Source organism: Microbacterium sp. LMI13-1-1.1 (assembly GCF_040815625.1).
Classification (GTDB): Bacteria; Actinomycetota; Actinomycetes; order Actinomycetales; family Microbacteriaceae; genus Microbacterium; species Microbacterium forte.
This window is the reverse complement of sequence record NZ_JBFPNL010000006.1, coordinates 111,653-223,174: the sequence shown is the minus strand read 5'-3', so window position 1 is coordinate 223,174 and position 111,522 is coordinate 111,653. Positions and strand designations below refer to the sequence as shown.

Here is a 111,522-nt window from a genome sequence, read left to right as displayed (position 1 = left end):
GCCGAACGGTCGACGACGCGTGTCGCGACCGACGAATCCGCGATCACGAGGGTCTCGCGATCGGCGGTGAGCCGCGCGGTCGTCTGCCGCGTGATGCCGCGCCCGTGCCAGAGCGTCGGAACCCGACCGGCGAACTCAGAGCTCACGCTGATGCTCCTGCACCTGCGCGACGCCGGCGCGCACAGCCGAATCGATCTCGAGAAGTTCAGTCGTGCTGAACCCGTATGCCGGCATCAGTTCGATGGCGCTGGGGCCGGGCTGCACGAGCACACCGTGCTCCGCGATGGCGGCCACGACACGGAGAACCTCGGCGCCGGTGAGCTGACTCGCATCCTGGTTGCGAAGGGTCAGCCCCACGAAGCAACCGCGTCCTGTCACCTCAGCGACGACCCCGTCGGACTTCAGCCGAGCCGCCAGGTGCCACAGGTCTGCCGCCAGCGCTCGCGTGGTCGACTCCACGTCGATACGGCGCAGCTCTTCGATCACCGCGACGATGGCAGCCGCACACGCCGGCGTCCCCGCCTGCGTCTCGCCATGGACGAAGGTCCAGCCGCCGCGCACGAACTCGGACGCCACGCGAGCGCCCACCAGCAGCGCAGCGGCGCCCGTTGCGCCGTTCGTCAGCGCTTTCGACAGAACGAGCACGTCTGGCGGGGCAGCCCACTCATCTGTGGCGAACATCGTGCCGGTGCGTCCGAAGCCCGTCGCGACCTCGTCCGCGACGATCAGGAACCCGTACTCCTCTCGCAGGTCGAGGATCCGGGATATGAAAGCGTCGGACAACGGGTGCGCGCCGCTGCCCAGGACGGGCTCCACGACCACTGACGCGACCCTGGAGCCTTCCCGCTTCAGCAGCGCCTCCAACTCCTCTCCGTCATCGCTGTGAGACACATGCCGCACCGACCTCCGGTCGAGGGAGTAGACGGCTTGCAGGAGGTCGTCTCCGCTCAGTGCGTGGCTGCCGTACATCGTGCCGTGATAGCTGCCTTTCAGACCCACGACCAGCGACCGCGACGCGGCTCCTTGCTGCGCCCAGTACTGCCGTGCGAGTTTCATCGCGGAGTCGTTCGCTGCCCCGCCCGACGTGCAGAAGATGACACGGCTGTACCGGCTGGGGTCGGCGAGTTCGATCAGCGCTTCGGCCGCGACCTCGGCGTATCGATGCGGTGCGCGGAACAGGGTCAGGTACGAGGCGTCGTGCGTCGCTCTGCTGACGGCGTCAGCGACCGCACGATTTCCGAAACCGAGAGGAACGTTCCACAGTCCGCTCGTCGCGCTGAGGCGTGTGGATCCGTCCGCGAACTCGATGCGATTTCCGGCGGCCCTGACGGCGACCCGTTCTTGCATGAAGGTGGCGTCTGCGGGGAGCATCGACGTCCACAACGCGTGCGGAGCACTCATCGCCCGCTGCCCGAAGCCGTGTGGCGTGACGCGTGGGCCCGTGTGCCGAAATGGATGTTGAGTGCGGTGGCAGCGTCGCGGCACAGGGCGTTCGCGTCAGACTCGGACAAGCCGCACTCCCGCGCCAATCGATCGACCGCGATCTCAGGTGCGCTCGAGGTCTGAGTGGCATCGACGACCTTGGCTGTCATCGGCGACAGCAGCTGCCGACGCATCGTCGTCACGTCGGCGAGCACGAAACCGTCTGAGGTCTCGAGCAGGAACGGATCCGAGGCCGACGGTTCGGCGTCTGCGCGGGCATCATCGACGAACGACCAGCCGAATCCCGAGATCTTCTCGACGCCGTTCGCCAAGCGGAGCATCTTGATGAGGTCCGTCGCGTGCAGATAGCGACCGATCCAGCCGCGGCCGGTCAGGCCCTCGATGAGTGCCTGGCTGGGCACCATGCCTCCTAGCGCCACAGCCCGAGGGAAGCGGGACTCGATCACGGTCGCCAGCTCGTCGACCTCGCCGATGACCTCGCCCTGCAGACCGACGCTGATCCGACCGTCCGAGCCCGCCCTGATCGCGCTCGGAGTCGCGAGTTCGCCCGGTGCCGCAAGTGCGCGGCGGTTCGCGAGCAGCACCCGCGGGTCGATCAATGACGACGGGAAGACTCCCGTGCGACGAGCGAGATCGGCGTCGTCGAGAAACGACTGCCAACCGGTCTCATCGAAGAAGCCCACCGTTGTGGGTCCGATGATCTGCACGAACGCCGCAGCGACGTAGTCCTGGAGCTCGACGCCGCGTTCGCCGAAGAACAGCTCGTCACCGACCTCACTCAACGCACCCGTGAAGCGAAAGGCATGGGCCGGTCCGTCATAGGGGCCGCTCTGCGCGTGCAGCAGAACCGCGTCGTCTTCGCGGGCCACCGCGGCGACTGTCTCCGCTGAGGCGCCGCTCTCGACGAGGAACACCCGCGAGTACTGCTCCTGCTCACCGGTGATCCATTCACGGAGCGCCCGTGCCCCGACGAGCTCCGGTTCGTGGCTCTTCCGCGATGCCTCACTCGTGCTGATGTGCATTTCTCCCCAGAAATGTCGGGATGCCTTTCCGGCATCAGTGCGTCCTCATATGAGGCTATATATCCATCAAATGTGCTGCAATATTTTCCATTCAGGACGAGGAATTGCGAGGTCAGAGCTCGGTTTCCGCCCGCGGAGGCGATTCAGGTGGCGCTCGACGACGACCGTCGCCCCGGGGGGACCCTGGTGCCGAGAAGGCGCCCCACATGGCGGTGAAGCGCGGGGACGAGATGCTCGTGCTCCCCTGCGTCGGCACGGGTCAGCAGTTTCGTCATCACGTACAGCTGCGACACGATGCCGCCTTCCGACTCCAGGTCGCGCCGGAAGCGTCGGGCGATCTGATCGGCGACGTGCGGCACTGCCAGCGAATGACCGAGCAGAAACGCGGCGTCGTAACCGCGCGGCGCGAGGCCCCACGCCTCCCAGTCGGCGATCGCGAACGGATCGCGGTGGATGTTGTTCCAGTGCAGGTCGCCGTGGCTCGGCACCCAATCGTCCGAGTCGATGTGCATCTCGATGCCGAAGAAGACGCTGATCCGCCGGCGCATGATCTCAGGGTCGAGCACCATCCGATCCGTCCTCGCATCCGACAGGGCTTCGAGGTTGCGCTCCAGCTCTCCCCACCACGACTCGTCGAGCGCAGGCGCTCCTGCGAGCACGGCGTCCGTCGCGCACATTCGCCCGGGCAGCAGGGTCATGAGTTCGGCGCGATACACGAGTGGCCCTTCCTCCCACGCCCGCACCTCGAGCAGGCGCGGCTTCGCAACCCCGTCGATCTGCGAGGCGTCCCGATTGCCGGTCCACCAGGAACCACGCGCCCGATCTCTGGCAGACCAGACGACGCGCAGCCAATACCGCCCACCCGCGCGTTCGACCACCGAGCCGATCGACCGATCGCGCCACCCGAAGCGGGCGCGACCGATCGCATTGAGTCCGAGGTCTGCGAGCGACCGGGAGTGAGCAGTGCGCAGTGCCACGCGCAGAGCCGAGCCGGGCGCGGCCGTGGTTTCAACAGTCGTCATCTAGATCCTTCTGGGACAGTAGCGTCCGATCGACGCAGGAGTGATTTCATATGACGACATTGCGTCCACTCCCGAGGCTAAGAAGGGCGTCGGTGCGAGCGCAAGACGAAGACACATCGCATATCGGTTCAACGGAATCCCGCGCGATGGCGGCAGCATCGGCATCCGAGACGCCTGGTCGGGGCCGTCCGCGCGATCGGATAGACTGTTCAGGTTGTTCCCTGGTGACGTGTCCGAGCGGCCGAAGGAGCACGCTTGGAAAGCGTGTGTTGTGCAAGCAACCGCGGGTTCGAATCCCGCCGTCACCGCCGAAAAGCACGAAGGGTCCCCGCGCCAGCGGGGGCCCTTCGTGCTTTTCATCGAGCGCCGGGGACTCGGGGAGGAGCGAGCGCAGCGAGCACCGGAGTCCCGCCGTCACCGGCATCCACCCCGAGATCCACACCCCCGTCAGGCGGAGTTCCTCCCCTCGGGCGGAAGCGCGCACAGCATGCGTCCGCCCATCTGCAGATCAGACGAAGCGCACTCCGAAGCTCTGTCCGCCCGGCTCTGCGGGCAGGGGCTTCATGCCGAGGCGCTCGTAGAAGGCGGCGGCACCGGTGTTGTTCGGGTCCATACCCAGGTGCAGCCCGCGCACTCCGCGGCGGGTCAACTCGGCGAACAGCGTCTCGATGAGCTGTCGTCCCAGTCCCTGCCCCTGCGTCTCGGGCAGCAGGTCGATGTGCAGGTGGGCGGGGTACTCCGCGGCATTGCCGTTGCGTCCGGGCGCTTGCGCGTAGCCGTGCTCGATCATCCGCTCTTCGCGGGTCGTCGGCTCGACGGGCTGCGGATACCGGTCCTGCCGCGTCGGCCACCACTCGTCGCGGAACCAGGTCGCGAAGGCGTCCGTGTCGTCGGTCGCCACGATGTAGCCGATCACCCGCTCGTCGTCGGTCTCGACGACCCAGGCGAGGTCGGGGTGCCTCTCTGCATAGGGCACCGCGAACAGGTCGCCCCAGAGCGAGTCATCGGAGAACAGGCCGGTCGCGTCCGCCCCGGCATCCGCTGTCCTCACGCACACCTCGTAGAGGGCATCGCGGTCGGACGGTCGATACGGACGGATGCGGGACACTGCTGCTCCTCGATGAGTGGGGTGGGCTGTCAGCCTACCGAGGTGACCGCCGGATCGTCTCGGCGCGACCCCGTCACCCACGGCAGCAGCCACGCCCCGAGCACCAGCACGACGCCGGCCCCGACCAGTGCGCCGCCGAGCGTGTCGGTGGCCCAGTGCACCGAGAGCAGGGTGCGCGAGACCGCCATCGCGACGACCCACGCTATGCCGAGAATCGCGGTCCACACCCGCGGGAACACGAGCCACAGCACCATCGCGATCGTCGCTGCGTTCGCCGCATGCCCCGAAGGGAATGAACCGAAGTCGCTCGCTACGATCATGTCCTCCGGACGCGCCCGGCCGAACAGGTGCTTGAGCAGCTGCACCGCACCGGCGCTCACGAGGAACGCCACGGCGGCGAACACGGCCGCCTGCCATCGGCGCGCGATCAGGAGCGCGATGATCACCAGCATCGGCACGAGGAGGATCGCGACCCAGCCGCCGCCGATGTGATCGAGCAGCAATGCGAACGACAGCATCCAGTCGGAGCGCGACGCGCTGATCGTGTCATTCCACCAGGTGTCGAACCCTGGCGGCTCGGTGTACCCGAACACGATCGCCGCTCCGAGGAGCGTCGCCGCGACGAGCATCCCTGTTCCCCACCACAGCAGCGTTCGTGATCTCATCGGACCATTCTGCCGGTCGGAAGCTGAAAATCAGGGAGCCAGCATGCCGACAGTCCGCGGTCGCACGATCAGCCACAGCGAGAGGATGCCGATCGCGGCGCATCCGACCATGACCGATGCCATGCTCGTGGCGGTGATTCCGGTGCCGTGCGAGATCCATCCGACGACCGGCGAGACGAGTCCCGCGACGCCGAAGTTCGTGGCGCCGATGACCGACGCCGCAGTGCCTGCCGCCTTGCCGTGGCGGTCGAGCGCGAGCACCTGCACGTTCGGGAAGGTGAAGCCGCAGGCCGTCATGAAGACGAACAGTGGGATGACCGTGCCCCAGAGGCCGAGCCCGAGCCGGTCGGTCACGATGATCGCGATACCGGCGAGCAGCAGCACCGCTGTGGAGTACGCCATCACCCATTGCGGGCCGAATCGTGCGGCGAGTCGCGAGGCGGTCTGGACGCCGGCGACGACGCCGAGCGAATTGACCGCGAACAGCAGGCCGTACTGCTGCGCATCCAGCCCGTGGGTCTGCTGGAACAGGAACGGCGATGCCGACAGATACGAGAACAGGCCGGAGAAGGTCATGCCGCCGATGATCAGCACGCCGATGAAGACACGGTCGGAGAACACCGAGCGGTAGCGCTGCAGGACGGTCGCGCCGCCCTTCTCCTGGCGACGCGCGATCGGCAGCGTCTCGGGCACGAACACCACGGTCGACACCAGCATCACCACGCCGTAGAGGGCGAGCACGACGAAGATGCCCCGCCACGGCATGAACGTGAGCAGCCATGACCCGATCAGCGGGGCGATCACGGGCGCGACGCCCGAGACCAGAGCGAGGCGCGACAGCATCACGACCAGACGACGACCGCCGAACAGATCGCGCACGATCGCCATCGCGACGACGCCACCTGCGGCGGCTCCCACTCCCATGAGCACGCGGGCGCCGCTGAGCAGGGGAAGGGTCGGGGCGTAGGCGGCGGCGACGCTGGCCAGCACATGGAGCGCGGTCACGATGATCAGCGGAATGCGCCGACCCACCTTGTCGCTGAGCGGGCCCACCACGAGCTGGCCCAGTGCGAACCCGATCATCGTGCCGGTCAGGGTCAACTGGATGGCGGCGGCCGTGGTCTCGAAGTCCTGCTCGAGCACCGGGAAGGCAGGCAGGTACAGGTCGATCGTGAAGGGTCCGAGCGCGGTGAGAGCACCGAGCAGCACGATGTACAGTGCGCGGCGGCCGTTCGAGATCGAGTCGCCGGGGTGCAGCATGATCGGGGCCGTGGCGGGGTTCGACCCGAGGGTGCGGATCGCCCCCGTCGCCGACGGGATGCGGATGCTGCCCGTCGCCGTCCGCTCGGGCGCGGGGGTCGTCGAGATGGAATCAGTGCGTGGAGCGTCGGGCACGACGGTCCTTCCGGAGTTCTAGGGGCGTGTTCGAGGAGGGTGCGCTCGAGGGATGTGTTCGCGTCGCAAGGGCCACCGAATCGGCGAACGCTGTCGAATCGATTCGAATCGGGCGAAGAGTCCATGTTACAGCCCGCCGGCGCACACCCGCATGCCGCGAGGACGGATGGATGCCGAAACGCGCGGTCTCCGCATGCATCCGTCTTCTGAGCAAGCGCCCGCATGGTGATCCGCACCCCGAGACCGCCGACCTCGGCGGACGGCGGACCCGGTGGACAGACCTCCGACCTCCGACCGACGACCTGCGATCAGCGGAGGCGCGCGAGTCCCTGCTCGAGATCGGCGATGAGGTCGTCGACGCCCTCGATGCCCACCGACAGGCGCACCACGTTCTCGGGCACGGCGAGCGCGGTTCCTCTCACCGAGGCGTGGGTCATGTCCGGCGGGTAGCCGATCAGCGACTCGACGCCGCCGAGGGACTCGGCGAGCTGGAAGAGCTCGGTCGACTCGGCGAACGCCTTGGCGGCATCCGCACCCGCCGACAGTCCGAGCGACAGCATCCCGCCGAAGCCGCTCATCTGCCCTGCGGCGATGTCGTGCCCAGGGTGCGAGGCGAGCCCCGGGTAGTACACGGTCGCGAACTCGGGGCGCGCCGTGGCCCACTCGGCGATGGCCTGTGCATTCTCGGAGTGCTGGCGCACCCGCACCGCGAGCGTCTTGATGCCGCGGGTCGTGAGCCAGGCGTCGAGCGGGGCAGAGACCGCGCCCACGGCGAACTGCTGGAACTTGACCTGCTCGAAGAAGCGGTCGTCTCCGAACACCACCGCGCCGCCGAGGACGTCGGAGTGTCCGCCGAGGTACTTCGTGGTGGAGTGCACGACGAGGTCGGCGCCGAGCGAGAGCGGCTGCTGCAGTGCCGGAGAGGCGAAGGTGTTGTCGACGACCGCGATGGCACCGGCGGCGTGCGCGATCTCGGCGACCAGCGCGATGTCGACGATCTTCAGCAGCGGGTTGCTGGGTGTCTCGACCCAGACGATCTTCGTCTCGGGGCGGATCGCCGCGCGCACCGCGTCGACGTCGGACAGTTCGACCGTCGAGAACTCGATCCCCCACGGTGCGAGTACGCGGGCGAACAGGCGGTAGGTGCCGCCGTAGACGTCGTTGCCGAGCACGACATGGTCGCCGGGCTTCAGAATGCCGCGCAGCAGCGCGTCCTCCGCTGCGAGCCCCGAGGCGAACGACAGGGCGTTCGCGCCGCCCTCGAGCGCCGCGAGCTGCGTCTCGAGCGAGGAGCGCGTCGGGTTGCCTGCGCGGTTGTACTCGTAGCCGTCGCGGAACCCGCCGATGCCGTCCTGCACATGGGTGGACGCCTGATAGATCGGCGGGATGATCGACCCCGTGGTCGGGTCGGGTGCCTGACCGGCGTGGATGGCTCGGGTGGCGAAGGCATGCTCTGACATGCTCCTCAGCCTACGTCCGCCCCGGGGAGGGCGGCTGGCCCTGTTACGCCGGGCGTCAGCGCGAGAGGTACGACAGCAGATCCTGCCGGGTGAGGACGGTGTGCGGCTTGCCGTCGAGCGTGACGAGCAGCGCGTCGGCGTCGGCCAGAGCGGCCCTCGCCTGCGCGAGGGGGGCATGGATGCCGAGAAGCGGCAGCCGCTCACCCACGTGCGCTCCCACGGCATCCGCCGGCTTGGCGTCGCCGCGGAACAGCAGGTCGAGCAGACCCTTCTCGTCGACCGTGCCGATGACCTCGCCCATCATCACGGGCGGCTCCGCGCTCAGCACCACCAGCTGCGAGACGTCGTACTCGGTCATCATGCCGATGGCCTCGAGCACGGTGTCGGTCGGGTGCGCGTGCACCAGATCGGGGATCCCCTCCCCCAGCCGGGCGGTGCGGGCGGCCAGCACGTCGGCCACCGTCTCGCCCTCCTCGACCTCGCTGAAGCCGTAGGAGCGCATCCAGCCGTCGTTGAAGATCTTGCTGAGGTAGCCGCGTCCGCCGTCCGGCAGCAGCACCACCATCACGGCATCCGCCGGCAGGTCGCGAGCGACCCGCAGCGCGCCGACCACGGCCATGCCGCTGGAGCCGCCGACGAGGATTCCCTCTTCACGCGCGAGTCGCCGGGTCATCGCGAACGACTCCGCATCGTCGACCGCGACGATCTCATGCGGAACCCTCGGATCGTAGGCGCCGGGCCAGATGTCCTCGCCGACCCCCTCGACCAGATACGGGCGTCCCGTGCCACCGCTGTAGACGCTGCCCACCGGGTCGACTCCCACGATGCGCACGCGATCTTCCGACACCTCACGCAGATAGCGACCGGTGCCCGTGATCGTGCCCCCGGTGCCGACGCCGGCGACGAAGTGCGTGATCAGTCCGTCGGTGTCGCGCCAGATCTCGGGACCGGTGGTCTCGTAGTGGCTGCGGGGTCCGTTCGGATTCTCGTACTGGTTCGGCTTGAACGCCCCGGGGATCTCGCGGGCGAGCCGATCGCTGACGCTGTAGTACGACTCCGGGCTTTCTGCCGCGACCGAGGTCGGCGTCACGACCACCTCGGCACCGTATGCCCGCAGCACGTCGATCTTGTCCTCCCCGACCTTGTCGGGCAGCACGAAGACGCACTTGTATCCGCGCTGCTGGGCGACCAGTGCGAGGCCGACGCCGGTGTTCCCGCTCGTGGGCTCCACGATGGTGCCGCCCGGCTTCAGGTCGCCAGAGGCCTCGGCGGCATCGATGATCCGCGAGGCGATGCGATCCTTCGCGGAGCCGCCGGGGTTGAGGTACTCCAGCTTCACCAACACGGTGCACGCGACGCCCTCGGTGACGTGCTGGAGCTTCACGAGGGGCGTGTCGCCGACGAGATCGACGATGGAGTCTGCGTACTTCATGTTCACAGCGTACGTGCGACGATGCCGCGACCGGGGCTGTGTTGCGCCCGATCGCGGCATCGTGTGCTCGACCTGTCGTACTGAGCCGATCAGCCCTTCGTGGAACCCGCCAGGAGTCCTCGCACGAAGTACCGCTGGAGCGAGAAGAACACGATCAGCGGAACGATGATCGACACGAACGCGCCTGCAGTCAGGAGGTACCAGCCCTCACCGCGGCCGGTGATCTCGGCGAGCACCTTGGTGATCGGCGAGGCGGCACCGTCGGCGAACACCAGGGCGACGAGCAGATCGTTCCAGACCCACAGGAACTGGAAGATCGCCACCGAGGCGATCGCCGGCATCGTGAGCGGCAGCACGATCCGGAAGAAGATCTGGCCACGGGATGCACCGTCGACGCGCGCGGCCTCGATGATCTCGCCCGGGATCTCCGACATGAAGTTGTGCAGCAGGTAGATCGCCAGCGGCAGCGCGAACATGGTGTGGGCGATCCACACCTGCGCATAGCCGCCGGAGGCGTCGAGTCCCTGTGTCACCTGCACACCGAACAGGTTGATTCCCCGCGAGAACGATGACAGCAGCGGAACCAGCGCCATCTGGATCGGCACGATCTGCAGTGCGAACACGAAGATGAACAGCGCGTTGCGTCCCTTGAAGTCGATCCACGAGAACGCGTACGCCGCCATCGCCGCGATCATCAACGGGATGAGCGTGGCAGGGATCGTGATCACGATCGAGTTGAAGAACGACTCCAGGATCGTCAGCTGCGTGGTGCCCGACTGCAGCACCGCCACGTAGTTGTCGATGGTGAACTGCGGGTTGGTGAAGAACGTCCACCACCCGGTGGTCTCGATCGCATCCCTCTCACGGAACGACGAGATGAACAGTCCGAGCGTCGGGATGGTCCACACCACGGCGATGACGATCGATGCGACCGTCGCCCACGGGCGGCTGAGCCGCTTGCGTGCACGGCCTGCCGATGCCTCGAAGCGTCCGGCGGTCGTGATCGCCCTGGTGCTCTGGCCGGTGTCTGAGTTCACGGTGTCGGTCATCGGATCTCCCGCTGCTTCTTGATCTGGCGCGCGTTGTAGATGACGATCGGGAGCACCAGGATGAACAGGATGACGGAGAGCGCAGCACTGCGACCCGCCTCGAACTTGGAGAACTGCGTGTACATCTCGTTCGCCAGCACCGATGTGCCGTAGTTGCCACCGGTCATGGTGCGCACGATGTCGAACACCTTCAGCGAGGCGATCGAGATCGTGGTCAGCACGACGATCAGCGCGGGTCGGATCGACGGGATCGTCACCGAGCGGAAACGCTCCCAGGCGTTCGCGCCGTCGAGCTCGGCCGCTTCGAGGAGCTCGGTGGGCACGCCCTTGATCGAGGCCGAGAGCACGACCATCGCGAAACCGGTCTGCACCCAGATGAGCACGACGATGAGCGCCAGGTTGTTCCACGGGCCGTTGAGCAGGAACTGCTGCGGCTCTCCCCCGAACCAGACGATGATCTGGTTGAGCAGACCGATCTGCTCGAACTCGGGGCCGCGGTAGGCGTACACGAAGCGCCAGATGATGCTCGCGCCGACGAACGAGATCGCCATCGGCATGAAGACCAGCAGCTTGTAGATCTTCTCGCCGCGGGTCTTGTCGATGAAGACCGCGTAGGCCAGACCGACGATGGTCGAGAGCGTCGGAACCAGCAGCACCCAGACGATCGTGTTCACGACCGAGGTCACGCCGTCGGACTGGGTGAAGATCCAGAGGTAGTTCGAGAAGCCGACGAAGTCGCTGCCGGTCGAGTTCCAGAACGATGCGTACACGGTCTGGATCGACGGCAGGATCAGGCCTGCGAGCAGCAGCAGCATGGCCGGAGCCATGAACGCGACGAGCTGGATCAGGTACCCGGCTCCGTCGCGCGACCGATAGTCGAGGAAGAAGAACAGTGCGCCGACGGCGACCGCGACTCCCATCGCCCAGTAATAGGAGTTGAAGAACCACATCACCGCGAACGGGATGAGAAGGCACATCGCGAGGCGGATGCCGGTGTAGAGCGCGCCTTTTCGCGGCGCGATGTCGACGAGAAGCAGGATGACGACGACGACCACCGCGAAGGCGAGGACGACGGCGAGAGCTTGGACGATCGGGGGCAGAGACCCGATCCATTGGAAGAACACAGTCGCGTTCATGGATTCCCCTTCATGAGACGGAGCTGATCAGCAGCCGGCGCGGCGATGCGCGGACTGGGAATGAGAAGGTGGGCCGCCCACGGGGCGGCCCACCTCATCCGATCAGCTGGAGGGCCAGCCGGTCTCGATCTGCGTCAGCACCTCATCGGTCGAGGTCCCGTTGATCCAGGCGACCATGCCCTTCCAGAAGGTTCCGGAGCCGACGGCTCCGGGCATCTGGTCGGAGCCGTCGAAGCGGAAGGTGACCGAGTCGTCCTGGAGGAGCTTGATCGACTCCTGCAGGATGGGGTTCTCGACGGCCTCGATGTCGACGCCCTTGTTGGCCGAGGTCACGCCGCCGAGTGCCAGACGGCTGTCAGCCCACTCGGGGCTCGACAGGTACTCCAGCACCTTCTGCGTCGCCTCGTCGTCGCTGAACGCTCCGACGATCTCGCCACCGCCGGTGATGAACGTCTCGTCCTCGCTCTGGCTCGGAAGCAGGAAGGCCCAGACGTCGCCTTCCTCGGAGATGTCCGTGCCCTCGGGGAAGAAGCCCGAGAGGAAGGATGCCTGGTGGGTCAGCGCGCACTCGCCGCTCGCGACCTGCGGCGCGACGTCACCGAACGCGGTCGAGTTGATCGAGCGCACGTCGCCGAAGCCGGCGTTGACGTAGGCCGGGTTGAGCAGGAGCTCACCCGTGGCGTCGAACGCCTCCTTGATCTGCGGATCGGTGAACGGGATCTCGTTCTTGACCCACTGATCGTAGACATCGGCGCCGGAGTTGCGGAGCACGAGGTCCTCGATCCAGTCGGTTCCGGGCCAGCCGGTCGCGACGCCGGACTCGAAGCCGGCGCACCACGGCGCCTTGCCGCTCTTCTCCTGAATGGTCTGGGTGAGCGTGAGCAGCTCGTCCCAGCTCGTCGGCTCCTCGACGCCCCACTCTGCGAACTTCTTGGGCGAGTACCAGACCCAGCCCTTGACGCTCGCCATGAGCGGAGCGCCGTAGAACTCGTCCTCGTAGGTGCCGAAGTCGACCCACCCCTGCGTCCAGTACTCCTTCGCGTTCTTCTCGACCGCGTCGGGTGCCGGCTTCAGGAAGTCGCGGGCCGCGTAGTCCGCGAACAGACCCGGCTGCGGGAAGATCGCGATGTCGGGCGGGTTGCCGCCCTGTGCGCGCGTGCCGAGCTGCGTCTCGAAGTCCTGGCTGCCCTCGTACTTGATGGTGATGTCGTTCTCTTTTTCGAAGTCCGCCCAGGACTCGGCGAGGAGCTCTGCCTCGCCCTCGACGATCGTGCCGTAGATCGTGACGGTGTTGTCGCCGCCACCACCGCCTTCTCCTCCGCCGTCCGTGCCGCCGGGAGCACCACAGCCGGCGAGCGCGATGCCCGCGACTCCCAGCAGTGCGATTGGCGCGTAACGCCGGGAACGCTGTGACAGACCCATGTGAATTCTCCTCTTCGAGTTTCACGGTTCCCACGTCATTCTGCGCCGCCCCTCGGCGCAGAATCGGGAACCGATTCCAGGACAACCTACCGGGGTCTCACGCCGCGACACAATAAGCCAGGATCACAAGCTCGCAACCTTTCGTGATGTCCGATGCTCGGACGTGGGAGCGCTCCCGAGCGATTCGTATGGAACCGGTTCCTTTCCCGCCGCTGAACGGTTACGCTGTCATCGGCGTGGAGGCGGGGACTCGCGTCGAAAGGCATGGTCGAGGAGGACCGATGAGCACGATCGCGGACGTCGCGGCGCGCGCAGGCGTGTCGAAGGCGACGGCGAGCCGAGCGCTCAGCGGACGCGGATACGTCTCCGACGGCACCCGTCAGAGGGTCGCCGATGCCGCCGATGAACTCGCCTACGTCGCCCACTCCTCCGCGACGAGCCTCGCCACGGGGCGGACGCAGACCGTCGGCGTCATCATGCCGCCTGTCGACCGCTGGTACTTCTCCGAGCTGCTGGCCGGGATCCAGGAGTCGCTGTTCGCTCTCGACTACGAGCTCGCCCTCTACGGCATCCGCGAAGGCAGCGAGACCCGCGAGCGACTCTTCGACACGGTGCTGCCCGGCCGGCGGTTCGACGGGATCATCGCCGTCGGCATCCAACCCAGCGCGCAGGAGCTCGAGCGGCTGCATCGCTCAGAGCGGCCGCTCGTCAGTGTCGGCCCCTACAGCGAAGGGTCGAGCGCGGTGTCCATCGATGACGTCGCCGCCGCTCGCATCGCCACCGAGCACCTCATCGAACTCGGCCACACCGACATCGCATTCGTCGGCGGTTCCACGGATCCGGACGACCTCAGCTTCGGCGACGCCCAGCGTGTCGAAGGATACCTCGAGGCACTCGCTGCAGCGGGCCTCGAAGCGATCGCCAGGATCGCGGATGCGCGGCCGACGATGCCCGGCGGCTACGCCGCCGCCGTCGAGCTGCTCGGTGATCGTCGAGGGCGACCCACCGCGATCGTCGGCGTGTGCGATGAGGCGGCGATCGGAGCGATGATCGCGGCCCGGCGGCTGGGGATCGCCGTCCCCACGGAACTCAGCATCGTCGGGGTCGACGACCACGAGCACGCCGAGATGTTCGCGCTCACCACCATCAAGCAGTCGCCACGGGAGCAGGGGCACGAGGCGGTGCGGCTGCTGCAGCAGCAGATAGACCAGCCGGACTCGCCACGAGAGCGCACTGTGACGGCATCCGCCCTGGTCGTTCGCAGTTCCACCGCGGGTCGACGCTGACCCGCGACCTCGCTCGCGAGGCCTCTCACCGGCCCCGGACGCACGAAAGCCCCGGGCGGACCCGGGGCTTTCGTGAAGCGTTCAGACGCATCCAGGGCGAGGCGCACGCGCCGCGACCTGGAACGGATTACTTGAGGGTAACCGTGGCGCCTGCCTCTTCGAGAGCAGCCTTTGCCTTCTCGGCGGCTTCCTTGTTCGCGCCCTCGAGCACGGCCTTGGGAGCACCGTCGACGACAGCCTTGGCCTCGCCGAGGCCGAGCGAGGTGAGCTCGCGGACGGTCTTGATGACCTGGATCTTCTTGTCGCCGGCAGCCTCGAGGATGACGTCGAAGGAGTCCTTCTCCTCGACCTCTTCAGCAGCGCCGCCGCCTGCGCCTGCAACGGCGACGGGGGCAGCAGCGGTGACCTCGAACTTCTCCTCGAACGCCTTGACGAAGTCGTTGAGCTCGACGAGGGTCAGGCCTGCGAACTGCTCGAGCAGCTCCTCAGTGGTGAGCTTAGCCATGATGTATCTCCTAGATAGATGGGTTTGTTGAACGAGATCGCAGGTCGCTCACGCGGCCTCAGCGGTCTCCAGCTTTTCGCGAAGAGCATCGATGGTGGCGGCAGCCTTGCCCATCGTGGCCTTCATCATGCCCGCAGCCTTCGCCAGCAGAACCTCACGGCTCTCGAGCGCGGCGTACTTGTTGACCTCGTCGGCGGTGAGGGCGTTGCCCTCGAAGATGCCCGACTTGATCACGAGAAGCGGGTTGGCCTTGGCGAAGTCACGAAGAGCCTTGGCAGTGGCGACGAAGTCACCGTGCACGAACGCGACGGCCGACGGACCCTTGAGGTCGTCGTCCAGCGCGGTGATGCCAGCCTTGTTGGCGGCGATCTTGGTCAGCGTGTTCTTCACCACGGCGTACTCAGCGTCCTGACGGATGCTGTTGCGCAGCTCCTTGAGCTGGGCAACCGTCAGACCGCGGTACTCGGTCAGCAGAACGGCAGTCGAGTTCTCGAATGACTTCGTGAGCTCGGCAACCGATGCGTCCTTCTGCGCCATGGTCACTCCTTGGTGTGTACGAGGCGCCCCACGGAGGTGAGGCGCCGGTTCCGACCGCTGGCAACAGAAAAGCTCCGGCGCAAGCGCACGGAGCTTTGGGAAGTTCGTGTCCTGCGCGGGCCCCTGCTGAGCAGAGCTTCGATCCTCATGCGCTTGCGCACACGACGATGACCAGCGGTCTTCGGTTACGACAACTGTACCCCACGGCATCCCCGGCCCCAAATCGGTCGGGATCACCGACGGTGCGCGGCGCGACCTCCGTGGCCCGCGAGCGCGTCGGCGGCGCGGATGAGACTCAGGTGCGAGAGCGCCTGCGGGGTGTTGCCCGCCTGCCGCGCGTTCGCGACGTCGTACTCCTCCGACAGCAGTCCGAGGTCGTTCGTCATCCCCATCAACCGCTCCATCAGATCGCGCGCCTCGTCGACACGCCCACTCGTCGCATACTGCTCGACCAGCCAGAAGCTGCACGCGATGAAGGGATGCTCTCCTCCGTCGAGCCCGTCCACACCCGACTCCGTGCGGTAGCGACGGAGGAATCCATCGGTGAGCAGGGTGCGCTCGATCTGCTCCACCGTGCGGAGCATCCGCGGATCGTCAGGGTCGCAGTACCCCACCTGAGGCAGCACGAGCAGCGACGCATCCACCTCGATCGAGCCGTAGTGCTGAACGAAGTACCCGTGGTCCGCGTCGACTCCGTGCTCGTCGATCTCGCGCCGCAGTCCGTCACGGACGCCCGCCCATCGATCGGCGTCGCCCGGGAGGCCATGCTCCTGCACGGCCCGGACGCCGCGGTCGAGCGCAGCCCACATCATGACCCTCGAATGCGTGAACCACTGCGGCTCGCCCCGGATCTCCCAGATGCCGTTGTCGGGACGCTGGATCGAGGCGATCGCCTGCTCGATGAGCGCCCGCTGGAGGGGCCACGAGAAGTCCCCCTCCTCGAGGCCGGCGATCCGGGCCGCCTCCAGAGCGACGAGCACCTCGCCGATCACGTCGCCCTGGTACTGGTCGACCGCGCCGTTGCCGATCCGCACCGGGGCCGCGCCTCCGTAGCCGGGCAGACTCGTGAGCTCTCGCTCGATGAGGTCGCGCTCTCCCGCGATCCCGTACATGATCTGCACCTCGTTCGGCTCGCCGGCCACGGCTCGGAGCAGCCACCGCCGCCAATGGTGCGCCTCGGTGAGGAACCCGTGAGCGATGAGGGCTTCGAGCGTCAGGGCGGCGTCCCGCAACCAGACGAAGCGGTAGTCCCAGTTGCGCGAGCCGCCGAAGTCTTCGGGAAGCGATGTCGTGGCCGCAGCCACGATGCCACCGGTGTCCTTGTTCGTGAGTGCCCTCAGCACCAGCAGAGACCGCACGACCTCGCCGCGGTACGCGCCGTCGTGCTGGATCCCGCTCGCCCACCCCTGCCACCAGGATCGCGTGGCGGCGATCGCGTCGTCGACGTCGAGTGCCGCCGGCGCGTGCTCGTGCGAGGGGAACCAGCTGAGCGTCAGGTCACGGACCTCCTCCGCGGCGACCGTGAACGTCGCACGGTGCCGGTGATCCTCCGCGACGAGCCGCACGCCGCGCACGGTCACGGCTTCGGGTCCGGCCGTCGCGCGTAGCGCCGGCTCCTCACTCGTGCCCACCTGCCGCACCCACGGGAGCCTCCGGGAGTAGTCGAAGTGCAGGCGCAGCTCGGTGACGAATTCGACGTGGCCCGCGATCCCGACGATCCTGCGAACGACATCGCTGCGCGAGGAGTGCAGCGGCATGAACTCCTGCACCTCTGCGATGCCGCCGGCCGTCTCCCATCGGGTGACCAGGATGAACGTGTCCGACACGTAGTGGCGCTGCGAGGTCGCGGCGGCGTCGAGCGGTCGCAGGCTCCAGCATCCGTTGCTCGCCTCTCCGAGCAGGGCTCCGAACAACGACGGCGCATCGAAGCGAGGAAGGCAGAGCCAGTCGATGCTGCCCTCCTTCGAGACGAGCGCGCCGGTGCGGCAGTCGCTGAGCAGGGCGTAGTCCTCGATGGGAGCGGGCATCGACCGATTCTGGCACGACCGTCCGTCGAGTGGACGGGATACGGTGAGACCATGACCGATGCGACGACGCTGGTGATCCTCGGGGCCGGTGGCGACCTCACCGCCCGGCTCCTCCTCCCCGCGCTGGGACAGCTGCTGACACGGGAGCCCTCCCGCGCGGTGCGCATCGTCGGCGCCGACCGCGAGGAGTGGACCGACGCGGATCTCGAGTCCGTCGTCCGCGCGTCGTTCGCGTCGATGGATGCCGAGGACGCCGCGTCCCGCGTGGACGTGACGTACACGCGGACCGACATCACACATCCGGACGACCTCCGCGCACTGTTGAAGGACTGCACCGGGCAGGTCGCGCTCTACTTCGCCGTGCCGCCCGCCGTGGCCGCGGCATCTGTCGCGACTCTCACCCCCGACATGCTGCCGGCGGGCGCGATGCTCGTCATGGAGAAGCCCTTCGGCACGGACGAGGCGAGTGCCGAAGAGCTGAACCGGACGTTGACCGATCTCGTGCCCGAGAGCCAGGTGTTTCGGGTCGACCACTTCCTCGGCCGCTCGACCACGCTCAACCTCCTCGGGGCGCGGTTCGCGAACCGCATCCTCGAGCCGCTCTGGTCTGCCGAGAGCATCGAGTCGGTCGACATCGTCTACGACGAGTCGCTGGCGCTGGAGGGACGCGCGGGCTACTACGACAAAGCGGGCGCACTGGTCGACATGATCCAGAGCCACCTGCTGCAGGTGCTCGCCGTGCTCGCGATGGAGGAGCCGGCGACTCTCGATGAGATCGACTTCCGGGCCGCGACCTCTGCGGTGCTGCGTGCGACCGCGGTGTGGGGCGACGACCCCGCGGGGTCGTCGCGCCGAGCCCGATACACCGCAGGAGAGATCGACGGCGCGGCGAAGCCGTCGTACGTCGACGAGCCGGGGGTCGACCCCGACCGGCAGACCGAGACGCTCGCCGAGGCGACGTTCGAGGTGCGGAACGCCCGATGGGCGGGGATTCCGTTCCGGCTCCGCTCCGGCAAAGCCCTCGGCACGCCTGCAAGGGAGATCGTCGTGCGCTTCCGTCCGGTCCGCCACCTGCCACGGGGACTCACCGGCACGTCGGACGGCGCGGTGCTGCGGTTCTCGCTGGGACCGGACCGGATGTCCCTCGAGCTGAACCTCAATGCGTCCGAGGACCCGTTCGAGCTGGAGCGGGCCACGTTGTCGGCCGAGCTCGGAGAGGGTGCACTCAAGGCGTATGCCGAGGTCCTGTCCGGCGTCTTGGACGGCGACCCGATGCTGGCAGTGCGCGGCGACGCCGCCGAACAGTCGTGGCGCATCGTGGCTCCGATCCTCGAGGCGTGGCGGCAGGGCGATGTGCCGCTCGACGACTACGTCGCCGGATCCTCCGGCCCCGAGGGGTGGCCTGAGCTCGGCTGACCCCTTTCCGACGCGGAGAGCGCCCGGGGGATGCCACGGAGCGGCGTGTGCGGGAGGGAGAGTCGGCGACGGGGGTTACCCTCGATAGGTGACCCCCGAACTCCAAGCTCGCATCGTCGCGGACTCCCGCGACCGCGTGGCCTGGATGAGGGCACGCTCGCGCGGGATCACCGCAACGGACGTCGCCGGACTCACGAGCGAGAGGTCGATCGCGCGCGCGGCCGACTCGAAGCTCGGCGGTGGCCCCCGCTTCGGAGGCAACGCCTATACCGATCACGGGAGACGCCGCGAGCCCGAGATCGCCGCCTGGGTGGCGGCGACCCACGGCATCCTGCCTTCGTCCGCCCTGTTCCGCGCCGAGGTCGAGCACCGGCACCTGGCGACCCCCGACGGCATCGCCGTCGACGCAGACGGCCGCGTCAAGCTCGCCGAGATCAAGACCACGAACAAGGCGTTCCGCGGCATCCCCCGCACCTATCTTCGCCAGATCTGGTGGCAGCAGCACGTGCTCGGCGCCGAACGCACTCTGTTCGTCTGGGAGGAGCACGTCGACTTCGCTCCGATCCACGATGAGCCCCGCTGCGTCTGGATCGATCGCGACGACCGCGAGATCGCGAAGCTCGTCGGCCTCGCCACCGACCTCATCGACGAGCTGTACCGACGAACCACCGGCATGCAGGTGCCCACCCGGATAGCGGATGCTGCGGCAGCGGCCGCCGCCAGTCGCCGCGAGCACCTTCGCGAGCGCGACGCCTTCCGCGCGCTCGCTCTCGCCGACTGAACCCGCTCTCCCTTCCGCACTCACGTGCAGGACGCGTTCAATCCGAGCAACGCGATCGAGAGCTGGCGGGACGATCCCGCCGACACCCACGTGGTGCCCACCAGAAGGTTCGTCGCCGTCATCGTCGTCGTGCTGCCGAGCAGGTTCGAGATGAGGCTGCTGAGCAGGCCCTGCGTGAGGATCGCCGTGTGCGTGTAGAGGCCGGCCGCCGGTCCGGTCGTCGAGATGTTCGCCGCCGGGACCACCGCCGTCGTCGCCCCCTGTGTGAGCGTGAGTCTGACTCCGGTTGCCGGGTATGGCGAGGTCCAGTCGAGCCTGACGCTCTGGAAGACACCCAGACCGTTGTTGGTGATCGCGCAGGCGATGATCGTGGGCGCGGGAACCTGGAACGCCGTGATCGTGGTCCTCGCATATTCCGGATCTGTGAACGCGGCATCGGTGGTCTGAGCAGTCGGGGCCACCCCGACTCCGACCAGCATCGTCACGCCGACGAGGCCGGCGAGGATTCGACGCTGACGACGCTCGTTCATGGCCCGCTCTCCGTCGAATGAGTCGCGCCGCGACGCCGCACCGCGCTCAGCGCAGCGCCTCCGGCGACCAGTGCGGTTGCCCCGCCGATCGCCCAGGGTGCGAGGGGCGCAGGTCCCGTCGTCGCAAGCCCTCCGTCGGGTCCGATCGTCGCTGACTCGCCGGCACCGCGCGCATGCACGCGCACCTGCGTGCTGCCGCCATCGTCGCCGTTGAGAGCGATGACGAGCCTGAGGTGCGCGACCTGTGTATCCGCCATCTCGATGAGCGGGACTTCGACTCCGTCTCGCGGTATCGACCATCCGGTCTCGAGCTCGACGGGGCCCCCGGAGCATCCGCTCTCGTCCCACTCCTGCGCGCAGCGGAGCACGTCGATCACGAGCGCCGCACCTCCGCTCGCGCTGATTCCCACCGCCACGGTCCCAGGGTCCGGTGCCTCCGCACTCACCGTCACGTCCCACTGCACCGGCTTCCCTGGCACGAGGCTCGACGCTGCGTCCCAGTCGGCGACCGAGACCACGCGTAGGACCTCACCCTGCACGACCTGCGTCGAGGTGGCCGCCCACGCAGGGCCTGCCGCCATCAGGAGCCCGGCGACGATCGCCGAGACGCCCGTCGCACCTGCCGCCCGCCGGTTCATCGATCGGCCTCCGTCGATTCGTCCGCCTCGCCGTGCTTCTTCGGCAATCGCGGCCAGAAGGCCCAGATGACCAGAGCCGTCGCGCCGATCGTGAGCCCGCCGAGCACATACGGGTTTCCCATGGCCACGACCACGGTGGCGATTCCCGGGATCGAGAAGAGCACGACTCGAACGGTCTGCACGGAGTACGGGTAGGGATCGTCGGCCGCGTTCGCGTCCCCTCTCATCGTGATCACCCTCTCGTCCTTGCTCGCGCCGGGAGCGATCGAGGTGATCCGGTGAGTGACAGGGAGGTCGCCCTCCCGATCGACGGTGACCACGTCACCGACCTGCACCTGTGAGGCCGCGACGCTCTGCACGACCGCCACGGAGCCCGCCGGAATCGTCGGCGACATGGATCCGGTGCGGAACATGATGAGGGTGATGTTCGCCGTGAGGGCCACGACGACCAGCACCATGCAGGCGGCGCCGGCGATGGCCGCGAGCCAGAGAAGGGCGTCGGCGAGCACGCGCCCGGGACCTCGCCGGGCCGAACGCGGCGGGACGGATGCCGACGCTGCGGGTGCGGAGGGCGACGCGTCGACGGTCGCCGTCTGCTCACGCAGGCTCCTCCTCGTGGGTGCGCTCATCGTTCCTCCTCAGACCCGATCCGCAGCTCTGCCCGCGTATCAGCTCGAGACTCCGGCGACCTGCCATGTCTGGATTGCCGTCAGCCCCTGGGCTCCGTTGTCGGTCGCAGCAGGCAACGTCACCGCGAAGCAGTAGTTCACGGTCGTCCCGCTGTTCGCCGCGACCGCCTGGGTTCCGGTGCCCCCGACCGACATCAGCGAGTTGTCGGGAACGACCGCGGTGCCTGCCGCATACGTCGTGCCGTTGCAGGCGGTGCCGGCGATCGCCCGCACTCCGTAACGCAGATACGAGCCGAGCCCGGTTCCCGCCGTCGAGGTCACGCTCAGCTGCAGCGTGCCCGCGACGGATGGGTTGGCGGTGCGTACGCTGAACAGCGCATAGCTCGTGTTGCCGGGGGCCATGGCCGAGAACGGTGCGCTGAATGACAGGGCCGCCGGGGTGCCGACCGGGTGACTCGAGAAGGTCGCCCCGTCGGTCGCACCCACGATGTCGAACCTCCCCGCGGTGAATGTCGCGGTGCCGTATTCGGAATCGTTCCAGGCGGCGAGAGTGATCGTCGCGCCGACACCGAACACCAGGCCGCCCGCGAGCACGGCGCGTATCCGGCGGGAGAGCAGTCGCTTCCCCTCCCGCATGCCCCTGCGGGTGACAGCCATGATCAGTTCGCGGTCGAGGTGGCCGTGAACTTCCACGTCGCGGTCGCCGCAGCGCCCTGGGTCAGTCCGGCGCCTGCGGTCACGGCGAAGCAGAGTTGCACAGGCGTGCCCGCCGTCCCGGCAGTCGCACCCTTCGTCAGCGGCACGGAGGCCGGGCCGGTCTGTGCGCCGAGTGTCGCTCCGGTGGCGACGACCGTGCCCGTGGCTCCCGCCCCGCAGGTCGCAGCGGGGCCGATCGCCGTCACGGTGTACGACAGGTTCGCGGTGTTGCCTCCGGCGCCCGCTGTGACGCCTGCGGGCAGCAACGTGGCGCTGTTCGTCGTCGTGCTGTCGAGACGCACCCAGAACGGCGCGTAGACGACGTCTCCGGGCGACATGGACGAAGCCACGGCGGGCAGCTGGAAGACCAGCGTGGCAGCAGTGTCTCCGTTGTCGACGTTGTGGTTGGCATATCCGGTCGTGGCGCTCGTCGTCGATCCCTCCAGGTTGAACGAGCCTGCGGTGAACGTGCCGGCCGCGAACTCCGAATCGTTCCAGGCTGCGAGCGTCACCCCGATCCCGACGCCGAGCACCAGCCCACCGGCCAGAACTGCCAGAACCTTGCGTTGTGTGTCTCTTTCAGCCATGACATTCCCCCTCCGGAATTCATGAACCGCAGATGCCTGGGGATGGTCGCCCTTCTGCGGCCTGCATCCGAGTGTTCATGTCATTGCCGACAGCTTTGTCCAAGAACTCGACGAATACAAGGGCATCTGCCTTACGAATTCCTCCGACCGGGTCAGTTCAGCGACATAATGTCTGGACGAATTCGTCACCGATCGGCTGGATGGCCGTCAGCGCGACAGCACCCGCCGCGCCTCGTCCGCGACCTCGGCGGCGATGGTGTCGAGCAGCCGAGACCGCAGATTCCACTGCTGCCAGTAGAGGCTGACGCGCAGCGGTGGTCCCCCGAGCCGCACCAGCTCGTGATCGCCCTGCAGCAGCGGCACCATTCCCCAGCCGAGCCCCAGCCGGACGGCGAGCGCGTAATCATGCGACGCCGGCACGTAGTGCCTGGGGACCCCGTGCTGCGCGACGCCCATGGCGCTCAGCCACTCATGCTGGAGCGTGTCGCGTCGATCGAAGTCGACGAAGGGCGTGGCGGCGAGAGCCTCGGCCGTGACGCCGTCGCCGAACCAGCGCCGGGCGAACGCGGGCGCGGCCATCGCGTGGTACTCCAGCACGCCGAGCGGCGAGACGGAGCATCCGGCCACGGGTTCCGCCTCGCTGGTGACCGCCCCCATGACGGTGCCCGACTCGAGCAGACGGGCCGTGAAGTTCTGGTCGTCGCGATGCAGGTCGAAATCGAGCTCGTGCGTCGCAGAGAGTCTCGCCAGCGGGCTGAGGAACCACGTCGCCATCGAGTCCGCATTGACGGCGAGAGGGACGCGGGTGCGCGGCGCGTTCACATCGTCGAGGCCGAGCGCCGTGAGGGCGTCGTGTTCGAGCAGGGCGATCTGCCGCGCCAGTCGAACGACCGACTCACCAGCCTCTGTGAGGCGCGCCGGCTTGGCGCGCACCACGAGCACGCGTCCGAGCTGCTCTTCGAGGCTCTTCAGCCGCTGGCTCACCGCAGAGGGGGTCACCCCCAGCGCGCGGGATGCCGCGTCGAAGGTTCCTTCGTCAGCGACCGCGGCAAGGGTGACGGCGAGTTCGGGGTCGATCTTCACATTAGCGATGCTAATGGTTGACAAGGAATACGAACTGGTGTTGATGTCGACTCGGACCTAGCGTGGGATCATGCTCCCCGTGTTCTCCGGCCTCGGCCTCGGCCTGTCCCTGATCGTCGCCATCGGCGCTCAGAACGTCTTCGTCCTTCGTCAGGGCATTCGCCGTGAGCACGTGCTGCCCGTCGTCATCATCTGCGCCGTCTCGGACGCCCTGCTGATCGCCGCGGGCGTCGCCGGACTCGGATTCGTCATCTCAGCGGCTCCCTGGCTCATCGTCGTCGCTCGCTGGGCGGGTGCCCTGTTCCTGCTGGTCTACGGAATCCTCGCGGCTCGTCGAGCGTGGCGGGGCGGCGAGCAGCTGCGGGTCGACCCGGCAGACGGTGAAAGAGCGAGTGGCCGATCGAGCGGCCCTGCCACGGCGACCGCGACTCGCACTGCGCTCGCTCCGGTGGTCGCGACGGCGCTGGCGCTGACCTGGCTGAATCCCCATGTCTATCTCGACACCGTGCTGATGCTCGGATCGATCGCGGCCACCCACGGCGAGGATCGCTGGCTGTTCGCGGCCGGAGCGATCATGTCCAGCATCCTGTGGTTCACCGCGCTGGGCTTCGGCGCCCGCTACCTCGGTCGCTGGCTGCGCACTGAACGCTCATGGCGCATCCTCGATGCCCTCATCGCGATCGTCATGATCACGCTGGCTGTGAGCCTGGTGCTGCCGGTGCTCGGCGCCTGAGACGCCTCGAGGCCATCCACCCCCGCGTCTCGGCGCGGTCTGCGGTCACTCGCCGTCGAGGGGCCTCATGATGCGGGTGAGGAATCTCTTCGTGCGCTCGTGCTGCGGGGCGCCGAAGATGTCGGCCGGGGCGCCCTCTTCCACGACGACGCCCGCATCCATGAACAGGACATGGTCAGCCGCCTCGCGCGCGAAGCTCAGCTCGTGCGTGACGACCACCATGCTCCAACCCTCATCGGCGAGCTCTTTGATCACCAGCAGCACCTCCCCCACGAGTTCGGGATCGAGCGCGCTGGTCGGCTCGTCGAAGAGCAGGAGGTCGGGGCGCAGCGCGAGAGCGCGAACGATGCCGACACGCTGCTGCTGCCCACCGGAGAGCTCGTGCGGGCGGGCGTCCGCCTTATCGGCGAGCCCGACCCTGGCGAGGAGCACCTGTGCTTCTGCGACGACCTCGGCCTTGGGGCGTCCCTGCACGCGCCACGGCCCCTCGATCACGTTCTCGAGCACCGAGAGGTGCGGGAAGAGGTTGTGGTGCTGGAAGACCATCGCCGAACGATCACGCAGCGCGAGTCGCTTCTGTGCCCGCGTGCGCTTCGACACCGGCGCCTCAGGGGCGAAGTCGATGTCTGGCCCGCCCGCGACGACGATCGTGCCGGAGTCCGGTGTCTCGAGGCCGTTGAGCGATCGGAGCACAGTGGTCTTGCCGGAGCCGCTCGGGCCGATCAGCACGACGACCTCGCCGCGGTGCAGTGTGAGATCGATGCCGCGAAGCACCTCGTTATCGCCGAAGCGCTTGTGCAGGCCGCGCGCGGTCAGCAGCGCGTCCGTGGTGGTCTCACCGAAGCCGGTGGGGTCAATGCGCGACATCGCGGTCGAGCCTCCTCTCGAGAGCGCTCTGCGCGAACGACAGAATCAAGCAGATCACCCAGTACACCAACGCTGCCGCCAGATAGACCACCATGAACTCGAGGGTGGCCGATGCGATCTGCTGCGCCACCTTGAACAGGTCCGTCACGAGGATCAGCGACGCCAGCGAGGTGTCCTTGACGAGGGAGATGAACGTGTTCGACAGCGGCGGCACCGAGACCCGCGCGGCCTGCGGGAAGATGACGCGGGTGAGCGTGCGGGTGCGGTTCATGCCGACCGTGTACGCCGCTTCCCACTGCCCCTTGGGGACCGACTGGATCGCCGCGCGGACGACCTCTGCTCCGTAGCCGCCGACGTTGAGCGACAGCGCGATGATCGCGCTCGGCCACGGGTCGAGCTTGATCCCGATCGATCCGAGGCCGTAGAAGATCACGAACAGCTGCACGATCATCGGCGTGCCGCGGATCACCGAGATGTAGAACCGCGCGATGCCTGACACGATCGGGATGATCGAGATCCGCATCAGGGCGACACCGATCGCGATGACGAGCCCCAGCGCGAACGACACGAGCGCGAGCGGCACCGTCACCGTCACCCCCGCCAGGGCTATCGGCCCGAGCGACGAGAAGAACAGCTGCCAGGGATTCTCCATCGGCTACTGCGTCACGTCTTCGCCGAAGTACTTGTCGCTGATCTCGGCCAGGGTGCCGTCTGCCCGCAGCTCTTCGAGCGCACCGTCGACGGCCTCGACGAGGTCGGTCTTGTCCTTGGTGAACACGAACGCCTGCTCGCCCGCCTCCTCGGTCTCGGCGGCGATCTTCAGACCGGACGGGCTGTTGGTGGTCTCGTAGTCGAGGAAGGTCAGCTTGTCGTTGATGGTGGCGTCGACACGGCCCTGGCGGAGCAGCTCGACGGCCTGCGCCCAGCCCTCGACGCCCTCGACCGTGGCACCGGACTCGGTGGCCAGCTCATACCAGTTGCTGGTGAGGGACTGCGCGGTGGTCTTGCCTTCGAGGTCGTCGAACGAGGAGATCGAGTCATCGTCCTCGGCGACCACGATGACGCCGGGCGAGACGGTGTACGGAGTGCTGAACAGGTACTTCTCCTGCCGCTCCTCGTTGATGCTGACCTGGTTCGCGATGAGGTCGAAGCGCCCCGCGTCGAGGCCCGCGAAGATCGCGTCCCACTGGGTCTCCTGGAACTCGATCTCGAGGTCGAGCTTGTCGGCGACAGCCTGGATGATCTCGACGTCGAAGCCGGTGAGGTCACCCGTGCCGCCGTCGCCGTGGAAGCTGAACGGACGGTAGGTCCCTTCGGTGGCGACCGTGAGCACACCGTCGTTGACGAGACCGAAGTCCGAGCCGGCCTCGCTCGAGCTGCTCTCAGCGGGGGTCGTGCTTCCGCTGCAGGCGGTGAGTGCTGCTGCGGTGACGACCAGTGCGGTGACGGCGATGAGGCGACGGGACATGTGACCCTCCTGGGGTGCGATGAGGCGCGATTGCTGTGGCGCGGAACTCATTCACAGTACGCGGCATCCGACCCGCATCCCAACATCCGATGACGCTCGATGTCGTTCTGGATGCAGAAAGGCCCCCGCAGAATGCGGGGGCCTTTCCGGAATCACACTCAGATGGCGTTGACGTCCAGCGGGATGCCGGGGCCGAACGTGGTCGACACCGCACCCTTCTGGATGTAACGGCCCTTCGAGCTCGACGGCTTGAGGCGGACGATCTCCTCGAGCGCTGCGCCGATGTTCTCGTCGAGCTGCTCAGCCGAGAACGACGACTTGCCCACGACGAAGTGCACGTTGGCGTGCTTGTCGACGCGGAACTCGATCTTTCCGCCCTTGATCTCCTCGACGGCCTTGGCCGTGTTGGGGGTCACCGTGCCGGTCTTCGGGTTCGGCATGAGTCCACGCGGACCCAGGACCTTTCCGAGACGACCGACCTGGCCCATGAGCTCCGGGGTCGAGACGGCCGCGTCGAACGCGGTCCAGCCTGCGGCGACCTTCTCGATGAGCTCGGCGCCGCCGACCTCATCTGCACCTGCGGCGATCGCTGCCTCGGCCGCGGGGCCGGTGGCGAAGACGATGACGCGGGCGGTCTTACCGGTGCCGTGGGGCAGGATGACGGTGCCGCGCACCATCTGGTCTGCCTTGCGGGGGTCGACTGCGAGCTTGAGCGCGACCTCGACGGTCGAGTCGAACTTCGACGAGCCGGTCTCCTTCGCGAGGGCGACTGCCTCGCTGGGAGTGTAGAAACGGTCTGCCTCGATCTTCTCGGCGGCAGCCTTGTAAGCCTTGGACTTCGTAGCCATGATTATTCTCCTCAGCCCTCGACCGTGATGCCCATGGAACGGGCGGTGCCGGCGATGATCTTCGAGGCAGCCTCGATGTCGTTAGCGTTCAGGTCGGCCTGCTTGGTCTCGGCGATCTGACGAACCTGGTCCTTGGTGATCTTCGCGACCTTGACCGTGTGAGGCGTCGAAGAGCCCTTGGCCACACCGGCGGCCTTCTTGATGAGCTCCGCGGCCGGCGGGGTCTTCAGGATGAACGTGAAGCTGCGGTCCTCGTAGACGGTGATCTCGACGGGGATGACGTTGCCGCGCTGCGACTCGGTCGCGGCGTTGTACGCCTTGCAGAACTCCATGATGTTGACGCCATGCTGACCGAGCGCGGGGCCGATCGGCGGCGCCGGGTTGGCTGCACCGGCGTTGATCTGAAGCTTGATCAGGCCGGTCACCTTCTTCTTCGGTGCCATATCCTCTTCCTTTCATCGAACGGATGCGGGTGCATCCGCTCTCCCGCGAACCCGGCATCTCCGGGCTGCGGTCGTCCGCGCGCACGCCGAAGCGGCACGCAAACCACACAAGTCTACCTGATCCGGAGGCATGCCTCCTACGCAGGAACGGCCGCCCCGGAATGGGACGGCCGTTCTCTGAGGCGTATGTCAGATCATCTTCGTGACCTGGTCGAACGACAGCTCGACCGGGGTCTCGCGCTCGAAGAGCGACACGAGCACGGTGAGCTTGCCGCTCTCGGGCTTGATCTCGCTGATCGAACCGGGAAGACCCGCGAACGAGCCCTCCTTGATCGTGATGGTCTCGCCGACCTCGAAGTCGACCTCGGCGGGGAGCGGACGAGCGACCGCGAGGCCGCCCTTCGACGCGATGTTCTTGGCCGTCGGGACGTCCTTGACCTCGACGAGCGACTTCAGCATGTTGAAGGCCTCTTCGAAGCGCAGCGGGGTCGGGTTGTGGGCGTTGCCCACGAAGCCGGTGACGCCGGGAGTGTGGCGCACGACCGACCAGGTGTCTTCCGTGAGCTCCATGCGCACGAGCACGTAGCCCGGGATGCGCACGCGGGTGACCATCTTGCGCTGGCCGTTCTTGATCTCGACCACGTCTTCCATCGGGACCTCGATCTGGTAGATCTCGTCCTCGACCTCGAGCGTCGACTTGCGCTGCTCGATGTTGGCCTTGACCTTGCGCTCGAATCCGGCGTACGAGTGGATGACGTACCACTTGCCCGGAAGCATCCGGAGGTCCATGCGGAAGGCCTCGTACGGGTCTTCCTCGGCGTCGTCCTCGTCGGACTCGGCGTCGTCGGCCCCGGCCACGATGTCATCGTCGCCGTTGACGTCGGGTCCGTCGTACGGGGTGACCTCGTCGGCCTCAGCAGCCTCGAGCTCGGCGGTCTCTTCCGCCACAGAGTCGTTGAGGACCTCGGCGGCAGCCTCAGACTCAGCCGCTTCATCCAGGTTGAGAGCGTCGTTCACGATAGCGTCCGCCTCCGGGTCGTTGATGTCGATGTCGGTGTCGTCGTCCTGCGCGTCGACGTCGTCGTCTCCGTCGACGTCCTCGATGTGGAGGGCGACATGTTCGGCCGAGGTGACCGACTGCTCCTCCGCAGCGAGCACGTTGCCCTCCTGGGCCTCGTCCTCTTCGCTGGACTGCTCGGCAGCCGTCGCCCAGTCGGCGTCGTCGGAATATCGTTCAGACACGTTGTTTCTTTCCAATCACTGCGGCCAGGGCCGCGAGGGCGTCAGGCGCCCGGGACCCCGAAGACGATGTGCGTCACCCAGGCGAACAGGGTGTCCAGTCCGTAGACGATGCCCATGACGATGAGAACGAAGACGAGCACCACTGCGGTGAACTTGACCAGCTCTTTGCGGGTCGGCGTGACGACCTTGCGCAGCTCTGCGATGACCTGACGGAAGAACAGGGCGATCCCTGCGAAGAAGCCCGCGATGCCACGCTTCTTCTCGCGGGTGGCGCCGGCCGCGACGACCTCGCCGCGCGGTTCGTCCTGATCCATCCTGAATGTACCTTTCATGTGTCAGCGTGTGCTGACGCGCAGGGCGGACAGGAATCGAACCTGCAACCTGCGGTTTTGGAGACCGCTGCTCTGCCAATTGAGCTACCGCCCTAGAGACCGGGAGGTCTCGGGGTGTCGTCTCCATCCTGCCACCGCTGTCGGACCGGAAGGACCGGGCACGGCGAAAGAATGCAGACAACAACTGCTGGTCAAGCATACGGCATCCGCCGGTCGGTGCCGAACCGGGCCCGCTCTCGTCGTTGTTGTTAGGCTCGGCGAGCCGACGAAACGGGAGGGGGCGCAGTGAGCGCTGACGTGCAGCAGTTCCAGGTGGACCTGCGCGGTGTCGTCGACCTCCTGAGCCGCCACATCTACTCGAGCCCGCGCGTGTATCTGCGCGAGCTGCTGCAGAACGCCCGCGACGCCATCACGGCACGACGCGAGGTCGACGGCGGGGGCGGGAGCATCCGCATCACCGCGCTGACGGACGACTCCGGCGAGTTCGTGCTGCGAGACGACGGAGTGGGCCTGAACGCCGCCGAGGTGGGCGATCTGCTCGCCACGGTCGGACGCAGCTCGAAGCGCGACATCTTCGATCTCCCTCGCAGCGACTACCTGGGTCAGTTCGGCATCGGCCTGCTCAGCTGCTTCATGGTCGCCGATTCGATCGTGATCCGCTCGCGCAGCGCACGGGGCGGTTCGGCCGTCGAGTGGACGGGCAGCGCCGACGGCACCTTCCGCGTCGTGGAGATCGACGACGAGCTGCCCGTCGGCACGAGCGTGCACCTGAAGCCCCGATTCGACGCCGACGAGCTGCTGCGCCCCGCAGCCGTGCGCGAACTGGCCACCGCCTTCGCCGAGTTCCTGCCCGTGCGGGTGACGCTCGAGTCCTCGAACGGCGACATCGACATCACGAGACTCGCGCCCTTCCTCGACGCCGTCGACGACATCGACGGCGCGGTGCAGTACGGACGCGACCTGCTGGGTGCCACTCCGCTCGACGCGATCGAGCTCAGCGAACCCGCCACGGGCACTCGAGGGCTCGCCTTCGTGCTCCCCTACGCTCCCCCACCGGGTGCCCGCCAGGCGACTCGCATGTACCTCGGCAGGATGCTGCTCGGCGAGCGGGTCGACGACGTGCTGCCCGAATGGGCCTTCTTCGTGCGGGCGGTCGTCGATTCGACCGGCCTCGCCCCGACGGCGAGCCGCGAGTCGCTCGTCGACGACGCGGCGCTCGAGCGCGTCCGCGAGCAGCTGGGCGCCGGCATCCGCCGCTGGGTGCTCGAGCTGGGGCTGCGCGAGCCGCACAGACTGGCCCAGTTCGTGGCGATCCACGAGGTCGGTCTGAAGTCTCTCGTGCGCCACGACGACGAGCTGGCGACGTTCATCACCCGGTGGCTCACCCTCGAGACGACGCACGGCACGATGCGCATCGGCGATCTCGTCGAGCGGTACCCGCACGTGCGCTACGCGCAGACGGTCGACGAGTTCCGCCAGGTCGCCGGCATCTCGCCCGGCTCCGAGGTCCTGGTCAACGGCGGCTACCTGTACGACGCAGACCTCGTGCGCATGCTGCCGGACCTCTACCCCCATGTCACGATCGAGCTCGTCGACGTCGCGGGTGAGCTCGACCGCCTCGATCCGCCGCCCCTCGACGACCGCGATGCCGCGATGGCGCTGGAGGAACGAGCGGGCCGCGTGCTGACGGCATCCGGATGCTCCGTCACGGTGCGCTCGATCGACCAGCCGGAGCTCGCAGCGCTCTACGTCGCCGATCCGGAGGTGCTGCGCCGGATCGACCGCGGTCGCACGAAGGGCATCACCGGATCGCTGTGGGGCGGCGTGCTCGACCGCATCGACTCGACCGTCTCGGCCTCCCGCGACGACGATCTGAGCGCGCGCCTCTGCCTGAACTGGTCGAACCGCGTCGTGCGGGCGCTCGTGCGCGTGCAGGACGACGCGGTGTTCGCCCGCACCGTGCAGCTGCTCTACATCCAGGCTCTGCTGGCCGGTCACCATCCGCTCTCCGACGCCGATCGTGCACTCATGACGACGGCGCTCTCCGACCTCGTGTCGCTGTCGGCCGGCATCGAAGAGGACTCGATCCCCTTCGGTGACGCCGTCTGACCACAGCTCTGCCATCCGCTCCGTCCGAAGGATCCCCATGACACGTCCGAAGAAGCGCTTCACGCAGCTCATCGAGGAGATCGACCGCACTCCGTGGGGCCCGGCGGAGCAGGCGCTGGTGGCGGATGCCGTCGCACTCGCCGTCGAGCTCGGCGACGAGCGGCTCGAGTACGAGGCACGGATGCGGCAGACCGCGTCGGCGAACATGAACGGCGCGACCGACGTGATGCTGAACTCCTTCGCGTGGTGCCTCGCCAGGCACGACGCCGACCCGCAGCGGTTCCCCGCCGATCTCGAGTACGGCGGGGCCGATCTGATGTGGCAGTTCAAGTGGATGGCCTCGTCCCTGCGTTCGTCTCCCGCCTTCTCCGTCGAGCAGATCGCGGCGGTGCTCGACGACATGGAGACGCACTACCGCACAGCCGGGCTCGGCATGAGCGGGGTGCTCACGGCCCGATTCGAGGACGCCTGGGACGCCGGGCGCATCGACGACGCCGAAGCGCTGCGCGTGCAGCTGGAAGCCACGCCCCGCGACGACCACAGCCACTGCGACGCGTGCGGGCGCAGCCAGTTCGCCGGGTTCTTCGCAGAGACCGATCGAGACGCCGAGGCCATCCGGCTCGTCGAGGAGATGCTCGAGGGCGGATTCTCATGCGGCGAAGAGCCGGAGCATGCGCTGTCGCGCGTGCTCGTGCCCTACCTGCGCGCTGGGCGCCTCGACGAGGCGAAGAGCGCGCATCTGCGCAGCTACCGTCTGGCGAAGGACAACCCCGACAACCTGCGCATCGTCGCGAACAACATCGTGTTCTCCGCCCTCACCGGCAACGAGGCCAGGGCGCTCGCCCAGGTCGAGCGCCATATCGCGTGGCTCGCGCACGACGGCCTCAACGTCGACGCGCACTTCGCGGCGCTGGCCGCATTCGCCTTCGCCCTCGACCGCGTCACCGCAGCAGGCCACGGCGACGCCCCGGTGCGCGGTGCCGACTCCCCCTCGCTCATCGCGTTCTTCGGCGAGCACGATGGGGCGTGGGGCGCAGCCGAACTCGCCGCCGCCGCATGGGGCGCTGCCGAGCGCATCGGCTCCCAGTTCGATCGCCGCGACGGCACCGAGGGCCACGCACGCAGCCTCGCCCGCATGCGCGCTCTCGCAGACGAGCACTACGACGTGCCGATCAGGTCGGACGCCTTCGCCACCACGCCGGACTCGGCCACGCCCGGCGATCCGGACGCCTGGTTCGACCGGGTCATGGATCTCGCCCAGTTCGGGGCGGAGCACGAGACGCTGCAGGCTCTGCCGCATGCCCTGGCGGTCGAGGACCCCTCGAAGGTCGCTCAGCTCATGTCGATGCGCCTCGGCATCCTCATCGCGCTCGATCGCGCCGACGAGGCCGCCGACCTGTTGCCGGCACGGATCGATGCCCTGCGCGCCGCCGGCCTCGATGCACAGGCCGATCTCGAGCAGCGCGTGGGTCTGGCGACCTTCGGGCTGAACACCGCCGATGCCGCAGCGGCGCTCGAGGACGAGCTCGCGAACGCCGAGTCCCTCCCGGCCTGGTCGCGGGGAGATGTCGCGATCAGCCGCGCCTCGCTGCACATGCCGGCCGACGAACCGGATGCGGCGCTCGACATGGCGGAGATCGCCGCCCGGGCGTTCGCCGACGCAGACGATGTGCGCCTCTCGAACACGACGACTCTCGTGGCCATCGCGGCGGTGCTGCAGAAGGGTGACATCGAGGCGGCATCCGCTCTGCTCGATCGATTCCTGGCCCAGGACGATCTCAGCGTCGGTCACCGCGCCCAGGCCCTGCAGACGCGTGCCAGGGTGCGCGGAGGCAGCGAAGACTACGCGCGAGGCGCGGCGGATGCCGATGAGGCGTCCCGGCTGCTCGCCGGGCTCGGCGCGACCACGGCGCTGGCAACGGCGCACCTGCTCGCCGGGGCGCTCTGGGAGGACGCCGGCGACCCCGAGAAGGCGGTCGCCCGCTACCGCGTCACCTCGCGTCTCGTCGCCCAGGAGGGCGGCGACCAGGCGGGGGCGGACTTCCGCCTCGCGCGGGCGATGCTCGCCGCGGGTGACGCCGAGGTGGCCGCCGAGCTGTTCGGTCAGGTGCTCGAGCGTGAGGAGCAGGCCGAGGTGCCTGCCGCTTCTCGGGCGATGACCGCATCGCTCCTCGCCCGCTCCCTGGGTTCGGCCGGCGAATTCGGTCAGGCGGTCGGCGCTTTCGGGTATGCGGCCGATCTCTTCGGTGAGGCGGAGGAACACGCCGATCAGGCCATGGCGTTGACCGAACGTGCGAAGATCCTCGCCCGATTCGACGAGCACGACGACGCGATCGAGTCGCTCGAAACGGCATCCGAGATCGTGCGCAAGGCCCCTGAGGCGGTCGGCGCCCTCGCCGACGTGCTGCACAACCTCGGGCAGGCCTACGGCGCGAAGCAGGACGACCGCGCCTTCGCCCTGTTCGACGAGGTCGCAGCGCTGGCTCAGGAGCACGAGGCGGGGTGGCTGCTCGCCGACGTGACCGATTCGCGAGGTCGGGTGCTCGCTCAGTTCGGACGGATCGACGAGGCTGTTGCCGCTGCTCTGACGGCAGCCGACGGATTCGCGGCGATCGGGGATGCGGGTTCGGCGGGCGGCTCCGAGCTGTTCGCCGCCCGCCTGCTCGCCGGCGACGACCGAGCGGCTGACGCCGTGCCGGTCTACCGCAGCGCGCTCGAGCACGCGGTGGAGCATGCGCCGCTGCGTCAGGTGTCGGCGCTCGAGCTCGGCAACGTGCTCGAGTCGCTCGGTCGCCAGGTCGAGGCAGCCGAGGTGCGCGCGCTCATCGAGAGCTAGGCGCGGGTTCGGAGCCTTCGCTTCGCCGCGGTTTCGACACCGTGGCAGCACCTCACCGCGAGCTGCCCGCTCGTCGGGAGGAGATCTTCCCCTCGGGAGGAGGAATCGGGCCGATTCCTCCTCCCCAAGAGGCGTTGTCCTCCCGAGCGCCCGAGGCTCAGAGGAACTGACGCCAGTTCGCGCGCGCGAGGTCGAGCAGTTCGTCTCCCTTGCCCGACATGACCGTGCGGATCGCGTACAGCGCGAAGCCCTTGACCTGCGCGGCCTCGATCGCCGGCGGCATCGACAGCTCCTGCCGCTCGGTGACGACATCGAGCAGCGCGGGGCCGTCGTGTGCGAGCACCTCGCGGACGGCATCCGGCAGATCCTCGCTGTTCTCGACGCGGCGGGCGAAGATTCCCATGGCCGCGGCGATCGCCGCGAAGCTCGGGTTGTCGAGCGCAGTGCCGTAGTTCACGAAACCGGCGGCCTTCATCTCGAGCTCGACGAAGTTCAACGACGAGTTGTTCACCACGATCGTCTTCACGGGCAGCTTGTTCTGCGTGAGGGTGAGCAGCTCGCCCAGCATCATCGCGAGCCCGCCGTCGCCGGCGAGTGCGATGACCTGTCGATCGGGATGCGAGACCTGCGCGCCGATGCCGTGCAGCAGGGCGTTGGCCATCGATCCGTGCGTGAACGAGCCGATCAGCCGTCGATCCTCGGTCATCGACAGGTAGCGGGCGGCCCAGACGGTCGGCGAGCCCACATCTGCAGTGAACACCGCGTCATCTGCCGCCTGCTCATCGAGCAATCGCGCGAGGTACTGTGGGTGGATCGGCCGACCGGCCTTCGTGGGTGTCGCGAGGTCGTCGAGCTTCGCCCTGGTCTTGCGATAGTGCGCGGTCGAGTCGTCGAGGTGATCGCGGTCGCTCTTCTCCGCCAGCCTCGGCAGCAGTGCCTCGGCGGTGGCGCGGACATCACCGACCAGACCGAGATCGAGCGGATGCCGCTTGCCGAGCTGTGAGCCGCGGATGTCGACCTGGATGGTCGTCGCGTGCTCGGGATAGAACTGCTCGTACGGGAAGTCGCTGCCCAGCACGAGCAGCGTGTCAGCCGCCTCCATCGCCCGATAGCCGGAGGCGAAGCCGAGAAGGCCCGTCATTCCGACGTCGAACGGGTTGTCGTACTCGATGAACTCCTTGCCTCGGAGCGCATGCACGATCGGCGCGCCGAGCCGATCGGCGAGTGCGATGACCTCGTCGTGGGCGCCCTCGACACCGGCTCCGGCGAGGATCGTGGTCTTCTTCGAGGCATTGAGCAGTGTCGCCGCCCTGGCGAGTTCGTCGCCGCTCGGCACGATCACGGGGTGGGACCGCTCGATGACCACGGCTCGGTCGTCGGCGATCTCGGCCAGAGCGACATCGCCGGGGATCACGAGCACCGCGACTCCGCGCTGTTCGATCGCCGCGCGCATCGCGATCTCGAGCAGGCGCGGCATCTGCTTGGGGTCTGCGACGTACTCGACGTAGACGCTGCACTCGCGGAAGAGCTCCTGCGGGTGGGTCTCCTGGAAGTACCCCGTGCCGATCTCGGTCGTGGGGATGTGCGCCGCGATCGCGAGCACGGGGACTCGTGAGCGGTTGGCGTCGTAGAGGCCGTTGATCAGGTGCAGGTTGCCCGGTCCGCACGAGCCGGCGACGACGGCGAGGTCGCCCGTGAGCGCCGCATCCGCCGCCGCCGCGAAGGCCGCCGACTCCTCGTGCCGCACGTGCACCCAGCGGATGCCGCCGTCCTTTCGGAGGGCGTCGGTGAAGCCGTTGAGGGAATCACCCGGAAGGCCGTAGACACGGTCGATCCCGTTGGCGCGGAGGGTCTTGACGATGTTCGCTGCGACGGTTGCCATGCTTCCAACCTACGCCCGGGTGCGCATGCGGGCTCCGGCATCCGTCGAACCCCGGACGCGTCAGGAACCGGGCACCGTGCGCACGGAGGGGCGGATGCCGCAGCATCCGCCCCTCCGTGCGCTGAGCGTCGCTCAGCCGATGCGGATGAGCTTCTTGTTGACGAACTCGTCGGCCGCGAGGTGGCCGAGCTCGCGCGAGGTGCCGCTGCGCTTGATGCCGCCGAACGGCAGCTCCGGGCTGTCGGCCAGCACGAGGTTGACGTAGACCATGCCCGCCTCGATGTTGTCGGCGACGCGCTCGGCCTGCTCGGCGTCGGTGGTGAAGACGTACGAGCCGAGACCGAAGGTCGTGTCGTTCGCGAGAGCGACGGCGGCGTCCTCGTCGGCGACCCGGTAGACGACCGCGGCGGGGCCGAAGAGCTCCTCACGGTAGACGTTCATCTCGGGCGTCACATCGGCCAGCACGGTCGGCGCGAAGAACGCTCCGTCGCGGGTTCCGCCGGTCAGCAGCGTCGCGCCCTGCTCGACGGCCTGGTCGATCTGCTTCTGCAGGTTCTCGGCCGCCGTCTCAGATGAGACGGGCCCGAGCACGGTGTCGTCGAGTGTCGGGTCCGAGGGCTGCACGGCCGCCATCGCAGCGGTGAACTTCTCGACGAACTCGTCGTACAGACCGTCGACGATGATGAAGCGCTTGGCGCCGTTGCACGCCTGTCCGTTGTTGTCGAGACGCGCGTCGACGCCGGCCTGCACCGTGGCGTCGAGGTCGTCGGTCGACAGCACGATGAAGGGGTCTGAGCCGCCCAGTTCGAGCGCGACCTTCTTGAGGTTGCGCCCGGCGATCTCGGCGACCGCGGCGCCTGCGCGCTCCGAGCCCGTGAGCGAGACGCCGGCCACGCGCGGGTCGGCGATCATGTCGGCGATCTGCTCGTTCGTCGCGAGCACGTTCTGGTAGGCGCCCTTCGGGAATCCGGCGTCGTGGTAGATCGCCTCGATCGCGGTCGACGACTCGGGGCACTGCGGCGCGGGCTTCAGAAGGATCGTGTTGCCGACGATCAGGTTCGGCGCCGCGAAGCGGACGATCTGGTACGCCGGGAAGTTCCACGGCATGATCCCGACGAGCGGTCCGAGCGACGACTTGCGGACGATCGCCGAGCCCTCTCCGAGGATGGCGATCGGCTGGTCGGCCATGATCGCCTCGGCCTGGTCTGCGTAGTACTCGGCGATGTCGGCGGCGAAGTCGACCTCTCCGAGTGCCGCCTCGCGCGGCTTGCCCATCTCGCGCACGAACACGTCGGCGAGCTGCTCGCGACGCTCGCGGTGCAGCTCGGCTGCCCGACGGAGCAGCGCTGCGCGCTCAGCCACGGTCGAGGAACGCGACCAGTCGCGGTGCGCGGCGTCGGCGGCCGCGAGTGCCTCCTCGATCTGCGCATCCGTGAACGTGTCGAAGGACGCCAGCGTCTCTCCGGTGGCGGGGTTGATGACGGCGTAATCGGTCATGTTCTTCTTCCTCTCGTTCGGTTCCCGGTCGTCGAGCGCGGAGCGGAGCTCCGCCCGCCCGACGACCGGAAGGATCAGGAGATCGGGATCAGGGTGTACTTGGTCGACAGGTACTCGTGGATGCCCTCGAGACCGCCCTCGCGGCCGACGCCCGACTGCTTGACGCCGCCGAAGGGGGCAGCTGCATTCGACACGACGCCGACGTTCAGACCCATCATGCCGGTCTCGAGCTTGTCGATCATCCGCTGCCCGCGCTGCAGGTTCTCGGTGAACACGTACGAGACGAGCCCGTACTCGGTGTCGTTCGCGAGGCGCACGGCGTCGTCCTCCGTCTCGAAGGTCGCGATCGCGAGCACCGGGCCGAAGATCTCCTCCCGAAGGATCGCGGAACCTGCGACCACGTCGGTGAGCACGGTCGGCTCGTAGAAGGTGCCGGTGCCCTCGAGCGCCTTGCCTCCGGCGAGCAGCGTTGCTCCGCGCTCGACGGCGTCATCGACGAGCTCGCCGGCCTTCGCGACGGCGTCCTCGTCGATGAGCGGTCCGATGGCCACGCCCTCTTCGGTGCCGCGGCCGATCTTCATCGCCTTCACGCGCTCGGTGACCTTGCGGGCGAACTCGTCGGCGACGTCCTGGTGCACGATGAAGCGGTTGGCGGCGGTGCAGGCCTGGCCGATGTTGCGGAACTTCGCGGCAAGCGCGCCGTCGACCGCCTTGTCGAGGTCGGCATCGTCGAAGACGACGAACGGGGCGTTGCCGCCGAGCTCCATCGACACGCGCAGCACGCCCTCGGCGGCCTGGGCGATGAGCTTGCGGCCCACCTCGGTCGAACCCGTGAACGACAGCTTGCGCAGACGCGGGTCGGCGATGATCGGGGCCGACAGCGCCGACGACTTCGACGTCTGCACCACGTTGACGACACCGGCGGGGAGGCCCGCCTTCTCGAGCAGCGAGGTGAAGAACATCGTCGTCAGCGGCGTGAGTGCCGGTGGCTTGATGACCACGGTGCAGCCGGCGGCGAGGGCAGGGGCGATCTTGCGCGTCGCCATCGCGAAGGGGAAGTTCCACGGCGTCACGAAGAACGAGGGGCCCACAGGACGCTGCGAGACGACCATGTGGCCGGTGCCCTCGGGATTGATGCCGTAGCGGCCGCTGATGCGCACCGCCTCCTCGCTGAACCACCGAAGGAACTCGCCGCCGTAGCCGACCTCTCCTCGTGCCTCGGCGAGCGGCTTGCCCATCTCGAGCGTCATCAGCAGCGCGAGGTCCTCCTTGTGCTCCTGCACGAGGTCGAACGCACGGCGCAGGATCTCGCTGCGGGTGCGCGGTGCCGTCGCCGCCCACGAATCCTGCGCGGCGACGGCCGCATCCAGCGCACGGATGCCGTCGCCGGGGGTCGCATCCGCGATCGTCCGGATCACCGCTCCGGTCGCCGGGTCGATCACGTCGAACGTGCCGCCGGTCTCGCCGTCGATCCACTCTCCCCCGATGAAGAGGCCGGTGGGGATGCTGTCGAGCAGCGCCTGCTCAGTCTGAGTGCTCATGGAATCTCTTTCTGTGGGAAGGAAGGAAGGCGGATGCCGCGGATGCGGTCAGCGTCTGCGGATGCTCGCGGGAGCATCCATGCTGAGCGTCTCGCCGCGGAAGAACGCCGGGCGCTTGATCGACTGCCAGATCATGATGACGATGCCGATCGCGATGATGCCGACGCCGAGGACGAACACGAGCCCGACCCCGCCGATGCTCGAACCGCTGCCGTACGCGGGGTCCATCGAGTCGATGAGCGTCGTCACGAACAGCACGGCGAGGATCGCGCCGCCGACGAGCGGGAACAGGAACGTGAAGAAGAAGCTCCTGGCCGAGTCGAACCACTGCTTGCGGAAGTACCAGACGCACGCGAACGCGGTGAGGCCGTAGTAGAAGCAGATCATCATGCCGAGCGACAGGATGGTGTCGGTGAGCACGTTCTCGCTCACCAGTCGCATCACGGCGTAGAAGACCGAAGCGACGACGGCCGAGACGATCGTCGAATAGCCGGGCGTGAAGAAGCGCGGGCTGACCCGTGCGAATTTCTTCGGCAGGGCGCCGTAGTGCCCCATCGCCAGCAGCGTGCGGGCGGGGCCGACGGCGGTCGACTGCAGCGACGCCGCCGAGCTCGACAGCACCGCGAGCGAGACGAGGAACGCGAGCGGGCCCAGGATCGGGTCGGACAGCGCAAAGAACACGTTCGCCGAGATGTCCTCGTTCGCGAGCCCGTAGTCGCCCGTGCCGACACCGGCGAACATGATGAGACCGATCGCGAGCAGCAGGTAGAGGCTGACCACGACGACGACGGTGACCATCGCCGCACGACCGGGAGTCTTCTCGGGGTCCTTCGTCTCCTCGTTCATGGTGAGGACGACGTCCCAGCCCCAGAAGATGAAGATCGACAGGGAGAGCCCGGCGGCGAAGGCGCTGAATGACGGCACCTCGAACGGGTTGAACCACGACCACGAGAACGCCGTGGGCTCGGGGGCATCGCCGGAGACGGCCTTGACGATCGCGACGGTGGCGAAGATCACGAGCACCAGCACCTGGAAGCCGACGAGGATGTACTGGAACTTCTGCGTCGTCTGCATGTCGCGGTACGACACGAGCGTCGCGCCGAGCATGAAGAGCAGGCACACGACGACGTTGATGATCGGGTTGAAGGCCAGGTCGGCGATCTCGGGGTTGCCGCTGAGCTGTGCGATCAGCAGGAAGAGGAACTCGACGGCGATGCCGGCGAGGTTCGACAGCACGATCACGGTGGCGGCGATCAGGCCCCACCCCGTCATCCAGCCGATCCACGGGCCGAAGGCTCGCACTCCCCACGTGAACGAGGTGCCCGAGTCCGGCATCATGCGGTTGAGCTCGCGATAGCCGAACGCGGTCAGGAGCATCGGGATGAAGCCGACGAGGATGATCGCCGGAACCTGGGTGCCGACGACAGCGACGGTCGGGCCGAGCGATGCGGTGAGGGTATATGCCGGGGCGATCGTGGAGACGCCGATCACGACGGCTCCGAGGACTCCGACGGCCCCCGCGCGCAGGCCCTTCTGCGAGATGCCGGTCGTCACACCGGATGCGGGCTCCGTCGCCCGGTTCGAGCTGCTCATCAGCGGACTCCTGCTTCGGCGCGCGTGCGCGGGACGACGATCATGGGCACGGGCAGTTCGTGCAGCATCTTCGCTGCGGTCGAGCCCAGGAACAGGCGGCGCGGCTGCGCCAGGCGGCTGGAACCGACGAGGACGACCTCGCCGGGCAGCCACGACAGATGAGCGACGGCGTCCTCGACCGTGTCGCCGGGGGCTTCTTCGACCTCGGCCTTGAGCTCTTCGGGCAGCAGACCCTTGGCGATCTCGAGAACTTCGTTCGCGTGCTCGTCGCCGACCACGCGGATCGCCCCGGTGTCGAGACCGGGGGGCACGTCGAACGGCACGAGGGAGACCAGACGCAGACCGACGCGCGACTCGGTCGCGATCGCAGCGGCCTCGTCGAGGAGATTGTCTGCGCCGGCGCGGTTGCCGACCGCCGCCGTCACCCGCGGGAGCACGTGGTCGTCCTGCTCCGCCGTGCCGGCCGGGGCGAGCGCGACGGGGATGGTCGACGAGTGCAGCAGCTCAGAGGCGACGCTGCCGAGACGGTGGCGTCCGAAGATGCTGCCGCCGGCGGTGCCGATGACGATCAGCCGCGCATCGAACTCCTCGCCGGCGGCGATGAGCCCTTCCGCGAACGACTCGGCGAAGCGCACATGACCCGTGCGGGTGAGCTCCTGCGGCAGCCGGACGACGGCATCCTCGAGCCACTCCTTCGCCTGCCGGCGGATGTGCTCTTCGTACGCCCGCTCGGGCGGAACCGCCGCGTTGCGGGTGCCCTCAGAGGGAAGCACGATCACCAGGTGCAGCACCGCTCCGAGGCTGCGCGCGAGCCGTGCGCCGAGCGCTGCGGCATCGGCTCCCGCATCCGTCGCCGTGTAGCCGACGACGATCGCGCCGGTCATCCGTCGACCTCGGCGGCGTCGCCCGCGGCACGCGTGGCTTCGACGATGGTCGATGCGACGAGGTGCCCCATGCGGATCGCGCCGTCGACGTGCTGGTATCCGGCGCCCGCCATGTCACTGCAGGCGAAGTGGATGGGTCCGACGGCCGAACGCAGGTCGGCGCCGTAGCGGTGCAGTCCGCCCATGTCGAAGCTCGCCGCGTACGCGCCGCGGGTCCACTCCTCCGTGCCCCAGTCGCTCTCGTAGTACACGACCGGGTTCTTCGCCTCGTCGCCGTAGTAGTGCGAGAGGGACTCGAGGATCCGCTCTCTGCGCTCCTCTGCCGACAGCGTGAACAGGTCGTCGGCGTTCTGGTCGCTCACGAAGCCGACCAGGGTGCCCCGCTCGTCGCCGTGGTTGGTGTTGTCGTACGCCTCGTGCGCGAGCTCGTAGGGGCTGAACGCGGTGCCGCTGAGGCCCTGTTCGCGCCAGAACGGGCGGTCGTAGACGGCGTGCACCTTGATCACGAAGCCCATCGAGATGTGCTGGTGCATCTGGTGCTGGCGACGCGGCAGCGGCGGCACGAAGGCGATGCGGCTGTAGAGGATCGGGGCGTGCGCGAGGATCGCGAAGCGCGCGCGCACCGTGGTGTCATCGGTCGTCGCGGTCACGCCGTCGGCACTCCATTCGAGCGACCGCACCGGCTGGTTCAGCAGCACGTCGTCCCCGAGGCGCTCGGCGAGCAGCAGCGGCACCTTCTGCAGGCCGCCGACGACGCGCTTGTCGAGGATGAAGTCGGCGTCGACGAGGTTCGAGTACGAACCGGCGGATGCCGCCATCAGCAGCGACTGCAGCAGCGAGAACGAGTGCGTGGGCTTCGTGAGCATCGCGGATCCGGTGGCGAATGCCAGGTTGCGCACCGCCTCGTCGTCGTCGGTCTGCGCGCGCAGCCAGGCATCCCACGTGACCGAGTCCCACTCTTTCGCCTTCGCGTGCTCCCAGGGGCGGTCGGGGTCGATCTCGGCCACCATGGCGTCGAGACGCTCGGTGATCTCGGCGATGACGGCCTCGGTCTCGGCGGACACCGGGAACATCTCGCCCGTGAAGCGGTGCGTCTGTCCGTCGGGGCCGACGTACACGCTGTCGCCCTCGCGATAGCGGCTGTAGGTCTCGAGCCCCAGCTCCTCGATCGTGTCCTTCAGGGCATCCTGATCGGGCGAGACCCACTGGCCGCCGATCTCGAGCATGGCGCCGTCGATGACGTCGGTCCACAGACGGCCGCCGACGCGGTCACGCGCCTCGAGGACGGCGACCGACAGGCCTGCCTTGCGCAGGTCGTTCGCGGCCGTGAGCCCTGCGGCTCCGGCTCCGACGATCAGCACGTCACGAGTGATCTCAGCCATCTGCTTCTCCTTCATTGGAAATGTGTGTGCCGGCCGCGACTCGAAATCCCCCGATCCTCGTCGCGGCCGGACGTGTGGTGGCGGTCACGACTGAGCGCGACCGCTGGTCTGTCAGGCCGCGTTCGCGGCGAGTGCGGCCGCGACGACGTCGAGGCCCTCGTTGAGCAGGTCGTCGCCGATCGACAGCGGCGGCAGGAAGCGGATGACGTTGCCGTACGTGCCGCAGGTGAGGACGATGACCCCCTGGGCGACGCACGCCTTCGCGACAGCAGCGGTCAGGGCGGCGTCAGGCGCCTTGGTCTCGGGGTCGACGAACTCGGCCGCGATCATCGCGCCATGACCGCGGATGTCACCGATGCGGGCATCCTTCTCCTGCATGGAGCCGAGACGCTGCACCAGGATCTCGCCGATCTCACGGGCGCGCTCGATCACGCCGTCGTTCTCGAAGACGTCGATCGCGGCGAGCGCTGCGGCGCAGGCGATCGGGTTGCCGCCGTAGGTGCCGCCGAGGCCGCCCGCGTGCGAGGCGTCCATGATCTCGGAGCGCCCGGTGACGGCGGCGAGCGGCAGACCGCCGGCGATGCCCTTCGCGGTCGTGATGAGGTCGGGCTCGATGCCGAAGATCTCGCTCGCGAACATGTGGCCGGTGCGGGCGAAGCCGGTCTGCACCTCGTCGGCGATGAAGACGACGCCGTTGGCGCGGCACCAGTCGGCGATCGCGGGCAGGAATCCGTCGGCCGGCACGATGAAGCCGCCCTCGCCCTGGATGGGCTCGATGATCACGGCGGCGAGGTTGTCTGCGCCGATCTGCTTCTCGATCTGCAGGATGACGCGGGCCGCAGCCTCGCCGCCCTCGAGCCCGTCGCGGAACGGGTACGACATCGGTGCGCGGTAGACCTCGGGGGCGAACGGGCCGAAGCCGCTCTTGTAGGGCATCGACTTGGCGGTCAGCGCCATCGTCAGGTTGGTGCGGCCGTGGTAGCCGTGGTCGAAGGCGACGACCGCCTGGCGACCGGTGTGCTTGCGGGCGATCTTGATCGCGTTCTCGACAGCCTCGGCGCCCGAGTTGAACAGGGCGGTCTTCTTGGCGAAATCACCGGGGGTGAGACGGTTCAGCGCCTCGGCCACCTCGATGTACGACTCGTACGGCGAGATCATGAAGCAGGTGTGCGTGAACTGCGCGGCCTGGGCGGCCACCGCTGCGGCGATCTTGGGGTGCGCGTTGCCGACCGTCGTCACGGCGATGCCCGAGCCGAGGTCGATCAGCGAGTTGCCGTCGGCGTCGACGACCACTCCCCCGCCGGCCGCGACGGCGGCGACGGGAACGGTGTGCCCGACGCCTGCGGCGACGGCATCCGCCTTGCGGGCGAGGATCTCGGCCGATCGGGGGCCGGGGAGTTCGGTCACGAGGCGACGCTCCTGGGGGAGGTCGGGTCCGCCGAGGGGGACTGCAACAGCTGCGGTGTCGAGGAGAGCCATGTTCGTGAGCGTACGACCGGATCCGCCGTGGGCGCATTCGCCCGGCTGTACAATCTCGAAGAGATCATCGCCCGACCGTATAACGCGCTGACCGCGGAGACGAGAGAGGAGCGTCGCATGGATGACACCGAGCAGCCCACCCTGCGCGCCCTTTTCCGACGTCGTGACCTCGGACTCGGCCTGATCTCGGCCGAAGAAGACCTTCCGGCCGGCGCCCTCGATCGTCCACTGCGCTGGGTGCACAGCTCCGACCTCGCCGACCCGACGCCGTTCCTCGCCGAGGATCTTGCTCTGCTGACCACAGGCACCCAGTTCGACGCCGGCACCGACGTCGATGTCTACGTGGGGCGGCTCGCGGATCGCGGGGTGCTCGGCCTCGGATTCGGCACGGACGTGCACCGCGCAGGGATCCCGGAGGAGCTGATCCTCGAGTGCGCACGCCGCGGGATCCCTCTCTTCGAGGTGCCCTACCGCACACCGTTCATCGCGGTCGCCCGCGCACACTCCGAGGCCATCGCCGCTCAGGCATATGCCCGCAGATCATGGGCGCTCGACACCCAGCGCGCGCTCGCACTGGCGGCTCTCCGCCCGCGGGGACTCGACGCGACCGTCGCCGAACTCGGCCGTCGCCTCGGCGTCTGGGTCGGCATGTACGACGCGGCCGGTGCTCTGCAGCTGTCGCACCCCCGGTCAGCCGTGTCTGCGGGCCGCCTGACCGAGCTCGGCGAACGCGCCACCGAGATCCTCACCCGCGGACTCGAAGCAGGGCAGTCGCTGACGATCGACGATGAGACGTTCACGCTCTTCACGGTCGGCCGCGGCGGACACCTGCGGGGAGTGATCGCGCTGGCCGTCGATGCGCTCGACGCCGAGGCGCGCACGGTCGTGACCTCGGTGATCGCGATGGCCGGGCTCGCCCTCGAGCAGAGCGACCAGCTCGCCCGCAGCAAGCGTCGGCTGAACTCGCAGCTGCTGAGCTCTCTGCTCGATGACGACCCGTCCCTTGCACGGAAGGTGCTCGGCGGCATGCCGTCGGCGCCCGTCGTGGTGGCGATCGCCGCGGACGCACCGACCGGACCGTTCGCCGACTGGTGGGACCGCCGCCGCGCCGAGCACGGCACCGCCAGTTTCCTCGCCGAGTCGCCGGAGGGCGTCGTGCTCTGCGTGTCGATGGCCGACGACGCACTGCTCGACGAGGTCGCCGCACGTTTCGGCATCCGCGTCGGCGCATCGGGCTCGGAGTCGTACGACGCGTTCTCGCGTGCCCACGCTCAGGCGCTCGCGGCCCTGCGCCAGCAGTCCGGCACAGGGGTCTTCCACTTCGCCGATGCGGCAGGATCCAGCATCCTCAGCGCGCTCGCGACCGACGAGGCTCGCCTGGTCGCCGAGTCGCGCCTCGCTCCCCTGCGCGACCACGATGCGCGATCCGGCGGCGACCTGGAACGCTCTCTGCGAACCTGGCTCGAGCACGATGCGAAGGCCGATCCGGCGGCCGCTGCTCTCGGGGTGCACCGTCACACGCTGCGGTCGCGGATCACGCAGGCCGGCGCCCTGCTCGGCAGCGATCTGTCGTCGTTCCCCGCCCGCGCAGAGCTGTGGGCGCTGCTGCAGACGGCTCGGGACTGACGCCTTCGGCGTCGCTACTCCCCCGCACCCTCGCCGAGGTTGTCGGAGACGACCTCGAGCGCATGAGCCCGCGCCTGCACGGCATCCGCGCCCCGCTCCGCCGTGACGGCGGCGGCGAACACCTCGGCGAACACCAGATATGCGACGCGCGAGGTGTGCTCGAGCTCGTCGCGGAAGCTCACCCCGGTCGGGGCGATCACGAGCGACAGCGTCGCGGCCTCGGTCAGCGCCGATGAGGCGAAGGAGGTGAGGGCGATCACCGTCGCACCGCCCCGGGCTGCCGCGGTCGCGACGCGCAGGCTCGCCTCGTTCGCGCCCGATCCGCTGACGATGAGGCAGACGTCGTCGGGTGTGAGATGACGTGCGGCGATCTGCTGCGCGATGGCATCCGCGATGAACTCCGCCGCACGACCCGACGCGGTCAGCCGCATGGCGAGGTCGTTCGCGATGGGCGAGGACAGACCGTTCGCGAGCACGAGCAGCCGGCGAGCGGACGCTGCGAGCCGCACGGCCTCGCTCACGGCATCCGCGTCGAGCAGGCTCGCGAGGGCCGGAAGGGATGCCGCGACGCGATCGATCTCGCCCCGCATCCGCCCGAGCGCGCCCGGCCCGTGGTCGATGCCCGCCTCCCCCGGCCCGCTGCCGAGTTCGGAGGCGAGCGCGACGCGCAGCTGCGGGTATCCGCGGTAGCCGAAGCTCTGGCACGCACGCACGACCGTGGCGCGGCCGACACCCGCTCGGTCGGCGAGCTCCTGGGCGGTCCATTCGACCACCGCCTCCGCCGACTCGACGATCAGCTCGGCGACGCGGCGTTCGGCGGGCTGCAGGGTGTTGAGCACCGCGGCGATTCGAGCGGTGGGTGGGGCGCTAGGAGAGAACACGGGCGCGGGCTCCCTCCATGATCCGGCGGCGGATCGCGCCGGACACGGCATCGATCAGCATCGTGACAGCGACGACCACGATGAGCAGGACGCCCACCGTCGACCACTCACGGTACTGGGTATAGGAGGTGAGCATGTCACCGATTCCGCCGACGCCGATCAGACCGAGCACCGCCGACGAGCGCACGTTGATCTCGAAGCGATACAGCCAGAACGACCAGAACGCGGGCTCGACCTGCGGCCAGACACCCCAACGCAGCACCTGCAGGGTACCGCCACCGGCCGCGCGTGCGGCCTCGATCGGCCCGGACGGCACGGCCTCGACCGCTTCGTATCCCCACTTGCCGAGTGTGCCGATGCCGTTGATCGCCAGCGCGAGCGCACCCGTGAACGGCGTGAGCCCGGTGACCGACAGGATCACGATCGCGATGATGATCTCGGGAACGGCCCGGATGAGCGAGAACAGGCCGCGCAGCAGCGCGCGCAGCCAGGCGGGGCCGAATCCGCGCGCGGCGAGCAGGCTGATGGGGGTCGCGAGCAGGATGCCGAGGATCATACCGACCCACGCCATCTCGATGCTGCGCCAGGTCTGCCAGAGCGCCTCGGGCAGCTTCTCCCAGTTCGGGCTGCCGAACATCAGGAACGTGTAGCGGACGATCTCCGCAGGCAGGTCGGCGAGACGTGCCCAGTTGATGTCGATCGACCAGAAAGCCAGCACGACGATGGCGGTGACGATGATCCACGAGGCAACGAGCCACGGGCGTCGCGGCCTGTCGGGGATGACGGTGATGGCAGGAGGCGGAGTGAGCACGGTGGTCATACGAGCCTCCGTCGGATGGCGTCGGAGACGAGGTCGATCACGATGACGACGATGAGGATCTCCAGGATGATGAGCGAGAGCTGGTCGTAGCGGTAGAACGTGCGGACGGCGTCGATGAGCAGGCCCATGCCGCCGGCGCCGACCAGACCGAGCACCGTCGAGGCGCGGACGTTGAGCTCGAAGACGTAGAGGGTCTGGTTCGCGAACGCCGGCCAGGCGTCCGGGAGCGCGAGCGTGCGGTTGATCTTCGTCTGAGTGGCTCCGACCGCGCGGCCCGCCTCGAGCGGACCCCGATCGTTGGTGTCGATCGCCTCCGAGACGAGCTTGACGATGATTCCGACATTGAACAGCAGCAGCGCGAGGATGCCGGGGAGCGCGCCGACACCCACCATTGCGACGAGGATCGCCGCGTAGAGCAGGTCGGGGACGCTGCGGATGACGTTCAGGATGCCGCGCACGATGATGCGCGCCGGAGCGTTCGGGTTGGTGGCGCGAGCCGCCCAGAAGCTCAGCGGCAGCGAGATCACCGCGCCGATCGCCGTCGCGATGACGGCCATCTGCAGCGTCTCGATGAGCGGCGGGAGCGTGCGCGGGAAGAAGCTCCAGTCGGGCATCAGCAGCTTGATGATCTTGTCGGCGCCGTTCTGCCAGTTGCGCGCGATGGCCGAGAGGTCGACCCCGATGCCGATGCCGGGCAGGCACATGACCACGGTGATGGCGACGATGGCCAGCAGGATCACGGGCCCACGCCACGCGCCGGACGGCCGCCGAGGTATCTCGAGCGGTGCCGGTGTCGCCTCGGTCACGTGTCGAGCCGATCGTCGGCGGTGAGGGATCGGCCGTAGATGCTCTCGAAGTCGGCATCCGTCGCGCTCGCTGCCGGACCGTCGTAGACGATCCTCCCCGCGCGCATGCCGATCATCCGCGCTCCGTATTCGCGGGCGAGGTCGAGCAGGTGCAGGTTGACCAGTACGGTGATGCCGAGGTCCCGATTGATGCGGCGAAGGTCGTTCATGACACCGTGCGCGGTCGGCGGGTCGAGGCTCGCGACCGGCTCGTCGGCCAGGACGATGCGCGGCTCCTGCGCCAGTGCGCGTGCGATGGCGACGCGCTGCTGTTGCCCACCCGAGAGGTCGGATGCGCGCGAGTGGATCTTCGGCAGGATGCCGACACGGTCGAGCGCCTGATAGGCCAGTTGCCGGTCGGCGTCGGGGTAGGCGCCGAGCAGGGTGCGCCACAGGGGCGTGTGGGCGAGACGCCCGACGAGCACGTTCTGCAGCACGCTCGCCCGGCCTGCGAGGTTGAACCCCTGGAACACCATGCCGATGTCGCCGCGCAGGCGTCGCAGAGTGCGGGGCGAGGCTCCGCTGACGCGGTGCTCGCCGACGTCCAGCGTTCCGCTCGTCACCGGCACGAGGCCGTTGATCGTGCGGATGAGAGTGGACTTGCCCGACCCCGAGAGGCCCACGACCGCGACCATCTCTCCGGCGTCGATGTCCAGCGAGACACGGTCGAGACCGACCGTCCCGTTCGGGTATCGCACCGTGACGCCATCGAGACGGATGGACCACGGCGTGGACGCCGCAGCCTGGGCTGCGGCGTCCACGTGCTGGATCTGATCGGACAATTTACTGGAGCCCCAGTGCCTGGGCTGCGCGGGCGACGACGTCGAGCGACTCGGGATCGGCGGGCGCGAGCTTCGTGATCGAGTAGATGCTCGTGAGGATCTCGGAGCCCTCCTCTGTGTTCGAGAAGTCTTCGAGAGCCGTGGAGATGCGGTCCTGCAGCTCGGGCGACAGGTCGGACGACAGCGCGACGCCGTCATTCGGGATCTCCTCCGTCAGGGCGAAGACGACGACCTTCTGACCCACATCGGGGGTGTCCTTCTGCACGATCGTGCGGGCATCCCAGAAGCTGAAGCCGACCTCGGCGTCGCCGTTGTAGACCGCTAGCACGGACGCGTCGTTCGCTGTCACGGGGATCTGCTGGATGTCGGTGTCGGTGTCGAGTCCCGCCTCCTGCAGCGCGAGGACCGGGTAGATGTAGCCGGCCGGCGAGCCGGGTCCGAGCAACGCGACCTTCGCGCCCTCGACCTTGTCGATGCTGTCGAGACCGGCAGGACCCGACATGGCGTCGGCGCCGTTGCAGAACAGCATCCCGTCGCGCTCGACCGGCTCGTCGTCGCAGTACTTGTCCGGGTTGTTCGTCATGAACTGCGCGGGGTAGGTGATGTTGCCGTTGCGCTCGGTCTGCAGCACGACCGATGCGTCGTACATGTCGTTGGCCTGCCACAGCTGCAGCGACGGGAGGAACCCGATCTGCGCCTGACCTGCTCCCATCGCCTCGACCGCGGCCTGGTAGTCCTTGGAGACCACACCCGTGACCTCGATGCCGAGCTCCTCGGTGAGGTAGTCGGTGAGCGGAGCTGCGGTGTCGACGAGGCCGTCCTGGTCCTGCGAGGGGACGAGCGCGAGCACGAGCGATTCCGGGTCGGCAGCGGGGGCGGCGGACTCGTCGGGCGCGGCGGTGTCGGTCGAGCAGCCGGTGAGCACGACGGCGAGCAGGGCGCCCGCGGCGACGAGCCCCGCGGCGGTCCGGCGGAAGGGGGAGGTACGCATTGTCATCCTTCGATGGGGTGGTGGGTGTGAGGGAGGGTGGAGTGGTGCGGGTTCAGGAACGCAACCATGCGGTGAGCTGAGGGATCAGCGTCGCGAAATCGGCAGCGCGATAGGTGGGGGTCGCGTGGGGGTCGGCGAATCCGCCGATCAGCGCGGTCTCGTGGCCACGGGCGTGGGCGGGGGCGAGGTCGTTGTGCCAGATGTCTCCGATGCTCAGCACCCGCGCATCAGCGGGCAGGTCAGCCAGGAACACATCGAGACCGGCCGGCTTGCCCGCACTCGTGACGATGCGGTCGAAGAGCCCGGCGAGGCCGAGCGCGTCCAGCGCCTGGTCGATGCGGATCGCCGGTGCGTTGGTGACGAGAACGAGCTCCGCGTCAGCCGCAGCAGCGGCGAGGAAGGCTGCGAGGCCGTCGGGTGCGGTGATCGGAGCCGCTGCGGTGGCGAGTTCTGCGCGGCTCGCGAGATACGCGGCGCTGAGCATCCGGGCATCCGCACCTCGAGCAGCCGCAGCCCGCCGCACTGCGTCGTAGCCGTCGAGGGCCTCACCGTCAGCAGCGGAGAGCGTCTCGCGGATGCCGTCGACGAAGCCGTGGTCGTCGTCGAGAGCGGCGGCCACCTGCGTGGCGTAGGCGAGAACGGGGCCGTCGCCGAGCGCGATCGTGCCGTCGAAGTCGAAGAGGAGAATGGAGTTCACGGTGTTCTTTCCGCATCCGCACTCTGATCTCGCGGACGCTCCGTCCAGCATGGTCAGTCATTGTGGACAGAAAGTCCCGATCGTGTGAACGCCGTGTGAACACTCCGTCCATCGGAGTCTTGTAGCGTGAACGCCGTGTCCGGAATCGACGACCTCACGACCGCTGCGATCCGCGCGCAGTCAGACTCGGCGACGGCCGCGCGCACAGCCCTCGACAGTCTTCCGTGGCTCGTCGCCTCGCTCGAGGACGACCGTGCCCACGGACGCTTCGACGCCTGGGGCCGATCGACCGTGATCGACGAGAACATCGGCGCGGCCGTCATCTCTCCGGCGCTGTTCGACGAGTTGCACCGCCGAGCGGGCATGAGGGCGCAGTGGCCCGTCGGCAACGCCGGCCTCCTGCACTGCTACGGGTATCTGCTGTCACTCGTCGAGACGCCATACGGGCTCAAGCGCGACCGCTGGGTGACAACCGCTCTCGCCGAGGCGTGCGCTCTCACACCCGACGCGTTCCTGCCCTGGCGCGAAGACGCCACACTGCTCGACAGGGCAGGCACCGCCGCATCCGAGATCCTCCACAGCGCATCATCGTCGCGCACAGCGACCGTCGACGGGCGACACACCCGCGTCGGGGTCACCCGCGAGCAGGGACCCGCGGCTCTGGTCTACGCGGTCGCCGCCGCCTCCGAGACCACTCCGCTGCTGATCACGATGTTCCCCGTCGCCGACGCGGGCGTCGTCCTGACGGAGTTCGCGAGCACTCCTCGCCTGCGCTGGAACGCGGTGTGATCCACATACATCAGGCGCGCCGGTCACGATGCTGATCGGCGTCGAGTGGAACTTCGTCGCCTTCGCACTCGTGGCGATCGTCGCGGCGGTGGCCGTATCCCTGGTGCCGAAGAAGCCCGCGACTCTCGGCTGAGGCACGTCAGCGTGGTGCGTGCGCCTCGAGGAACTCGTAGACGTCCGTCGTGTCGACCCCGGGGAAGGCACCGGTCGGCAGCGTGGCGAGCAGCGTGCGAGGAGTCTTGACGTTCGGCCAGGAGTTCTCGCGCCACCGCCCCTCGAGGTCGGCCGGCGCGCGGCGGCAGCAGACCTCGACCGAGTGCTTCGAGACCCCACGATGCGGGGTGTCCCGGCCGACGAACCACTTCGTGTCGTCGAAGCGCACGCCCACGCTGACCGAGTGCAGTCCCTCGCTCGACGCCTCGACACGGGCGGTGCACCAGTAGGTGCCGTTGCCCGTGTCGGTGTACTGGTAATACGGGTTGAAGCGGTCGTCCTCGTCGAACACGACACGGCTCGTCCATCGGCGACAGCACATCTGTCCCTCGATCGAACCGAGCCTGTCCGTCGGGAAGTTCACGTCGTCGTTCTCGTATGCCTTCGTGATCGTCCCCGACTCGTGCACCTTGAGGAAGTGCACCGGGATGTCGAGGTGGCGGGTCGCGAGGTTCGTGAACCGATGCGCCGCCGTCTCGTACGACACCGAGTAGGCGTCTCGGAGGTCTTCGATCGAAATGGCCCTGCGGGACTTCGCATCCTTCAAGGCGGGCACCACGTGGGCCTCGGGAACCAGCAGCGCCCCGGTGAGATAGTTCGTCTCGACGCGCTGGCGCAGGAACTCGGCATAGCTGCGCGGTTCGGCATGCCCGAGGATGCGGCTGGACAGCGCCTGCAGCACAGCCGTTCTCGCATCGCCCTTGGCCGGCACACTGCTCGACAGATAGAGCCGCCCGTTCGCGAGGTCGGCGACACTGCGCGTGGTCTGCGGCAGATCGGGCGCGTAGTGCAGGGTGAATCCGAGATAGGCGGCGATCTCGGATGCGGTGCGCTGCGTGAGCGGTCCACCCGGGTGCCCGACCGCCGCGAGTATCTCGGCGGCCTTGCTCTCGAGGTCGGCGAAATGGTTGTCCTGCCTGCGCATGAGGTGACGCAGCTCGACGTTCGCTCGCCTGGCCTCCTCCGGGGTCGCGGCCCGCTCGTCCCTGAGCCGGTCGATCTCGCCGTGCAGCGCGAGCAGCGCCTTCAGCGCATCCGTCGGCATGCTCTTGGCGATGCGGAAAGGCTCGATCCCGAGCGCCTGGAACGTCTGGCCTTTCATGGCGCGCTCGAGGGCGATCTCGATCGCGCTGCGCTCGTCGAGTGGCTCACCCTCGAGCAGCGCATCGATCGTGACACCGAGAGCGCGCGCGATCGCTTGAAGCTGGGTGAGCTTCGGTTCGCGCTTGCCGGTCTCGATCATCGACATCTGGCTCGGTGCTCGATCGACGGCCGCCGCGAGGTCGTCGAGGGTCATTCCCCGCGCGGTGCGCAGCTGACGGATGCGTCGACCGATCGTGAGGGAGTCGGCGTCTTCTTCGACCGCTGAAGTGCTCATGCGGCCGATTCTGTCACAGAAACAGAATTTCGGGCGATCTTCACAAGCCGAGTGGCCGGTTTCAGGCCAGATCTTCACGCACAGTGGAAACACGCCACCCGGCTTCACGGTCCGGGCATCCAACGGAGGAGACACCATGACGAACACCGCTCAGAATCACACCCCCCGCCCCGCAGGTCTGCGCGCCGGAGACCAGGTTCAGACGGCCGCCGAGCTCCGGGAGGTCTGGGAGACGGATCCCCGTTGGGACGGCGTCGAGCGCACCTACTCGGCCGAAGACGTCATCCGGATCCGCGGCTCGGTGCGCGAAGACGCGACCCTCGCCCACCGGGGCGCCGAGAACCTCTGGAACCTGCTGCACACCGAGGAATACGTGCGGGCGCTCGGTGCCTACACCGGCGGCCAGGCTGTGCAGCAGGTGCGGGCAGGCCTCAAGGCCATCTACCTCTCGGGGTGGCAGGTCGCCGCCGACGGCAACCTCGCCGGCCAGACCTACCCCGACCAGTCGCTCTACCCCGCGAACTCGGTGCCGGCGGTCGTGCGTCGGATCAACAACGCGCTGATCCGCCAGGACCAGCTCGAGCACGCCGAGGGAGAGATCACCCAGGACTGGCTCGCGCCGATCGTGGCCGATGCCGAAGCCGGCTTCGGCGGGCCCCTCAACGCCTACGAACTCGCGCAGTCGCTGATCCAGGCGGGCGCCGCCGCCATCCACTGGGAGGACCAGCTGGCGAGCGAGAAGAAGTGCGGCCACCTCGGCGGCAAGGTGCTCGTGCCCACTCAGCAGCACATCCGCACGCTGAACGCGGCACGCCTCGCGGCCGACGTGGCAGGTGTCCCGACGGTCATCATCGCCCGGACGGATGCTCTCGCCGCCGACCTGCTCACCAGCGACGTCGACGAGCGCGACCAGCAGTTCACCACCGGCGAGCGCACGACCGAGGGCTTCTACCGCATCCGCCCCGGCATCGAGTCGGTCATCAGTCGCGGCCTGGCGTTCGCGCCGTACGCCGACCTGCTGTGGGTCGAGACGGGCGAGCCCGACATCGAGCTGGCGCGTGCGTTCGCCGCGGCGATCCACGAGCAGTTCCCCGGCAAGATGCTCGCCTACAACTGCTCCCCCAGCTTCAACTGGAAGCGCCACCTGTCGGACGCCGAGATCGCGACGTTCCAGCAGGAGCTGGCCGACCTGGGCTACAAGTTCCAGTTCATCACGCTCGCCGGCTTCCACGCCCTGAACCACTCGATGTTCGACCTCGCCCGCGGCTACGCCGATCGCGCCATGAGCGCGTACGTCGAGCTGCAGGAGGCCGAGTTCGCCGCAGAGGCGAACGGCTACACCGCCACCAAGCACCAGCGCGAGGCGGGCACCGGCTACTTCGACGTCATCTCGACCGCGCTCAACCCCGACAGCGCGACCCTCGCCCTCGCCGGCTCCACCGAAGCCGCGCAGTTCCACTAAGCCATTCCAAAGGACTCAGATCATGACCACTCCCACCGCTCCCCCGACCACCGCGCCGATCCAGACGACACAGCAGGGCCCGGCCATCAGCGTCACCGGCCCGCTGCGTGAGCGCTACGACGAGATCCTCACCCCCGAGGCGATCGCGTTCCTCACCGAGCTGCACCACCGCTTCGCCGCTCGCCGTCACGACCGGCTCGCCGACCGCATGCGCCGCCGGTTCGAGATCGGCAACGGGCACGACCCGCGCTTCCGCGACGACACCGCGCACATCCGTCAGGATGCCGACTGGCGTGTCGCCGGCCCCGGCCCCGGACTCGAGGACCGTCGGGTCGAGATCACCGGACCGACGGATCCGAAGATGACGATCAACGCGCTGAACTCCGGAGCGCGGGTGTGGCTCGCCGACCAGGAGGACGCCACGAGCCCCACGTGGAAGAACGTCATCGAGGGTCAGCTCTCGCTGCGCGACGCGATCCGCGGCGAGCTCTCCTTCACCGGACCAGCGAGCGAGCAAGGGCCGGGCAAGGAGTACCGCGTCACCGCCGAACGCACGCCGACGATCGTGATGCGCCCTCGCGGCTGGCACCTTCCCGAGAAGCACCTGCAGTTCACCGATCGCGCGGGGCGCCGCACTGCGGCATCCGGTTCGCTCGTCGACTTCGGACTGTACTTCCTGCACAACGCTCGGGAGCTGATCGCGAACGGCCGCGGACCGTACTTCTACATCGCCAAGCTCGAGTCGAGCGAAGAGGCGAAGCTGTGGGACGACGTGTTCACTTTCAGCGAGGAGTACATCGGCATCCCGCACGGCACGATCCGCGCGACGGTGCTCATCGAGACCCTGCCCGCGGCGTTCGAGATGGACGAGATCCTCTTCGAGCTGCGTGATCACTGCGCCGGCCTCAACGCCGGACGCTGGGACTACATCTTCTCGATCATCAAGAACTACCGCGGCCGGGGCGCGCGCTTCGTGCTTCCCGACCGCAGCGAGGTGACGATGACCGTTCCCTTCATGCGGGCGTACACCGAGCTGCTCGTGCAGACCTGCCACAAGCGGGGCGCCTACGCGATCGGCGGCATGAGCGCCTTCATCCCGAACCGGCGCGACCCTGAGGTGACGGCACGGGCGATCGAGAAGGTCTCGGCCGACAAGAAGCGCGAGGCCGGCGACGGCTTCGACGGCACATGGGTGGCGCACCCCGACCTGATCCCGACCGCGCAGGCCGAATTCGACGCCGTTCTCGGCGATCGCCCGAACCAGGTCGACCGTCAGCTCCCCGAGGTCACCGTGACTGCGTCGCAGCTGCTCGACCTGCACATCGGTCGCCCGATCACGGCTCAGGGCGTGCGTGACAACGTGTCTGTGGCGATCCGGTACCTCGAAGCGTGGTTGCGGGGCCTCGGCGCGGTGGCCATCGACAACCTGATGGAGGATGCCGCGACCGCCGAGATCAGTCGCTCGCAGGTGTGGCAGTGGATCCACCAGGATCGCACCACGGAGGACGGCACGCCGATCACCGCCGAGTACATCGAGGGCTTGATCGGCGAGGTGCTCGACGAGGTCGAACGACGCGACGACGACCGATTCGACGACGCGGCATCGGTGTTCCGCGATGTCGCGCTGCACGAGGAGTTCCCGGCGTTCCTGACGCTCGGCGCCTACAGCCGCTTCCTCGTCGAGGAGGCCTGACACTCTGCACAAGGGCCCCTCGGATGCCGCAGTTCGGCACTCGAGGGGCTCTGTCACGCGACGCCGGACGTTCGCCGAAGGGTCGGATCCGCCCCTCGAGAACGGGCGTAGCCTGAGATCATGAGCGACGTCTGGTCCGACATCTCCTCCGAGTTCCTGCATCTGTATCCTCGCGGGCGACGGCTGGTCGTCGTCGCCGGAGCGGATGCCGAGCGCTCACGCCGCGCAGCGGACGACCTCGCCTCCACCCTGACGTCCGCGGGTCAACAGGTCGAGCGGAAGCACAGCGCAGACGGCGACGAGCAGGCACTGCGCGCCGACATCATCGCTCCGTTCCGCGCCGCACCCGACGGCGGCACCGTTCTCATCGTCTCGGGTCCGCCCGAGTTGCTCAGCACGACAGCGCGCGGACTCTGGAACTTCATCGTGTGGCAGCTCGCCGGCGACGAGACGCCGCACTCGATCGCCGCGGCGATCGTCGATGTCTCAGACCCCGATCATCCGACCCGACGCTTCGCCGACTACTGCGCACTGCCCTCGTCGTTCGGCGCCTGACAGCATCCTCCGCAGCCGGGTTCGCGGGTGCCTCGGTCCCCCCGACCGAGGCACCCGCACGTCCGCCGGCGCTGCGCGCCGACGATCCGTCGTGCCCGACGCTCTCGCGCCTTCCCCCGAGCTTCCGGACGGGCGATCCCGCCTCGTCCGGAAGCCGTGACGACGGGTGTGTCGGAAGCCGCGGCTTCTCCCTCACCTGCCGTCATGGCCCGCCTGGGGACACGGGCAGGTTCAGGTTATGCACGTGGCCAGGATGCCGAAAGCGCCGCGGACCGTCCCGTCACCGGGTGAGCGGAGCCCGGCACGCTGTGCCACAGTTGGCGCCGGAATCGCGGTCGCGCGTCACTCTGCGCACCGCGTCCGGTCAGCGCGCCGGCCCCACCAGACCCCGATCTCGAACGCGGCGACCCTCGTTCGATTCCGGCGCCCGGCGCCCGACACCGCCGACTCAGACCGAGGGGCCCGGCTGCTCGTCGCTGAGAAGCATCGCTTCGGCAAGCCGCGAGGGTTGCGTGCGCGCGGCCATCCGAAACGCACTCGGGCTCACCCCGACGTGACGGGAGAACTGGGCACGAAGCGCCGCCGCGTCTGCGAAGCCGGACTGCGCAGCGACCGTCGCGAGATCCTGTGGCGGAGCGGACACCAGCTGCTCACGCGCCGTCACCAACCGCCGACGAAGCAACCGCGCGGCAAGACTCTCGTCCATTCCGGCGTACAGCCGGAAGAGCTGGCGACGGCTGACATGCAGTTCATCTGCGAGTTCCGCGATGCCGAATGCCGAATCTCGATGGCGTCGTTCGATGATCCTGTCCGCCTCAGCACGCACCAGAGAGGCCCGATCCGTCTCGCCGTCGCCCGGGAACTGCCGGAACAGGCTGCGCACGAGCGCGACGAGCGCCGCTTCGGTGCCCGCCAGAGCTCCTTCGCCCTGATCAGGATCCTTCGCCCATTCGAACAACATGCGCCCCAGAGCGGCTCCTGCGGCCCTGGTCAGCGGGGTATCGGGAAAGACGTCGGCTCCCGCTGCGAGCACATGCTGATATCCGGGCACTGCGGCGACCGGCACGACCACACCGGTCGTCTCGCTCACACCGAGATGCTCGATCGACGACGTCCCGAGACTCGACATGAATCCCATCCGCCCGACGCTCAACAGCTGCACGCCCGCGGCGGTGCGCAACCGCTGTCCGCCCTGATTCGCCATGCCGAGGATGATGATGTCCATGCCCTCCGGTGCGCCGACTTCGTAGCTGACCGTGTGCGACGTCTCGAGCGTGCTGTAGAGCATCGTGGCGCCGATGGATCTGCGCAGCAGGGCAGCCTCGAACGCATCCGGATCAGCCGCCTTCATGGTGCCGAAGTTCGAGAGCTGCAGCATGCCGAGCGCACCGTCCAGGCGCATCGTCTGCGCGGTGAACCACGACGGGATTCTCGCGCCGTCGCCAGCGCCCCCTGCTGGCGGCGACCACAGTCCGCCTGAGAGCCGACCCAGCCATGCGGCCATCTCCGCATCATCGAGTACTCGTGCCATCGCATCCCCCAGCGGGTGCGAGCCGCCTTCTGCGCCCGCCCCAATCCCCGCCCTCACGATAATTCCGCTCGATGAGGCACAGCAATATATACGTTCGACCGAGCCCCGCACGACGTCGACCCCGCGCACCGAGGCGGCGGATGCGCGGTCCGACGGCGGGTGACGTCGGCAGCTCAGCGGAAGGACGCGGCGACCGAGTTGCGGTGATAGTCGAACACGATGCTGGTCCGGGTCGAGGCGACGCTGCTCTGCGCAGAGAGGTGCTCGAGCACGAATTCGCGCATCTCCGAGGAGTCCGCCACGGCGATGTGCAACAGGAAGTCGTCGTCTCCGCCGAGGAAGAACACCTGGATGACCTGCGGCAGCACCCGCACCCGGTCGGCGAACTCGACGATGCTCTCCCTGCGCCCGCTGGGACGCAGGGTCACGCCGATGATGGCCTGCAGTCCGGCGCCCAGCATCCGCTCGTCGACGCTCGCGTGGAAGCCGCTGATGACTCCCCGCTCGACGAGTGCGCGCAGGCGGGCGTGCGCGGTCGACGGTGCCACTCCGAGCTGGCCCGCGAGCTCTGCGTTGGTCATCCGACCGTCCGCGCTCAGCAGCTGTACGATCCTGGCATCGACCGCATCGAGTGCCGGCGCCCGAAGGGTGTTCGACTGAGGGTCTTCGGATGACGTCTCCATGCGAATGATTATGCAGGATTCGCAGGTGAAACGAATGTTCTTCAGGCATTCTGTCGAATCGTCGACGTTTCTGCGATTCTGAGATGCACTCACGCAACCGTCACTTGGAGGATCGATGAAGATCGGCGTGCCGACCGAGGTCAAGAACAACGAGAACCGCACCGCGCTCACCCCCGCGGGTGCCGATCGGCTGGTTCACGAGGGCCACCGCGTGCTCGTGCAGTCGGGAGCGGGAGTCGGCTCAGGCATCTCCGACGAGGCGTACCGGATCGCCGGCGCCGAGATCGTCGAGACCGCCGAGGAGACCTGGGGCGAGGCAGACCTTCTCATCAAGGTGAAGGAGCCGATCGCCCAGGAGTACGGATTCCTGCGCTCGGACCTCACCCTCTTCACGTATCTGCATCTCGCCGCAGATCGGGCGCTGACGACCGCGCTCGTCGACGCGGGAACCACGGCCGTCGCCTATGAGACGGTGCAGCTGCCCGACCGCAGCCTGCCTCTGCTCGTGCCGATGAGCGAGATCGCCGGTCGCCTCTCTGTGACGATGGGCTCATACTCACTCATGCGATCCGCGGGGGGACGCGGAGTGCTGATGGGCGGCATCGCAGGAGCCCCGCGGGCCAAGACCGTCGTGATCGGCGGCGGCGTCGCCGGCGAGCATGCGGCTGCGAACGCGCTCGGCCTCGGGTCCCAGGTCACGGTGATCGACATCTCGCTTCCGCGTCTGCGCGAGCTCGAGCACCGTTACGGCGGCGCTCTCCAGACGCGTGCGTCGAGCCGGTACGACATCGCCGAAGAGCTCGCGACGGCGGATCTGGTGATCGGATCGGTGCTGATCCCCGGTGCCGCAGCGCCGAAGCTCGTCACCGACGACATGGTCGCCGGAATGAAGCCCGGCTCGGTGCTCGTCGACATCGCGATCGACCAGGGCGGATGCTTCGAGGGATCCCGTCCGACGACGCACGACGACCCCACCTTCGCGGTGCACGACTCGATCTACTACTGCGTCGCGAACATGCCCGGCGCCGTGCCCGAGACCGCCACGAGGGCTCTGACCAACGCCACCCTCCCCTACGTCTCTGCCATCGCCGGCAAGGGCTGGGAGCGCGCTGCGGCAGACGACGCTGCACTCGCCAAGGGCCTCAACGTCCAGGGAGGACGCATCACCCTGGATGCCGTGGCGAAGGCCCACGGTCTCACGTCCGCCTGAGCAGCTGCGGACACACCAGATAGTCCGTGCGGGGTTCACGGCCGGGTGCGATCGTCGGCGCCGTGCTGATGCCGGCGATCGCGATCTCGACTGCGCTCACCGACGAGTTCCGCGGGCACGAGACGCTGCGCCCGTCGAGTCCGCGGCGAGCGCCGGAAAGAACAACGATTCTTGACGGCATCCGACCCGTCATCCGGGCGCCCCACCCGAGTACGCTCGTAGTCGTGACCGAACGCGCTCCTCTCTCTCGCAAGCTCTCCGCCATCGCCGAATCCGCGACCCTCAAGGTCGACGCCAAGGCGAAGGCCCTCAAGGCCGAAGGCAAGCCCGTCATCTCGTATGCCGCGGGCGAGCCCGACTTCGCGACGCCGCAGTTCATCGTCGACGCAGCGGCCGAGGCTCTCGCCGACCCGGCGAGCTACCGCTACACCCCGGCTCCGGGTCTTCCGGCGTTGCGGGAGGCCATCGCCGCGAAGACGCTGCGCGACTCGGGACTCGAGGTGTCACCGAGCCAGGTGATCGTGACCAACGGCGGCAAGCAGTCGGTGTACCAGGCATTCCAGGCAGTGGTGAACCCCGGCGACGAGGTGCTTCTTCCCGCTCCGTACTGGACCACCTACCCCGAGGCGATCCGCCTCGCCGACGGCACCCCCGTCGAGGTGTTCGCGGGCGCCGACCAGGACTACAAGGTCACCGTCGAGCAGCTCGAGGCCGCTCGCACCGAGCACACCACCGCGCTCGTGTTCGTCTCCCCCTCGAACCCCACAGGCTCCGTCTACACGGCTGAAGAGACCAAGGCCATCGGCGAGTGGGCTCTCGAGCACGGGATCTGGGTCATCTCCGACGAGATCTACCAGAACCTGACCTACGAGGGCGTCAAGGCGACCTCGATCGTCGAGGCCGTGCCCGAGGTCGCCGGCCAGACGATCCTCGTCAACGGCGTCGCGAAGACCTACGCGATGACCGGCTGGCGCGTGGGCTGGATGGTCGGACCGGCGGATGCCATCAAGGTCGCGGCCAACCTGCAGTCGCACTTGTCGAGCAACGTGAACAACGTCGCCCAGAAAGCCGCGATCGCCGCACTCAACGGCCCCCAGACCGAGGCCGAGCAGTTCCGCGAGGCGTTCGACCGCCGTCGCCGCCTGATCGTGTCGGAGCTGTCGAAGATCGACGGACTCGTCGTGCCCAACCCGCTCGGTGCGTTCTACGTCTACCCCGACGTGCAGGGTCTGCTCGGCCGCACCTGGGGCGGCAAGACGCCGACCACTTCGCTCGAACTCGCCGACCTCATCCTCGAGCAGGCAGAGGTCGCTGTGGTTCCCGGCGAGGCGTTCGGCCCCTCCGGCTACATCCGCATGTCGTACGCGCTCGGCGACGACCAGCTCCTCGAGGGCGTGCAGCGCCTGCAGCGTCTGTTCGCCTGAGTCGCACTCCCACTCTGCCGCGACACCCGGGACCCCCGCACTCCACATGGATGTGAGGGGGTCTCGGCGTCATGGCCGGGCTCGATGATCGGAGCCCCGCCCGCGCTCATTCCTCGTCGTGGAATCCGATCAGCCAGCGGATGCCGTAGCGATCGATGACCGTGCCGTCGTAGTCGCCCCAGGGGCGCTTCTGCAGGGCGTCGATCACGCGACCGTCCGAGGCCAGCTGGTCGTACCAGCTGGTCAGCGTCGAGGCATCCGCGGTTCCGAGCAGCGACAGGAACATCCCGCTCATCTGCACCGCGTCGTCGTCGGCTCCGGCATCCGCACCCGCGAGCCCGACCGGCCCCGCGAGCTGGCCGTGTGCGATCGCATCTCCCGGCCCGTCGTGTCGTCCGGCGCCGGCGTAGTCGAGGAGTTGAAGCTCACCCCCGAAGACCGAACGGTAGTGCTCCAGCGCTTCGGCTGCGTTCCCGGGGAACAGAAGGTAGGGGATCGGTCCGCTCATGCCGCGAGTGTACGGCGAACGGGCGACGTTGTCAGTCGGGCACGGCGCTGCGATAGCGCCGGGGCTTGCCCTCGCCGAGGTCGATCAGGCGCTCGACCTGCCGCAGCTCGACCTCGACCCCGAGCAGCGCGTCCAGCGCCACGCGGATGGCGGGCTCGTCTCCGCCGACGATCACGGCGTGCACGCGACCGGAGGCAGCCTGCTCGATCGACCACCCCTGGGCACCGCGTGCCTGCAGATGCTGCGTGAGCTCGACACAGGGAACGAGAGTGCCGTCGCCGGCCCGGAACCGCGTGTTCTGGCGCCCCTCGAGGTCGGCGATGCCGAGCACCCCATCGTCGAGGTGCACCAGGCGCCCGTAGTCGCCCGTGCGGTACCTCACCAGCGGCAGCAGGGGGTTCTCTCCCGCGGTCACGACGATCTCGCCCATCTCGCCGAGAGGCAGCGGGACCTCGCGCCGGGGATCCCACACCTCGACGTGCACGCGGCGATCGAGCACCCGGAACGGCCCGTCGTCGGTGCGCGCGGCGATCGGGCGCGTCTCGTGCAAGCCGTACACGTCGACCACGGGACACTCGAACGCCGCGTGGAGTCGTGCACGCAGCGCAGCCGACAGCGCCATCGCGCCGGAGAAGATCACGGCGGGATGCAGCACGGCGTCGAGTCCGGCGTCGAGCAGCTCGGCGAGGCTCGTCGGGTGTCCGCTGAGGATCTGCGGGTCCGCCTCGCCCAGAAATCGGGCGCGGGCATCGAGACCGCTCCACGCCGTCGGATGCAGATTGAGCCGCGCCATCGCCCGGTGTGCGAAGCTCGAGATCGTGGACACGTAGGTGAAGGCCTGACGCTGGAAGACGAGGTTCGCCACCGCCACCCGCTCGCCGTCGGCCGTCACCGTGGCCCCCGCAGACGCCGCGAGCGCGACGAGCAGATGGAAGCCGCGCGCGACCTCCTCGACGTCATCGGGGATGAGCAGCGCCGCGCCCGTCGAACCGGAGCTCGTGCCGTGCAGCATCCGGGAGAGATCCGCATCGAGCGGCACGAACGCCGCGAGGTCGTCGACGAGGTCCGACCGCGAGATCGTGGGGAAGTCGTCGAGCGCGGCATCTGTCGGCATCCCGCGATACCGCAGCGTGCGTCGCGCGGCGGCGAGATGATCGACCAGCCAGCCGTCGGTCGAGAGCGGATGCCGCACCCGCTGCACCTGTTCTGCGGTGAGGCGGTCGCCCGTGGCATGCGTCCAGTGCGGAGCATCGGGATGCTCCCGCCAACGGGTCAGTCGAGCAGTGCCTGCTGCGTCGATCGTCGGCCAGCGCTCGGCATCGGAGAGCACCGCGGCCTCCCCCGGTGCGTATTCGGCGAGCGCGAGCGCCCCTCGGAGGTCGGGGTCACTCACTGGAGTACCTCGCAGCCGCCTCCCTGCGGCGTGCCTCTGCGAGCTTCCGAGCGATCTCGGCCCTGTGCCGGTGCCCCTCGAACGCCTCGGCGAGCGCCCGGTTGCGGGCGAGCGAGTCGCAGGCCGCCAGCAGGGAGGCGGCGGTCGCGGCATCCTCGCCTGCCGGAAGGAAACCGCACCAGAGCAGGAACGTGCGCGCGGCTTCGGTGCGCCGTTCATCGTCTGAGGTCCAGTCCGACGGCGACGCGACCGGGGCCACGCGCAGTGCGAGCGCGTCGACCGCGAGGGCGGCCCAGCCGCTCGCGAGTGCCGGCTCGAGCGGCTCGAGGACGTCTTCGCTGGCGACGAGCCACAGGCCGATCGCGGCACCCTGGCGCACGCGCGGGTCTTCGTCGAATGTCGAAGCGCTGATCTGCCCGGCCAGGATGTCTCCGGCGAGCGCTCGCAGCGAGATGCGCTCATCGAGGAACTCCTGAGGGACGCGGGAGATCCGCGTCGCGACGGACTCCAGCGACGGCCCCGGCCTCGCGCGAGCCCAGGCCGCGGCCTCTCCGTCCGAGCGCTCGCTCCAGGCGGCGAGCAGCGCCTCGGTGTCAGCCATGCAGCGCCGCCGCCAGAGCCGCGCACGCAGCCGGTGCATCGGCCATCGTCCGGAGGTACACCACGTCGTAGCCGTCGCGCTCGGCGAGCGTCGCGACCTGGCGTCGGGGGTCCATGAGCACGAGCGTACCCGTCGTGAGCACCTCGCGAACGGTCCTGGCGACGCCGGCGTACGGTTCGTTGCCCACCCCGAACATCGATACGAGTCCGTCGTCCGACAGCACCACCACATGACGGGGCGCGTCTTCTGCTGCCGCGGGAAGACCGGCGTATCTGGCGGAGTACAGGTCGAGCGGGAACGACGTCGATCGACCGAAGAACAGCGAGATCGCGGCGATGATCTCCGACGGATCGCGGCCGAAGCGCGGCATCCCCGCCACGTCTCCGGTTCCCGAGAAGCTGGTCACTCTGACCCTGCCACCGCCGCGGAGGATCGACAGCGCGAGGATCGTCCCCGCGAGCACCGCGGGTGAGCCCTGTCGCGGATGTGCCATGGAACCCGAGGAGTCGATGTAGAGGTCGAGTTCGAGACTCGTCTCCTGCACGAGGGGCTCGTCGGCGAGCTCGGAACGCCGGCGTGTGGTGACGCCGGGGATCACAGTGCCCGAGCGCATCGTCAACGGCCAGTCGAGGTCGGCGAGCGCATCGCCCACCTCCCACAGTTCGACAGGACCGGGGATGCCGCCGACCGGCCTCATGGGTGCGGGGCGGGTGTAGGGGCGCACCCACCGGGCCGCCTCGTTGCGGTACCAGGCCGAGAGCACGGCGTCCTCACCGCTCTCCCGATAGAGCGAAAGCGTCCGCGCGATCGTCAGACGCTGGCCGTCCTTGCCGGAACCCGCATCCGATGCGTCATCTGCAGCGTCCTCGCCTTCGGGGTCGAGCACCATGCCCGGATGCCGAGGCAGGTCGTCTCGCAGGCGCTGGTCGGCGAGGATGCGGCCGAGCTCGTCGGCCGTCGCCGGTGCGTCGTCGACACCGCATCCGCTGACCGGCTCGCCGGCACCGCTCTCAGCAGCACCCTCGAGCTCGGCCAGGTACGGCGAGGCGATCACGCCGAAGCGGGCGGCACCCGAGACCGGGTCGGTGCTGAAGGTCCGCACGGCGTCGGCGATGAAGGCCGCGTCGACGGCGGGGTTGGTGGCGGTCGCGCCGACGAGCTCGGCGGCCACCCGCGCGCTCTCCGCCTGTGCCGCACGCAGCAGTCGCTCCTTCTCACGGTGCTTCTCGGGGATCCGGCTCAGCGGCACGAGGTTCGTCTGCGCGAGAGTCCGCGCCGGCCGCGGAGGCGGGTCGAGCTCGCAGAGGGTGCCGGACGGCAGCTGCCACAGCAGCTCGTACGCTCGGCAGTACACCCACCAGAGGCGGTCCGTGCTTCCCTGAGGTGCCGGGTAGAGCGCTCGACCGAGGCGCACGATGCCGAGATCACGCGTGGCGGTGCCCGCACTCCCCTGCTCGGCCCGCTGCAGCTGCGCGAGCCGCGTGTTGACCAGCAGATCGCTCCACAGGTTCGACAGCCGCCGCGCTCCCTCCCTCGGATTCGGGCGCAGCGACACGGCGGCGATCGCCTTCGCCATCTGATGGTCGATCTTGAGCGAGTCGATCCGCGTGCTGGGGGCGAGCACGTGGTGGCCGATCTCGTGGGCGAACATGCTCCACAGCTCATCGGCCAGGCCGCGCTCGGCGAGGTAGCGAGGGTCGACGGTCACCGACGGCGGAAACGAGAACCAGGCCGGCGCACCGTGCTCGTCGGCTGCGCCCGGACGCACCGCCGGATCGTCGAGCCGCACCCGCCAGAGATCCAGAGCCCGTTCCCACGCCGCGCGGGCGTCGTCGGTGAGCGGCACCCGATCGACAGGAGCCTTCACTCCTGCTCCCGCACATGCACCCAGGCGAGATGGGTGTCGGGTCCGATGACGATGCTCACCCCGTCGTCGCGGGTATGCACCTCGCTGGGCGCCTCGGAGAGCACGGAGAGACGCGCACCCCAGACGTCGCTGTCGAGTCGCCACCACGAACCCGCGACGAGGATCGCGAAGGCTCCGGCGTCCGCCAGAGTGTCGACGCGTTCGGGAGGCCGGATCCACGCGCCCCCGATTCCGCGGAACCCCCCGACAGCGAGCACATACCCGCGCTGGTCGGCGCGACCGGGCCACCAGAAGCGATCCTTCCGCTGCCTGCGACGGAATTCGTCGAGCACTTCGACGCCGAGTCCGAGCGTCGCCGCAGCGGCCAGACGTTGCTCGGGGGTGTCGAGATGCTCGAGCCGATCAAGTGCGTCGACGCGCAGACCGAGAGCGCCCGACCGCCACGCGGCGACCGACACGAGATCGAGCGCCCGGTCGCGGTCGGTCGCCGCCGCCGGATCCTGCGCCAGTCCCACGGCGAGCGCCCTGGCGAACAGCAGCGGAGTGCCGTGCGCGGCCCGCACCGAGGTCGACGCCAGCGCGGTGTCGAGTCCGGCGGCGGAGAGATCGGGCAGGTCAGCGGGAGGGAACGGAGCCGGCGCATTCGCCAGCTGCACGGGGACGCGATTCACCCGCGCAGCTCCTGCCAGCGCACATACGCCGTGTACCGCTGATGCAGATACTTCAGCGCGATCACGTCGTCGAAGTCACGACCGTAGAGCTTGCCCACCGTCGCGATCCGGCGCAGCTGGGCCTCGACGGCGGTGATGCGGCGGGATGCCTCGAGCGCCGGGAGGCCATCGAGCCCGCGGTCGAACTCGCTGAGCAGGGCAGCGACCGCATCGTCGGCGTCGCGCCCGAGGGCGTCGTATTGGCGGCATGACTGCGTGAACAGGTCGGCCAGCCAACTCACCGTGTCGGTGCTGAGCTCGCGCTCCGCCCCGACATCGAACCGCGGATGTGTGGCGTTCGGCAGCAGCTTTCCGCGGAGCACGAACGGCAGCACCGCCGCGACGTCATCGATTTCGACGGCATCCGCACCCCGGAACCACGCGATCGCCTTCGCGTAGATGATGAGCGTCTGCAAGGCGCGCACCGACAGGCCGTTGCGGGTCTGCGCGCCGAGGTCGATCTCGAGGTCGGCGCCGCTGTTCGCCTCGATCACCTCGCCGACCCGGCCGCCCGCGGTGGTCACCACGTCTTTCGTGCGGTATTCGAAGCGGCGCCCGCCGTGCTGCACGAACTCGAAGTGGCTGAGGAAGAATCGCAGGCGCTCGCGCACGGCATCCGGAATCGGCACCGCGCGGATCTGCGCGCGCATCTCGGTCTGCTCGGCCGAATCGAAGGTCAGCTCGGCTGGCACATGCTCCTCGGGCTTCTCCCCCGCCTCGACGCGGGTGATCAGCTCATCGAAGAATCGGCTGTTGAATCCGGCCGCCTGCACCGTGACGTCCATCCGGTCGCGAAGGGCTTGGATCACCGGGAAGGTACCGCCGCCCGCATCGTCGTTGGCCGAGAAGAACCAGCTCTCCACACCGCCGTCCGGCGCGGTGCGGCGCATCTGGTCGTGGCTCTCGACATACCCCTCGGCCACCATGGTCAGCAGCGCCGACTGGGTCTTGGTGGGGATGCGGTTGTACTCGTCGACGATCTTGACCGGCAACCCGAGCCAGTCGCGCCAGGCGATGCGGATGTCGGTGAGACGCTCGGCGGCGACCAGGTCGCGAGGAAGCGGGATGCCCACGAGGTCGCTGACCGTCAGCTGCGGCTGCCCCTGCTGCACGCTGCGCCGCACGTCGTCGGAGGCGGTGCCGGCCAGCACGCCCATGAGCACGGCGACCGTCGTCTTGCCGCGCCCCGGACCTCCGATGAGCAGGCACTTGCCCCCGACCGCGAAGGTGAGCAGCGGCACGAGGACGTTCGACGAGAACGACGCCTGCGTCGGGAGGGACACCGCGGCGCCGGCATCCCCCAGCCCGATCGACAGCGGCTCTCCGTGCGAGAACTCCATGTCGTAGTAGGGCGAGATGACTGCGCGGTTGACGATCCAGTAGTAGACCTGGCGCAGCTTCTCATCCAGCGGCACCGTGCTGCGCGCGGCCGGGCGGAAGAGATCCTCGGCTGTCAGAGACTCGACGCCGTGGCCGCTGCCGGGGTTCGTGGGTGAGGCGGACACTCGGTTCCAGCGGTCGGGCATGCGATCATCCTAACGATGTCGATCGGGCGTTCTGCTGGAGCGCCCGCTGCTCGTCGAGGGGCCGAGCTTCGAGCGGAAGGGCGAAGCTCAGGTGCTCGGCGAGGAGCGGTGCGAGCGCGGATGCCGCGGCGTCGACCCGTGTCGAGACATCGCCATGCACCTCGAGCCATGGCACGTCCTGCGCGGCGAGCACGTCGCGGAAGCGCTGTTGCATGTCGTGACGGATGTGCTCGCCGTCGCGCAGGCCGTCCTGCTCGAAGGGGATCTCGTCGCCGGTGAGCACGTAGAGGAGCGGCGGGTGCGCGGCTGCCGCCTCATGCAGGCGCGGCGCCACCGCGCCGACGTAGCGCTCATGCCACAGTGCCGTCGCGAGCACATCGGTGTCGCACACGAGCACCGGCACCGGTACCTGCCTGAGCGCCTGCTGCTCGAGGGCGATCTGCCGGTCGACGATGAGGTCGAACTCATCGCTGCGCCACGGCGCGCTCAGCCCGCCCTCGCGGATGACGGAGTGCTCGCGGCCGTACTCCGGCACCCAGAGCGTGCCCAGCCGATCGGCGAGCGCTTCGGCGAGAGTCGTCGAGCCGGTGGATTCCGCGCCCAGCACCACCACGCGCGCGGTCAGCCATGCGCGCACGGCCGGTGCGAGCTCATGCCAGTTGCCGGCGACGTCGGCACGGATCGCCGTGCCGGAGACGGGATTGATCCGGCGCCCCTCGTCGATCTGCACCCAGCGCGCGTCGAGGCGCCTGGCCAGTTCGCCGCCATACGAGTCGCACGAGAAGACCGTGTCGACCGGGCCGTCGAGCAGCGAGGCGATCAGCGCCATGTGCTCGTCCCACGCCGCCTGCGACTCGAAGTCGACCGGGGCGTCGTCCATCGCCGCGACGACGCGCGCGCCGGGGTGCGACTCGCGGATCCAGCTCGCGCGCACCTCCAGCGGGATCGACTCCACCGACGCGCCCAGCACCTGCACGGTGACCCGGTCGCTGTCGCGCTGCGCCCGACGGATCAGGTGCGAATGCCCGCTGTGAAAGGGATAGAACTTGCCGAGGACGAGACCGTGTCCGCTCATGCGCCTCACCTCACGCTCGGGCGGACGCCGCGACCGCAGGGGTCTCGCGGTCGGCGACGGCCGCCTGACGCCACGAGCGGTAGCCGATCACGCACAGGGCGATGAAGAGCACGTACAGCGCCGCGATGACCCAGAGACCCGCGGCGATCGAGAGGCCGACGAAGGCGATGTCGACGCAGATCCACACGAACCAGTTCTCGATCCACTTGCGGTTCAGCATGTACTGCGCCACGAGACTCGCCGCAGTGGTCGCCGCATCGGCGATCGCGACCTGCGAGTCGGTGAACGTCGTGAGCACCCACACCAGCACGGCCGTGCCCGCGACCGCGGCGAGAGCCAGCCATGGCCATGCCCGACGCGGCGTGTTGACGACATACGTGCGGCTCTGCTCCGCACCGCGCGTCCATCGCCACCACCCATGCAGACCCATCAGCAGGTAGACGACCTGGAGGGCCGATGTCGCATACAGCCCCGCGCCGATGAAGACGACGAACAGCACCACGTTGTTGGCGATGCCGATCGGGTAGTTCCAGACGTTACGGCGGCCCGCGAGCCACACGCAGACCGCGCCCGTGACGAAGCCGAGAACCTGAGGCCACTCGGCCTGGAGCCACTCGAACACGGGCCGCTACAGTTCGACGCCGAGAAGCACGGGCTCCGGCTGCAGCACGAGCCCGAACTCCGCATGGACGCGGCTCTGGATGAAGCGGGCGAGCTCTGAGACCTCGGCGGCCGTCGCGCCGCCGCGGTTGGTGAGGGCGAGGGCGTGCTTGGTAGAGACGGATGCCCGTGACCTCGGCAGCTTGAAACCCTTGCGGATTCCGGCCTGCTCGATCAGCCAGGCGGCACTCACCTTCACGTCGGGCGCCTCTGGCTTCGCGGCGGGCACATAGCCGTCGTACGAGGCGAGTGGGATCACCGTGACGGTGTCGAGGTCAGGGGTCACCGGCCACCGCGGGCACTCGGGCGGCAGGGCGCGGGCGATGACCTCGGGCACGATCGCATTCTGGAAGAACGAGCCGACGCCGTGCGTATCGGGGTCGTTCTCATCGAGCAGCATCCCCTTCGACGCGCGCGTGGCGAGGATCCGCTCCCGCACCCATGTGAGCGGCACAGGGGCGTCGGAGTCGAGCCCTAGCGCCCTGCGCAGCTGCTCGCCGCGGACGACGCGCTCCTCGGCGACGAGAAGATCGACCGTGACCGACAGGATGACGGCACGGCGCTGCGGCACACCGCCGTAGTGATGCTTGAGCACGGAGGTTCGGAACCCGAGCCCGAGCTCGGACGCAGGGACGACCGACACCTCGCCCGTAGCCTCGTCGATGAGCTCCACCTCGACCAGGGTCTCTTGGATCTCCTGACCGTACGCACCGATGTTCTGCACCGGCGAGGCACCGACGGTGCCCGGGATTCCGCTCATCGCCTCGAGTCCGGCATACCCGTGCTCGACGGCGTAGGCGACGAGATCGTCCCAGCCGTGCCCCGCCTGCACATGAAGGCGGATGCGTCCGGCATGCGGCGACGGGAGCTCCTCGATGCCGCGGGTGAGGATCCGGATGACGGTTCCCTCGAACGGTTCGTCACCGATGAACAGGTTGGAGCCGCCGCCGAGGACGAACCACTCGTCGCCGCGTGACCACACGTCGGTGAGCGCGTCGACCAACTCGGCGGTGGTCGACGCCTCGAGCATCCGCTCGGGGGCCCCACCCGTTCGGAGGGTCGTGAGAGTGGCCAGCTTGAGCGGCTCGACCTCGCGCACCACGCCGTCGCCCATCAGGAGGCGACGCGCAGCTGCGCCTTGACGAGGACCGTCGTCTCGCCGAAAGTGACCTTGAGGTCGATGCGCGTCGATTCCTCATCGACGGCGCCGACGGTGGCGACGACGTGAAGGTCGGCTCCGTCTGCGGGGTCGACCACGACCGGCTTGGTGAATCGCACGCCGTAGTCGAGGATGCGGGTGCCCGGTTCGAGGGCCGCGACGACCACCGACGAGGCGATGCCCATCGTGAGCATGCCGTGCGCGAGGACGCCGGGCAGACCCACCTCGGCGGCGATGTCGTCACGGTAATGGATCGGGTTGAAGTCGCCCGATGCTCCCGCGTAGCGCACCAGCGACTCGCGGGTGATGTGCACCGTGCGCTCTGCGACGACGTCTCCGACAGCGAACGGCATCACTCTGCTCCTTCTTCGGCGCCGACCAGCAGCACGCTGGTGGCGGTGACGACGTGCTCGCCGGCGGCATCCGTGATCTCGGCCGCGCTGGTGATCATGGCGTTGCCACCCATCATGCGGATGGCGGTCACGCGCAGCCGGCCGGTGAGCTCGTCGCCCGCCACGATCGGGCGCGAGTAGGCGAACTTCTGCTCGGCGTGGATCGTGCGCGCCAGCACGATGCCCGAGTCCGGTTCGGCGAGCAACTGCTGCAGCGTGAGATCCTGAATGACCATCGCGAAGGTCGGCGGCGCCACGACATCGGCGAAGCCGGCCGCGCGCGCAGCCTCGACGTCGGTGTGCTGCGGAGCGTCGGCGAAGACCGCGCGCGCGAACTCGCGCACCTTCTCGCGACCGACGAGATAGGGGGACGTCGGCGGGAACTCCCGGCCGAGAAGATCTTGGTTCACTGCCACCCCTCGATCCTACGTTCTCAGTCGTGGAGCTCGGTGACCGAAGGCCGGTTCAAAAGCTGCTCAGTCCTTCTTCTTGCGTCCCTTGACCGCCTTCATGGCCATCTGCACGGCGATGACCACGAGGTATGCCGCGAACAGCATGTTGCCGACCTGCGGGTCGATCAGCGTGGCCAACCACGCGCCGAGCGCGGTGGTGGTGCACGCTGACACTCCGACGAGCGCCGCGGCCACGAGGTCGACGTTGCGGTTGCGCAGGTTGCCGATCGTGCCGGAGATCGCGGTGGGGATCATCATGAGCAGCGACGTGCCCTTGGCGACGAGGTCGCTGGTGCCGAATGCGAGCATCAGGATCGGCACGACGATCACGCCTCCGCCGACCCCGATGAGCCCTGCCAGGATGCCGGTGGCGACGCCGACCAGCACGAGGGCGATCCCGTTGAGCAGCTGCAGCTCGAACTCCGCGTCTCGTGAGGGGATGACCAGGAACAGGCTGACGATGACGACGACGAGGAAGCCGACGAAGAACCAGCGCAGCACGGTCTGAGAGATCTTCGGCAGCATCCGGGTGCCGATCTGCGCGCCGACGACAGAGCCGGCGGCGAGGATCAACGCGGGGATCCAGGCGACCGATCCGTTGATCGCGTACGAGATGACGCCGACCGTCGCGGTCGGGACGATCGCGGCGAGCGACGTGCCTGCGCCGAGCCGCTGGTTGAAGTGCAGGAAGAGCACGAGCAGCGGAACGATCACCGTGCCGCCGCCGACGCCGAAGAGGCCGGAGAGGAGGCCCGCGATCAGGCCGATGCCGATGAATGCCGTATAGGCGCGAGGCCCTCTGCTCAGGGTCTCTGCATCAGTCACCGGATCAGCCTACTCGCAGGCGCGCTCCCGTACTCGCGCCGCACTGCGGGGGCCCGCGTCCCGACCGCCGCGCGAAGGATCCCCCTGGGACCCGGTCTCCTCCTGTGCGACACTGGATCGCATCAGACGGCGTCGTCGATGACCCGGATCGAAGGAGATCTCATGGTGCGCAGTTCCTATCCCGATGTCGAGATCCCGGCGGTCTCGATCCACGACTTCCTGTTCGGCGATGTCGAGGACGACCGCCTCGACGCGATCGCGATCGTCGACGGTGTCAGCGGTGCCACCACGACCTATCGCCAGCTGATCGCACAGATCGACCTGTTCGCGGGCGCCCTCGCCGCACGTGGAGTGGGCGTCGGGACGAAGGTGGGCGTGTTGTGCCCCAACATCCCTGCCTTCGCGACGGTCTTCCACGGCATCCTGCGCGCAGGGGCGACGGCCACCACGATCAATTCCCTCTACACACCCGATGAGATCGCGAATCAGCTGACGGATGCCGAGGCGACATGGCTCATCACCGTCTCACCGCTGCTTGCCGGGGCGAAGGCGGCAGCCGCGGCTGTGGGCCTCGACGACGACCACGTCATCGTCCTCGACGGCGCCGACGGGCATCCGTCGCTGCCCGCCCTGCTCGGCGAGGGGCGCACCGCACCCGAGGTGAGCTTCGATCCGGAGACACATCTCGCGGTGCTCCCCTACTCCTCAGGCACCACCGGTCGTCCCAAGGGTGTCATGCTCACGCACCGCAACCTGATCGCCAATGTCAGCCAGTGCCGCTCCACGATCTCTCTCGGTGACGACGACCGCGTGCTCGCCGTCCTGCCCTTCTTCCACATCTACGGCATGACGGTGCTGCTGAACTTCGCGCTGCGTCAGCGCGCGGCCCTGGTCACGATGCCCAGGTTCGATCTCACGGACTTCCTTCGCGTCGTCCAGGAGCACCGGACCAGCTGGGTCTTCATCGCGCCGCCGATCGCCGTCGCCCTCGCGAAGCACCCGCTCGTCGACCAGTACGACACCTCGGCGATCAAGGTCATCTTCTCCGGGGCCGCTCCCCTCGACGGCGGCCTCGCGTCTGCGGTCGCTGATCGCCTCGGCTGCACGGTGTGCCAGGGGTACGGCATGACCGAGACCAGCCCGGTGACCCATGCGATCCCCTACGACCGACCGGACATCGACCGGTCGTCGGTCGGCATGCTGCTCGCGAACACCGAGGCGCGGCTCGTCGAAGAGGACGGCACCGACGTCGATGCGCCGGACGAGGGCGCCAGCGAGCCGGGGGAATTGCTGATCCGCGGACCCCAGGTGATGGCCGGCTACCTGAACAGGCCCGACGCGACAGCCGAGATGCTCGATGCCGACGGCTGGCTGCACACCGGCGACGTCGCGACAGTGACGCACGACGGCATCTTCCGCATCGTCGACCGGCTCAAGGAACTCATCAAGTACAAGGGCTACCAGGTCGCGCCGGCAGTTCTCGAAGCGGTGCTGCTCGAGCATCCGTCCATCGCCGATGCGGCTGTCATCGGCGTGCCGGACGCCGATGGACAGGAGGTCCCGAAGGCGTTCGTGGTGGTGCAGCAGGGAGCGGAACTCGATGCGGATGCCGTGATGGCACACGTCGCCGCGCACGTCGCACCCCATGAGAAGGTGCGACAGGTCGAGTTCATCAACACGATTCCGAAATCGGCATCCGGAAAGATCCTGCGCAAGGATCTGCGCACGCGCTGATCCCCGCGCCCGGAGACGAAGAAGCCCGCCGTCCCTTTCGGGGCGGCGGGCTTCTTGGAACGAGCGAGGTGCTTACTCGGACTTCTTCTCGACAGCGTCCTCGGCGGCAGCCTCGGCTGCCTCTCCCTCGGCCTGCGACTCGGCGCCGGCGTCGGTGGTCTCCTCGACGGGAGCCTCCTCAGCCGGAGCCTCCTCGACGACCTCGACGGGCTTCTCAGCCTTGGCAGCCTTCTTGGTGGACTTCGCCTTGGGGGTGACGGGCTCGAGAACGAGCTCGATCACTGCCATGGGGGCGTTGTCACCCTTCCGGTTGCCGACCTTCGTGATGCGGGTGTAGCCGCCCTCACGGTCTGCGACGAGCGGGGCGATCTCGGTGAAGAGCACGTGTCCGGCGTCCTTGTTGGAGCGCAGCACGGTCATCGCACGACGACGCGCGTTCAAGTCGCCGCGCTTGCCGAGCGTGATGAGACGCTCCGCGAGCGGACGCAGGCGCTTGGCCTTGGTCTCGGTCGTCTTGATCGACTTGTGGATGAAGAGCTGTGCCGCCATGTTGGCAAGCAGCAGGCGCTCGTGTGCGGGGCCGCCTCCGAGGCGGGGACCCTTAGTGGGCTTGGGCATAATCGTCTAACTCCTGGTCAGAAAGGTCGGGTTTCAGAAGGACTCGTCTTCGCTGCCGCCGTAGAAGTGGGCGCCGTCGAAACCGGGCACCGAATCCTTGAGCGACAGACCGAGCGAGATGAGCTTGTCGCGCACCTCGTCGACCGACTTCTGGCCGAAATTGCGGATGTTCATGAGCTGCGTCTCCGACAGGGCGACGAGCTCGGAAACAGTGTTGATGCCCTCACGCTTCAGGCAGTTGTACGAGCGGACCGAGAGGTCGAGGTCCTCGATCGGCATCGACAGCTCGCTGGAGTTCACTGCCTCCACCGGTGCCGGGCCGATCTCGATGCCCTCAGCCTCGACGTTCAGCTCGCGAGCGAGACCGAACAGCTCGGTGAGCGTCTTCGCAGCCGACGCGACAGCGTCGCGGGGGCTGATGGCGGACTTGGTCTCGACGTCGAGGACGAGCTTGTCGAAGTCGGTGCGCTCACCCGCACGGGTGGCGTCGACGCGGTAGCTGACCTTGAGAACCGGCGAGTAGATCGAGTCGATCGGGATCTGACCGGCCTCGGCGTACTCGTTGCGGTTCTGCGTCGCCGAGACGTAGCCACGGCCACGCTCGATCGTGAGCTCGAGCTCGAACTTCGCGGTCTCGTTGAGCGTCGCGATGACGAGCTCGGGGTTCTGGACCTCGACACCGGCCGGAGCCGAGATGTCAGCGGCGGTCACTTCGCCCGAACCGGTCTTGCGCAGGTAAGCGGTGATGGGCTCGTCGCGCTCCGACGAGACCACGAGCTGCTTGATGTTGAGGATGATCTCGGTGACATCCTCCTTCACGCCGGGGATGGTGCTGAACTCGTGCAGCACGCCGTCGATGCGAACGCTGGTGACCGCGGCGCCGGGGATCGACGACAGCAGGCTGCGACGAAGCGCATTGCCGATCGTGTATCCGAAGCCGGGCTCCAGAGGCTCGATGATGAACCGGCTACGGTTCTCGACGATCTTTTCCTCGGTCAGTGTGGGACGCTGTGCAATAAGCACTCTGTGTTCCTTTCGATCACATGCCCGCTATATGACATGTGGTGGGGTGAGGTTTTGAGTTTTGGGAGTCGATGCCCGCGCTGGCGGGCGTCGAGCCGCTCGGCCCCGAAGGACCGAGCGGCTCAACAAGCCGGATCAGACGCGGCGGCGCTTCGGCGGGCGGCAACCGTTGTGCGCCTGCGGGGTGACGTCCTGGATCGAGCCGACCTCGAGGCCGGCGGCCGTCAGCGAACGGATCGCGGTCTCGCGACCCGAGCCCGGTCCCTTGACGAAGACGTCGACCTTCTTGACGCCGTGCTCCTGCGCCTGACGGGCAGCCGACTCGGCGGCCAGACCAGCGGCGTAGGGGGTCGACTTGCGCGAGCCCTTGAAGCCCACGCCACCCGACGATGCCCAGCTGATGACAGCGCCGGACGGGTCGGTGATCGAAACGATGGTGTTGTTGAACGTCGACTTGATGTGGGCATGGCCCAGCGCGATGTTCTTCTTTTCCTTGCGGCGCGGCTTGCGCGCGGCGGCCTTGGGTGCAGCCATGAAAGTGTTCTCCTAGTCCCTGGGGGCCGCGCTTAGCGGGCCTTCTTCTTGCCTGCGACGGTGCGCTTCGGGCCCTTGCGGGTACGGGCGTTGGTCTTGGTGCGCTGACCACGGACCGGGAGGCCACGACGGTGGCGGACGCCCTCGTAGGAGCCGATCTCGACCTTGCGGCGGATGTCTGCTGCGACCTCGCGGCGCAGGTCACCCTCCACCTTGTAGGTGCCTTCGATGTAGTCGCGGAGGGCGATCAGCTGGTCATCGCTGAGGTCCTTCACGCGGATGCTCTCGTCGATCTCCGTAGCCTTGAGGATCTCGACCGAGCGGGTACGGCCCACGCCGTAGATGTAGGTAAGGGCGATCACCACGCGCTTATCGCGCGGGATGTCAACGCCGGCAAGACGTGCCATGCGGTTCTCCTGAGTGTTGTGGAGGTATGGAGCAGGATCGGTGCTCGGGCCTCCGCCCCGAGGTGTCCCCCACTCTCGTGGGATCTGATCCTGCCGTTGTGTGTATTGAGTTGTGAGTCAGCTCCGAAGAGTCCGCCGGCCGGGCCGACGGGCGCTCAGCCCTGGCGCTGCTTGTGGCGCGGGTTGCTCTTGCAGATGACCATGACGCGGCCGTGGCGGCGGATCACCTTGCAGTGATCGCACATGGGCTTGACGCTGGGGTTGACCTTCATGATGTTTCCTATTCGCTGTCTTCACCGGGCAGGCTGAGTGCCTGGGGTGTTACTTCTCGACCGATCAGCGGTAGCGGTAGACGATTCGTCCACGGGTGAGGTCGTAGGGGCTGAGCTCCACGACGACACGGTCTTCGGGGATGATGCGGATGTAGTTCTGCCGCATCTTGCCTGAGATCGTTGCAAGGACCTTGTGTCCGTTGGAGAGCTCAACGCGGAACATCGCGTTGGGCAGAGCCTCGGAGATCACGCCCTCGATCTCGATGACACCGTCTTTCTTAGCCATAGCCTCGCTGACGCTTCTGCAGACCGGTCGATCTGCGGTGGGTGATGGGATTGCGGTGCTTCTTGCCGATTCAGACACGCCGAATCAAGGCGCAAGGCACCAAGGATCTATGTTATCCGACAACGGGAGTTCCGGCAACCTGGCCAGGATGCCGGAACTCCCGTTGTGCGACTGACGCGGATCAGCCGAGGATCTTGGCGAACTCCGTGGCGATCTCGCTGTTGTCGATGCGGGTGCCGTTGATCTCGACGGTCGGCGTCCCCGAGATCTCGTGCGCCTTGGTCTGGGAGTCGGCGAACTTGTTGTAGGTGCCGTCGGCGATGCAGTCCGCCGCGGCCCCCGCTCCTGCCTGCTCGGCGAGGGCGCTCAGCTCCTCGGCGCTGAGTCCGGCGGAGTTCTCCTCGGGCTGGTTCGCGAACAGCAGGTTGAAGTAGTCCAGAGTCGCGTCGGGAGCCTCTGCGGCGACGCAGTACATCGAGCCGGCCGACAGCGAGGAGAACTCCCCAGTCGTCGAGAGCCTGTTGAGGATCGACACGGGGTGGATGTTGAGCGTGATCTTGTCGTCAGCGGCTGCTGCCTGCAGCTGCTCGCCGTAGGCGTCCTCGAACTGTCCGCACACGGGGCACATGAAGTCGACGTAGGTGTCGATCTCGTCCTCGCCGGAGCCGAACGAGATGGCCCCGGTCTCCTCGTTGACGATGGAGCTCTGCGGGGCGGTGCCGGGGTCGGTGGCCTGGTTGTTCAGGAACACGACGACGAAGGCCAGCACGGCCAGCACGACCACCACTGCCGCCGAGACGCCGATCACGAACCAGTTGGTGTTGCTCTTCGCGGCTGCCATTGCTTTCCGTTTCTGTCGAGGCCCGACGTGGCGGACCCGGCCTGAAGTCTTCGGGTGCATGCGCACCCATACACCCATTGTGCCCGGAGAAACCTATGCGCACGTTGTGATCGCGTGCAGGGTCACAGTTCGCGCCGCGTCTGAGGGCGCAGAGAGGTCAGGCGATGGGCGTCGGCGTCACGCCGAAGGACGCGAGGCCTGCCGCTCCCCCGTCGGGGGCGGTGAGCACCCAGATGCCGTCCTCGTGCAGGGCGACGCTGTGCTCCCAGTGCGATCCGTCGGTGCCGTCGACCGTCGAGACCGTCCAGTCGTCGTCCTCGACGAAGGTCTCGTCGCTGCCGGCGGTCACCATCGGCTCGATGGCCAGCACCAGACCGGGCTTGACTTCTGCACCGGGATCGGGCGTCCGGTAGTTGAAGACGCTCGGAGCCTCGTGCATCTTGCGACCGATGCCGTGGCCGACGTACTCGCGCAGGATGCCGTAGGTCTCCCCCGAAACGGCTGACGGTCCCTGAGACTCGATGTATCCCTGGATGGCGGCGCCGATGTCACCCAGGTGGGAAGCGGACGCCATTGCGGCGATACCGGCCCACATGGACCCCTCTGTCACGCGCGACAGCTCCTGTCGCTGCGCGACGAGCTCGGGACGCGTGTCATCGGGAACGACCACCGTGATCGCGCTGTCGCCGTTCCACCCTTGGAACTGCGCCCCGCAGTCGATCGACACTATGTCGCCCGCCTGCAGGATCCGCTCGCCGGGGATGCCGTGCACGACCTCCTCGTTGACCGAGATGCACGTCGTGTGCTTGTAGCCGCGAACCAGCTGGAAGTTCGACTCGGCACCACGGGCGAGGATCACGCGGTTGGCCTCGGCGTCGAGCTCGAGGGTCGTGACCCCCGGTCGGATCAACGGCCGGACGGCGTCCAGCGCCGCGGCAGTGATGAGACCGGGCTCGACCATCGCCCGCAGCTGAGCCGCGTTCTTGTAGATCGACTTGCGGAACATCGCGCGGTGTTCAGGCCGCGAGACGCAGGCCGCGAGCGACGAGAGCCGCGAAGACGCGCTCGGTGATCTCGTCGAGCGAACCGACGCCGTCGATCCGGTCGACGATGCCACGGGGCCCGTAGACCTCGAGGATCGGGGCCGTCTCGTGCTCGTAGATGTCCAGGCGGTGCGCGATGGCCTCGTCGGTGTCGTCCGAACGGCCCTGCTCGGCCGCACGGAGCTTCAACCGCTCGATGCTCTCCTCGCGGGGAACGTCGAGAAGGATGACGGCGTCGAGCGACTCGCCGCGGGCGGCCAGGAACGCGTCGAGATGCTGCACCTGAGCGGCGTTGCGCGGGTAGCCGTCGAGGAGGAAGCCGTTCGCGGCGTCGTCCTGCGACAGGCGATCGCGAACGATCTCGCTGGTCAGCTCGTCGGGAACGAGGTCTCCCTTGTCGAGGACGGCCGTGACCTGCTGGCCGAGCGGCGTGCCCTCTTTGATGTTCGCGCGGAAGATGTCTCCGGTCGAGACGACCGGGATGCCGTACGACTCGGCGATGCGGACACCCTGGGTGCCTTTGCCCGAGCCCTGCGGACCGACGATGAGAAGACGAGCTGATCGAGTCATCGGAGGAGCCCTTCGTAGTGACGCTGCTGCAGCTGGGCGTCGATCTGCTTGACCGTCTCGAGACCGACACCCACGATGATGAGGATCGACGCGCCGCCGAACGGGAAGTTCTGGTTGGCGCCGACGGTGGCAAGAGCGATCAGCGGGATCAGCGCGATCAGACCGAGGTAGATCGACCCGGGAAGCGTGATGCGGGTGAGCACGTAGTCGAGGTACTCGGCGGTGGGACGACCGGCACGGATGCCGGGGATGAACCCGCCGTACTTCTTCATGTTGTCTGCGACCTCGACCGGGTTGAAGGTGATCGCGACGTAGAAGTACGTGAAGCCGATGATCAGCAGGAAGTACACCGCCATGTAGATGGGGCTGTTGCCTGTCGTGAAGTTCGCGCTGATCCAGGTCACCCATGCAGCCGGCTCGGAGCCGTCCTGCGGAGTGTTGAACTGCGCGATGAGCGCAGGGATGTACAGCAGCGACGAGGCGAAGATCACAGGGATCACGCCGGCCATGTTGACCTTGATCGGGATGTAGGTGTTGGTGCCGCCGTAGGTGCGACGACCGACCATGCGCTTGGCGTACTGCACCGGGATGCGTCGCTGCGACTGCTCGACGAACACGACGAGCGCCATCACGATGATTCCGACCAGGAGCACCAGGAGGAAGACCTCGAAGCCCTTGCTCTCCCAGATGAGCCACATGGCGCCGGGGAAGGTTGCGGCGATCGAGGTGAAGATGAGCAGCGACATGCCGTTGCCGATGCCGCGCTCGGTGACGAGCTCGGCGAACCACATGATGAGTCCGGTGCCTGCGGTCATGGTCATGATCATGAGCAGCTGCGCCCACCACACGTCGTTGGTGAGGAGGTTCTGGCACGCCGCGATGTCGGTCGTGCCGAAGAGCTGGCCGCTGCGGGCCACGGTCACGAGCGTGGTCGACTGCAGCAGCGCCAGCGCGATCGTGAGGTACCGCGTGTACTGGGTCAGGCGGGCCTGGCCGGCCTGGCCCTCCTTGTGCAGAGCCTCGAAGTGAGGGATCACGACGCGGAGGAGCTGCGTGATGATCGTCGCGGTGATGTACGGCATGACACCGAGCGCGAAGATCGAGAGCTGGAGGAGCGCGCCACCCGAGAACAGGTTGACGAGCCCGAGGAGTCCCTCTGTCCCGGAGTTCAGCGCGAGGCACTCCTCGACGTTCGGGAAGTTCACGAACGGAGCAGGCACATTCGAGCCGAGCCGGTAGATGGCGACGATGGCGAGGGTGAAACCGATCTTCCGACGCAGGTCGGGCGTGCGGAAGATCCGCGCGATGGCGCTAAACAAGGACGTCCTCCTGAAAGGTTGCCGATCCCTGAAGGACGGCTGAAAGAACAGGCTAACCCATAAGAGGGGCCGGAGAATCTCCGACCCCTCTCATGAAGTGGTTACTTGACGGATCCGCCGGCCGCCACGATCTTCTGCTCGGCAGAACCCGAGACCTTGTCGACCGCTACGGTGAGCTTCACGGCGATGTCGCCGTTTCCGAGAACCTTGACCTTCTCGTTCTTGCGAACGGCACCCTTGGCGACCAGGTCGCCGATGGTGACGTCGCCACCCTTGGGGTACAGCTCCGCGAGCTTCTCCAGGTTCACGACCTGGTACTCGACGCGGAACGGGTTCTTGAACCCGCGCAGCTTCGGGGTGCGCATGTGCAGCGGCATCTGCCCACCCTCGAATCCGACGCGAACGGTGTTGCGAGCCCTCGTACCCTTGGTACCGCGACCCGCGGTCTTGCCCTTGGAGCCCTCACCGCGACCGACACGGGTCTTCGCGGTGTTGGATCCGGGAACCGGACGCAGGTGGTGCACCTTCAGCACGCCGGGGCGGGATGCCGGAGCATCCTTCTTCGGCGCAGCCTTCTTGGCAGCGGGCTTCTTGACGGCGTCGGCCTTTGCCGAAGACGCCTTTGCAGGTGCCTTCTTGGCGGCGGGCTTCTTCTCGGCTGCGGCCTTGGGAGCGGCAGCCTTCTTCGGGGCCTTCTCGGCCTCGACGGCTTCGTTCTTCTCAGCCATTAGTCGATCTCCTCAACCTTGACGAGGTGGGCGACGGTCTTGACGTAACCGCGCGTCTGCGCGTCGTCGGGGCGAACGGTGCTGTCACCGATGCGCTTCAGACCGAGGCTGCGCAGCGTGTCACGCTGGTTCTGCTTCTCGCTCACCTTGGATTTGACCTGCGTGACCTTCAGGCGCGCAGCCATCAGGCACCTACCTTCTGTGCGGCGATGGCGTCAGCCTCCGCACGGACAAGACGCGCGGGTGCGACCTGGTCGAACTCGAGGCCACGACGTGCGGCGACCGCACGGGGCTCCTCGAGCATCTTCAGGGCCGTCACCGTCGCGTGCACGATGTTGATCGTGTTCGACGAGCCGAGCGACTTCGAGAGCACGTCGTGGATGCCGGCGCACTCGAGCACGGCGCGGACGGGACCACCGGCGATGACACCGGTACCGGCAGCGGCCGGACGAAGCAGGACGACGCCTGCTGCAGCCTCACCCTGCACGGGGTGCGGGATGGTGCTGCCGACGCGCGGCACGCGGAAGAAGTTGCGCTTGGCCTCTTCGACACCCTTGGCGATCGCCAGGGGGACCTCGCGAGCCTTGCCGTAGCCGACGCCCACCAGACCGTTGCCGTCACCGACGACCACGAGAGCGGTGAAGCTGAAGCGACGACCACCCTTCACGACCTTCGAGACGCGGTTGATGGTGACCACGCGCTCGAGGAACTGGTTGTCCCCACGGTCGCGGGAGTTGCGGTCACGGCCACCCTGGTTGCGGTCACCACGGCCACCGCCGCGGCGGTTGTCGCGCTGAGACGGCTCTGCCTGCGTGGTGCCGGTGGCAGTCTCGGAAGTGGCAGCTGCCGCTTCGGTCACTTCGTTCTCCTTGTTGTCACTCACAGTGCCAGACCCCCTTCGCGGGCGCCGTCGGCGATGGCGGCGACACGACCGGCGTAGCGGTTGCCGCCACGGTCGAACACTGCCTCGGAAACGCCGGCAGACTTCGCACGCTCGGCGAGAAGCTCGCCGACCTTGCGGGCCTTGGCGGTCTTGTCACCCTCGAGCGAGCGCAGGTCGGTCTCGAGCGTCGATGCCGACGCCACGGTGTGACCCTTGCTGTCGTCGACAAGCTGCACGAAGACGTGGCGAGCCGAGCGGTTGACGACGAGACGCGGACGCGACTCGGTGCCGACGACCTTCTTGCGAAGGCGGGCATGACGACGCGCGCGGGCGTCAGACTTTGACTTGAGAGCCATGGTTACTTACCACTCTTTCCGGCCTTGCGACGCACGATCTCGCCGGCGTAGCGCACACCCTTGCCCTTGTACGGCTCGGGCTTGCGGATCTTGCGGATGTTCGCAGCTGCCTCGCCGACAGCCTGCTTGTCGATACCACTGACCGTGAGCTTGTTGGTGCCCTCGACCGTGAGCGTGATACCGGCGGGCGGGTCGATGAGGACCGGGTGCGAGAAGCCGAGGGCGAACTCGACCGAGCTGCCCTTCTGTGCCACTCGGTAACCGGTTCCGACGACCTCGAGACCCTTGGTGTAGCCCTGGGTCACGCCGATGATGTTGTTGTTGATGAGCGTGCGGGTCAGGCCGTGAAGCGACCGGGACTCGCGCTCGTCGTCGGGACGGGTGACGAGAACCTGGTTCTCCTCGACCGCGACCTCGATGGGCTTGGCGACCGTCAGGGTGAGCTCACCCTTGGGGCCCTTCACCGCGACCTCACGGCCGTCGACCGAGATGGTCACGCCCGCGGGAACGTCGATGGGAAGTCGTCCAATACGCGACATTTTCGATTACCACACGTAGGCGAGAACTTCTCCGCCCACGCCCTTCTGCTCTGCCTGACGGTCAGTGAGAAGACCGGAGGAGGTGGACAGGATGGCCACGCCGAGTCCGCCGAGGACCCTGGGCAGCTCGGTGGACTTCGCGTACACGCGGAGGCCGGGCTTCGACACGCGCTTGATGCCCGCGATCGAACGCTCACGGTTGGGACCGTACTTCAGCTGCAGGGTGAGGTTCGTGCCGACGCGAGCGTCAGTCGTCTCCCATCCGGCGATGTAACCCTCCTGCTGGAGGATCTCGGCGATGTGCGTCTTGAGCTTGCTCGACGGCAGGGTCACGGAATCGTGATGCGCCGAGTTCGCGTTGCGCAGACGGGTCAGCAGATCTGCGACCGGGTCTGTCATTGTCATTGTTGTTTTCCTTTGTTCATGAGGTTCCGGCTGCCGTTACACGACAGACGGCCTGCGATGACACGCAATCTTCAATTGTACGGGATCGGGCGGGGCGCTGTGCGCCCCGCCCGAAACCGCTTACGCCTTGGCGTCTTCCGTACGGAAGGGGAAGCCGAGGTGACGCAGAAGCGCGCGACCTTCGTCGTCCGTCTTCGCGGTGGTGACGACAGTGATGTCGAAACCGCGAACCCGGTCGATCTTGTCCTGATCGATCTCGTGGAACACGCTCTGCTCCTGGAGACCGAAGGTGTAGTTGCCGTTCCCGTCGAACTGCTTGCCCGACAGACCGCGGAAGTCGCGGATGCGGGGCAGAGCGAGCGAGACGAGACGGTCCAGGAACTCCCACGCACGGTCACCGCGGAGGGTGACGTGTGCGCCGATGGCCTGGCCCTCGCGCAGCTTGAACTGCGCGATCGACTTGCGAGCCTTCGTGACGAGCGGCTTCTGACCGGTGATCTTGGTGAGATCGTCGATCGCGCCGTCGATCACCTTGCTGTCGCGGGCCGCTTCACCGACACCGGTGTTCACGACGACCTTGACCAGACCGGGGATCTGCATCACGTTGGTGTAGCCGAACTCATCCTGCAGCTTCTGCTGGATCTCGGCCTTGTACTTCGCCTTCAGGCGGGGCTGGATCTTGCCAGCCACCGCAGCGTCGGTGGTTGCCATCAGAGGTCCTTACCTGACTTCTTCGCGTACCGCACACGAACGGTGCGCTTGACGCCGTCCTTGGTCTGCTCCTCGACCCGGTGGCCGACCTTGGTCGGCTTCTTGGTCGAGGGGTCGACGAGTGCGACGTTCGAGATGTGGATGGAGGCCTCGACAGTCTCGAGGCCGCCCGTCTTGGTGCCACGCTGCGTCTGACCGACGCGCGTGTGCTTGGTGACGTAGTTCACGCCTTCGACGATGATGCGGTTCTTGTCGGCCAGGATCTCGAGGACCTTGCCCTGCTTGCCGCGATCTCCGCCACGCTCCTGCGTCGCTCCGGTGATGACCTGAACCAGGTCACCCTTCTTGATCTTCGCCATGACTTAAATAACCTCCGGCGCCAGCGAGACGATCTTCATGAACTTCTTGTCACGAAGCTCGCGACCGACCGGTCCGAAGATACGGGTGCCGCGGGGCTCCCCGTCGTTCTTCAGGATCACGGCGGCGTTCTCGTCGAACTTGATGTACGAGCCGTCGGGACGACGCGTGGACTTGACCGTACGGACGATGACGGCCTTGACCACATCGCCCTTCTTGACGTTTCCGCCCGGGATCGCGTCCTTGACGGTCGCGATGATCGTGTCACCGAGACCGGCGTAACGACGGCGCGAGCCGCCGAGCACACGGATGGTGAGCAGTTCCTTCGCGCCGGTGTTGTCGGCGACCTTGAGGCGGGATTCCTGCTGGATCACTTGGCCTTCTCCAGAATCTCAACCAGACGCCAGCGCTTCGTGGCGCTGAGCGGGCGGGTCTCGTTGATCAGGACGAGGTCGCCGATGCCGGCGGAGTTCGCCTCATCGTGCGCCTTGACCTTCGAGGTGCGGCGGATGACCTTGCCGTAAAGCGGGTGCTTCACGCGGTCCTCGACCTCGACCACGATGGTCTTGTCCATCTTGTCGCTGATGACGTAGCCACGACGCGACTTGCGGTACCCACGGGCATCCGCATCGCGAACATCGTGTGCTGCGTGCTCAGCCTCGACGGCAGCTTCCTTCTTGGTGGCCATCACTCAGCCTCTTCCTTCACGGCGTCGTCGGCGGAGTCCGCCTTCTTCGCCTTCGACTTGGTCGCCTTCTTGGCCGGAGCCTCGACGGGAGCGGGCGTCGCACGGATGCCCAGCTCACGTTCGCGGATCACGGTGTAGAGACGCGCGATGTCGCGCTTGACGGCGCGGATGCGGCCGTGGCTCTCCAGCTGGCCGGTGGCCGACTGGAAACGGAGGTTGAACAGCTCCTCCTTGGCCTTACGCAGCTCCTCAACGAGGCGCTGGTCTTCGAACGTGTCGAGCTCTGCCGGAGCGAGCTCCTTGGTGCCGATCGCCATTACGCGTCGCCCTCCTCGCGCTTGATGATGCGTGCCTTGAGAGGCAGCTTGTGAATGGCACGGGTGAGTGCCTCGCGAGCGAGTTCTTCGCTCACGCCTGAGACCTCGAAGAGGACGCGACCCGGCTTGACGTTGGCGACCCACCACTCGGGGGAACCCTTACCGGAACCCATGCGGGTCTCGGCAGGCTTCTTCGTGAGGGGACGGTCGGGGTAGATGTTGATCCACACCTTGCCGCCACGCTTGATGTGACGCGTGACCGCGATACGAGCGGACTCGATCTGACGGTTCGTCACGTAGGCAGGCGTGAGCGCCTGGATCCCGTAGTCGCCGAAGGAGACCTTCGTGCCACCAGTCGCCTGGCCGCTGCGACCGGGGTGGTGCTGCTTACGGAACTTGACCTTGCGGGGAATAAGCATCAGGCAGACGCTCCTTCTGCGACAGGGGCCTCGTTGCGCGGCGCGCGGCGGCGGTCGCCACCACGGTCGTCACGACGGGACTTCGGTGCGTTGGCCTGCTCGCGAGCAAGCTCCTTGTTGGTCAGGTCACCCTTGTAGATCCAGACCTTCACGCCGATGCGGCCGAAGGTGGTCTTCGCCTCGTAGAAGCCGTAGTCGATGTTCGCGCGCAGCGTGTGCAGCGGCACACGACCCTCGCGGTAGAACTCCGAGCGGCTCATCTCGGCGCCGCCGAGGCGGCCGGAGACCTGGATGCGGATGCCCTTGGCGCCAGCGCGCTGAGCGCCCTGGAGACCCTTGCGCATCGCACGACGGAACGCCACGCGAGCAGAGAGCTGCTCGGCGATGCCCTGTGCGACGAGCTGAGCGTCAGCCTCGGGGTTCTTGACCTCGAGGATGTTCAGCTGGATCTGCTTGCCCGAGAGCTTCTCGAGGTCGCCGCGGATGCGCTCGGCCTCGGCGCCACGACGACCGATCACGATGCCCGGACGGGCGGTGTGGATGTCGACGCGGACGCGGTCACGGGTGCGCTCGATCTCGATGTTCGAGACACCGGCGCGGTCGAGCTGCGTCTTCAGCAGGTTGCGGATCTTGATGTCCTCGGCGACGTAGTCGGCGTAACGCTGACCCGGCTTCGTCGAGTCCGAGAACCAACGCGACACGTGGTCCGTGGTGATGCCGAGGCGGAAGCCGTACGGGTTTACTTTCTGTCCCATTACTTGCTCGCCTTCTTGTTGCTGTCGCTTGCAGCGGCCGGGGCCGCCTCAGGCGTCGAGAGCACGACCGTGATGTGGCTCGTGCGCTTCTTGATCTGGAAAGCGCGACCCTGTGCACGGGGGCGGAAACGCTTGAGCGTCGTGCCCTCGTCTACGTAGGCGTTAGCCACGTACAGGTCCTGCTCGTCGAGGTACTCGCCGTCACGATCCGCCTTGACCTGCGCGTTGGCCATGGCCGACGCGACAAGCTTGTAGATCGGCTCACTGGCGCTCTGCTGTGCGAACTTCAGGATCGCCAGAGCCTCCTGGGCCTGCTTGCCCTTGATGAGCGCGACGACACGACGAGCCTTCTGAGGGGTCACGCGGATGTGTCGCACGCGTGCGATGGACTCCACCATTTCTCTCTCCTCTATCGCCACCGCGTCAGCGGCGGCGGCCCTTCTTGTCGTCCTTCTCGTGGCCGCGGAAGGTGCGGGTGGGCGCAAACTCGCCCAGTTTGTGGCCGACCATGGTCTCGGAGACAAACACAGGAATGTGCTTGCGACCGTCGTGGACCGCGATCGTGTGACCCAGCATGGCCGGGATGATCATGGACCGGCGAGACCAGGTCTTGATGACGTTCTTGGTGCCGGCTTCGTTCTGCACGACCACCTTGCGAAGCAGGTGATCGTCGACGAAGGGGCCCTTCTTAAGACTGCGAGGCATCTTCTCTTACTCCTACTTACGCTTCTTGCCGGCGTTACGACGACGCACGATGTACTTGTCGCTTTCCTTGTTGGCGTGACGGGTGCGACCCTCAGCCTGGCCCCACGGGGAGACGGGGTGACGTCCACCGGACGTCTTGCCCTCACCACCACCGTGCGGGTGGTCGACCGGGTTCATCGCGACACCACGGACGGTCGGGCGGACGCCCTTCCAGCGCATGCGGCCGGCCTTGCCCCAGTTGATGTTCGACTGCTCGGCGTTGCCGACCTCGCCGATGGTCGCGCGGCAGCGCGAGTCGACGTTGCGGATCTCGCCCGAGGGCAGACGCAGCTGGGCGAAGTTGCCATCCTTGGCGACGAGACGGACGGATGCACCGGCCGAACGTGCCATCTTCGCGCCGCCACCAGGACGGAGCTCGATCGCGTGGATGACGGTACCCGTCGGGATGTTCTTCAGCGGGAGGTTGTTACCCGGCTTGATGTCGGCACCAGCGCCCGACTCGATGACGTCGCCCTGCTTCAGCTTCGCCGGCGCGAGGATGTAGCGCTTCTCGCCGTCGAAGTAGTGCAGCAGCGCGATGCGAGCCGTGCGGTTGGGGTCGTACTCGATGTGAGCGACACGGGCGTCCACGCCGTCCTTGTCATTGCGACGGAAGTCGATGACGCGGTACTGGCGCTTGTGGCCACCACCGATGTGACGGGTCGTGATGCGGCCCTGGTTGTTGCGACCACCGGTCTTCGAGAGCGGGCGCAGCAGCGACTTCTCCGGCGTCGATCGGGTGATCTCGGCGAAGTCAGCCACCGACGAGCCGCGACGGCCCGGGGTCGTGGGCTTGTACTTGCGAATAGCCATTATTGTCCTTATCCCCCGGATCAGCCGATTGCCGTGAAGATGTCGATGGTGCCCGACTTCAGGGTCACGATGGCACGCTTGGTGTCCTTGCGCTTGCCTGCGCCGAAGCGGGTGCGACGAGCCTTGCCGACGCGGTTGAGGGTGTTGACCCCAGCGACCTTGACGCCGAAGATCTTCTCGATGGCGAGCTTGATCTCGGTCTTCGAAGCGCGCGGGTCCACGAGGAAGGTGTACTTACCCTCGTCGATGAGACCGTAGCTCTTCTCGGACACGACCGGCTTCAGGATGATGTCGCGCGGGTCCTTGTTCAGGGCCGTCTGGAGAACAGCTGCCTGCTCGCTCATGCGGAGACCTCCTGGTTGGCGCCGGACTTGGAGGCGATGAAGCCCTCGAGCGCGGCCTGGGTGAAGACGATGTCGTCGGAGACGAGCACGTCGTAGGCGTTGAGCTGGTCGAACGTCAGCACGTGCAGGTTCGACAGGTTGCGGATGCTCTTCAGCGTCACGTCGTCGTTGCGCTCGATCACGACGAGCACGTTCTTCGACGAGACGACGTTGGTGAGGAAGTTCACCGCGGTCTTGGTCGAAGGCGTGCCGTTGATGCCGAAGGTCTCGATGGCGTGGATGCGGTCGCCGCGGAAGCGGTCGCTGAGCGCACCCAGGAGGGCGGCCGCGATCATCTTCTTGGGCGTGCGCTGCGAGTAGTCGCGCGGCTTGGGGCCGTGCACGATTCCACCGCCGGTCATGTGCGGCGCGCGGATCGAGCCCTGACGGGCGTTACCCGTGCCCTTCTGCTTGAAGGGCTTGCGGCCGGCACCCGAGACCTCACCGCGACGCTTGGTCGAGTGGGTTCCCTGGCGAGCCGCGGCGAGCTGCGCGACGACGACCTGGTGGATGAGCGGGATGTTCGTCTTGGCGTCGAACAGCGCGGCGGGAAGCTCGATCGAGCCAGCCTTCTTGCCGTCTGCGTTGAGGACGTCAAGCGCGAGAGTGGAGTCAGCCATGATCAGGCACCCTTCACTGCGTTGCGGACGTAGACGATACGGCCACGAGCACCGGGGACGGCGCCCTTGACGAGCAGCAGACCCTTCTCGATGTCGATGGCGTGCACCGTGAGGTTGAGGACGGTCACGCGCTCGCCACCCATACGGCCGGCCATGCGCATGCCCTTGAAGACGCGGCTCGGGGTCGACGATGCGCCGATGGAGCCGGGCTTGCGGTGGTTGCGGTGCGAACCGTGCGAAGCCGAGACGCCCTTGAAGTTGTGACGCTTCATGACACCGGCGAAGCCCTTGCCCTTGCTCGTGCCGACGACGTCGACGAGCTGGCCTGCTTCGAAGGTGCCGTCGACCGTGAGCTCCTGGCCCGGCGTGTAGTCGCCGGCATCCGCGGTGCGGATCTCGGTGACGTGACGACGCGGCGTGACGCCGGCGGCCTCGAAGTGGGCGGTCAGCGGCTTGTTCACCTTGCGCGGGTCGATCTGGCCGTAGGCGATCTGAACGGCGTTGTAGCCGTCCTTCTCGGGGGTACGGATCTGCGTGACCACGTTCGAGGCGAGCTCGATGACGGTGACGGGAACGAGCTTGCCGCTCTCGTTCCAGACCTGGGTCATACCGAGCTTGGTGCCCAGCATGCCCTTGGAAATCTTGGAGTTGATATCAACCATGTCCGACCTCAGAGCTTGATCTCGATGTTGACATCGGCAGGCAGGTCGAGACGCATCAGCGAGTCGACAGCCTTGGGCGTCGGGTCGATGATGTCGATCAGACGCTTGTGGGTGCGCATCTCGAAGTGCTCGCGGCTGTCCTTGTACTTGTGGGGCGACCGGATGACGCACACGACGTTCTTCTCGGTCGGCAGGGGCACGGGGCCGACGACCGTTGCGCCCGCGCGGGTCACTGTGTCGACGATCTTGCGTGCGGACGTGTCGATGACCTCGTGGTCATACGACTTCAGGCGAATGCGGATCTTCTGTCCCGCCATTGTCTGCTCTCTCTCTTTAAGCGTCTTACCGACCTGGGCCGGGTGACCCAGGGGCATTGGACGCACGTCGGCGCTGTTCGCGCCTCGGCACTCAGACGGCTCTCGCGAGTCGATCTGCTGCACCACTGTTCTGCTGTCATCCCGCACGCCTCGCAGCGAGCGGGTGTCCGACCTCCGCCGCGCACGGCGAAGCCCTCGTGATGAAGATGTCGGGATCGTTCTGCCACCCGCGGCCTAGGTCCCTGCGCGTCTGCGCCGCCTATGCACTGTCGTGATGGTGATCCGGCCACGCTGAGCGCGCCGGAATGTCGAACCTGTCTATTCTGCCACGGCCGATTTCACTTGCGCAAACCCGGGCGTGTCGCGTTCGCTGTGCATCCGCTGGACTCGTCCGTCCGGGGTCGGATCGACGTGCCCGCGATGCCCCGATCGATCGTCAGAAAGGCGGTGAGAGCGGGGCGAGGCATCCCCATGCCTCGCCCCGCTTGGGGAGGGCGTTCAGTGCGAGGGGGCACACCGAACGCGAGGAGCCCGGCGTGAAGGGACGCCGGGATCCTCGACCGAGGGCGCGGCGAAGCGACCGCCGCGCGGGCGGGATGACGTCTGAGCGCACAGAGTGCGCGCGTCGCACGATGATCCCCAAAATCGTTATCCCCAGTTTGACGCGGCGAACCGCGTGAGTGCGGGAGGTCGAACCCCTTCGACATCCCTGATCGCAAGTTCCCCAGGCGATCGTCATCCATTCTAAGGGGACGCTGTCGTGAAACGCGATACCGCCGGGCGGAATACTTGGTGCCGGATGCAGAAGAGCGGCGACTCCCCCGATGGAGGAGTCGCCGCTCTCGGTCTCAGTCGAGAGTCCTATTCGTTGCCGACGGCCTTGTCGGCGGTGTCGCGGATCTCGTCGATCTTGTCGGCGGCCCCGGGCGCGATCTTCTTGGCGAAGTCAGCGACGCCGTCGAGGACCTTGTCGCTGATGTCCTCGGCCTGCTCGCTCTTCACTGCCTCGGCGATCTTGTCCTTGTTCTGCTCGTACAGATCTCTGCCCTTGTTGACGGTCTCATCGATACCCATTGCGGGCCCCCTTGTATCCGTTCTGATGCGCCGGGTCCCCGACGCACGTTCATTCTGCACGCAACGGGTTTCCGGTGGAAGTATTTCGGAAGGCGGCCGTCGGTTCTACGAGACCCAGTAGTTCTTCTTGACCGTCACCTGCTGGATCCGAAGCCCCCCGTTCAGTGCACGGACCTCCGCGAACAGACGAATCGGGGCCGAGAGCGAGTACGGAAGGGAGTAGTGCCCGTAGGTCGGTGAGTTCCTGGTCGTGGCTATCGTCCCGTGAATCTCGAGCGCCGGTTGAGGAGTGACGTTCGTGACCCCTCCACTCGCGTTGAGCGTCTCCGCCACCACTCGAACCTGGAAGCCTCTCGTGACACCGCTCGCGGTGAAGTAGATCGTGAGGTCGCCGGTCTCTTTGACTGTCGCGCTGCTGTGCGCGAGCCAGTACAGGTCTGCGGCGACCGGCACTCGAGTCCAGACGCCGACCGGCACTATGGCGTTCCACGAATAGGTGCTGGACTGATGAATGGGCACGGGGTCCTCCGGTTGGGCGTAGTTCTCGAAGTCGACGGAGTTGGTGAATCCCATCTGCAGCGGAGTACCGCCGATCCACAGGGACACGTGGACATGAGGGCCGTACCCGTTGTCGCTGCCGAAGCCGGACGCGCCCGAGTAGGCGATCACCTGTCCGCGCACGACACGCGAGCCCAGGGGCACCGTGCTCGATCGCAGATGCAGATAGCGGATGTAGTTGCCGTCGTCGGTGCGGAGCGCCAGGTAGCGTCCGGTCGCGGTCGTCGTGGAATCCTTGCGATCGACGATCACTCCGTCGGCGGCCGCCCGGATCTGCGTGCCGACGACGACCGCATAGTCGGTACCGGGCTCGCCGGATGGCGGATTCCGATTCTTGTGCCCCTGCCAGGAGCTCGAGATGGGGACGTTGCCACAGGGCCGAAGGTAGGTTCCTGCCGCGGTCGCGCTGAGCCCCGGAGAGAACACGTCCCAGCCGACGGCGGATGCCCCGAGCGCAGTGCCCGCCGCGATCAGCATCACGCGCCGCGAGAAGATCGGCTGCGGCGTGTGGCTCCTCGAGGGCTCTACGTCCCCCGCGTCGCACACTAGCGATCGCCGCCTTCATTCTCGCCGCGGATCAGGTTCTGGATCTGCTCCTCCGGCAGCGGCTCGAGCGACGCCGATGACATGCCGAGCTCGGGTGCAGAGGGCGTACCGCCGATCGTGCACTGGGCCTGCGCCTCGAGCCCGGAGGCCTGCGCAGGAACCAGCACGAGCCATTCGGGCGAGACCAGTCGCTGCTCGATGCGGGTGTCTTCGATCGTGAAGGCGACGTCGGCCGGGAAGGCCGAGAGCGTCGCGTCGATGCAGATCTGCGCCAACTCCGCACTGGCGAATCCGCCGAAGTCGTCGGACGCGGTCGGCGTCGGCTCCGGGGCGACCGACGGCTCGGAGGTCGGCTGAGCGGTCGATGGCGTGGGGTCGGGAGTCGAAGCCGTCGAGGTCGGAACGGGGCTCGACGCGCCCGGAGCCGCAGCGCAGCCCGAGGCACCGCCGACGAGGAAGACGACCAGAGCACTCGCGGCGACACATCGGGCAAGGGGGGATCTCATGATTTTGAATGTACCCAGCGACCGGCCTCAGCCGTGGATGCGACGCGGACAGTCGCCGGGAATCTTCGCGACCCGGACTCAGTGCGCCGTGGCACCGGGGGCGACCACCGTGCGCACCGTGCGGAACAGGATGATGAGGTCCTGCATGAGCGACCAGTTCTCGACGTAGTACAGGTCGAGGCGGATGGTCTCCTCCCACGACAGCGACGAGCGCCCGCTCACCTGCCAGAGTCCGCTCATGCCCGGCTTGACGAGCAGGCGGCGATGAGCGAAGTCGTCGTAGAGCGCGACCTCCGTGGCACGCTGCGGCCGCGGTCCGACGAGGCTCATGTGCCCGAGGAACACGTTCACCAGCTGAGGCAGCTCGTCGATGGAGTGTCTGCGGAAGAAGCGTCCGACCTTCGTGATGCGCGGGTCGTCGTTGATCTTGAACAACGGCGTGCCGGCGGCGCCCTGCAGATCGAGAAGCGTCGCCAGTTGGTCGTCGGCGTCGGCCACCATCGACCGGAACTTGAGCATGCCGAACGTATGTCCTCCGCGGCCGATCCGCTCCTGACGGAAGAAGATGCTGCCAGGTCCGTCGATGCGGATGGCGATAGCCGCGACGAGGAAGACCGGAGACAGGGCGACGAGGAGCAGCGAGGATCCGACGATGTCGAAGGCGCGCTTGAGGAAGCGCTTCGCGCCTTCCATGCGGGGGAAGTCGACGTGCACGAGGGGCAGACCGGCGACGGGTGTCGCATGCATGCGCGGCCCGGCGATATCCGTCAGCACTGGGGCCATGATGAGCTGGATGTCACGGTCAGACACCGAGTAGCCCAGGCGGCGCATCGTCAGGGGGTCGAGGTCATCCGACCCGACGATGATCAGCGCATCGAAGCGCACCTCATCGAGCACCCGCTCGACGTTGGCGATGTCGCCCAGCACCTCGAAGCCCGAGATGTCGGCAGCGGAGGTGTTCTCGGTGATCACGCCGAGGATCTCGTACCCGCTGCTCTTCGCCCGCCGGATCTCGCGCCCGACGAGGGCCACCTTCGACGGCTCGCCGATCACGACCGCCCTGTGCAGATACTGCCCCGTCTTCTGCCGACCACGCAGCCACTGGCGGCACATCCATCGCGACAGCAGCAGAAGCACCAGACCGAGGGGGAAGACGACAGCGACGAGGGCCCGGGAGAGCTCCATCCCGAGGAAGAACGCGATCGCGACGGTGACCGCGAACACTCCGATCGACGCGTTGACGATGCGTCGGTATTCATCCGCTCCGTGCCCGACGGTGTGGCGGTCCCGCGAATCCGCCACGTCCAAGGCGATCAGCCAGAGGATGCCGATCGATGCGAGCACGACCAGGTACGACACTCGGGGTCCGCTGGGCCAGGACACACCGGTCAGAAGCCCGGGAAGCACGATGATCGCGGCGACGATCAGCGTGACCAGCACGACCACCACGTCGTTGTAGAAGAGGCGACTCGCGTAGAGCCGAGTCCACGCTGGTCGCCGCATCTTCTTCACGCGAACCTGGGCGGTGCTCGTCGACTCACGCGGGGCACTGAAGCCACCGTGCTCGACTTGAACGACGACGACTCTCACCCCCCTCGGCTGTACTGACGCCAGAACGCGAGCAAGTATATCGGTCTGCCCGGAATCGGGGACAGGCCTCAGCCGGAGCAGCCGTCCGTGACGACGGGCTTCGCGCCCCGCACCATCGGGTTGGTCCTCACCTCGAGAGGGCCGTAGTCGTCATCGCCGCCGACGAACGTCGCGGTGACGTCGACCGAATCCCCCGGGTCGAACCAGGCCTCGAACGCGACCACCGGCCGACCGAGATCATCGATGTCACGATGCATGACCGACACCTCGTCACCGTTGAAGGTCGCATCCGCGAGCGTGGTCCCCGGAGGACCGTAGACGAAGATCCAATCGCGGAACCGGGCGCCGAAGGTCATGCTCTGCACATAGCGCGGCAGCGCCTCGGCCTGGCGCTGCGTCAGCGGCAACGTGAGCGATGCGGTGGCCGTGAACGTCGCCGTGTCTGCTTCGCACACGGCAGTGGCCGTCGTCGCCGTCTCCGTGAAGTAGTCGATCTTCGAGCCGTTGCTGTTGTTGAAGTAGATGCCCATGGTGGTCACGTTGGAGTTGTCCGCCGGAAGCACCCCGCTGATCTTGGCCCCTTCGATCGCCTCAGCCACCTGCTCGTCGTCGCTCCAGACCAGCACACTGCCGTGAGACGCGCTCTCCGTGATGGCCCACAGCATGTCCTTCAGATCGAAGTCACCGGCGGCGATCTTGTCGAAGACCGCGGCAGCCGTGTCGGCGAAAAATCCGTCGACGAGTTCGGGCTCCTTGTACGAGTCCCAGCGCCCGTAGACCTCGCTCAGCAGCAGGGAGACCGCGTTCTCTTCGGAGAGGACCTCGCCCGAGGCGAGCTCGATGGGGCCCGTCGCCTTGAGGATGCGCCCCAGCGCCAGCGGATCGATCGAGACCACACCGGCGATCTCGTCGTCTGCGATGTCGCGCTGCCACCAGGCACGCATGATCTTCGCTGCGGTGGGGAAGTCGGGGCGGCTCATGCTCGTGTTGATGTGGTCGACGAGATAGCGCGTGTACAGCTGGATGGCGTTCGGGGGCACCTCCACGTCGACAGCGACGCCGTTCTGATAGTTGCCGCTGTCTCCCTGCGCGCCGATCGCGATCGCCCCCTCATCGACCTTCACGAGAGTCTGGGCGGCGGCGCTGCCCCCGAGCGCGAGCGTTTCGGCGTTGTTCTGGAAGACGAGGAGATACTTGCGCTCGCCGTCGCCGCCGAGCAGTTTCGGAAGGACCCCGATCATCGGGGCGGCCGCCGACATCACCTCGTCGACCTGATCGACTCCCTCGCGCACGACGGAGACCAGGAAGGGCGACTTGGAGACGGACTCCAGTCCGTCGGCGAGCTCGGTGATGTGCGTCGCCTGGTCGTCTGTGGCATCGAGGAGCCGCTCGGTGATCGATCCGGTGGAATCCTCGTCACCCATCACCGGCACGGCGACGCCGTTGACGAGTGCGTCGAGCGACTGCGCCGCGAGGCGCACACCTTTGAGGTTGTCGCCCACGACCGGGACCCACTCCATGACCCACCACACAGGGTCGGACGCCGCGGCACCGGCGCTGGCGGCGCTTTCGGAGAGCTGAGGGAGCGCATCGTCGACGTCGCCACCGCCCTGGATCTCCGAGATGAGGTCCTGGCTCTGGACGAGTCCGTCCTTCACCGTGATCGCGCGCAGTCCCACCCAGCACACCGCGATGAGGAAGGCGATGATGACCAGGATGACAACGGTCCAGATTCGGCGCCGCCGCCGCTGACGGCCCGGCATCCGCTCGTCGATGCCCTGCGCATCCTGACGCTCTGCGCTCATGGACGACGTACCTTTCGTGCGGGGGTGATCTGGTGAATTGTACCGGCGACGCCTGAAGCCGCCCCGTCCGCGCTCACTCGGACTCCGAGGAGATGAAGATCGGAGACGCGCCGAGAGTCAGCGAGACCTCGCCGTCCTCGGGCTCGATCGTCTCGGTGTTTCCGGACATGTCGGTGACAACCAGGGGAACGTCGGACGTGAAGGTGCGTTGCACCTCGCCCTGCGGCGCCCACGCGATGCGCGTCGCCTCATCTCCTGAACCGAAGACCTCGACCGAGGTCTGCTCGTCGGATTCATCCGAGGTGAAGGCCTTGTCGCGCAGCTGAGTGATCATCAGCGCCTGGGCGAAAGCCCCGGGCTTCGGAGCGAGAGCGACGACGCCTGCACGTGGTGCGTTCTCATAGAGCCCGAAGTTCGCTTCGCCCGCAGCGGGGTCGGGGGTGTCGTTCACCAGGTCGTACCAGAAGTACTTCTCGACGCCGTTGGCGAAGGCAAGCGCCTGGTTGCGCACCATCATCTGCCCCTGCTCGAGCAGCGAGACTCCTGCATAGTGCGTCGGGAACCCCATCTCGGTCACCCACACGGGCCGGGTCTCCCCCGCGGTCTCCTGCATGTCGGCGTAGGACTGCTGCACGGTTCCCGCGATCAGATCGGCGTCGCGGTTGATCCACGATTCGTACGGGTGGTAGCTCGCCACATCGGTCACGCCCATCCCGCCGGCCTGCCAGAACCCGACGAACCAATCGCGGTCGTAGAGTGCGGTGGAACCGGTGACGATCGGGAGCTCCGGATACGCCGTGCTGACGTGGTCGCGGACCGACTGCGCGATGGGCACGTAGCACGCCGGCGCCGCCCCGCACGCCGTGTCGTTCTCACGATGGTTGAACTCGTTCAGCACCTCGAGTCCGACGAGGTCGAACCTGTCGGCGACGGCCTTCGCATAGGCGCCGTATGCCTGGATCGAGGTCTCATTGCCCGGTGCCTTCCTGGCGCCGTAGAGCCTGTTGCCGTAGACGACGAGGCCCAGCAGCTTCACGTCGTTCGCGTGCATGCGCTCGAACTCGCGCACATAGTTCTCATCCCACGCGTACTGCCCGGCCACCTTCTCGTTCCGCTCCCACGAGATGTCGTTGCGCACCTCGGCGAAGCCGATCGCAGCCGCCAGCGAACCCGTGCCGACGAAGGCCTCCTTCTCGACATGCGCTCCCACCCCGAAGCGGCCGTCCTGGGCCACGGCGAAGCCGTCGGCGTCGATCACAGCGACATCCGTCTGGATCTGCCGACCCGCGGAGTCGTTGACGGCGACCGTGTAGTGTCCCTGCGATACGCCGGTCAGGGGCAGGGCGGAAAGCGGACCCGTGGAACCGAACTCGCCGGTGATCGGCTCACCACCGGACGTCGACGTGGCGCTCCACTGCACGGGCCCTTCAGCGAGCGAGACGGCGAGCAGAGCGGATTCGTCGGTCATGATCAGAGAGTCGTTGACGATGCCGGCCGGCGTCTGCACGGCCTCGAACGATCCGTTGGGCACGAGGTTGTCGCCGCCGGCCGCGGTGATCGACACGTCGTCGATCCCGAAACCTCGCACGGCACCGGAGAACGCGACGTCGAACGTCGACGCGGCGGGCTGATCGCTCGCCGACGTGAACGGGAACTCGATCGTCTCCCACTCCGCATCCAACTCGGGAAGCGTGAAGGTCTGACCCGCCACGTTCAGGCGAACCCCGGTCTCGGTCTTCTCCTCGGCGAGCACCCGCACGGATACTCGGAGCGTGTAGTCCGTACTCGGAGCGAGCGCGACGGGTGCGGACGCAGCGATGATGTCCGCATCGTCGGCCGGCGCATCCACGCGCAGCGACACGGCGCCCTGCGCCGCGTCGCCGACCTCGGGAAGGACCGTGCCTACTACTCTGCGGTCCGCGAGCGTCCATGCGTCGACCGAGGCCCGCGCGACGTTCGTGACAGGGACCACGGCCGGCTGTTCGGTCACGACCGGCTCGGGAGTGGCCTCAGGCGATGGCGATGCCTCGGCGCGAGGCTGGGCCTGCTGCCCGGAGATCACCATCGCAGCCGCGGCGCCCCCTCCGACAAGGAGCACGGTGACCGCGCTCGCGATGATGATCGTCTTCTTCGTCGCGCGCAGAGCCATCATGTCCTTCCCCCGTAGTGTTCGCCCTCCAACATATCGGGTGGAGTCGAGACGAAGCTGACAGCCCATCGCAGCCGTGTGCGCAGAACTTCCCTAGACTCGACGCATGCTTGCAGAGGCCCCGCCGACACTGCGCGCCCGCGCACGACGGGGTGCGAGGTCGGCGCTGTGAGCGGCGTGCTGGTGCACGAATGGCTCGCGCCGAGAGGCGGCTCCGAGAACGTCTTCGAGGCCATGAGCGAGGTGTTCCCGGACGCCGCGCGCTATTGCCTGTGGAATGACAGCGAAGGTCGCTTCGAAGTCGACGGCGAGACGTGGTTGGCTCGCACTCCGCTGCGCGGGCGCAAGGCCGCAGCTGTGGGGCTGATGCCTCTCGCGTGGCGGACTCTTCCGAACGTGGAGGCGGACTGGATTCTCGCGAGCTCGCATCTCTTCGCACACCACGCGAGATTCGCAGGAGCTAAGCACAGCGCCCCGAAGCTGGTGTACGCCCACACCCCGGCGCGCTACATATGGAATCCCGAGCTCGATGTGCGCGGCGACACCTTCGCCGCGAGGACCGCAGCGAAGATGCTGAAGGGGCTCGATCGCAGGCGCGCCCAGGAGCCGATCGCGATCGCGGCGAACAGCGTGTTCGTGCAGAAGCGCATCGCTCAGGCATGGCACCGCGAGAGCACCGTGATCCACCCTCCCGTCGACGTGACCGGCTTCCTCCGCGCACCGGAGCCGGACGCACGCGATGAGGCCGCCCTCGCACTCCTGCCTGAGACCTTCCTCCTCGGCTTTTCTCGATTCACCCCCTACAAGCGGCTGGATCTCGTGATCGAGGCCGGAGTCGCCGCCGATGTGCCCGTCGTGCTCGCGGGTGCGGGCCCGGACGAGGCTCGTCTCCGTTCGATCGCCGAGGAGCGCGCGCCTGGTCGGGTCTTCTTCGTGCGGTCGCCGGGAACAGAGCTCTACCGGGCACTTCTGCAGCGCTGTATCGCCCTCGTCTTCCCCGCCGTCGAGGACTTCGGCATCGTCCCCGTCGAGGCCATGGCAGCAGGTCGACCTGTGATCGCCACCCCCGTGGGCGGGACGGCCGAGACGATCGTCGACGGCAGCACCGGCGCGTTCGTCGAGCACTGGTCGCGCGACGAGCTGCGCCGCGCGGTCGACGTGGCCGGCGGCGTGTCCCCCGAGGCATGCCGAACGCAGGCGAAGAAGTTCTCCGAAGCGGTGTTCGCCGATCGCATCAGGGAGTGGGTGGCGGAGTCGGTCGACGGGGCGCGCCTGCCGGAGACGAGGAGCGCGTGACCGTCCTCGTCGACGACCGGTACCGCGGTACGCACGGCATCGGCCGCTACGCCGCGGAGGTCCTCCCCCGGCTGGCGCTGCCCTGGGAGTCGCTGAACCTCGGCGGCACCCCGTTCTCGGCGGTCGACGCGTTCCGCTCGGTGGGTGCGGCGGCCGTGCCCGGTGCCCTCGTCTACTCACCGGGGTACGGCGCTCTCGTGCGCGCTCGGAAGCAGCTGCTCACACTGCACGATCTCATCCAGCTGAGCAGCCCGGGCCTCGACCGCTGGAAGTTCGCGGCCTACTACTCCGGTCCGGTCAGAGACGTCATCCGCAGAACCGGCGTCGTGCTCACCGTCTCAGAGACGTCGGCCCGAGCGCTTCGTTCGTGGGTACGGGATGACGGGGTCGAGATCGTCAATGCCGGCAACGGATGCTCTGATGCCTTCCGCCCTCGCGCAGACGCGCTCCCACAGTCCGACCCCTACGTGCTGTTCGTCGGCAACGGCCGCGCACACAAGAACCTCGACGTCGTTCTCGACGCGCTGGCCTCGGCGCCCGACCTGCGCCTCGTGGCTGTCGTCCCCGAGCGCGAGATCGCAGACCTCGAGGCCAGGGCGACGCAGCGGCTCGTCGACGCCCGAGTGCGCTGGGTGACCGGAGTCGACGACGAGAGGCTCGCCGACCTCTATCGGGGCGCTGCCGCGACCGTGATGCCCTCGACGCTCGAGGGGTTCGGCCTTCCGGCCCTGGAGTCGGTCCGCTGCGGCACCCCTGTCGTGCACTGGGCGGAGTGCGAATCGGTCGCGGAGATCGTCGGAGATCGCGGTCATGCGGTGCACTCCGCCGACGATGTGCAGGAGTGGGCGCACGCGCTGACCGAGGCGATGTCCGTTCAGCGACGGGTGTCGCCGCCCGAGGGCTACGACTGGAACCGCACCGCGGGGATCATCTCGGAGACGATCACCAGACTGCTCGACTGATCAGGCTCGGCGTCCCCGGATCGACCGGAGGAAGTCCTCGAGCGAATCGGTCTTGCGCTCCCACGATGCGGCAGACGCCGCGTCGGCGCCTGCGCGGTTCGGCGACGTCTGTGCGAGTGCGCGTTCGAGCGCGGCATCCGCGCCGCTGTCGTCGGTGTACACCTCGATGCCGAGATCGGATGCTGCGCGGATGCCGGGCGTCTCGCGCGCTACGACGGCGAGGCCGGCGGCGAGGTACTCGTAGAGCTTCATCGGGCTGCGGCCGGCGTTGAGGGGACTGTCGGAGAGCGGCAGAAGACCGACCCGCGCCGTGTGCAGCAAAGCCGGGACCTCTGTGTAGGCGACGGGCCCAACGATGTCGACGTTCGACGGCAGGGGACGCGGCGGGCGCGCGTCCGGCCCGGCGATGACGAACCCGACGTCCGGCCGTGCTCGTGCCCAGGCCTCGACCCGTTCCCAGTCGAACCGGCTGTCCAGCGCCCCGACATAGACGCACCGCGCCGCACGGGGAGTGCCTTCGGCGGCAGACGGTGCGAAGCGCGCGACCTCAGCCCCGTTCTCCAGCACGCGGGAGGGCACGCGCAGCGTTCCGAGTCCTCGCAGGACCTCGTCGGATGTGGCGATCACGCCGTCGACCTCGTCGAGGATGCGTCGCTGCAGAGCGTGCTTCAGCCCGTCGGGATACAGGTCTGTGGGTCGATAGATCACGAGATTCGAGAGCGATCGCACGGAACCGTCCCACAGCAGCGGCTGATCGATGAGCACGGCATCGAATGCGGCGGAGATGCCCTCGCGCTGCAGCATCCGAGCAACGGTCGGCGCTCCCAGCGGCGCCGGCATCGTCGTGCGCGGGACGACCTGCAGCACTCCGTCATCGTCGCGTCGAGCGCGACGAGGCACGATTGCCAGGTGCTGTCGATCCACACGTCCGGTCACCCGATGGAGGAGGGAGATCGGGGTGCTCAGATGCACGACTTCCGCTCCGCGCGCGGCGAGCACACGGGAGTAGTGGTGGCTGCCGACCCGGAAGGCGCCGAAGGGGTGGCTATGCGAGAGGAACAGGATGCGCGCGGGCGGGGTGCTGGCTCGCCCCGCGGCGTCGGTCATGCTCGCACCCTGCGCACGGCATCGCGGATCCCGTGCTGGATTCCTTCGAGAGTCGCCGCCGCGATGCGCACGCGCTCGGAGACCTCGGCCGCGCGTTCCGGCGTCGGGAGAAGCACCGCGCGCATGCGCGTCGGATCATCCGCGGACGAATCGACGGAGACGCCGTGCAACCCGATGGCCGCGAACGCCTTCGTGATCTTCATCGTGGGGCCGGGAACCAGTTCGACGGGAACCGCCCCGCTCAGAGCGGCGAGCACGAGCACGTGCATGCGGTCGCTGATGACGACCTGCGCCGCCTCGTAGCGCTGCCGGAGGCTCTCCTCCTGTACGAGGGGATCAGTATCGCCCCAGGCGTCGAACTCGCCGCCGAGCAGCTGCGCGAGCTCACGCGCTCGGCTCTCGTCTTCGCGCACCTGCACGACGGTGCGGATCGAGAGGCCGGCGCGCTCGGCTGTCTCACACACCGCGCTGAGCCACTCCGCATCCGGCAGCGGGCGCGCACCGCGCAGACTCACCAGCAGCTCGGAGCGCTCGCCCCACGGGAGTCCAGGGCGCGTCCCTGCCGAGAATCCGATATCCGGCGCCAGCCGGCCGCATCGCGCAGTCGCGAGCGTCGACTCGTCGCGCCACAGAGTCACCTGCGAGAGCCGGGCCGCCAGGCGATGAATCGCGAGCGAGGGCTGCGAGGGCGCGCGGATACCTCGCGGCGGGCGGACGACGACCCCGCCCTTGAGACGGACGATGAGAGTCTCGGCCAGGAACACGAGCTCTCTGAGCCCGTTGCCACGGTCGAGCGGAATCTCGCCCGCTTCGAACACCAGCACGGGGTGTCGAGGAGCGAGAACGAGAAGACGGAGCCACCGCGGCACCGATTTCTTGTCCCGCAGAACGATCGCATCGGCAGGCACGCCCAGTTGCGTGAGCCAGACATCGGGCGCATGTCCGGTGTAGGCGACCAGCTCGTCGCTCGTGCCCATCGCCCACCCGAGGGTCTCACGGCGGATCAGCGCGTCACCGATGTTGCCCGCGGGCCCTGTGAGCGATACGAAGGTTCGGGTGGCGCGGGGCGCTCTGGACGATCGTGAATCCCGGCGGCGCATGAGGTGGATCTCCTCGGTCCGATGCATCGGACGATCAGGGGGTGGTGGTGCCGGTTCCCGGGTCAAAGACGGGAGGCTCCGTGATCGGTGGCGTCGTGGGCTCAGGCGCCGGATCGGTGGGCGGCGTGGTCGGTTCGGGCTCGACAGGGGGCGCCGGCTCGGACGGGGTGACCGGCTGGGGCTCTGTCGGCTGCGAGGGCTGCGGTTCGGGCCGAGAGTCCTCGTAGTCGGGCTCCTCTTCCTCGACCGGCAGCACTCGCGCGACCGAAGCGGACGCGCTGACCCGCACGCCGTCGGCGTTCTCTGCGGTGACCGTGTAGACGACGGCCTCTTCCGCACAGGAGAAGGGCACGGCTCGATCGGAGAGGTTCTCCGGCAGGGCTGCAGCGAGCGGTAGCTCGAGCGCATCGACCTGTGTCTCTGCCGCCGCGATCGCGACGCTCTCCGCGTCGTCGATCTGCCAGCTCAGCAGCACCTGTCCGTCTTCAGCGTCCTCAGAGGCGCATTCGACGGTGGCCGTGTTGACGGCGAAGCTCTGAATGACCGGATCGGCGGCGGCGGCCGCGGACGGCGCGGCTGTCGGACGCGGGGACGACTCGGGTTCGGTGGGAGCTGCGACGCTGCTCAGTGTGCCGATGATCGCCCCCGCGGCCACGGCGAGGAGCACGGCGACGCCGGAGAGCACCATCAGCAGAACGCTGCGCTGTCTCGTGCGCTTCTCATCGCGGCGGTGCCGCTCGCGACGGGCGATCGCTCGTGGCTCGTCTGCGGCGGAGGAGAGCGCGACGGGCACCGAATGCGCTCGCGACGAATCACCGTCCACGACGGTGCTCGGATCGAACCCGACCGCGACCGGTGCGTTCTTCGTCGAGGGCCTCGGTGCGGAGGCCGCACCGACAGCGCTGGCGCCGGGGTTCCTCGTCCACGCGATGTACTCGGAGATCACATCGTCGGCGGGGCCGTCGGCGATGAGCTCGCCCTTGTGGACCCAGAGCACGCGCTCGCAGGTCTCCTTGAGCGACCCGACCGAGTGGCTGACGATCATCACCAGACCGGCGCTGTCACGCAGCTCGTTGATGCGCTTCTCGCTCTTCGCCCGGAATCGTCGATCTCCGACGGAGAGCGCCTCATCGATCAGCAGGATCGAATGCGCTCTCGCCGAAGCGATGGCGAATCGCAGGCGGGCCGCCATACCGGAGGAGTAGGTCCGCATCGGATGGTAGATGAAGTCATTGAGCTCTGCGAAGTCGGCGATCTCATCGACCTGAGCCGCCGCCTCATCGGGAGCGAACCCCATCGCCAGCAGGCCGAGTCTGATGTTGTTCTCCCCCGAGAGCTCGGGGACGAGTGCGGCATTCACACCGAGCAGAACGGGTCGCTCGCGAGCGAAGATCGCGCCCTCGGAGGGGGGGATCAAACCGCTCATCGCCCGGAACAGGGTCGATTTCCCGGATCCGTTGTGCCCGACGACACCGATCGACTCACCCTCGGTGGCAGTGAAGCTGACTCCGCGCAGCGCGGGGACCACCTGCAGATCACGCCCGCCCCGGATCGAGCTCAGACTCGTCAGGGACTCTCGTGCGGTCATCCTCTTGCCTGCGGCGAAGACGCGATAGTTGACGTGCACATCGTCGGCGATCATCATCGCCCGCGGCGCATGAGCTGCCACGGGAGACTGTCCGGGGAGCAGGAGGTCAGTCACTGAGTCCGTACCTCGGTTCGCCCTGCCAGAAATAGAGCACGCCGCCGACGAGCATCACCAACGCCCAGACCGGAGCAGCGATCCATGCGAGCAGCGGTGCCGAGTATCCGGACAACAGCACGTCTCGCGCGAGGGAGATGAAGTCGTACGTCGGGATCAGGTGCACGATCGTGAGGATCGTCGGGAATTCGGCGAGTGCGCCGTCGACGTTGAAGAAGATCCCGCTCGCATAGAAGAGCACACGGTTGATGATCGGCACCAGCTGCTGGATGTCGCGCGTGCGCACCGCGATACGGGCGACCACCAGTGCGACACCGAAGTTGAACACGCCCATGACCGCGAGGATCGGAACGATGAGCAGCCACGACCATGAGATCGGCTCACCCAGGATCAGCAGGAGGATGCCGAGCAGGACCACGACGGGGATCATTCGCATCGCCTGTTCGGCGATCACGGACGCCGGGAGCAGAATGCGCGGGAATCCGAAGCTCTGCACGAGCTTCGCGTTGCTGGTGATCGCCTTCGACCCGCTGCCGAAGCACCCGGTGAAGAACTCGAACACGAAGACGCCGACGATGAGATACGGCACGAAGTTCGCGGGTCGTGCGGCACCGGCGAGGATGAAGTTGAAGATGGTGCCATAGACGATCGCGAGCGCGAGAGGCTTGAGAACGATCCACAGGACGCCGAGTCGGTTCGGCAACAACCCTGCGATCAGACGGCTGCCGGCCAACCGCAACGCAAACGTGCGCAGACGCCACGTCTCGACGAGGTAGACGCCCAATCGAGGACGTGTCCCCACCTCCGTCAGACCGGCGGTCGCGGGCACAGCCATCGCTCCCATTCGGAATCCTCTACCTCTCTCTACCCCGATGCGCGGCGAGTCTGCACCAGGGCGGCATATCGGATCATGCTACCCCACACGGCGATTCCGTCGCCCTGAGGCGACTCAGTCGCGACCGTAGATGTCGCGCGTGTAGATCTTGTGGGCGACGTCGTCGAGCGCATCGGTCGAGCGGTTGGCGATGATGACATCGGCTCTGGCCTTGAACTCGTCGAGGTCGCGCACGACTTCCGAGTGGAAGAACTCGTCTTCGTCGAGGGACGGCTCGTAGACGACCACCTCGACGCCCTTCGCCTTGATGCGCTTCATGATGCCCTGGATCGACGATGCCCGGAAGTTGTCAGACCCCGACTTCATGACGAGGCGGTACACGCCGACGGTGCGGGGCTCTCGGGCGAGGATGTCGGTGGCGACGAAATCCTTGCGGGTGCTGTTGGCATCGACGATCGCGGCGATGAGGTTCTGCGGCACCTTGGAGTAGTTCGCGAGCAGCTGCTTGGTGTCCTTCGGCAGGCAGTATCCGCCGTAGCCGAAGGAGGGGTTGTTGTAGTGCGACCCGATGCGCGGGTCGAGTCCCACGCCCTCGATGATCTGCTTGGTGTCGAGCCCGTGCACGACCGCGTAGGTGTCGAGCTCGTTGAAGTACGCCACGCGCAGCGCCAGGTAGGTGTTGGCGAAGAGCTTGATCGCCTCGGCTTCGGTCGACTCGGTGAGCAGCACGGGCACGTCGGTGGCGATCGCGCCCTCGAGCAGAAGCGCGGCGAAGGCCTCTCCGACAGGGCCCCGGTCACCGACGACGATGCGCGACGGATAGAGGTTGTCGTGCAGCGCGCGCCCTTCGCGCAGGAATTCCGGCGAGAAGACGATCGCCGCCCGCGGATGCTCTGCGTTCATGCGCGCGGTGAATCCCACCGGCACCGTCGACTTGATGACGATCGCCGCGTCAGGGTTCACCGCGAGGACCGTATCGATGACGTTCTCGACCGTCGAGGTGTCGAAGTAGTTGGTGACCTCGTCGTAGTTCGTCGGGGTGGCCACGACGACGAAATCCGCGTTCCTATAAGCCGCCTCGGCATCGACCGTCGCTGTGAGGTCGAGATCATGCGTGGCGAGGTAGTCCTCGAGTTCGACATCGGCGATGGGCGAGACTCGGCGACTGAGCATCTCGACCTTGGCGGGGTCGATGTCGACGGCGAACACCTCGTGGTGCTGGGCGAGGATGACGGCGTTGGACAGGCCGACGTATCCGGTCCCTGCGATGGCGATCTTCATGCCCTCAGGCTATCCCGGCCCGCGGATAGACTCGTCCGCGATGACACTCCGCCCTCTGCTCACCATCGTCATGCCGGTCTCGGGCGACGAAGCGACTGTCGCGACGGCTCTCGAGAGCGCCCTGGCACAGACGCTGGTCGATATCGAGATCATCTGCGTCGACGATGCGTCGACCGACGGCACCGCAGCCGTGCTCGAGCGCTTCCGGCACCGAGACCCGCGGGTGCATGTGGTGAGTCATGACCGCAATCTGTCGGCGTTCCAGGCCCGCCGCACAGGAGTCCTCGCGGCGAACGCCGACCGTGTGATGTTCCTCGACGGCGACGACGAGCTGACGCCGGATGCCGCAGCGACAGCGGTCGCGCAGGCCGAGGCGACGGATGCCGACATCGTCGGCTTCGGCGTCACCGTGGTCGAGCGCGACGGCCGCACCGGCAGTCCCTACGAGGTGCGGCTGCAGCCGCCGCAGCATCCGCTGACCGGCCACGACGTGCTGAGCGGATTGTTTCCCCTGGGAAAGCCGGCGCAGGGCCAGCTCTGGCGGTTCCTCTTCCGCACCCGCGTGTTGCGCGAGGCGTACTCGCTGGTCGCCGACGACCTCGCGCTGCCCCGAGTCAACGACCTCCCGCTGCTGTTCCTCGCGGCGGTGATCGCGACGAGCTATGCCGCTGTTCCCGACAGGCTGTACCGCTACCACTTCGGTCGCGGCGGCAGCGGTCACCGTGTCGACACCGTCGAACGCGCGCAGTTCTACACCGGAGCGATCAATTCAGTCGATGCGATCGGGCCGGCCGTCGATGCGCTCACCGTGTCTCACGCCGACCCGGGCCTCGTGCGCGACACCTATGAGTCCGTGCGCCTCTCGATCATCGGGTATGTGTGCTTTCAACTCGTCGAGCACAGCGATGACGCAGTGCTCGACAGCGCTCTCGCGCACCTGCACACGGTCGCGAGCGGGCAGGACATCGTGCATGCGGCCGCGCGGTTCTATCCGGCGACACTCAAGGCTCTGAAGTTCCATACGACGTGGCAGGGCCTGCCCGAACGGCCCGCGCGCAGCATCCTGCTCGTGACATCGACGCTGCGCACCGGAGGCGTCTCCGCCGTGCTCACGTCGCAGGCGCGATACCTGCACGAAGCCGGTTACCGCGTGACCGTCGTGGCGCGCAACGGCGGGAGCGACGCGAGCGCGCTGCCCGCCGGCATCCCGTTCGTCGAGCTCGCCTCACGTCGGCTTTCCGATCAGCTCGCGCAGTGGGCTGAGCTCTGCCGAGCACACGAGGTCGATGTGATCATCGACCATCAGGTGCTCTACATGGACACCTGGCCGGAGTTCGCCCTCGTGGCGCGAGCAGAGGGCGCGGCGACGATCGGCTGGCTGCACAACTTCGTCGCTCGGCCCGTGTACGACGGCAACGACCGGCTGACGCTCATCGAGCGGTGCAGCCCGACGCTCGCCCAGCTCATCACTCTGTCGCCGCTCGACGTCGCCTACTTCCGACTGCGGGGCGTCGAACACGTCGCATACCTGCCGAATCCCCCCTCGCCGCTGATGCTCGAGTCGGCGGCTCACTCGAGTGCGAAGCGCGCCCCGTCGGGTCGGCTCGAGCTGGTGTGGTGGGGACGACTCGAGCAGCGCACCAAGCAGGTGCGTGAGCTCGTCGAGGTGGGCGTGCAGCTGCGCGCCCTCGGCGTGCCGTTCGCCCTCACGATCATCGGGCCCGACTGGGATGACGTCACCGCGAAGAAGCTCAACGCGCTCGCACGGCGGCGCGGCGTCGGCGACGCCGTCGCCGCGGTCGGGCCTCTGCGAGGGGCTGCCCTGGTCGCTGCGATCGACTCGGCAGATGCCTTCATCTCGACGAGCATCATCGAGGGGTACCAGCTCACGATCGCGGAGGCGCAGGCTCGCGGGCTGCCCGTCTTCATGTACGAGCTGCCGTGGCTCACACTCGTGCAGGAGAACCAGGGCGTCGTCGCCGTGCCGCAGGGCGACGCGCGGGGTCTCGCCTCTCGGCTCGCGGAGACGCTCGAGGACCCGGAGAGCTATCTGCAGCTGTCTCGGGCGTCGCTGGACGCCGCGTCGCGGGCACGCGAGGACGACTTCGCTCAGCTGTATGTCGACCTAGTCACCGGTGGTCTTCCGCCGAAGTTCGCACCTCAGCCGGCTCTCGATGATGCGCGGCAGCTGCTCGGACTTCTGGTGTTCTTCGCCGAGCGGGCGGAGGGTCGCACCGTCGCGTCCACGGATTCGCCGACCTGGGGCAAGCGCATGTGGCAGTCCGCGGCACCACTCGGGCGAGCAGCTCTTCGGCGCCTCCCAGGACTCCAGCCGCTCGCGCACCGCGCGAAGGGGTGGCTCGGCGCGCGCTGAGGCCCGACCGCGGGCCTTACGCCACTGCGTCCATCGCCGCACGGATTCGCGCGGTCAGGTCTACGATCTCGGCGCGGGCGACGTTCACCGCCGGTGCGAGCGTCGGAAGGTGGGTCTCGAATCGAAGGGCGAAGTCGCCGAACTGGTCGTACCGACCGACGAGGTCGCCGAGACCCACCGCCGCCAGCAGGCGGGAGATCTTGTGCGGGTCGCTTCCCGAGCCGATCGGGTACGCACCCTCGCTCGCGCCCATGATGAGGCCGTGCGCTCGATCGCTGATGACAGCGAGCGACTGCCTGTACACCGCGCGCACGTACTCGTCGAGCGCGTCGTGGCGCATGCTCGGGGGCTCCAGATAGTCGCCTCCCAGCGCTTCAGCGAGACGCACCGCACGGGGAGAATCGCGCGCCACCTGCGTCACCGTCACGATGCGGGTCGACGTCGCACGAGCGAACGCCCTCACCGCCGAGAGCCACTCATCGCCCGGCCACGGCCGGTCGAACCGGAACGTGACCGCGAGGAGCGGCCGCTCGTCGGGCT

At 67.7% G+C, this 111,522-nt stretch carries 115 protein-coding genes and 2 tRNA genes (2 of these 117 only partly in view); 18 read left to right on the top strand and 99 right to left on the bottom strand.

Going from position 1 to position 111,522, the window contains the following annotated elements; all coding sequences use genetic code 11:
• The 4 genes from mpaC to MRBLMI13_RS14430 form a co-directional block, all read right to left on the bottom strand.
• Positions 1–146, bottom strand: the 5' end (the start) of a protein-coding gene (mpaC, locus tag MRBLMI13_RS14445) for a daptide-type RiPP biosynthesis dehydogenase (protein WP_367823589.1). The gene continues 997 nt to the left of window position 1, outside the view; 146 of the gene's 1,143 nt are visible here — the first part of the coding sequence; its start codon is at positions 144–146; its stop codon lies beyond the left edge, outside the window.
• The gene (gene mpaD / locus MRBLMI13_RS14440; protein WP_367823591.1) at positions 136–1,401 is read right to left on the bottom strand and encodes a daptide-type RiPP biosynthesis aminotransferase; all 1,266 of its coding nucleotides are present in this window, start codon (positions 1,399–1,401) and stop codon (positions 136–138) included. Before mpaD ends, mpaC begins: the two co-directional genes overlap by 11 nt.
• On the bottom strand, positions 1,398–2,465 hold the full coding sequence (mpaB, locus tag MRBLMI13_RS14435) for a daptide biosynthesis RiPP recognition protein (protein WP_367823593.1): 1,068 nt from the start codon (positions 2,463–2,465) through the stop codon (positions 1,398–1,400). Before mpaB ends, mpaD begins: the two co-directional genes overlap by 4 nt.
• Before the next feature lie 143 nt (positions 2,466–2,608).
• On the bottom strand, positions 2,609–3,487 hold the full coding sequence (locus MRBLMI13_RS14430) for a hypothetical protein (protein WP_367823595.1): 879 nt from the start codon (positions 3,485–3,487) through the stop codon (positions 2,609–2,611).
• Between the two features lie 223 nt (positions 3,488–3,710).
• Between MRBLMI13_RS14430 and MRBLMI13_RS14425 the strand changes: the two genes are divergently transcribed.
• Positions 3,711–3,795 (top strand) — tRNA-Ser (locus tag MRBLMI13_RS14425).
• 200 nt (positions 3,796–3,995) lie between these two features.
• Here the strand turns inward: MRBLMI13_RS14425 and MRBLMI13_RS14420 are convergent.
• The 8 genes from MRBLMI13_RS14420 to MRBLMI13_RS14385 all read right to left on the bottom strand — a co-directional run bounded on the left by MRBLMI13_RS14420 (position 3,996) and on the right by MRBLMI13_RS14385 (position 13,154).
• A complete protein-coding gene (locus MRBLMI13_RS14420) occupies positions 3,996–4,595 on the bottom strand; it encodes a GNAT family N-acetyltransferase (RefSeq protein WP_056373735.1) in 600 nt (199 codons plus the stop codon).
• Between the two features lie 29 nt (positions 4,596–4,624).
• A complete protein-coding gene (locus tag MRBLMI13_RS14415; protein ID WP_367823598.1) occupies positions 4,625–5,260 on the bottom strand; it encodes a phosphatase PAP2 family protein in 636 nt (211 codons plus the stop codon).
• 30 nt (positions 5,261–5,290) lie between these two features.
• Complete coding sequence (locus tag MRBLMI13_RS14410) at positions 5,291–6,655, bottom strand: multidrug effflux MFS transporter (RefSeq protein ID WP_414685974.1); 1,365 nt, start codon at positions 6,653–6,655, stop codon at positions 5,291–5,293.
• A 308-nt stretch (positions 6,656–6,963) separates the two neighbouring features.
• Positions 6,964–8,115, bottom strand: a complete 1,152-nt coding sequence (locus MRBLMI13_RS14405) for a cystathionine gamma-synthase (RefSeq protein ID WP_079113350.1) — start codon at positions 8,113–8,115, stop codon at positions 6,964–6,966.
• Positions 8,116–8,170: 55 nt separating this feature from the next.
• Positions 8,171–9,547 (bottom strand): cystathionine beta-synthase, encoded by a 1,377-nt coding sequence (locus tag MRBLMI13_RS14400; RefSeq protein WP_079113351.1) that lies wholly within the window; start codon positions 9,545–9,547, stop codon positions 8,171–8,173.
• An 89-nt stretch (positions 9,548–9,636) separates the two neighbouring features.
• Positions 9,637–10,596, bottom strand: coding sequence for a carbohydrate ABC transporter permease (locus MRBLMI13_RS14395; protein ID WP_079113352.1), 960 nt, complete (start codon positions 10,594–10,596; stop codon positions 9,637–9,639).
• Positions 10,593–11,732, bottom strand: a complete 1,140-nt coding sequence (locus tag MRBLMI13_RS14390) for a carbohydrate ABC transporter permease (RefSeq protein WP_367823601.1) — start codon at positions 11,730–11,732, stop codon at positions 10,593–10,595. The genes MRBLMI13_RS14395 and MRBLMI13_RS14390 overlap by 4 nt, the downstream gene beginning before the upstream one ends.
• Before the next feature lie 102 nt (positions 11,733–11,834).
• Positions 11,835–13,154 carry an ABC transporter substrate-binding protein gene (locus MRBLMI13_RS14385; RefSeq protein ID WP_367823603.1) on the bottom strand — a complete coding sequence of 440 codons (1,320 nt, stop codon included), beginning with the start codon at positions 13,152–13,154 and terminating at the stop codon, positions 11,835–11,837.
• A gap of 281 nt (positions 13,155–13,435) precedes the next feature.
• On the opposite strand from MRBLMI13_RS14385, the gene MRBLMI13_RS14380 reads away from it, so the two are divergent.
• Positions 13,436–14,440, top strand: a complete 1,005-nt coding sequence (locus tag MRBLMI13_RS14380; RefSeq protein ID WP_042539581.1) for a LacI family DNA-binding transcriptional regulator — start codon at positions 13,436–13,438, stop codon at positions 14,438–14,440.
• Between the two features lie 127 nt (positions 14,441–14,567).
• On the opposite strand, the gene rplL is transcribed toward MRBLMI13_RS14380, so the two are convergent.
• From rplL to MRBLMI13_RS14365, 3 genes are all read right to left on the bottom strand, one after another.
• On the bottom strand, positions 14,568–14,945 hold the full coding sequence (rplL, locus tag MRBLMI13_RS14375) for a 50S ribosomal protein L7/L12 (protein WP_042539579.1): 378 nt from the start codon (positions 14,943–14,945) through the stop codon (positions 14,568–14,570).
• Between the two features lie 48 nt (positions 14,946–14,993).
• A complete protein-coding gene (gene rplJ / locus MRBLMI13_RS14370) occupies positions 14,994–15,482 on the bottom strand; it encodes a 50S ribosomal protein L10 (protein ID WP_042539577.1) in 489 nt (162 codons plus the stop codon).
• 233 nt (positions 15,483–15,715) lie between these two features.
• A complete protein-coding gene (locus MRBLMI13_RS14365) occupies positions 15,716–17,509 on the bottom strand; it encodes a glycoside hydrolase family 15 protein (protein WP_367823606.1) in 1,794 nt (597 codons plus the stop codon).
• 51 nt (positions 17,510–17,560) lie between these two features.
• On the opposite strand from MRBLMI13_RS14365, the gene MRBLMI13_RS14360 reads away from it, so the two are divergent.
• Together MRBLMI13_RS14360 and MRBLMI13_RS14355 are read left to right on the top strand one after the other, a co-directional pair.
• Complete coding sequence (locus MRBLMI13_RS14360) at positions 17,561–18,925, top strand: glucose-6-phosphate dehydrogenase (protein WP_367823608.1); 1,365 nt, start codon at positions 17,561–17,563, stop codon at positions 18,923–18,925.
• 88 nt (positions 18,926–19,013) lie between these two features.
• Positions 19,014–19,706, top strand: coding sequence for a YqaJ viral recombinase family protein (locus MRBLMI13_RS14355; protein ID WP_042539571.1), 693 nt, complete (start codon positions 19,014–19,016; stop codon positions 19,704–19,706).
• 20 nt (positions 19,707–19,726) lie between these two features.
• Here MRBLMI13_RS14355 and MRBLMI13_RS14350 read toward each other — a convergent pair whose 3' ends face one another.
• The 6 genes from MRBLMI13_RS14350 to MRBLMI13_RS14325 all read right to left on the bottom strand — a co-directional run bounded on the left by MRBLMI13_RS14350 (position 19,727) and on the right by MRBLMI13_RS14325 (position 23,869).
• Positions 19,727–20,236, bottom strand: a complete 510-nt coding sequence (locus MRBLMI13_RS14350) for a hypothetical protein (protein ID WP_309690490.1) — start codon at positions 20,234–20,236, stop codon at positions 19,727–19,729.
• A complete protein-coding gene (locus MRBLMI13_RS14345) occupies positions 20,233–20,874 on the bottom strand; it encodes a hypothetical protein (protein ID WP_367823611.1) in 642 nt (213 codons plus the stop codon). The genes MRBLMI13_RS14350 and MRBLMI13_RS14345 overlap by 4 nt, the downstream gene beginning before the upstream one ends.
• Positions 20,871–21,503 carry a signal peptidase I gene (locus tag MRBLMI13_RS14340; RefSeq protein ID WP_367823613.1) on the bottom strand — a complete coding sequence of 211 codons (633 nt, stop codon included), beginning with the start codon at positions 21,501–21,503 and terminating at the stop codon, positions 20,871–20,873. Before MRBLMI13_RS14340 ends, MRBLMI13_RS14345 begins: the two co-directional genes overlap by 4 nt.
• A gap of 39 nt (positions 21,504–21,542) precedes the next feature.
• Positions 21,543–22,196, bottom strand: coding sequence for a SipW-dependent-type signal peptide-containing protein (locus MRBLMI13_RS14335; protein WP_367823615.1), 654 nt, complete (start codon positions 22,194–22,196; stop codon positions 21,543–21,545).
• Entirely contained in the window at positions 22,163–22,786 is a 624-nt protein-coding gene (locus MRBLMI13_RS14330; RefSeq protein ID WP_367823617.1) for a SipW-dependent-type signal peptide-containing protein, read from the bottom strand. The genes MRBLMI13_RS14335 and MRBLMI13_RS14330 overlap by 34 nt, the downstream gene beginning before the upstream one ends.
• A gap of 207 nt (positions 22,787–22,993) precedes the next feature.
• The gene (locus tag MRBLMI13_RS14325) at positions 22,994–23,869 is read right to left on the bottom strand and encodes a LysR family transcriptional regulator ArgP (protein ID WP_367823619.1); all 876 of its coding nucleotides are present in this window, start codon (positions 23,867–23,869) and stop codon (positions 22,994–22,996) included.
• A gap of 70 nt (positions 23,870–23,939) precedes the next feature.
• On the opposite strand from MRBLMI13_RS14325, the gene MRBLMI13_RS14320 reads away from it, so the two are divergent.
• Positions 23,940–24,602: a LysE/ArgO family amino acid transporter gene (locus tag MRBLMI13_RS14320; protein ID WP_367823621.1), complete on the top strand. Its 663-nt coding sequence runs from the start codon at positions 23,940–23,942 to the stop codon at positions 24,600–24,602.
• 45 nt (positions 24,603–24,647) lie between these two features.
• Here MRBLMI13_RS14320 and MRBLMI13_RS14315 read toward each other — a convergent pair whose 3' ends face one another.
• From MRBLMI13_RS14315 to MRBLMI13_RS14280, 8 genes are all read right to left on the bottom strand, one after another.
• Positions 24,648–25,469, bottom strand: coding sequence for an amino acid ABC transporter ATP-binding protein (locus MRBLMI13_RS14315; protein WP_367823623.1), 822 nt, complete (start codon positions 25,467–25,469; stop codon positions 24,648–24,650).
• On the bottom strand, positions 25,456–26,121 hold the full coding sequence (locus MRBLMI13_RS14310) for an amino acid ABC transporter permease (protein ID WP_056373769.1): 666 nt from the start codon (positions 26,119–26,121) through the stop codon (positions 25,456–25,458). The genes MRBLMI13_RS14315 and MRBLMI13_RS14310 overlap by 14 nt, the downstream gene beginning before the upstream one ends.
• A gap of 3 nt (positions 26,122–26,124) precedes the next feature.
• Positions 26,125–26,937, bottom strand: coding sequence for a transporter substrate-binding domain-containing protein (locus tag MRBLMI13_RS14305; RefSeq protein WP_367823626.1), 813 nt, complete (start codon positions 26,935–26,937; stop codon positions 26,125–26,127).
• Between the two features lie 158 nt (positions 26,938–27,095).
• Complete coding sequence (gene rplA, locus MRBLMI13_RS14300) at positions 27,096–27,785, bottom strand: 50S ribosomal protein L1 (protein WP_042539551.1); 690 nt, start codon at positions 27,783–27,785, stop codon at positions 27,096–27,098.
• Positions 27,786–27,796: 11 nt separating this feature from the next.
• Entirely contained in the window at positions 27,797–28,228 is a 432-nt protein-coding gene (gene rplK, locus MRBLMI13_RS14295; RefSeq protein WP_042539549.1) for a 50S ribosomal protein L11, read from the bottom strand.
• Between the two features lie 189 nt (positions 28,229–28,417).
• On the bottom strand, positions 28,418–29,470 hold the full coding sequence (nusG, locus tag MRBLMI13_RS14290; RefSeq protein ID WP_309690519.1) for a transcription termination/antitermination protein NusG: 1,053 nt from the start codon (positions 29,468–29,470) through the stop codon (positions 28,418–28,420).
• Positions 29,471–29,511: 41 nt separating this feature from the next.
• A complete protein-coding gene (secE, locus tag MRBLMI13_RS14285) occupies positions 29,512–29,784 on the bottom strand; it encodes a preprotein translocase subunit SecE (RefSeq protein ID WP_042539545.1) in 273 nt (90 codons plus the stop codon).
• Between the two features lie 39 nt (positions 29,785–29,823).
• Positions 29,824–29,896, bottom strand: a tRNA-Trp gene (locus tag MRBLMI13_RS14280).
• Between the two features lie 191 nt (positions 29,897–30,087).
• On the opposite strand from MRBLMI13_RS14280, the gene MRBLMI13_RS14275 reads away from it, so the two are divergent.
• Both MRBLMI13_RS14275 and MRBLMI13_RS14270 read left to right on the top strand, forming a co-directional pair.
• Positions 30,088–31,911: an HSP90 family protein gene (locus MRBLMI13_RS14275; protein WP_367823629.1), complete on the top strand. Its 1,824-nt coding sequence runs from the start codon at positions 30,088–30,090 to the stop codon at positions 31,909–31,911.
• Positions 31,912–31,948: 37 nt separating this feature from the next.
• On the top strand, positions 31,949–34,747 hold the full coding sequence (locus MRBLMI13_RS14270; RefSeq protein ID WP_367823631.1) for a tetratricopeptide repeat protein: 2,799 nt from the start codon (positions 31,949–31,951) through the stop codon (positions 34,745–34,747).
• Positions 34,748–34,904: 157 nt separating this feature from the next.
• On the opposite strand, the gene poxB is transcribed toward MRBLMI13_RS14270, so the two are convergent.
• The 7 genes from poxB to gabT all read right to left on the bottom strand — a co-directional run bounded on the left by poxB (position 34,905) and on the right by gabT (position 45,005).
• A complete protein-coding gene (poxB, locus tag MRBLMI13_RS14265; RefSeq protein ID WP_367823633.1) occupies positions 34,905–36,629 on the bottom strand; it encodes a ubiquinone-dependent pyruvate dehydrogenase in 1,725 nt (574 codons plus the stop codon).
• 132 nt (positions 36,630–36,761) lie between these two features.
• Positions 36,762–38,126, bottom strand: coding sequence for an NAD-dependent succinate-semialdehyde dehydrogenase (locus tag MRBLMI13_RS14260; RefSeq protein WP_309690530.1), 1,365 nt, complete (start codon positions 38,124–38,126; stop codon positions 36,762–36,764).
• 74 nt (positions 38,127–38,200) lie between these two features.
• On the bottom strand, positions 38,201–39,667 hold the full coding sequence (locus tag MRBLMI13_RS14255) for an NAD-dependent succinate-semialdehyde dehydrogenase (RefSeq protein WP_056373784.1): 1,467 nt from the start codon (positions 39,665–39,667) through the stop codon (positions 38,201–38,203).
• Between the two features lie 48 nt (positions 39,668–39,715).
• Positions 39,716–41,260 carry an APC family permease gene (locus tag MRBLMI13_RS14250; protein WP_079113370.1) on the bottom strand — a complete coding sequence of 515 codons (1,545 nt, stop codon included), beginning with the start codon at positions 41,258–41,260 and terminating at the stop codon, positions 39,716–39,718.
• Positions 41,260–42,144, bottom strand: coding sequence for a universal stress protein (locus tag MRBLMI13_RS14245; protein ID WP_056373788.1), 885 nt, complete (start codon positions 42,142–42,144; stop codon positions 41,260–41,262). Before MRBLMI13_RS14245 ends, MRBLMI13_RS14250 begins: the two co-directional genes overlap by 1 nt.
• A complete protein-coding gene (locus MRBLMI13_RS14240; protein ID WP_367823636.1) occupies positions 42,141–43,526 on the bottom strand; it encodes a flavin monoamine oxidase family protein in 1,386 nt (461 codons plus the stop codon). Before MRBLMI13_RS14240 ends, MRBLMI13_RS14245 begins: the two co-directional genes overlap by 4 nt.
• Before the next feature lie 111 nt (positions 43,527–43,637).
• Positions 43,638–45,005, bottom strand: coding sequence for a 4-aminobutyrate--2-oxoglutarate transaminase (gene gabT / locus MRBLMI13_RS14235; protein ID WP_367823638.1), 1,368 nt, complete (start codon positions 45,003–45,005; stop codon positions 43,638–43,640).
• Positions 45,006–45,122: 117 nt separating this feature from the next.
• Here gabT and MRBLMI13_RS14230 point away from each other — a divergent pair, with 117 nt between their 5' ends.
• Positions 45,123–46,631, top strand: coding sequence for a PucR family transcriptional regulator (locus MRBLMI13_RS14230; RefSeq protein ID WP_309690547.1), 1,509 nt, complete (start codon positions 45,123–45,125; stop codon positions 46,629–46,631).
• A gap of 14 nt (positions 46,632–46,645) precedes the next feature.
• Here the strand turns inward: MRBLMI13_RS14230 and MRBLMI13_RS14225 are convergent, their stop codons facing one another.
• The 6 genes from MRBLMI13_RS14225 to MRBLMI13_RS14200 are packed head-to-tail and all read right to left on the bottom strand — an operon-like array spanning position 46,646 to position 51,647.
• Positions 46,646–47,470, bottom strand: coding sequence for a MurR/RpiR family transcriptional regulator (locus tag MRBLMI13_RS14225; protein WP_231567495.1), 825 nt, complete (start codon positions 47,468–47,470; stop codon positions 46,646–46,648).
• Positions 47,471–47,498: 28 nt separating this feature from the next.
• The gene (gene phnE, locus MRBLMI13_RS14220) at positions 47,499–48,332 is read right to left on the bottom strand and encodes a phosphonate ABC transporter, permease protein PhnE (protein WP_367823641.1); all 834 of its coding nucleotides are present in this window, start codon (positions 48,330–48,332) and stop codon (positions 47,499–47,501) included.
• Positions 48,329–49,138: a phosphonate ABC transporter, permease protein PhnE gene (gene phnE / locus MRBLMI13_RS14215; protein ID WP_042539524.1), complete on the bottom strand. Its 810-nt coding sequence runs from the start codon at positions 49,136–49,138 to the stop codon at positions 48,329–48,331. The genes phnE (MRBLMI13_RS14220) and phnE (MRBLMI13_RS14215) overlap by 4 nt, the downstream gene beginning before the upstream one ends.
• On the bottom strand, positions 49,135–49,938 hold the full coding sequence (phnC, locus tag MRBLMI13_RS14210; protein ID WP_197065988.1) for a phosphonate ABC transporter ATP-binding protein: 804 nt from the start codon (positions 49,936–49,938) through the stop codon (positions 49,135–49,137). Before phnC ends, phnE (MRBLMI13_RS14215) begins: the two co-directional genes overlap by 4 nt.
• 22 nt (positions 49,939–49,960) lie before the next feature.
• Positions 49,961–50,950: a phosphate/phosphite/phosphonate ABC transporter substrate-binding protein gene (phnD, locus tag MRBLMI13_RS14205; protein ID WP_042539522.1), complete on the bottom strand. Its 990-nt coding sequence runs from the start codon at positions 50,948–50,950 to the stop codon at positions 49,961–49,963.
• A gap of 52 nt (positions 50,951–51,002) precedes the next feature.
• Positions 51,003–51,647 (bottom strand): HAD family hydrolase, encoded by a 645-nt coding sequence (locus tag MRBLMI13_RS14200; RefSeq protein WP_231567493.1) that lies wholly within the window; start codon positions 51,645–51,647, stop codon positions 51,003–51,005.
• A gap of 126 nt (positions 51,648–51,773) precedes the next feature.
• On the opposite strand from MRBLMI13_RS14200, the gene MRBLMI13_RS14195 reads away from it, so the two are divergent.
• On the top strand, positions 51,774–52,436 hold the full coding sequence (locus tag MRBLMI13_RS14195; protein ID WP_309690562.1) for an amino acid deaminase: 663 nt from the start codon (positions 51,774–51,776) through the stop codon (positions 52,434–52,436).
• A 139-nt stretch (positions 52,437–52,575) separates the two neighbouring features.
• Here MRBLMI13_RS14195 and MRBLMI13_RS14190 read toward each other — a convergent pair whose 3' ends face one another.
• Positions 52,576–54,027, bottom strand: coding sequence for a helix-turn-helix domain-containing protein (locus tag MRBLMI13_RS14190; protein WP_042539518.1), 1,452 nt, complete (start codon positions 54,025–54,027; stop codon positions 52,576–52,578).
• A 136-nt stretch (positions 54,028–54,163) separates the two neighbouring features.
• Here MRBLMI13_RS14190 and aceA point away from each other — a divergent pair, with 136 nt between their 5' ends.
• The 3 genes from aceA (at position 54,164) to MRBLMI13_RS14175 (ending at position 57,737) form a co-directional block, all read left to right on the top strand.
• Positions 54,164–55,489 carry an isocitrate lyase gene (aceA, locus tag MRBLMI13_RS14185; protein WP_367823645.1) on the top strand — a complete coding sequence of 442 codons (1,326 nt, stop codon included), beginning with the start codon at positions 54,164–54,166 and terminating at the stop codon, positions 55,487–55,489.
• 22 nt (positions 55,490–55,511) lie between these two features.
• Positions 55,512–57,182: a malate synthase A gene (gene aceB / locus MRBLMI13_RS14180; RefSeq protein WP_367823647.1), complete on the top strand. Its 1,671-nt coding sequence runs from the start codon at positions 55,512–55,514 to the stop codon at positions 57,180–57,182.
• Positions 57,183–57,302: 120 nt separating this feature from the next.
• Positions 57,303–57,737 (top strand): hypothetical protein, encoded by a 435-nt coding sequence (locus MRBLMI13_RS14175; RefSeq protein ID WP_367823649.1) that lies wholly within the window; start codon positions 57,303–57,305, stop codon positions 57,735–57,737.
• 448 nt (positions 57,738–58,185) lie between these two features.
• Here the strand turns inward: MRBLMI13_RS14175 and MRBLMI13_RS14170 are convergent, their stop codons facing one another.
• Both MRBLMI13_RS14170 and MRBLMI13_RS14165 read right to left on the bottom strand, forming a co-directional pair.
• Positions 58,186–59,241 (bottom strand): AraC family transcriptional regulator, encoded by a 1,056-nt coding sequence (locus MRBLMI13_RS14170; protein WP_309690573.1) that lies wholly within the window; start codon positions 59,239–59,241, stop codon positions 58,186–58,188.
• Positions 59,242–59,441: 200 nt separating this feature from the next.
• Entirely contained in the window at positions 59,442–59,951 is a 510-nt protein-coding gene (locus MRBLMI13_RS14165; protein WP_367823653.1) for an Lrp/AsnC family transcriptional regulator, read from the bottom strand.
• A gap of 115 nt (positions 59,952–60,066) precedes the next feature.
• Here MRBLMI13_RS14165 and ald point away from each other — a divergent pair, with 115 nt between their 5' ends.
• Together ald and MRBLMI13_RS14155 are read left to right on the top strand one after the other, a co-directional pair.
• Positions 60,067–61,161, top strand: a complete 1,095-nt coding sequence (ald, locus tag MRBLMI13_RS14160) for an alanine dehydrogenase (protein ID WP_079113380.1) — start codon at positions 60,067–60,069, stop codon at positions 61,159–61,161.
• 224 nt (positions 61,162–61,385) lie between these two features.
• Positions 61,386–62,585, top strand: a complete 1,200-nt coding sequence (locus MRBLMI13_RS14155; protein ID WP_309690579.1) for a pyridoxal phosphate-dependent aminotransferase — start codon at positions 61,386–61,388, stop codon at positions 62,583–62,585.
• A gap of 106 nt (positions 62,586–62,691) precedes the next feature.
• Here the strand turns inward: MRBLMI13_RS14155 and MRBLMI13_RS14150 are convergent, their stop codons facing one another.
• The 12 genes from MRBLMI13_RS14150 to MRBLMI13_RS14095 are packed head-to-tail and all read right to left on the bottom strand — an operon-like array spanning position 62,692 to position 73,753.
• Positions 62,692–63,093, bottom strand: a complete 402-nt coding sequence (locus tag MRBLMI13_RS14150) for a VOC family protein (RefSeq protein WP_042538820.1) — start codon at positions 63,091–63,093, stop codon at positions 62,692–62,694.
• A 31-nt stretch (positions 63,094–63,124) separates the two neighbouring features.
• Positions 63,125–64,486: an AMP-binding protein gene (locus MRBLMI13_RS14145; RefSeq protein WP_367823656.1), complete on the bottom strand. Its 1,362-nt coding sequence runs from the start codon at positions 64,484–64,486 to the stop codon at positions 63,125–63,127.
• Positions 64,479–65,087, bottom strand: a complete 609-nt coding sequence (locus MRBLMI13_RS14140) for a phosphohydrolase (RefSeq protein WP_367823658.1) — start codon at positions 65,085–65,087, stop codon at positions 64,479–64,481. Before MRBLMI13_RS14140 ends, MRBLMI13_RS14145 begins: the two co-directional genes overlap by 8 nt.
• Positions 65,080–66,954 (bottom strand): VWA domain-containing protein, encoded by a 1,875-nt coding sequence (locus tag MRBLMI13_RS14135; RefSeq protein WP_367823660.1) that lies wholly within the window; start codon positions 66,952–66,954, stop codon positions 65,080–65,082. Before MRBLMI13_RS14135 ends, MRBLMI13_RS14140 begins: the two co-directional genes overlap by 8 nt.
• The gene (locus MRBLMI13_RS14130; protein ID WP_367823662.1) at positions 66,951–67,625 is read right to left on the bottom strand and encodes a potassium transporter Kef; all 675 of its coding nucleotides are present in this window, start codon (positions 67,623–67,625) and stop codon (positions 66,951–66,953) included. The genes MRBLMI13_RS14135 and MRBLMI13_RS14130 overlap by 4 nt, the downstream gene beginning before the upstream one ends.
• Positions 67,622–69,190 (bottom strand): AAA family ATPase, encoded by a 1,569-nt coding sequence (locus MRBLMI13_RS14125; RefSeq protein WP_367823664.1) that lies wholly within the window; start codon positions 69,188–69,190, stop codon positions 67,622–67,624. The genes MRBLMI13_RS14130 and MRBLMI13_RS14125 overlap by 4 nt, the downstream gene beginning before the upstream one ends.
• 4 nt (positions 69,191–69,194) lie before the next feature.
• Positions 69,195–70,265 (bottom strand): AAA family ATPase, encoded by a 1,071-nt coding sequence (locus MRBLMI13_RS14120; protein WP_367823666.1) that lies wholly within the window; start codon positions 70,263–70,265, stop codon positions 69,195–69,197.
• A 10-nt stretch (positions 70,266–70,275) separates the two neighbouring features.
• Positions 70,276–70,887, bottom strand: a complete 612-nt coding sequence (pnuC, locus tag MRBLMI13_RS14115; protein ID WP_367823668.1) for a nicotinamide riboside transporter PnuC — start codon at positions 70,885–70,887, stop codon at positions 70,276–70,278.
• Between the two features lie 6 nt (positions 70,888–70,893).
• A complete protein-coding gene (locus MRBLMI13_RS14110) occupies positions 70,894–72,039 on the bottom strand; it encodes a UDP-N-acetylmuramate dehydrogenase (protein WP_414685972.1) in 1,146 nt (381 codons plus the stop codon).
• Positions 72,039–72,437, bottom strand: coding sequence for a MaoC/PaaZ C-terminal domain-containing protein (locus tag MRBLMI13_RS14105; protein WP_042538806.1), 399 nt, complete (start codon positions 72,435–72,437; stop codon positions 72,039–72,041). Before MRBLMI13_RS14105 ends, MRBLMI13_RS14110 begins: the two co-directional genes overlap by 1 nt.
• Entirely contained in the window at positions 72,437–72,892 is a 456-nt protein-coding gene (locus MRBLMI13_RS14100) for an FAS1-like dehydratase domain-containing protein (RefSeq protein ID WP_056373836.1), read from the bottom strand. Before MRBLMI13_RS14100 ends, MRBLMI13_RS14105 begins: the two co-directional genes overlap by 1 nt.
• Before the next feature lie 60 nt (positions 72,893–72,952).
• The gene (locus MRBLMI13_RS14095) at positions 72,953–73,753 is read right to left on the bottom strand and encodes a sulfite exporter TauE/SafE family protein (protein ID WP_367823671.1); all 801 of its coding nucleotides are present in this window, start codon (positions 73,751–73,753) and stop codon (positions 72,953–72,955) included.
• A 162-nt stretch (positions 73,754–73,915) separates the two neighbouring features.
• Between MRBLMI13_RS14095 and MRBLMI13_RS14090 the strand changes: the two genes are divergently transcribed.
• Complete coding sequence (locus MRBLMI13_RS14090) at positions 73,916–75,487, top strand: AMP-binding protein (protein ID WP_367823673.1); 1,572 nt, start codon at positions 73,916–73,918, stop codon at positions 75,485–75,487.
• A 72-nt stretch (positions 75,488–75,559) separates the two neighbouring features.
• On the opposite strand, the gene rplQ is transcribed toward MRBLMI13_RS14090, so the two are convergent.
• The 36 genes from rplQ to MRBLMI13_RS13910 all read right to left on the bottom strand — a co-directional run bounded on the left by rplQ (position 75,560) and on the right by MRBLMI13_RS13910 (position 100,328).
• The gene (rplQ, locus tag MRBLMI13_RS14085; RefSeq protein ID WP_367823675.1) at positions 75,560–76,105 is read right to left on the bottom strand and encodes a 50S ribosomal protein L17; all 546 of its coding nucleotides are present in this window, start codon (positions 76,103–76,105) and stop codon (positions 75,560–75,562) included.
• A 33-nt stretch (positions 76,106–76,138) separates the two neighbouring features.
• A complete protein-coding gene (locus MRBLMI13_RS14080; protein WP_042538798.1) occupies positions 76,139–77,128 on the bottom strand; it encodes a DNA-directed RNA polymerase subunit alpha in 990 nt (329 codons plus the stop codon).
• A 135-nt stretch (positions 77,129–77,263) separates the two neighbouring features.
• Positions 77,264–77,662 (bottom strand): 30S ribosomal protein S11, encoded by a 399-nt coding sequence (gene rpsK / locus MRBLMI13_RS14075; RefSeq protein WP_042538796.1) that lies wholly within the window; start codon positions 77,660–77,662, stop codon positions 77,264–77,266.
• Positions 77,663–77,694: 32 nt separating this feature from the next.
• On the bottom strand, positions 77,695–78,069 hold the full coding sequence (rpsM, locus tag MRBLMI13_RS14070) for a 30S ribosomal protein S13 (protein WP_042538794.1): 375 nt from the start codon (positions 78,067–78,069) through the stop codon (positions 77,695–77,697).
• Positions 78,070–78,224: 155 nt separating this feature from the next.
• A complete protein-coding gene (gene rpmJ, locus MRBLMI13_RS14065; protein ID WP_033106073.1) occupies positions 78,225–78,341 on the bottom strand; it encodes a 50S ribosomal protein L36 in 117 nt (38 codons plus the stop codon).
• A 64-nt stretch (positions 78,342–78,405) separates the two neighbouring features.
• The gene (gene infA, locus MRBLMI13_RS14060) at positions 78,406–78,627 is read right to left on the bottom strand and encodes a translation initiation factor IF-1 (protein WP_017201569.1); all 222 of its coding nucleotides are present in this window, start codon (positions 78,625–78,627) and stop codon (positions 78,406–78,408) included.
• Between the two features lie 181 nt (positions 78,628–78,808).
• On the bottom strand, positions 78,809–79,468 hold the full coding sequence (locus tag MRBLMI13_RS14055) for a DsbA family protein (protein WP_309690623.1): 660 nt from the start codon (positions 79,466–79,468) through the stop codon (positions 78,809–78,811).
• A gap of 157 nt (positions 79,469–79,625) precedes the next feature.
• Positions 79,626–80,474, bottom strand: a complete 849-nt coding sequence (gene map, locus MRBLMI13_RS14050) for a type I methionyl aminopeptidase (RefSeq protein ID WP_367823681.1) — start codon at positions 80,472–80,474, stop codon at positions 79,626–79,628.
• 10 nt (positions 80,475–80,484) lie between these two features.
• Complete coding sequence (locus MRBLMI13_RS14045) at positions 80,485–81,081, bottom strand: adenylate kinase (protein ID WP_056373845.1); 597 nt, start codon at positions 81,079–81,081, stop codon at positions 80,485–80,487.
• On the bottom strand, positions 81,078–82,400 hold the full coding sequence (secY, locus tag MRBLMI13_RS14040; protein WP_042538786.1) for a preprotein translocase subunit SecY: 1,323 nt from the start codon (positions 82,398–82,400) through the stop codon (positions 81,078–81,080). Before secY ends, MRBLMI13_RS14045 begins: the two co-directional genes overlap by 4 nt.
• Before the next feature lie 101 nt (positions 82,401–82,501).
• On the bottom strand, positions 82,502–83,128 hold the full coding sequence (rplO, locus tag MRBLMI13_RS14035) for a 50S ribosomal protein L15 (protein ID WP_079113390.1): 627 nt from the start codon (positions 83,126–83,128) through the stop codon (positions 82,502–82,504).
• Positions 83,128–83,313 (bottom strand): 50S ribosomal protein L30, encoded by a 186-nt coding sequence (rpmD, locus tag MRBLMI13_RS14030; RefSeq protein WP_042538783.1) that lies wholly within the window; start codon positions 83,311–83,313, stop codon positions 83,128–83,130. Before rpmD ends, rplO begins: the two co-directional genes overlap by 1 nt.
• Positions 83,313–83,987: a 30S ribosomal protein S5 gene (rpsE, locus tag MRBLMI13_RS14025; RefSeq protein ID WP_052492887.1), complete on the bottom strand. Its 675-nt coding sequence runs from the start codon at positions 83,985–83,987 to the stop codon at positions 83,313–83,315. Before rpsE ends, rpmD begins: the two co-directional genes overlap by 1 nt.
• Before the next feature lie 20 nt (positions 83,988–84,007).
• Positions 84,008–84,367: a 50S ribosomal protein L18 gene (rplR, locus tag MRBLMI13_RS14020; RefSeq protein WP_042538778.1), complete on the bottom strand. Its 360-nt coding sequence runs from the start codon at positions 84,365–84,367 to the stop codon at positions 84,008–84,010.
• A 2-nt stretch (positions 84,368–84,369) separates the two neighbouring features.
• Positions 84,370–84,906, bottom strand: a complete 537-nt coding sequence (gene rplF / locus MRBLMI13_RS14015; protein WP_042538776.1) for a 50S ribosomal protein L6 — start codon at positions 84,904–84,906, stop codon at positions 84,370–84,372.
• Between the two features lie 6 nt (positions 84,907–84,912).
• The gene (rpsH, locus tag MRBLMI13_RS14010; protein WP_042538774.1) at positions 84,913–85,311 is read right to left on the bottom strand and encodes a 30S ribosomal protein S8; all 399 of its coding nucleotides are present in this window, start codon (positions 85,309–85,311) and stop codon (positions 84,913–84,915) included.
• 120 nt (positions 85,312–85,431) lie between these two features.
• Positions 85,432–86,022, bottom strand: coding sequence for a 50S ribosomal protein L5 (gene rplE / locus MRBLMI13_RS14005; RefSeq protein WP_042538772.1), 591 nt, complete (start codon positions 86,020–86,022; stop codon positions 85,432–85,434).
• Complete coding sequence (gene rplX, locus MRBLMI13_RS14000) at positions 86,022–86,381, bottom strand: 50S ribosomal protein L24 (RefSeq protein ID WP_042538767.1); 360 nt, start codon at positions 86,379–86,381, stop codon at positions 86,022–86,024. Before rplX ends, rplE begins: the two co-directional genes overlap by 1 nt.
• A gap of 3 nt (positions 86,382–86,384) precedes the next feature.
• The gene (gene rplN, locus MRBLMI13_RS13995; RefSeq protein ID WP_042538766.1) at positions 86,385–86,753 is read right to left on the bottom strand and encodes a 50S ribosomal protein L14; all 369 of its coding nucleotides are present in this window, start codon (positions 86,751–86,753) and stop codon (positions 86,385–86,387) included.
• Positions 86,750–87,067 carry a 30S ribosomal protein S17 gene (gene rpsQ, locus MRBLMI13_RS13990; protein ID WP_042538763.1) on the bottom strand — a complete coding sequence of 106 codons (318 nt, stop codon included), beginning with the start codon at positions 87,065–87,067 and terminating at the stop codon, positions 86,750–86,752. The genes rplN and rpsQ overlap by 4 nt, the downstream gene beginning before the upstream one ends.
• Positions 87,067–87,384, bottom strand: a complete 318-nt coding sequence (rpmC, locus tag MRBLMI13_RS13985) for a 50S ribosomal protein L29 (protein WP_017829202.1) — start codon at positions 87,382–87,384, stop codon at positions 87,067–87,069. The genes rpsQ and rpmC overlap by 1 nt, the downstream gene beginning before the upstream one ends.
• The gene (rplP, locus tag MRBLMI13_RS13980; RefSeq protein ID WP_042538761.1) at positions 87,384–87,803 is read right to left on the bottom strand and encodes a 50S ribosomal protein L16; all 420 of its coding nucleotides are present in this window, start codon (positions 87,801–87,803) and stop codon (positions 87,384–87,386) included. Before rplP ends, rpmC begins: the two co-directional genes overlap by 1 nt.
• Positions 87,803–88,558, bottom strand: a complete 756-nt coding sequence (gene rpsC, locus MRBLMI13_RS13975) for a 30S ribosomal protein S3 (RefSeq protein ID WP_042538759.1) — start codon at positions 88,556–88,558, stop codon at positions 87,803–87,805. The genes rplP and rpsC overlap by 1 nt, the downstream gene beginning before the upstream one ends.
• Positions 88,558–88,956, bottom strand: a complete 399-nt coding sequence (gene rplV / locus MRBLMI13_RS13970) for a 50S ribosomal protein L22 (RefSeq protein ID WP_042538756.1) — start codon at positions 88,954–88,956, stop codon at positions 88,558–88,560. The genes rpsC and rplV overlap by 1 nt, the downstream gene beginning before the upstream one ends.
• A 25-nt stretch (positions 88,957–88,981) precedes the next feature.
• Positions 88,982–89,263 carry a 30S ribosomal protein S19 gene (rpsS, locus tag MRBLMI13_RS13965; protein WP_017829205.1) on the bottom strand — a complete coding sequence of 94 codons (282 nt, stop codon included), beginning with the start codon at positions 89,261–89,263 and terminating at the stop codon, positions 88,982–88,984.
• 12 nt (positions 89,264–89,275) lie between these two features.
• Complete coding sequence (gene rplB / locus MRBLMI13_RS13960; protein WP_042538755.1) at positions 89,276–90,115, bottom strand: 50S ribosomal protein L2; 840 nt, start codon at positions 90,113–90,115, stop codon at positions 89,276–89,278.
• 20 nt (positions 90,116–90,135) lie between these two features.
• On the bottom strand, positions 90,136–90,459 hold the full coding sequence (gene rplW / locus MRBLMI13_RS13955) for a 50S ribosomal protein L23 (RefSeq protein WP_042538754.1): 324 nt from the start codon (positions 90,457–90,459) through the stop codon (positions 90,136–90,138).
• A complete protein-coding gene (rplD, locus tag MRBLMI13_RS13950) occupies positions 90,456–91,118 on the bottom strand; it encodes a 50S ribosomal protein L4 (protein WP_042538752.1) in 663 nt (220 codons plus the stop codon). The genes rplW and rplD overlap by 4 nt, the downstream gene beginning before the upstream one ends.
• 2 nt (positions 91,119–91,120) lie before the next feature.
• The gene (gene rplC, locus MRBLMI13_RS13945) at positions 91,121–91,780 is read right to left on the bottom strand and encodes a 50S ribosomal protein L3 (protein WP_042538750.1); all 660 of its coding nucleotides are present in this window, start codon (positions 91,778–91,780) and stop codon (positions 91,121–91,123) included.
• 8 nt (positions 91,781–91,788) lie between these two features.
• Positions 91,789–92,097 (bottom strand): 30S ribosomal protein S10, encoded by a 309-nt coding sequence (rpsJ, locus tag MRBLMI13_RS13940; protein WP_005050520.1) that lies wholly within the window; start codon positions 92,095–92,097, stop codon positions 91,789–91,791.
• 861 nt (positions 92,098–92,958) lie between these two features.
• A complete protein-coding gene (locus tag MRBLMI13_RS13935) occupies positions 92,959–93,171 on the bottom strand; it encodes a hypothetical protein (RefSeq protein ID WP_056373849.1) in 213 nt (70 codons plus the stop codon).
• 105 nt (positions 93,172–93,276) lie between these two features.
• Positions 93,277–94,206 carry a M23 family metallopeptidase gene (locus MRBLMI13_RS13930; RefSeq protein ID WP_290159468.1) on the bottom strand — a complete coding sequence of 310 codons (930 nt, stop codon included), beginning with the start codon at positions 94,204–94,206 and terminating at the stop codon, positions 93,277–93,279.
• 68 nt (positions 94,207–94,274) lie between these two features.
• Complete coding sequence (locus MRBLMI13_RS13925) at positions 94,275–94,781, bottom strand: hypothetical protein (RefSeq protein ID WP_290159139.1); 507 nt, start codon at positions 94,779–94,781, stop codon at positions 94,275–94,277.
• A gap of 78 nt (positions 94,782–94,859) precedes the next feature.
• Positions 94,860–96,284 carry a sugar transferase gene (locus MRBLMI13_RS13920; protein WP_367823695.1) on the bottom strand — a complete coding sequence of 475 codons (1,425 nt, stop codon included), beginning with the start codon at positions 96,282–96,284 and terminating at the stop codon, positions 94,860–94,862.
• Positions 96,285–96,439: 155 nt separating this feature from the next.
• Positions 96,440–98,176 (bottom strand): DUF4012 domain-containing protein, encoded by a 1,737-nt coding sequence (locus MRBLMI13_RS13915; protein ID WP_367823697.1) that lies wholly within the window; start codon positions 98,174–98,176, stop codon positions 96,440–96,442.
• A 73-nt stretch (positions 98,177–98,249) separates the two neighbouring features.
• Positions 98,250–100,328, bottom strand: coding sequence for a hypothetical protein (locus tag MRBLMI13_RS13910; RefSeq protein ID WP_367823699.1), 2,079 nt, complete (start codon positions 100,326–100,328; stop codon positions 98,250–98,252).
• Between the two features lie 165 nt (positions 100,329–100,493).
• Between MRBLMI13_RS13910 and MRBLMI13_RS13905 the strand changes: the two genes are divergently transcribed.
• Together MRBLMI13_RS13905 and MRBLMI13_RS13900 are read left to right on the top strand one after the other, a co-directional pair.
• A complete protein-coding gene (locus tag MRBLMI13_RS13905) occupies positions 100,494–101,621 on the top strand; it encodes a glycosyltransferase (protein WP_367823701.1) in 1,128 nt (375 codons plus the stop codon).
• Positions 101,618–102,583 (top strand): glycosyltransferase family 4 protein, encoded by a 966-nt coding sequence (locus MRBLMI13_RS13900; RefSeq protein WP_367823703.1) that lies wholly within the window; start codon positions 101,618–101,620, stop codon positions 102,581–102,583. Before MRBLMI13_RS13905 ends, MRBLMI13_RS13900 begins: the two co-directional genes overlap by 4 nt.
• Here MRBLMI13_RS13900 and MRBLMI13_RS13895 read toward each other — a convergent pair whose 3' ends face one another.
• From MRBLMI13_RS13895 to MRBLMI13_RS13875, 5 genes are all read right to left on the bottom strand, one after another.
• On the bottom strand, positions 102,584–103,690 hold the full coding sequence (locus MRBLMI13_RS13895) for a glycosyltransferase (RefSeq protein ID WP_367823705.1): 1,107 nt from the start codon (positions 103,688–103,690) through the stop codon (positions 102,584–102,586). It lies immediately after the preceding gene.
• Positions 103,687–104,790 (bottom strand): hypothetical protein, encoded by a 1,104-nt coding sequence (locus MRBLMI13_RS13890; protein ID WP_367823707.1) that lies wholly within the window; start codon positions 104,788–104,790, stop codon positions 103,687–103,689. Before MRBLMI13_RS13890 ends, MRBLMI13_RS13895 begins: the two co-directional genes overlap by 4 nt.
• Positions 104,791–104,824: 34 nt before the next feature.
• Positions 104,825–106,492 (bottom strand): ABC transporter ATP-binding protein, encoded by a 1,668-nt coding sequence (locus tag MRBLMI13_RS13885; RefSeq protein ID WP_367823709.1) that lies wholly within the window; start codon positions 106,490–106,492, stop codon positions 104,825–104,827.
• Positions 106,485–107,336 carry an ABC transporter permease gene (locus tag MRBLMI13_RS13880; RefSeq protein WP_290159126.1) on the bottom strand — a complete coding sequence of 284 codons (852 nt, stop codon included), beginning with the start codon at positions 107,334–107,336 and terminating at the stop codon, positions 106,485–106,487. Before MRBLMI13_RS13880 ends, MRBLMI13_RS13885 begins: the two co-directional genes overlap by 8 nt.
• Positions 107,337–107,441: 105 nt before the next feature.
• Positions 107,442–108,608: a nucleotide sugar dehydrogenase gene (locus MRBLMI13_RS13875; RefSeq protein WP_367823711.1), complete on the bottom strand. Its 1,167-nt coding sequence runs from the start codon at positions 108,606–108,608 to the stop codon at positions 107,442–107,444.
• A gap of 40 nt (positions 108,609–108,648) precedes the next feature.
• Here MRBLMI13_RS13875 and MRBLMI13_RS13870 point away from each other — a divergent pair, with 40 nt between their 5' ends.
• A complete protein-coding gene (locus MRBLMI13_RS13870) occupies positions 108,649–110,982 on the top strand; it encodes a glycosyltransferase (RefSeq protein ID WP_367823713.1) in 2,334 nt (777 codons plus the stop codon).
• Between the two features lie 16 nt (positions 110,983–110,998).
• On the opposite strand, the gene MRBLMI13_RS13865 is transcribed toward MRBLMI13_RS13870, so the two are convergent.
• Positions 110,999–111,522, bottom strand: partial view of a hypothetical protein gene (locus MRBLMI13_RS13865; RefSeq protein ID WP_367823883.1) — the 3' portion only. 520 nt of this gene lie beyond the right edge of the window; the window shows 524 of its 1,044 coding nt (coding positions 521–1,044); its start codon lies off the right edge, out of view; the stop codon is at positions 110,999–111,001.

Bases quoted from the DNA above. Each gene is read 5' to 3' on its own strand.
- rpsQ (WP_042538763.1), bottom strand. From the start codon at position 87,067: ATGGCCACCAAGAAGGAAGCTGCCGTCGAGGCTGAGCACGCAGCACAC.
- rpsH (WP_042538774.1), bottom strand. From the start codon at position 85,311: ATGACAATGACAGACCCGGTCGCAGATCTGCTGACCCGTCTGCGCAAC.
- rplL (WP_042539579.1), bottom strand. From the start codon at position 14,945: ATGGCTAAGCTCACCACTGAGGAGCTGCTCGAGCAGTTCGCAGGCCTG.
- rplJ (WP_042539577.1), bottom strand. From the start codon at position 15,482: ATGGCGCAGAAGGACGCATCGGTTGCCGAGCTCACGAAGTCATTCGAG.
- MRBLMI13_RS14140 (WP_367823658.1), bottom strand. From the start codon at position 65,087: ATGGCTGACACCGAGGCGCTGCTCGCCGCCTGGAGCGAGCGCTCGGAC.
- rpsC (WP_042538759.1), bottom strand. From the start codon at position 88,558: ATGGGACAGAAAGTAAACCCGTACGGCTTCCGCCTCGGCATCACCACG.
- rpmJ (WP_033106073.1), bottom strand. From the start codon at position 78,341: ATGAAGGTCAACCCCAGCGTCAAGCCCATGTGCGATCACTGCAAGGTG.
- MRBLMI13_RS13935 (WP_056373849.1), bottom strand. From the start codon at position 93,171: ATGGGTATCGATGAGACCGTCAACAAGGGCAGAGATCTGTACGAGCAG.
- MRBLMI13_RS14405 (WP_079113350.1), bottom strand. From the start codon at position 8,115: ATGTCAGAGCATGCCTTCGCCACCCGAGCCATCCACGCCGGTCAGGCA.
- MRBLMI13_RS14315 (WP_367823623.1), bottom strand. From the start codon at position 25,469: ATGTCGCGCATTGACCCCACCGGCTTCGGTGAGACCACCACGGACGCG.
- aceB (WP_367823647.1), top strand. From the start codon at position 55,512: ATGACCACTCCCACCGCTCCCCCGACCACCGCGCCGATCCAGACGACA.
- MRBLMI13_RS14270 (WP_367823631.1), top strand. From the start codon at position 31,949: ATGACACGTCCGAAGAAGCGCTTCACGCAGCTCATCGAGGAGATCGAC.
- MRBLMI13_RS14125 (WP_367823664.1), bottom strand. From the start codon at position 69,190: ATGCCCGACCGCTGGAACCGAGTGTCCGCCTCACCCACGAACCCCGGC.
- MRBLMI13_RS14360 (WP_367823608.1), top strand. From the start codon at position 17,561: ATGACCGATGCGACGACGCTGGTGATCCTCGGGGCCGGTGGCGACCTC.
- MRBLMI13_RS13875 (WP_367823711.1), bottom strand. From the start codon at position 108,608: ATGAAGATCGCCATCGCAGGGACCGGATACGTCGGCCTGTCCAACGCC.
- mpaB (WP_367823593.1), bottom strand. From the start codon at position 2,465: ATGCACATCAGCACGAGTGAGGCATCGCGGAAGAGCCACGAACCGGAG.
- rpsM (WP_042538794.1), bottom strand. From the start codon at position 78,069: ATGGCACGTCTTGCCGGCGTTGACATCCCGCGCGATAAGCGCGTGGTG.
- MRBLMI13_RS14400 (WP_079113351.1), bottom strand. From the start codon at position 9,547: ATGAAGTACGCAGACTCCATCGTCGATCTCGTCGGCGACACGCCCCTC.
- MRBLMI13_RS14345 (WP_367823611.1), bottom strand. From the start codon at position 20,874: ATGAACCGGCGGGCGGCAGGTGCGACGGGCGTCTCGGCGATCGTCGCC.
- MRBLMI13_RS14320 (WP_367823621.1), top strand. From the start codon at position 23,940: ATGCTCCCCGTGTTCTCCGGCCTCGGCCTCGGCCTGTCCCTGATCGTC.
- rplQ (WP_367823675.1), bottom strand. From the start codon at position 76,105: ATGCCCAAGCCCACTAAGGGTCCCCGCCTCGGAGGCGGCCCCGCACAC.
- MRBLMI13_RS14120 (WP_367823666.1), bottom strand. From the start codon at position 70,265: ATGAGCGGACACGGTCTCGTCCTCGGCAAGTTCTATCCCTTTCACAGC.
- rplV (WP_042538756.1), bottom strand. From the start codon at position 88,956: ATGGTGGAGTCCATCGCACGCGTGCGACACATCCGCGTGACCCCTCAG.
- rplK (WP_042539549.1), bottom strand. From the start codon at position 28,228: ATGGCACCGAAGAAGAAGGTGACCGGCCTGATCAAGCTTCAGATCAAC.
- map (WP_367823681.1), bottom strand. From the start codon at position 80,474: ATGTTCCGCAAGTCGATCTACAAGAACGCGGCTCAGCTGCGGGCGATG.
- gabT (WP_367823638.1), bottom strand. From the start codon at position 45,005: ATGGCTCTCCTCGACACCGCAGCTGTTGCAGTCCCCCTCGGCGGACCC.
- rplP (WP_042538761.1), bottom strand. From the start codon at position 87,803: ATGCTTATTCCCCGCAAGGTCAAGTTCCGTAAGCAGCACCACCCCGGT.
- MRBLMI13_RS14385 (WP_367823603.1), bottom strand. From the start codon at position 13,154: ATGGGTCTGTCACAGCGTTCCCGGCGTTACGCGCCAATCGCACTGCTG.
- MRBLMI13_RS14255 (WP_056373784.1), bottom strand. From the start codon at position 39,667: ATGAGCACTCAGACTGAGCAGGCGCTGCTCGACAGCATCCCCACCGGC.
- mpaD (WP_367823591.1), bottom strand. From the start codon at position 1,401: ATGAGTGCTCCGCACGCGTTGTGGACGTCGATGCTCCCCGCAGACGCC.
- rpsS (WP_017829205.1), bottom strand. From the start codon at position 89,263: ATGCCTCGCAGTCTTAAGAAGGGCCCCTTCGTCGACGATCACCTGCTT.
- MRBLMI13_RS14350 (WP_309690490.1), bottom strand. From the start codon at position 20,236: ATGAACGAGCGTCGTCAGCGTCGAATCCTCGCCGGCCTCGTCGGCGTG.
- rplX (WP_042538767.1), bottom strand. From the start codon at position 86,381: ATGGCGAAGATCAAGAAGGGTGACCTGGTTCAGGTCATCACCGGAGCG.
- MRBLMI13_RS14090 (WP_367823673.1), top strand. From the start codon at position 73,916: ATGGTGCGCAGTTCCTATCCCGATGTCGAGATCCCGGCGGTCTCGATC.
- MRBLMI13_RS14230 (WP_309690547.1), top strand. From the start codon at position 45,123: ATGGATGACACCGAGCAGCCCACCCTGCGCGCCCTTTTCCGACGTCGT.
- phnE (WP_367823641.1), bottom strand. From the start codon at position 48,332: ATGACCACCGTGCTCACTCCGCCTCCTGCCATCACCGTCATCCCCGAC.
- aceA (WP_367823645.1), top strand. From the start codon at position 54,164: ATGACGAACACCGCTCAGAATCACACCCCCCGCCCCGCAGGTCTGCGC.
- MRBLMI13_RS14190 (WP_042539518.1), bottom strand. From the start codon at position 54,027: ATGAGCACTTCAGCGGTCGAAGAAGACGCCGACTCCCTCACGATCGGT.
- MRBLMI13_RS14395 (WP_079113352.1), bottom strand. From the start codon at position 10,596: ATGACCGACACCGTGAACTCAGACACCGGCCAGAGCACCAGGGCGATC.
- MRBLMI13_RS13870 (WP_367823713.1), top strand. From the start codon at position 108,649: ATGACACTCCGCCCTCTGCTCACCATCGTCATGCCGGTCTCGGGCGAC.
- MRBLMI13_RS14305 (WP_367823626.1), bottom strand. From the start codon at position 26,937: ATGTCCCGTCGCCTCATCGCCGTCACCGCACTGGTCGTCACCGCAGCA.
- poxB (WP_367823633.1), bottom strand. From the start codon at position 36,629: ATGGCAACCGTCGCAGCGAACATCGTCAAGACCCTCCGCGCCAACGGG.
- MRBLMI13_RS14380 (WP_042539581.1), top strand. From the start codon at position 13,436: ATGAGCACGATCGCGGACGTCGCGGCGCGCGCAGGCGTGTCGAAGGCG.
- MRBLMI13_RS13930 (WP_290159468.1), bottom strand. From the start codon at position 94,206: ATGCTGATCGCGGCGGGCACTGCGCTCGGGGCATCCGCCGTCGGCTGG.
- MRBLMI13_RS14415 (WP_367823598.1), bottom strand. From the start codon at position 5,260: ATGAGATCACGAACGCTGCTGTGGTGGGGAACAGGGATGCTCGTCGCG.
- MRBLMI13_RS14340 (WP_367823613.1), bottom strand. From the start codon at position 21,503: ATGAGCGCACCCACGAGGAGGAGCCTGCGTGAGCAGACGGCGACCGTC.
- MRBLMI13_RS14110 (WP_414685972.1), bottom strand. From the start codon at position 72,039: ATGGGCGACGGCGTGGTGCGCGAGGTCGAGCCGCTCAAGCTGGCCACT.
- MRBLMI13_RS14245 (WP_056373788.1), bottom strand. From the start codon at position 42,144: ATGACCGGCGCGATCGTCGTCGGCTACACGGCGACGGATGCGGGAGCC.
- MRBLMI13_RS13915 (WP_367823697.1), bottom strand. From the start codon at position 98,176: ATGAGCGCAGAGCGTCAGGATGCGCAGGGCATCGACGAGCGGATGCCG.
- MRBLMI13_RS13920 (WP_367823695.1), bottom strand. From the start codon at position 96,284: ATGCGGCGACCAGCGTGGACTCGGCTCTACGCGAGTCGCCTCTTCTAC.
- MRBLMI13_RS13880 (WP_290159126.1), bottom strand. From the start codon at position 107,336: ATGGGAGCGATGGCTGTGCCCGCGACCGCCGGTCTGACGGAGGTGGGG.
- MRBLMI13_RS14430 (WP_367823595.1), bottom strand. From the start codon at position 3,487: ATGACGACTGTTGAAACCACGGCCGCGCCCGGCTCGGCTCTGCGCGTG.
- MRBLMI13_RS14310 (WP_056373769.1), bottom strand. From the start codon at position 26,121: ATGGAGAATCCCTGGCAGCTGTTCTTCTCGTCGCTCGGGCCGATAGCC.
- ald (WP_079113380.1), top strand. From the start codon at position 60,067: ATGAAGATCGGCGTGCCGACCGAGGTCAAGAACAACGAGAACCGCACC.
- infA (WP_017201569.1), bottom strand. From the start codon at position 78,627: ATGGCTAAGAAAGACGGTGTCATCGAGATCGAGGGCGTGATCTCCGAG.
- secE (WP_042539545.1), bottom strand. From the start codon at position 29,784: ATGGATCAGGACGAACCGCGCGGCGAGGTCGTCGCGGCCGGCGCCACC.
- MRBLMI13_RS14150 (WP_042538820.1), bottom strand. From the start codon at position 63,093: ATGAGCGGACCGATCCCCTACCTTCTGTTCCCCGGGAACGCAGCCGAA.
- MRBLMI13_RS13895 (WP_367823705.1), bottom strand. From the start codon at position 103,690: ATGACCGACGCCGCGGGGCGAGCCAGCACCCCGCCCGCGCGCATCCTG.
- MRBLMI13_RS14055 (WP_309690623.1), bottom strand. From the start codon at position 79,468: ATGGCAGCCGCGAAGAGCAACACCAACTGGTTCGTGATCGGCGTCTCG.
- rplC (WP_042538750.1), bottom strand. From the start codon at position 91,780: ATGGTTGATATCAACTCCAAGATTTCCAAGGGCATGCTGGGCACCAAG.
- MRBLMI13_RS14045 (WP_056373845.1), bottom strand. From the start codon at position 81,081: ATGACTCGATCAGCTCGTCTTCTCATCGTCGGTCCGCAGGGCTCGGGC.
- MRBLMI13_RS14175 (WP_367823649.1), top strand. From the start codon at position 57,303: ATGAGCGACGTCTGGTCCGACATCTCCTCCGAGTTCCTGCATCTGTAT.
- MRBLMI13_RS14170 (WP_309690573.1), bottom strand. From the start codon at position 59,241: ATGGCCGCATGGCTGGGTCGGCTCTCAGGCGGACTGTGGTCGCCGCCA.
- MRBLMI13_RS14165 (WP_367823653.1), bottom strand. From the start codon at position 59,951: ATGGAGACGTCATCCGAAGACCCTCAGTCGAACACCCTTCGGGCGCCG.
- rpsK (WP_042538796.1), bottom strand. From the start codon at position 77,662: ATGGCTGCACCCAAGGCCGCCGCGCGCAAGCCGCGCCGCAAGGAAAAG.
- rplF (WP_042538776.1), bottom strand. From the start codon at position 84,906: ATGTCGCGTATTGGACGACTTCCCATCGACGTTCCCGCGGGCGTGACC.
- rplA (WP_042539551.1), bottom strand. From the start codon at position 27,785: ATGGCTACGAAGTCCAAGGCTTACAAGGCTGCCGCCGAGAAGATCGAG.
- rpmD (WP_042538783.1), bottom strand. From the start codon at position 83,313: ATGGCTGCGCGCCTGAAGGTCACGCAGGTCAAATCCAAGGTGAGCGAG.
- rplO (WP_079113390.1), bottom strand. From the start codon at position 83,128: ATGGCTGAGAAGAACGAAGCCGTCGAGGCCGAGAAGGCCCCGAAGAAG.
- rplD (WP_042538752.1), bottom strand. From the start codon at position 91,118: ATGGCTGACTCCACTCTCGCGCTTGACGTCCTCAACGCAGACGGCAAG.
- MRBLMI13_RS13910 (WP_367823699.1), bottom strand. From the start codon at position 100,328: ATGATGGCTCTGCGCGCGACGAAGAAGACGATCATCATCGCGAGCGCG.
- rplR (WP_042538778.1), bottom strand. From the start codon at position 84,367: ATGGCTCTCAAGTCAAAGTCTGACGCCCGCGCGCGTCGTCATGCCCGC.
- MRBLMI13_RS13890 (WP_367823707.1), bottom strand. From the start codon at position 104,790: ATGCGCCGCCGGGATTCACGATCGTCCAGAGCGCCCCGCGCCACCCGA.
- phnD (WP_042539522.1), bottom strand. From the start codon at position 50,950: ATGCGTACCTCCCCCTTCCGCCGGACCGCCGCGGGGCTCGTCGCCGCG.
- MRBLMI13_RS14240 (WP_367823636.1), bottom strand. From the start codon at position 43,526: ATGGCTGAGATCACTCGTGACGTGCTGATCGTCGGAGCCGGAGCCGCA.
- rpmC (WP_017829202.1), bottom strand. From the start codon at position 87,384: ATGGCGATCGGCACCAAGGAGCTCGCTCCGGCAGAGCTCGACACGTTC.
- MRBLMI13_RS14390 (WP_367823601.1), bottom strand. From the start codon at position 11,732: ATGAACGCGACTGTGTTCTTCCAATGGATCGGGTCTCTGCCCCCGATC.
- MRBLMI13_RS13925 (WP_290159139.1), bottom strand. From the start codon at position 94,781: ATGAGATCCCCCCTTGCCCGATGTGTCGCCGCGAGTGCTCTGGTCGTC.
- MRBLMI13_RS14105 (WP_042538806.1), bottom strand. From the start codon at position 72,437: ATGCCGTTCGCTGTCGGAGACGTCGTCGCAGAGCGCACGGTGCACATC.
- rplE (WP_042538772.1), bottom strand. From the start codon at position 86,022: ATGGCAACCACCGACGCTGCGGTGGCTGGCAAGATCCAGCCCCGCCTG.
- MRBLMI13_RS14330 (WP_367823617.1), bottom strand. From the start codon at position 22,786: ATGGCTGAAAGAGACACACAACGCAAGGTTCTGGCAGTTCTGGCCGGT.
- MRBLMI13_RS14250 (WP_079113370.1), bottom strand. From the start codon at position 41,260: ATGAGCAGCTCGAACCGGGCGACGGAGCCCGCATCCGGTGTGACGACC.
- rpsJ (WP_005050520.1), bottom strand. From the start codon at position 92,097: ATGGCGGGACAGAAGATCCGCATTCGCCTGAAGTCGTATGACCACGAG.
- MRBLMI13_RS14365 (WP_367823606.1), bottom strand. From the start codon at position 17,509: ATGCCCGCTCCCATCGAGGACTACGCCCTGCTCAGCGACTGCCGCACC.
- MRBLMI13_RS14260 (WP_309690530.1), bottom strand. From the start codon at position 38,126: ATGACCGATTACGCCGTCATCAACCCCGCCACCGGAGAGACGCTGGCG.
- rplB (WP_042538755.1), bottom strand. From the start codon at position 90,115: ATGGCTATTCGCAAGTACAAGCCCACGACCCCGGGCCGTCGCGGCTCG.
- rplW (WP_042538754.1), bottom strand. From the start codon at position 90,459: ATGAGCGAGCAGGCAGCTGTTCTCCAGACGGCCCTGAACAAGGACCCG.